This is a genomic window from Amycolatopsis sp. NPDC051128, from assembly GCF_040682715.1.
GTDB lineage: Bacteria > Actinomycetota > Actinomycetes > Mycobacteriales > Pseudonocardiaceae > Amycolatopsis.
The window spans coordinates 1-102,492 of the sequence record NZ_JBFBBN010000037.1; the positions used below are offsets into that span (position 1 = coordinate 1).

The 102,492-nt window shown below is 69.2% G+C and carries 85 protein-coding genes and 5 pseudogenes; 42 read left to right on the forward strand and 48 right to left on the reverse strand.

Going from position 1 to position 102,492, the window contains the following annotated elements; translation table 11 throughout:
• From AB0M82_RS30810 to AB0M82_RS30850, 9 genes and pseudogenes are all read right to left on the reverse strand, one after another.
• Positions 1 to 241 (reverse strand): hypothetical protein (locus AB0M82_RS30810; RefSeq protein WP_364729259.1); only part of this gene is annotated, 241 nt, incomplete at its 3' end.
• Between the two features lie 36 nt (positions 242 to 277).
• Positions 278 to 1,957 (reverse strand): urease subunit alpha, encoded by a 1,680-nt coding sequence (locus AB0M82_RS30815; RefSeq protein ID WP_364729262.1) that lies wholly within the window; start codon positions 1,955 to 1,957, stop codon positions 278 to 280.
• Positions 1,954 to 2,658, reverse strand: a complete 705-nt coding sequence (ureA, locus tag AB0M82_RS30820) for an urease subunit gamma (protein ID WP_364729265.1) — start codon at positions 2,656 to 2,658, stop codon at positions 1,954 to 1,956. The genes AB0M82_RS30815 and ureA overlap by 4 nt, the downstream gene beginning before the upstream one ends.
• A 6-nt stretch (positions 2,659 to 2,664) precedes the next feature.
• Positions 2,665 to 5,550, reverse strand: a complete 2,886-nt coding sequence (locus AB0M82_RS30825; protein ID WP_364729268.1) for an aminotransferase — start codon at positions 5,548 to 5,550, stop codon at positions 2,665 to 2,667.
• Entirely contained in the window at positions 5,547 to 6,605 is a 1,059-nt protein-coding gene (locus AB0M82_RS30830) for an agmatine deiminase family protein (RefSeq protein WP_364729270.1), read from the reverse strand. Before AB0M82_RS30830 ends, AB0M82_RS30825 begins: the two co-directional genes overlap by 4 nt.
• Positions 6,602 to 7,561: an alpha/beta hydrolase gene (locus tag AB0M82_RS30835; protein ID WP_364729273.1), complete on the reverse strand. Its 960-nt coding sequence runs from the start codon at positions 7,559 to 7,561 to the stop codon at positions 6,602 to 6,604. Before AB0M82_RS30835 ends, AB0M82_RS30830 begins: the two co-directional genes overlap by 4 nt.
• 92 nt (positions 7,562 to 7,653) lie before the next feature.
• A pseudogene (locus AB0M82_RS30840) lies at positions 7,654 to 7,962 on the reverse strand (ATP-binding cassette domain-containing protein); the annotation flags it as partial.
• 10 nt (positions 7,963 to 7,972) lie between these two features.
• On the reverse strand, positions 7,973 to 9,598 hold the full coding sequence (locus AB0M82_RS30845; RefSeq protein WP_364729276.1) for an amidohydrolase: 1,626 nt from the start codon (positions 9,596 to 9,598) through the stop codon (positions 7,973 to 7,975).
• Positions 9,595 to 11,067, reverse strand: coding sequence for an APC family permease (locus AB0M82_RS30850; protein ID WP_364729279.1), 1,473 nt, complete (start codon positions 11,065 to 11,067; stop codon positions 9,595 to 9,597). The genes AB0M82_RS30845 and AB0M82_RS30850 overlap by 4 nt, the downstream gene beginning before the upstream one ends.
• Positions 11,068 to 11,217: 150 nt before the next feature.
• Here AB0M82_RS30850 and AB0M82_RS30855 point away from each other — a divergent pair, with 150 nt between their 5' ends.
• Positions 11,218 to 11,808, forward strand: coding sequence for a TetR/AcrR family transcriptional regulator (locus tag AB0M82_RS30855; protein WP_364729282.1), 591 nt, complete (start codon positions 11,218 to 11,220; stop codon positions 11,806 to 11,808).
• 66 nt (positions 11,809 to 11,874) lie between these two features.
• On the opposite strand, the gene AB0M82_RS30860 is transcribed toward AB0M82_RS30855, so the two are convergent.
• A complete protein-coding gene (locus AB0M82_RS30860; RefSeq protein WP_364729285.1) occupies positions 11,875 to 12,927 on the reverse strand; it encodes a LacI family DNA-binding transcriptional regulator in 1,053 nt (350 codons plus the stop codon).
• Positions 12,928 to 13,030: 103 nt separating this feature from the next.
• Between AB0M82_RS30860 and AB0M82_RS30865 the strand changes: the two genes are divergently transcribed.
• Positions 13,031 to 14,386, forward strand: a complete 1,356-nt coding sequence (locus AB0M82_RS30865; RefSeq protein WP_364729288.1) for a ferredoxin reductase family protein — start codon at positions 13,031 to 13,033, stop codon at positions 14,384 to 14,386.
• Between the two features lie 256 nt (positions 14,387 to 14,642).
• Here the strand turns inward: AB0M82_RS30865 and AB0M82_RS30870 are convergent, their stop codons facing one another.
• Positions 14,643 to 15,686, reverse strand: a complete 1,044-nt coding sequence (locus AB0M82_RS30870) for a WYL domain-containing protein (RefSeq protein WP_364729291.1) — start codon at positions 15,684 to 15,686, stop codon at positions 14,643 to 14,645.
• Positions 15,687 to 15,724: 38 nt separating this feature from the next.
• On the opposite strand from AB0M82_RS30870, the gene AB0M82_RS30875 reads away from it, so the two are divergent.
• Together AB0M82_RS30875 and AB0M82_RS30880 are read left to right on the forward strand one after the other, a co-directional pair.
• Positions 15,725 to 16,411 carry an alpha/beta hydrolase gene (locus tag AB0M82_RS30875; protein ID WP_364729294.1) on the forward strand — a complete coding sequence of 229 codons (687 nt, stop codon included), beginning with the start codon at positions 15,725 to 15,727 and terminating at the stop codon, positions 16,409 to 16,411.
• A gap of 239 nt (positions 16,412 to 16,650) precedes the next feature.
• Positions 16,651 to 16,893 (forward strand): integrase core domain-containing protein, encoded by a 243-nt coding sequence (locus AB0M82_RS30880; protein WP_364729297.1) that lies wholly within the window; start codon positions 16,651 to 16,653, stop codon positions 16,891 to 16,893.
• A gap of 242 nt (positions 16,894 to 17,135) precedes the next feature.
• Here the strand turns inward: AB0M82_RS30880 and AB0M82_RS30885 are convergent, their stop codons facing one another.
• The 5 genes from AB0M82_RS30885 to AB0M82_RS30905 form a co-directional block, all read right to left on the reverse strand.
• Positions 17,136 to 17,603 carry a (2Fe-2S)-binding protein gene (locus AB0M82_RS30885; RefSeq protein WP_364729300.1) on the reverse strand — a complete coding sequence of 156 codons (468 nt, stop codon included), beginning with the start codon at positions 17,601 to 17,603 and terminating at the stop codon, positions 17,136 to 17,138.
• Positions 17,600 to 18,445 (reverse strand): xanthine dehydrogenase family protein subunit M, encoded by an 846-nt coding sequence (locus AB0M82_RS30890; RefSeq protein WP_364729303.1) that lies wholly within the window; start codon positions 18,443 to 18,445, stop codon positions 17,600 to 17,602. The genes AB0M82_RS30885 and AB0M82_RS30890 overlap by 4 nt, the downstream gene beginning before the upstream one ends.
• Positions 18,442 to 20,793 (reverse strand): xanthine dehydrogenase family protein molybdopterin-binding subunit, encoded by a 2,352-nt coding sequence (locus AB0M82_RS30895; RefSeq protein WP_364729306.1) that lies wholly within the window; start codon positions 20,791 to 20,793, stop codon positions 18,442 to 18,444. The genes AB0M82_RS30890 and AB0M82_RS30895 overlap by 4 nt, the downstream gene beginning before the upstream one ends.
• A 492-nt stretch (positions 20,794 to 21,285) precedes the next feature.
• Entirely contained in the window at positions 21,286 to 22,161 is an 876-nt protein-coding gene (locus tag AB0M82_RS30900; protein WP_364729309.1) for an alpha/beta hydrolase, read from the reverse strand.
• An 83-nt stretch (positions 22,162 to 22,244) separates the two neighbouring features.
• Positions 22,245 to 22,835, reverse strand: a complete 591-nt coding sequence (locus AB0M82_RS30905) for a TetR/AcrR family transcriptional regulator (protein WP_364729312.1) — start codon at positions 22,833 to 22,835, stop codon at positions 22,245 to 22,247.
• A 242-nt stretch (positions 22,836 to 23,077) separates the two neighbouring features.
• Here AB0M82_RS30905 and AB0M82_RS30910 point away from each other — a divergent pair, with 242 nt between their 5' ends.
• Both AB0M82_RS30910 and infA read left to right on the forward strand, forming a co-directional pair.
• A complete protein-coding gene (locus tag AB0M82_RS30910) occupies positions 23,078 to 23,389 on the forward strand; it encodes a hypothetical protein (RefSeq protein WP_364729315.1) in 312 nt (103 codons plus the stop codon).
• 73 nt (positions 23,390 to 23,462) lie between these two features.
• Complete coding sequence (gene infA / locus AB0M82_RS30915; RefSeq protein WP_364562357.1) at positions 23,463 to 23,687, forward strand: translation initiation factor IF-1; 225 nt, start codon at positions 23,463 to 23,465, stop codon at positions 23,685 to 23,687.
• A gap of 659 nt (positions 23,688 to 24,346) precedes the next feature.
• Here infA and AB0M82_RS30920 read toward each other — a convergent pair.
• The gene (locus AB0M82_RS30920) at positions 24,347 to 24,733 is read right to left on the reverse strand and encodes a hypothetical protein (RefSeq protein ID WP_364729318.1); all 387 of its coding nucleotides are present in this window, start codon (positions 24,731 to 24,733) and stop codon (positions 24,347 to 24,349) included.
• A 172-nt stretch (positions 24,734 to 24,905) separates the two neighbouring features.
• Positions 24,906 to 26,027 (reverse strand): amidohydrolase family protein, encoded by a 1,122-nt coding sequence (locus AB0M82_RS30925; RefSeq protein ID WP_364729321.1) that lies wholly within the window; start codon positions 26,025 to 26,027, stop codon positions 24,906 to 24,908.
• Between the two features lie 19 nt (positions 26,028 to 26,046).
• Between AB0M82_RS30925 and AB0M82_RS30930 the strand changes: the two genes are divergently transcribed.
• On the forward strand, positions 26,047 to 26,307 hold the full coding sequence (locus AB0M82_RS30930) for a hypothetical protein (protein ID WP_364729324.1): 261 nt from the start codon (positions 26,047 to 26,049) through the stop codon (positions 26,305 to 26,307).
• Positions 26,308 to 26,391: 84 nt separating this feature from the next.
• On the opposite strand, the gene AB0M82_RS30935 is transcribed toward AB0M82_RS30930, so the two are convergent.
• From AB0M82_RS30935 to AB0M82_RS30945, 3 genes are all read right to left on the reverse strand, one after another.
• Positions 26,392 to 26,829, reverse strand: coding sequence for a PPOX class F420-dependent oxidoreductase (locus AB0M82_RS30935; protein WP_364729327.1), 438 nt, complete (start codon positions 26,827 to 26,829; stop codon positions 26,392 to 26,394).
• A gap of 350 nt (positions 26,830 to 27,179) precedes the next feature.
• Positions 27,180 to 30,002 (reverse strand): ricin-type beta-trefoil lectin domain protein, encoded by a 2,823-nt coding sequence (locus AB0M82_RS30940; RefSeq protein ID WP_364729330.1) that lies wholly within the window; start codon positions 30,000 to 30,002, stop codon positions 27,180 to 27,182.
• A 320-nt stretch (positions 30,003 to 30,322) separates the two neighbouring features.
• Entirely contained in the window at positions 30,323 to 31,780 is a 1,458-nt protein-coding gene (locus tag AB0M82_RS30945) for an arabinofuranosidase catalytic domain-containing protein (RefSeq protein WP_364729333.1), read from the reverse strand.
• Between the two features lie 723 nt (positions 31,781 to 32,503).
• Between AB0M82_RS30945 and acpA the strand changes: the two genes are divergently transcribed.
• Positions 32,504 to 34,189, forward strand: coding sequence for an acid phosphatase (acpA, locus tag AB0M82_RS30950; protein ID WP_364729336.1), 1,686 nt, complete (start codon positions 32,504 to 32,506; stop codon positions 34,187 to 34,189).
• Between the two features lie 394 nt (positions 34,190 to 34,583).
• Here the strand turns inward: acpA and AB0M82_RS30955 are convergent, their stop codons facing one another.
• From AB0M82_RS30955 to AB0M82_RS30965, 3 genes are all read right to left on the reverse strand, one after another.
• Positions 34,584 to 35,258, reverse strand: coding sequence for a response regulator transcription factor (locus AB0M82_RS30955; RefSeq protein ID WP_364729339.1), 675 nt, complete (start codon positions 35,256 to 35,258; stop codon positions 34,584 to 34,586).
• Entirely contained in the window at positions 35,255 to 36,385 is a 1,131-nt protein-coding gene (locus AB0M82_RS30960; protein ID WP_364729342.1) for a histidine kinase, read from the reverse strand. The genes AB0M82_RS30955 and AB0M82_RS30960 overlap by 4 nt, the downstream gene beginning before the upstream one ends.
• Positions 36,386 to 36,582: 197 nt before the next feature.
• Positions 36,583 to 36,714, reverse strand: a complete 132-nt coding sequence (locus AB0M82_RS30965; RefSeq protein ID WP_364729345.1) for a hypothetical protein — start codon at positions 36,712 to 36,714, stop codon at positions 36,583 to 36,585.
• A 285-nt stretch (positions 36,715 to 36,999) separates the two neighbouring features.
• On the opposite strand from AB0M82_RS30965, the pseudogene AB0M82_RS30970 reads away from it, so the two are divergent.
• The 3 genes and pseudogenes from AB0M82_RS30970 to AB0M82_RS30980 all read left to right on the forward strand — a co-directional run.
• Positions 37,000 to 37,134 (forward strand): annotated as a pseudogene (locus AB0M82_RS30970) (FAD-dependent oxidoreductase); the annotation flags it as partial.
• A 532-nt stretch (positions 37,135 to 37,666) separates the two neighbouring features.
• Complete coding sequence (locus AB0M82_RS30975; RefSeq protein WP_364729348.1) at positions 37,667 to 38,716, forward strand: serine hydrolase domain-containing protein; 1,050 nt, start codon at positions 37,667 to 37,669, stop codon at positions 38,714 to 38,716.
• Positions 38,717 to 38,973: 257 nt separating this feature from the next.
• Positions 38,974 to 39,720: a methyltransferase domain-containing protein gene (locus AB0M82_RS30980; protein ID WP_364729351.1), complete on the forward strand. Its 747-nt coding sequence runs from the start codon at positions 38,974 to 38,976 to the stop codon at positions 39,718 to 39,720.
• A gap of 303 nt (positions 39,721 to 40,023) precedes the next feature.
• Here AB0M82_RS30980 and AB0M82_RS30985 read toward each other — a convergent pair whose 3' ends face one another.
• Both AB0M82_RS30985 and AB0M82_RS30990 read right to left on the reverse strand, forming a co-directional pair.
• Complete coding sequence (locus AB0M82_RS30985) at positions 40,024 to 40,878, reverse strand: alpha/beta hydrolase-fold protein (protein ID WP_364729354.1); 855 nt, start codon at positions 40,876 to 40,878, stop codon at positions 40,024 to 40,026.
• Positions 40,875 to 41,684: an amidohydrolase family protein gene (locus AB0M82_RS30990; protein ID WP_364729357.1), complete on the reverse strand. Its 810-nt coding sequence runs from the start codon at positions 41,682 to 41,684 to the stop codon at positions 40,875 to 40,877. Before AB0M82_RS30990 ends, AB0M82_RS30985 begins: the two co-directional genes overlap by 4 nt.
• 87 nt (positions 41,685 to 41,771) lie before the next feature.
• Here AB0M82_RS30990 and AB0M82_RS30995 point away from each other — a divergent pair, with 87 nt between their 5' ends.
• A complete protein-coding gene (locus AB0M82_RS30995) occupies positions 41,772 to 42,377 on the forward strand; it encodes a TetR/AcrR family transcriptional regulator (protein ID WP_364729360.1) in 606 nt (201 codons plus the stop codon).
• Between the two features lie 27 nt (positions 42,378 to 42,404).
• Here AB0M82_RS30995 and AB0M82_RS31000 read toward each other — a convergent pair whose 3' ends face one another.
• Positions 42,405 to 42,545 (reverse strand): hypothetical protein, encoded by a 141-nt coding sequence (locus tag AB0M82_RS31000; protein WP_364729363.1) that lies wholly within the window; start codon positions 42,543 to 42,545, stop codon positions 42,405 to 42,407.
• On the opposite strand from AB0M82_RS31000, the pseudogene AB0M82_RS31005 reads away from it, so the two are divergent.
• A pseudogene (locus AB0M82_RS31005) lies at positions 42,531 to 42,821 on the forward strand (carboxylesterase/lipase family protein); the annotation flags it as partial. The gene AB0M82_RS31000 and the pseudogene AB0M82_RS31005 sit on opposite strands and share 15 nt — an antisense overlap.
• 126 nt (positions 42,822 to 42,947) lie before the next feature.
• On the opposite strand, the gene AB0M82_RS31010 reads toward AB0M82_RS31005, so the two are convergent.
• Positions 42,948 to 44,096 carry a hypothetical protein gene (locus AB0M82_RS31010; RefSeq protein ID WP_364729366.1) on the reverse strand — a complete coding sequence of 383 codons (1,149 nt, stop codon included), beginning with the start codon at positions 44,094 to 44,096 and terminating at the stop codon, positions 42,948 to 42,950.
• Between the two features lie 199 nt (positions 44,097 to 44,295).
• Positions 44,296 to 45,735, reverse strand: a complete 1,440-nt coding sequence (locus AB0M82_RS31015) for an FAD-dependent monooxygenase (RefSeq protein ID WP_364729369.1) — start codon at positions 45,733 to 45,735, stop codon at positions 44,296 to 44,298.
• Positions 45,736 to 45,849: 114 nt separating this feature from the next.
• On the opposite strand from AB0M82_RS31015, the gene AB0M82_RS31020 reads away from it, so the two are divergent.
• Positions 45,850 to 46,815, forward strand: a complete 966-nt coding sequence (locus AB0M82_RS31020; RefSeq protein WP_364729372.1) for an Lrp/AsnC family transcriptional regulator — start codon at positions 45,850 to 45,852, stop codon at positions 46,813 to 46,815.
• Positions 46,816 to 46,925: 110 nt separating this feature from the next.
• Here AB0M82_RS31020 and AB0M82_RS31025 read toward each other — a convergent pair whose 3' ends face one another.
• The gene (locus AB0M82_RS31025; protein ID WP_364729375.1) at positions 46,926 to 47,780 is read right to left on the reverse strand and encodes a helix-turn-helix transcriptional regulator; all 855 of its coding nucleotides are present in this window, start codon (positions 47,778 to 47,780) and stop codon (positions 46,926 to 46,928) included.
• 93 nt (positions 47,781 to 47,873) lie between these two features.
• On the opposite strand from AB0M82_RS31025, the gene AB0M82_RS31030 reads away from it, so the two are divergent.
• Entirely contained in the window at positions 47,874 to 48,821 is a 948-nt protein-coding gene (locus tag AB0M82_RS31030) for an SDR family NAD(P)-dependent oxidoreductase (RefSeq protein WP_364729378.1), read from the forward strand.
• Between the two features lie 13 nt (positions 48,822 to 48,834).
• Here the strand turns inward: AB0M82_RS31030 and AB0M82_RS31035 are convergent, their stop codons facing one another.
• A complete protein-coding gene (locus AB0M82_RS31035) occupies positions 48,835 to 50,043 on the reverse strand; it encodes an alpha/beta fold hydrolase (RefSeq protein ID WP_364729381.1) in 1,209 nt (402 codons plus the stop codon).
• Positions 50,044 to 50,123: 80 nt separating this feature from the next.
• Between AB0M82_RS31035 and AB0M82_RS31040 the strand changes: the two genes are divergently transcribed.
• Both AB0M82_RS31040 and AB0M82_RS31045 read left to right on the forward strand, forming a co-directional pair.
• Positions 50,124 to 50,717 (forward strand): TetR family transcriptional regulator, encoded by a 594-nt coding sequence (locus tag AB0M82_RS31040; protein WP_364729384.1) that lies wholly within the window; start codon positions 50,124 to 50,126, stop codon positions 50,715 to 50,717.
• 125 nt (positions 50,718 to 50,842) lie between these two features.
• Positions 50,843 to 51,157: a hypothetical protein gene (locus tag AB0M82_RS31045; protein WP_364729503.1), complete on the forward strand. Its 315-nt coding sequence runs from the start codon at positions 50,843 to 50,845 to the stop codon at positions 51,155 to 51,157.
• Here AB0M82_RS31045 and AB0M82_RS31050 read toward each other — a convergent pair.
• From AB0M82_RS31050 to AB0M82_RS31060, 3 genes are read right to left on the reverse strand one after another with little or no spacing between them, the layout of a single operon-like run.
• Positions 51,061 to 51,549: a tyrosine-type recombinase/integrase gene (locus tag AB0M82_RS31050; RefSeq protein ID WP_364729494.1), complete on the reverse strand. Its 489-nt coding sequence runs from the start codon at positions 51,547 to 51,549 to the stop codon at positions 51,061 to 51,063. The two genes, AB0M82_RS31045 and AB0M82_RS31050, sit on opposite strands and share 97 nt — an antisense overlap.
• 26 nt (positions 51,550 to 51,575) lie before the next feature.
• Positions 51,576 to 52,139: a hypothetical protein gene (locus tag AB0M82_RS31055; RefSeq protein ID WP_364729387.1), complete on the reverse strand. Its 564-nt coding sequence runs from the start codon at positions 52,137 to 52,139 to the stop codon at positions 51,576 to 51,578.
• Positions 52,136 to 52,561 carry a GNAT family protein gene (locus AB0M82_RS31060; RefSeq protein ID WP_364729390.1) on the reverse strand — a complete coding sequence of 142 codons (426 nt, stop codon included), beginning with the start codon at positions 52,559 to 52,561 and terminating at the stop codon, positions 52,136 to 52,138. Before AB0M82_RS31060 ends, AB0M82_RS31055 begins: the two co-directional genes overlap by 4 nt.
• Positions 52,562 to 52,790: 229 nt before the next feature.
• On the opposite strand from AB0M82_RS31060, the gene AB0M82_RS31065 reads away from it, so the two are divergent.
• From AB0M82_RS31065 to AB0M82_RS31075, 3 genes are all read left to right on the forward strand, one after another.
• On the forward strand, positions 52,791 to 60,095 hold the full coding sequence (locus AB0M82_RS31065) for an amino acid adenylation domain-containing protein (protein WP_364729393.1): 7,305 nt from the start codon (positions 52,791 to 52,793) through the stop codon (positions 60,093 to 60,095).
• A gap of 44 nt (positions 60,096 to 60,139) precedes the next feature.
• Entirely contained in the window at positions 60,140 to 60,331 is a 192-nt protein-coding gene (locus tag AB0M82_RS31070; RefSeq protein ID WP_364729396.1) for an MbtH family NRPS accessory protein, read from the forward strand.
• 97 nt (positions 60,332 to 60,428) lie between these two features.
• The gene (locus AB0M82_RS31075; RefSeq protein ID WP_364729399.1) at positions 60,429 to 62,237 is read left to right on the forward strand and encodes an ABC transporter ATP-binding protein; all 1,809 of its coding nucleotides are present in this window, start codon (positions 60,429 to 60,431) and stop codon (positions 62,235 to 62,237) included.
• Positions 62,238 to 62,442: 205 nt separating this feature from the next.
• On the opposite strand, the gene AB0M82_RS31080 is transcribed toward AB0M82_RS31075, so the two are convergent.
• Complete coding sequence (locus tag AB0M82_RS31080; protein ID WP_364729402.1) at positions 62,443 to 64,173, reverse strand: FAD-dependent oxidoreductase; 1,731 nt, start codon at positions 64,171 to 64,173, stop codon at positions 62,443 to 62,445.
• Between the two features lie 247 nt (positions 64,174 to 64,420).
• Between AB0M82_RS31080 and AB0M82_RS31085 the strand changes: the two genes are divergently transcribed.
• Both AB0M82_RS31085 and AB0M82_RS31090 read left to right on the forward strand, forming a co-directional pair.
• Positions 64,421 to 65,164: an SDR family oxidoreductase gene (locus tag AB0M82_RS31085; RefSeq protein ID WP_364729405.1), complete on the forward strand. Its 744-nt coding sequence runs from the start codon at positions 64,421 to 64,423 to the stop codon at positions 65,162 to 65,164.
• Positions 65,161 to 65,724 carry a YceI family protein gene (locus AB0M82_RS31090; protein ID WP_364729497.1) on the forward strand — a complete coding sequence of 188 codons (564 nt, stop codon included), beginning with the start codon at positions 65,161 to 65,163 and terminating at the stop codon, positions 65,722 to 65,724. Before AB0M82_RS31085 ends, AB0M82_RS31090 begins: the two co-directional genes overlap by 4 nt.
• Positions 65,725 to 66,028: 304 nt before the next feature.
• On the opposite strand, the gene AB0M82_RS31095 is transcribed toward AB0M82_RS31090, so the two are convergent.
• On the reverse strand, positions 66,029 to 66,898 hold the full coding sequence (locus AB0M82_RS31095) for a helix-turn-helix domain-containing protein (RefSeq protein WP_364729408.1): 870 nt from the start codon (positions 66,896 to 66,898) through the stop codon (positions 66,029 to 66,031).
• Between the two features lie 63 nt (positions 66,899 to 66,961).
• On the opposite strand from AB0M82_RS31095, the gene AB0M82_RS31100 reads away from it, so the two are divergent.
• The 3 genes from AB0M82_RS31100 to AB0M82_RS31110 are packed head-to-tail and all read left to right on the forward strand — an operon-like array spanning position 66,962 to position 68,816.
• Positions 66,962 to 67,591: a DsbA family protein gene (locus AB0M82_RS31100; protein ID WP_364729411.1), complete on the forward strand. Its 630-nt coding sequence runs from the start codon at positions 66,962 to 66,964 to the stop codon at positions 67,589 to 67,591.
• A 20-nt stretch (positions 67,592 to 67,611) separates the two neighbouring features.
• Positions 67,612 to 68,418 carry an MBL fold metallo-hydrolase gene (locus tag AB0M82_RS31105; RefSeq protein WP_364729414.1) on the forward strand — a complete coding sequence of 269 codons (807 nt, stop codon included), beginning with the start codon at positions 67,612 to 67,614 and terminating at the stop codon, positions 68,416 to 68,418.
• The gene (locus AB0M82_RS31110; protein ID WP_364729417.1) at positions 68,409 to 68,816 is read left to right on the forward strand and encodes a nuclear transport factor 2 family protein; all 408 of its coding nucleotides are present in this window, start codon (positions 68,409 to 68,411) and stop codon (positions 68,814 to 68,816) included. The genes AB0M82_RS31105 and AB0M82_RS31110 overlap by 10 nt, the downstream gene beginning before the upstream one ends.
• A 277-nt stretch (positions 68,817 to 69,093) precedes the next feature.
• On the opposite strand, the gene AB0M82_RS31115 is transcribed toward AB0M82_RS31110, so the two are convergent.
• The 3 genes from AB0M82_RS31115 to AB0M82_RS31125 all read right to left on the reverse strand — a co-directional run bounded on the left by AB0M82_RS31115 (position 69,094) and on the right by AB0M82_RS31125 (position 71,593).
• Complete coding sequence (locus AB0M82_RS31115; protein WP_364729420.1) at positions 69,094 to 70,485, reverse strand: aspartate aminotransferase family protein; 1,392 nt, start codon at positions 70,483 to 70,485, stop codon at positions 69,094 to 69,096.
• Positions 70,486 to 70,596: 111 nt separating this feature from the next.
• Positions 70,597 to 71,097 carry an Lrp/AsnC family transcriptional regulator gene (locus tag AB0M82_RS31120; protein ID WP_364729423.1) on the reverse strand — a complete coding sequence of 167 codons (501 nt, stop codon included), beginning with the start codon at positions 71,095 to 71,097 and terminating at the stop codon, positions 70,597 to 70,599.
• A gap of 76 nt (positions 71,098 to 71,173) precedes the next feature.
• Positions 71,174 to 71,593 (reverse strand): winged helix-turn-helix domain-containing protein, encoded by a 420-nt coding sequence (locus AB0M82_RS31125; protein ID WP_364729426.1) that lies wholly within the window; start codon positions 71,591 to 71,593, stop codon positions 71,174 to 71,176.
• Between AB0M82_RS31125 and AB0M82_RS31130 the strand changes: the two genes are divergently transcribed.
• Positions 71,564 to 72,010 (forward strand): alpha-hydroxy-acid oxidizing protein, encoded by a 447-nt coding sequence (locus tag AB0M82_RS31130; protein WP_364729429.1) that lies wholly within the window; start codon positions 71,564 to 71,566, stop codon positions 72,008 to 72,010. The two genes, AB0M82_RS31125 and AB0M82_RS31130, sit on opposite strands and share 30 nt — an antisense overlap.
• On the opposite strand, the gene AB0M82_RS31135 is transcribed toward AB0M82_RS31130, so the two are convergent.
• Positions 71,967 to 73,211, reverse strand: coding sequence for an MFS transporter (locus AB0M82_RS31135; RefSeq protein ID WP_364729432.1), 1,245 nt, complete (start codon positions 73,209 to 73,211; stop codon positions 71,967 to 71,969). The two genes, AB0M82_RS31130 and AB0M82_RS31135, sit on opposite strands and share 44 nt — an antisense overlap.
• Before the next feature lie 135 nt (positions 73,212 to 73,346).
• Positions 73,347 to 74,166: pseudogene (locus AB0M82_RS31140) on the reverse strand (SDR family NAD(P)-dependent oxidoreductase).
• Between the two features lie 222 nt (positions 74,167 to 74,388).
• On the opposite strand from AB0M82_RS31140, the gene AB0M82_RS31145 reads away from it, so the two are divergent.
• The 3 genes from AB0M82_RS31145 (at position 74,389) to AB0M82_RS31155 (ending at position 77,866) form a co-directional block, all read left to right on the forward strand.
• Positions 74,389 to 75,597 (forward strand): serine hydrolase, encoded by a 1,209-nt coding sequence (locus AB0M82_RS31145; protein WP_364729434.1) that lies wholly within the window; start codon positions 74,389 to 74,391, stop codon positions 75,595 to 75,597.
• Between the two features lie 25 nt (positions 75,598 to 75,622).
• Complete coding sequence (locus AB0M82_RS31150; RefSeq protein ID WP_364729437.1) at positions 75,623 to 76,357, forward strand: TetR/AcrR family transcriptional regulator C-terminal domain-containing protein; 735 nt, start codon at positions 75,623 to 75,625, stop codon at positions 76,355 to 76,357.
• 678 nt (positions 76,358 to 77,035) lie between these two features.
• Complete coding sequence (locus tag AB0M82_RS31155; RefSeq protein WP_364729440.1) at positions 77,036 to 77,866, forward strand: alpha/beta hydrolase; 831 nt, start codon at positions 77,036 to 77,038, stop codon at positions 77,864 to 77,866.
• Between the two features lie 35 nt (positions 77,867 to 77,901).
• Here the strand turns inward: AB0M82_RS31155 and AB0M82_RS31160 are convergent.
• Together AB0M82_RS31160 and AB0M82_RS31165 are read right to left on the reverse strand one after the other, a co-directional pair.
• Positions 77,902 to 77,996, reverse strand: a pseudogene (locus tag AB0M82_RS31160) (IS982 family transposase); the annotation flags it as partial.
• 194 nt (positions 77,997 to 78,190) lie between these two features.
• On the reverse strand, positions 78,191 to 78,553 hold the full coding sequence (locus AB0M82_RS31165; RefSeq protein ID WP_364729443.1) for a TetR/AcrR family transcriptional regulator C-terminal domain-containing protein: 363 nt from the start codon (positions 78,551 to 78,553) through the stop codon (positions 78,191 to 78,193).
• A 706-nt stretch (positions 78,554 to 79,259) separates the two neighbouring features.
• On the opposite strand from AB0M82_RS31165, the gene AB0M82_RS31170 reads away from it, so the two are divergent.
• Positions 79,260 to 79,445, forward strand: coding sequence for a hypothetical protein (locus tag AB0M82_RS31170; RefSeq protein WP_364729446.1), 186 nt, complete (start codon positions 79,260 to 79,262; stop codon positions 79,443 to 79,445).
• A 201-nt stretch (positions 79,446 to 79,646) separates the two neighbouring features.
• Here the strand turns inward: AB0M82_RS31170 and AB0M82_RS31175 are convergent, their stop codons facing one another.
• Positions 79,647 to 79,853 (reverse strand): hypothetical protein, encoded by a 207-nt coding sequence (locus AB0M82_RS31175; RefSeq protein ID WP_364729449.1) that lies wholly within the window; start codon positions 79,851 to 79,853, stop codon positions 79,647 to 79,649.
• Between AB0M82_RS31175 and AB0M82_RS31180 the strand changes: the two genes are divergently transcribed.
• From AB0M82_RS31180 to AB0M82_RS31190, 3 genes are all read left to right on the forward strand, one after another.
• Positions 79,828 to 80,493 (forward strand): hypothetical protein, encoded by a 666-nt coding sequence (locus tag AB0M82_RS31180; RefSeq protein ID WP_364729452.1) that lies wholly within the window; start codon positions 79,828 to 79,830, stop codon positions 80,491 to 80,493. The genes AB0M82_RS31175 and AB0M82_RS31180 overlap by 26 nt on opposite strands.
• A 900-nt stretch (positions 80,494 to 81,393) precedes the next feature.
• Positions 81,394 to 82,386 carry a hypothetical protein gene (locus tag AB0M82_RS31185; RefSeq protein ID WP_364729455.1) on the forward strand — a complete coding sequence of 331 codons (993 nt, stop codon included), beginning with the start codon at positions 81,394 to 81,396 and terminating at the stop codon, positions 82,384 to 82,386.
• Entirely contained in the window at positions 82,383 to 84,158 is a 1,776-nt protein-coding gene (locus AB0M82_RS31190) for a hypothetical protein (RefSeq protein WP_364729458.1), read from the forward strand. The genes AB0M82_RS31185 and AB0M82_RS31190 overlap by 4 nt, the downstream gene beginning before the upstream one ends.
• A gap of 57 nt (positions 84,159 to 84,215) precedes the next feature.
• Here AB0M82_RS31190 and AB0M82_RS31195 read toward each other — a convergent pair whose 3' ends face one another.
• Entirely contained in the window at positions 84,216 to 85,139 is a 924-nt protein-coding gene (locus AB0M82_RS31195) for a Vps62-related protein (protein ID WP_364729500.1), read from the reverse strand.
• A 591-nt stretch (positions 85,140 to 85,730) separates the two neighbouring features.
• Between AB0M82_RS31195 and AB0M82_RS31200 the strand changes: the two genes are divergently transcribed.
• Positions 85,731 to 86,030 carry a hypothetical protein gene (locus AB0M82_RS31200; RefSeq protein ID WP_364729461.1) on the forward strand — a complete coding sequence of 100 codons (300 nt, stop codon included), beginning with the start codon at positions 85,731 to 85,733 and terminating at the stop codon, positions 86,028 to 86,030.
• Positions 86,031 to 86,456: 426 nt separating this feature from the next.
• Here the strand turns inward: AB0M82_RS31200 and AB0M82_RS31205 are convergent, their stop codons facing one another.
• Positions 86,457 to 87,323, reverse strand: coding sequence for an NAD(P)H-binding protein (locus AB0M82_RS31205; protein WP_364729464.1), 867 nt, complete (start codon positions 87,321 to 87,323; stop codon positions 86,457 to 86,459).
• Between the two features lie 62 nt (positions 87,324 to 87,385).
• Between AB0M82_RS31205 and AB0M82_RS31210 the strand changes: the two genes are divergently transcribed.
• From AB0M82_RS31210 to AB0M82_RS31225, 4 genes are all read left to right on the forward strand, one after another.
• Positions 87,386 to 88,309, forward strand: coding sequence for a WYL domain-containing protein (locus tag AB0M82_RS31210; protein ID WP_364729467.1), 924 nt, complete (start codon positions 87,386 to 87,388; stop codon positions 88,307 to 88,309).
• A gap of 48 nt (positions 88,310 to 88,357) precedes the next feature.
• Positions 88,358 to 89,740 (forward strand): hypothetical protein, encoded by a 1,383-nt coding sequence (locus AB0M82_RS31215; RefSeq protein ID WP_364729470.1) that lies wholly within the window; start codon positions 88,358 to 88,360, stop codon positions 89,738 to 89,740.
• 39 nt (positions 89,741 to 89,779) lie between these two features.
• Positions 89,780 to 90,097, forward strand: coding sequence for a hypothetical protein (locus tag AB0M82_RS31220; RefSeq protein ID WP_364729506.1), 318 nt, complete (start codon positions 89,780 to 89,782; stop codon positions 90,095 to 90,097).
• A gap of 435 nt (positions 90,098 to 90,532) precedes the next feature.
• A complete protein-coding gene (locus AB0M82_RS31225) occupies positions 90,533 to 94,270 on the forward strand; it encodes a glycoside hydrolase family 2 TIM barrel-domain containing protein (RefSeq protein ID WP_364729473.1) in 3,738 nt (1,245 codons plus the stop codon).
• Positions 94,271 to 94,637: 367 nt separating this feature from the next.
• On the opposite strand, the gene AB0M82_RS31230 is transcribed toward AB0M82_RS31225, so the two are convergent.
• The gene (locus tag AB0M82_RS31230) at positions 94,638 to 96,113 is read right to left on the reverse strand and encodes a family 43 glycosylhydrolase (RefSeq protein WP_364729476.1); all 1,476 of its coding nucleotides are present in this window, start codon (positions 96,111 to 96,113) and stop codon (positions 94,638 to 94,640) included.
• A gap of 335 nt (positions 96,114 to 96,448) precedes the next feature.
• Here AB0M82_RS31230 and AB0M82_RS31235 point away from each other — a divergent pair, with 335 nt between their 5' ends.
• The 4 genes from AB0M82_RS31235 (at position 96,449) to AB0M82_RS31250 (ending at position 101,111) form a co-directional block, all read left to right on the forward strand.
• Entirely contained in the window at positions 96,449 to 97,132 is a 684-nt protein-coding gene (locus AB0M82_RS31235) for a response regulator transcription factor (protein WP_364729479.1), read from the forward strand.
• A complete protein-coding gene (locus tag AB0M82_RS31240; RefSeq protein ID WP_364729482.1) occupies positions 97,129 to 98,580 on the forward strand; it encodes a HAMP domain-containing sensor histidine kinase in 1,452 nt (483 codons plus the stop codon). Before AB0M82_RS31235 ends, AB0M82_RS31240 begins: the two co-directional genes overlap by 4 nt.
• Positions 98,581 to 98,830: 250 nt before the next feature.
• On the forward strand, positions 98,831 to 100,039 hold the full coding sequence (locus AB0M82_RS31245) for a hypothetical protein (protein WP_364729485.1): 1,209 nt from the start codon (positions 98,831 to 98,833) through the stop codon (positions 100,037 to 100,039).
• Positions 100,040 to 100,151: 112 nt separating this feature from the next.
• Positions 100,152 to 101,111 (forward strand): Rieske 2Fe-2S domain-containing protein, encoded by a 960-nt coding sequence (locus tag AB0M82_RS31250; protein ID WP_364729488.1) that lies wholly within the window; start codon positions 100,152 to 100,154, stop codon positions 101,109 to 101,111.
• A 17-nt stretch (positions 101,112 to 101,128) separates the two neighbouring features.
• Here the strand turns inward: AB0M82_RS31250 and AB0M82_RS31255 are convergent, their stop codons facing one another.
• Entirely contained in the window at positions 101,129 to 101,824 is a 696-nt protein-coding gene (locus AB0M82_RS31255) for a response regulator transcription factor (protein ID WP_364729491.1), read from the reverse strand.
• Positions 101,825 to 102,492 lie beyond the last annotated feature (668 nt).

Below are 102,492 nucleotides of genomic sequence, written 5' to 3' on the forward strand. Positions count from 1 at the left end.
CGTCGCCCGCGAAATCTACCCACACCTCACCGCAGACCTCGCCGCAATCCACCACCTCACCCTTGACAAACCATAGGAGCATCATTGGGTGCGCTGGACGCACCGAACGCCACATTGGGGCGTCGGCGTGGATCAGGAAGGCCTCCGTGGCCGCCGGCAGGCGGCGTTGACATCCGAAGGTGTACCGGGTGATCGCGTTGTAGAACGCGATCTGCGAGGCGCAGACACTGTTGCTCGGCACGCGTCACCTTTCAATGATCGGTGTGTCTCCGGACGCTTAGAGGAAATAAAGGCGGGAGAGAGCGACGGAGCCCGCCGGCGCGGAGGAAACGGGCTCGCCGTCGACGGTGACGCGTCCCGTCTGGTCCTCTACCCGGACTTCGGCGGTCCGATCGTTGTGGATCATGTCCGCCGGGCCGATCCCGCGGGTTCCGCGCACGCCTACCCGACGTCTGCGGGTGGTCAGGCGATCGTCCTCCGATTCGGCGGCGGCCTGGCTGACGAACGCGACCGACAGGTCGGCGGGCGTGGGACCGTACCCGCCCAGCTGGGGGCCGATCACCAGCGGTTGCGAGCTGTCGATGCTCGCGTTCGGGTCGCCCGTGACGCCGTACGCGGGAAAACCGGCCTTGAGGACCAGTTCCGGTTTCGCGCCGAAGTGGTCCGGGCGCCACAGAACGATGTCGGCCAGCTTCCCGGCCTCCAGTGACCCGATCTCGTGGGCCATGCCGTGCGCGATCGCGGGGTTGATCGTGAGCTTGGCGATGTAGCGCCTCGCCCGGTCGTTGTCGTGCCGCAGGTCCGTTGAGCCGCGCTCGTTCTTCATCTTGGCGGCCATGGCGAAGGTGCGTCGGAACGTTTCGCCCGCTCGGCCCATCCCTTGCGCGTCGGACGACGTGATGGCGATGATGCCCAGGTCGTGCAGCACATCCTCGGCGCCCATGGTGCTCGCTCGGATCCTTTCCCTGGCCATCAGCGCGTCCCCGGGCAGATCGGCCTTGAGGTCGTGGGCGTCCATGATCATGTGGAAGTGCTCGTCGACCGCGTCGCGGCCGAACGGGAGCGTCGGGTTCGTCGAAGACGCGATGATGTTGCGCTCTCCGGCCAGCCGCATGACGTTGGGCACGTGTCCGCCGCCGCAGCCCTCGACGTGGAAGGCGTGGATGGTCCGCCCCTCGAGCACGGCCAGGGTGTCTTCGACCGAGAGACACTCGTTGAGCCCGTCGGTGTGCAGCGCCACCTGGACGTCGTACTCCTCGGCGGCGGTGAGCGCGGAGTCGAGCGCACGGGTGTGCGCTCCGATGTCCTCGTGGACCTTGAACCCGCACACGCCGCCCTCGACGAGGGCCTCCACCAGTGGCTCGCGGGCCGAAACCGAGCCCCGGCCGAGGAAGCCGATGTTGATCGGCCACGCGTCGAAGGCGTTGAACGCGTGGCGCAGCGCCCATGGCGTGCTGATCCCCGGCCCCCACACCGGCCCGAATTCCTGGCTGATCACCGTCGTGACGCCGGAGGCGAGTTCGGCCTCGATGACCCGGGGCGACAGCAGGTGGACGTGGGTGTCGATCGCCCCGGCCGTGGCGATCAGGCCCTCGCCCGCGATGATCGTCGTCCCACTGCCGACGACGACGTCGACGTCTTCCAGGGTGTTCGGGTTGCCGGCCCGGCCGATGCCGGCGATGCGTCCGTCGCGGATTCCGATCGACGCCTTGCGGACGCCCTGGACGGCGTCGATCAGCAGGACGTTGCTGATGACCAGGTCGCAGGTTTGCCGGGCGGTCGCGGCCAGGATGTGCAGCCCGTCGCGGGCGGTCTTCCCGAAGCCGACGATGAACTCTTCGCCGGGCTTGCTCGCGTCAGCCTCGACTTCGACGACGAGGCCGGTGTCTCCCAGCCGCACCCGATCGCCCTTCCGGGGCCCGTAGGCGGCGACGTAGTCGCTTGCGGTGAAGCTCATCGTCGGTCCCCTTCGGTCGTTTCCTCGTGTTGGTAACCGCAGGCGATGGCGCGGCGCAGCGCTTCTTCCTTCGCCCCGGGGGCGTCCAGCGGGCCGTCGACGAGACCGGCGAAGCCGATGGCGACGCGGTCCCCTCCCATGGGCGTGAGGTCGACGGCCTTGTGCTCGCCGGGGCCGAACCGGATCGTCGAGCCGGCCGGAATCGCCAGCCGCATGCCGTACGCCGCGGCCCGGTCGAACCGGAGCCTCGGGTTGGCCTCGAAGAAGTGGAAGTGCGAGGTGACGCTGATGGGCACCGTCGAGGTGTTGGTGACGGACACCGTCACCGCCTCCGGCCAGTCCGTCAGCGGCTCGGGTCCGAGCTCGATCGCTCCGGGCGCGGTGCCGGGGGCGGCCGCCGCACCGATCGGGTCGGTCACGACGACCAGCCTCGTGCCGTCGTCGAACACCGCTTCGACCTTCACGTCGCCCATGACCTCCGGCACGCCGGGAAGCACGTTTTCCGGACCGAGCGCGGCCCGGCCCGCGGAAATCGCCTCGTGGAGCCGGCGTCCGTCGCGGGCGGCTTCACACACCGTGTCGGCGATCAGCGCGGTGGCCTCGGGCACGTTCAGCCGCAGCCCACGGGCCAGCCGGCGCCGCGCGAGCTCGGCCGTGGTGAAGATCAGCAGCCGGTCCCGTTCACCGGGCGTGAGCCGCACGGCCGATCACCACCCCTCCGACAGCACCCGGTCGAGGGTGTCGACGAAGAAGTCGGCGGCGGACTCGTCGAGGCACAGTGGTGGCTTCACCTTGAGCACGTTCATCCGGTCGCTCGTCGGCTGGATCACGACACCCAGGTCGAGCATCCGGTCGCAGATGGCCGCCGTCTCGGTCGCCGCGGGTTCGAGCGTGGTCCGGTCGCGAACCAGCTCCACGCCCAGGTACAGGCCGGAGCCGTGGACGGCGCCGATGATGTCGTGGCGCTGCCCCAGTTCCTCGAGCCGTGCCTTGAGATGGCCGCCGACGTCGCGGGCGTTTCCCTGCAGGTCCTCGTCCCGGATGATGTCGAGCACGCACAGGCCGATGCGTGAGGACAGCGGGCTGCCTCCGGTGGAGGAGAAGAAGTAGCCGGCCTCGCGGTACTTCCCGGCCACGGCGCGGCTGGTGATGACGGCGGCCACGGGAACGCCGTTCCCCACCGCCTTCGCGACGGCGATGATGTCGGGAACGACGTCCTGCTGCTCGAATCCCCAGAACCAGTGGCCGAGCCGGCCGTAGCCGACCTGGATCTCGTCGGCGATCGCCAGGCCGCCGTGGCGGCGCACCGCGGAGTACACGGCGGCGAGGTACCCCTCCGGCAGCGGCATTCCGCCTGCGTTGCCGTAGTAGGACTCGCCGATGAAGCCGGCCGGCGGTCGTCCGGACGCGGCCAGCTCGTCGATGATCGCGGCCGCTTCGGGTCCGTATCGGACGGCGTCGGCGCCTCGGTGCCGGCCTCGGTACGGGTTGGGCGCGGGGACGGTGTGCACCCAGCTCGGCCGGCTGTGCAGCGCGTTCGGGTTGTCGGCGACGGAGGTCGAGACCGCGTCCGAGGCGTAGGTCCACCCGTGATAGGCCTCGCTCATCGCGACCACGTCGGATCGGCCGGTGGCCACGAGCGCGAGCCGGATCGCCAGGTCCGCCGCCTCCGAGCCGGAGTTCACCAGGAAGACGGTGTCCAGCGGATCGGGCGCGAGGTCCGCGAGCCGGGCGCCGAACGCCGCGATCGCCTCGTAGTGGAACCGGGAGTTCGTGTTCAGCAGCCGCAGCTGACGTTCGGCGGTCCGGGCGATGCGGGGGTGGGAGTGACCGGCCACCGCGACGTTGTTGATCATGTCCAGCAGTGGACGTCCCTCCTCGGTGACGAGGAAGTGGCGCCAGCCGCGTTCGATCCGGGGCGGCTCGCGGTAGTAGTGCTCCTGGACCTCGGCCAGGGCCCGTTCGCGTTGCTCCAGCACGGAATCGGCGACGCTGCTCGTCGCGGGCAGCCCGAGCAGGGGAGCGGGGTCGGCGAGCGTGGCCAGCCAGCCCGGTGCGTACTTCGGGGCCACGCCTTCCGGGACCCTTTCCGCCCGGTAGCCCGCCGTGATCCGGGTCCGGCCACGCGGCACCGTCGTCGCTACGACCGTGCCGGCCACCACGGCTCCCGCGGCGCGAGCGTCGACTACGTGCACTGCCAGCTCGACGTCGCCCGCACGCAACACGATGCCGGGGCCGGTGGAGGACACCTCGCAGTCCCACGGTGCCCTGAGTTCCTCGGCACCGGCCGTCCAGAGGTCGATCCCGGTCGCGACCGAGGCAGGCGACTCCTGGTCGAGCGCTGGGCTTCCGGCCAGGCGGGCCTCGCCGAACTTCGTCACGACAGCTCGATGCCCGGCCGCAAGTCGATGCGTGGCAAGCGTTTCCGCGATCTTGGAGTCCTGCCACGCACCATCGTCCATAAGGGACGATTGCGGGGACAGGTCCAGTACCACCGCGTCGGGGAGAGTGAGCAGGACGCCGTCCGCGAGGGAAACGCCGCTCGTGCCCAGGCCCAGCGCGTCGCGGATCAGCGCGGTCATCACCTCGGGCGGGACGGAAAGAGCCTGGTTCGCGATGCGCCACTCCCGGACCAGGCGCGTCTCCGCGTAGGAGTTGTCACCGTCGAGGGCCACCTGGTAGCAGCCGCTGACGACCAGGACGGCGGCACGCAGCACCACGAGTGGCCAGATCGCCTCGATTTCGGCGTCGGACAGCGGGCGCAGGGAGTGGTAAGCGCGCACCGCGGGCAGGACGTCGGCCGGCTCGGCGCCGGGGTGGTGCAGGATCGAGGAGATCGCGATCGCGAGCTCGCTGACGGTCCACGTTCTGGTCAGATCGCTGAAGTCGATCACCCCGTCCACGAGGCCGTCCGCGCCGAGCACGGTGTTGTCGTCGGTGACGTCGAGGTGCACGACCTGGACCGGCAAGTAGGGCACGAGCGGCGCGACGAGATCCCAGGCCCTCGCCGCAGCGCTTTCGATCCGGGCACGTCGAGCCGCGGGCAGCGACGAACCCAGCGCAGCCACCGTCCGGTCGGCGTACCGCAGGTCCCACTGAAGGACCCGGTCGAGTCCGTCGCCGGTGAGGTCGGCGAGCGCCAGGTCGACCTTGCCTGCCACCTCGCCCAGCCGGGCCACGCTTCGTGGATCGAGATACCCCTTGTCGAAGAGGGTGCCGCCGTCCAGGAATCGGATCAGCCGGGCGACCGCCGGGCCGTCCGGGGTGGCGACCGTCGCGCGCCGGACGGTTCCGTCGTCGGCGCGAAGCACCTGCGCGACCCTCAGCTCCGGACAGGCGGCGGCGATCCGGTCGGCAGCGGCGTCCTGGACCGAGACCTCGGCGGCGCTGAAGGCCGGGTTCGACACCTTGAGCACCGCCACCGGCTGCCCGGACGACGTCCGCATGAGGAAGTTGGCGTCCTGGTTGCTGCCCAGCGGGTGCGCGACGGCATCCATGCCGAACGACTCCTGCGCGACCCTTCGGGCCCACGCCTCGTCGACGCGGGGCGCGGGAAGGGTGACGGCGTCGAAGAAATCCATTCCGGTCGTCATCCACGCCCTCCGGTGGCCGGTTCCTGCTGAGTGATGCAGTGAATGCCGCCGCCACCGGCGAACACGTCCTTCGCCGGGACCATGACGACCTCCCGCCCGGGGTAGGCCGCCTCGAGGATCTCCTTGGCCTGCCGGTCGTTCGGGTCGTCGAACGCGCACCCGATCACGCCACCGTTGACGACCAGGTGGTTGATGTAGCTGTAGTCGACCCAGTCGAAGCTGTCGCGGACGATCCGTGGCGCGGGGACTTCGATGATCTCCCATGGCCGGCCGGCGGCGTCTCGCGTGTCGCGGACGACGTCCAGGATCTCGCGGCTGATGGCGTGGTCCGGATGCATCGGTTCCTCCTGGACGTGCACGAGGAGGAGGCCGGGCGAAGGAATCGTGACGGTCATGTCGACATGTCCCCGGGTGCCCAGCCGCAACGAGTCGCGATACAGGCCGCGCGGCAGCCAGATGACGTGTCCGGCGCCGATCGTGCGAGCCAGTTCCGCCTCGACGTCCGCCTTCGTCCAGCCCGGATTGCGCCACGGGTCGAGCTGCACGGTCTCGGTCACGAGCACGGTTCCGAGGCCGTCGACGTGGATTCCGCCGCCCTCGTTGACCATTCGCGAGACCTCCAGCTTGGCGCCGGCGCGTTCCGCCACGAAGGATCCGATGCGCTCGTCCTTGCCCCAGCTCGCCCAGGTCTGCTCGCCCCAGCCGTTGAAGACCCAGTCGACCGCACCGAGCTGCCCGGACTCGTCCACCACGAAGGTCGGGCCGATGTCCCGCATCCACGCGTCGTCCAGCGGCGCCTCGACGATCTCGACCTTCTCCTCGTCGAGGTGGCTCCGGGCCGCCTCGGTCTCGGCCGGATCGACGACCATGGTGACGGGCTCGAACTCGGCGATCGTGTGCGCGACCCGGGCCCAGGCGGTCCGGGCACGGTCGGCGGCCTCGGGGCTGTCGGCGAGGTAGGAGTCGAGGGTGGGAAAAGCCATCCACGCCCGCGCTTGCGGTTCGGTTTCGGCAGGCATCCGCCAAGACATCGGGTGCTCCTGGTCAATCGTCATGACTGCTCTCCTCGGTCTTGGATGCCGAGAGCCCGGCGAAGCGCCCGGAACCGGACCGTCCACATGTGACATGCCACTTCCGCGTCGGGCGCGTAGTACTCGGCAGCGTGATAGACGCCGGGATAGACGTGCAGCTCCGTGGAGACACCCGCGGCGAGAAGCCGCTGTGCCAACGCGAGGTCCTCGTCCCGGAAGAGATCGGCGGTGCCCACGTCGATGAACGTCGGCGGCAAGCCGGCCAGGTCCTCCGCGTGGAGCGGAGCCGCGTATCCGTCGGGCTCCTGCCCGGCGAGGAACCACTCCCAGGCCTCGGCGTTGGCCCTTCGGTCCCAAGGCCCGACTTCGTGCGCCGGCCTCGTGGTGTTCCGGTGGTCGACCATGGGGTAGAGGGCCACGACATAGCAGAGCGGACTTCCCCCGAGGTCTCTCGCCTTGAGGGCCGTGGCCAGGGCCAGATTGCCACCCGCGCTTCCCCCGAAGATCGCCAATCGCCCTGGGTCGAAGTCCAGCGACGTCGCGTTGGCGCTCATCCAGCCGAGGGCGGCGTAGCAGTCGTCGACCGGTGCCGGGTGCGGGTGTTCGGGCGCCTTGCGGTAGCCGGTGGAGACGACGAGCACCCCGAGTTCCTCGCAGATCTTGACGGCCGTCGCGTGCTCGTAGTCGAGATCACCGAGGTACATCCCGCCGCCGTGGATGAAGAACACCGCGGGCGAGGCCGGCTGAATCCGCCTGGGCCGGTAGATGCGCACCGGCACGTCCGCGCCAGGCACCCAGACGTCTTCGGTCGAGCACGTCTGGGTGGCCTTGACCGCTTCGACCGTCTCTGCCGCGAGCATGGCATCAATGCGCCTGCGCTCGGCCAGGTCTTCGATGGCGTACAACCCACCGGGGAATTTCTCGCGGAGTTCGTCCAGCGGTGCCCGCAGTTCGGGATCGATGCCGTCGAGCGGATTCACCGGTCCTCCCTCGCGTCGACCAGGAAATGGGTGTCGCGACGACGGCGCAGGTACAGCACCTCGTAGCCGAGCGCGGCGCCCGGCAGCGCTACCGACAGGTCCTTCATCACCGTGATCACCTCGCCGACCATTTCCGGGTCGAGGGCGCTGGTCGGTTCGTCGAACAGCATCAGCTCCGGCTTCATGGCGAGCGCGCGAGCGATGGCGACATGCTGCTGCCGGCCACCGGACAACGCGGACGGCCGCGAGGTCGCCTTGTCGGCGAGACCGACCCGCGCCAGCAGGTCGCGGGCCTGCTCCCGCGCCGCCGTTTTCGGTGCCCCGAGCACCTTCACCGGGCCGACGGCTTCAGTTCGCCAGCCACGGCCGAATGGCTTCGTAGCAACGGTTACGTGCCGCATGGGGGTCGGCCTACCTGTGGCCGGATTGGTACCCGGCGAGCGCCGGCTCGCGGTGGACCACCGTGCCGGCCACCACGGTGAGGGCGATGGGTGCGTCGGCCAGTTCGTCGGGATCGGCGCGCAAGGGGTCGAGCGTGAAGGCCGTGAGGTCGGCCGCCGCTCCGGCGGTGATCGTGCCGGTGCGGCCGGCAGCCGCGGCGGCGAGCCGGGTGTAGCCCTCGAGCGCCATCAGCGGGGTGAGTCCCTGCCGCGGTTGCACGGGTGGGACGCCGGGCTCGCCCGGCGGACGGCGCAGCTGGGCCGCGGCGAGGACCCGGCGCGGGTCGAACGGGGCGACCGGCCAGTCGGAGCCCAGGACGACGGGGACTCCGGCGTCGCGCAGGTCGCGGCAGCGCCAGGCTCGGTCGGCGCGTTCGCGGCCGAGGCGGGACGACCAGTTGTCGCTGTGGTCGGCCCTGGTGAAGTGGCAGTGGATCGGCTGCATGCTCGCGACGACACCCTGCCTCCGGAACCGGTCGATCAGTTCGGTCGGCAGCGTCTCGATGTGCTCGATGCGGTGCGACGCCGCCGCAGGACGGCCGAGTCCGTCGAGGGCTTCCAGGGCGTACCGGACGGCGGCGTCGCCGATGGCATGGGTCGCCGTCGGGACGCCGGCCGCGGCCAGGGTGCGCACGGCTTTGGAGAAGGCGGCGGGGTCGGTCCAGAAGCTGTCGGTCGATTCGCCGTGCGAGTCGGCCTCCTCCAGCCACGCGGTCCCGTTGTCGATGGTGCCGTCGATGAAGAGCTTCACGCCACCGATCTCCCACCGGCGTCCGCCGTGTCCCTGGACGTCGATCAGCTCGGCCAGCCCGTCGGCGTCGACACCGGGATCGCACCAGGGCGCGAACCGCAGCCGCAGCGGGAGTTCGCCGAGTTCTTCCGCGGCGGCGACGACTTCGGCGCTGTCGCCGAGCAGGTCCATGACATGGCCGCCGGTGAGCCCGGTGGCGGCCATTTCGCCGAGCAGCGCGCGCAGCCGGGCCGCCCGGACGGCGACCGGTTCCCTCGGCATGTGCGCGGCGACCAGGTCCATGGCGGCGGACTCCAGCAGCAGGCCGGTCGGTTGGCCGTTTTCGTCGCAGACCACGGTCGATCGCTGGGCGAATCGCCGCGGGCCGTCGACGCCTGCGATCCGCATTGCGGCGGGGGTGGCCAGCGCGGAATGCGCGTCGAACAGCCGCACGAAAGCCGGGCGGCCACCGACCGCGGCCGCGATCGGGGCGCTGGTGATCGGCTGGTCGCCGAAGAGGTTGGGGTCCAGGCCCCACGCCTGGAGCCATTCGCCCGGCGCTCGGTCCGCGGCCGCGGTGGCGAGCAGGTGCCGCACCTCGTCGAGGGAACGGGCGGCGGACAGGTCGACGTCGGCGGTGAGCTGCAGCCCCATCACCGGGTGGGTGTGCCCGTCGATCAGGCCGGGGGTGACGGTGGCGTCGCCGAGATCGACGACTTCGGTCCGCGGACCGCGCCAGTCACGGACGTCGCGGCGGGTGCCGGTCGCGGTGACGACGCCGCCGGTGATCGCGATCGCCTGGACCGGGCGGTCGTCCCCGGTGAGGGTGTGGACGGTGTCGGCGCAGACGACGAGGTCCGGGTTCACGCGGGGATCCCTTCGGGAGTGGCGTGGGTTTCGCCGTCGCTTTCGCCGATGCGGGCATACGTCGCGGGCCGCCGGCTGCGCAACCGGAGGGCGAGCAGTCCGCCCATCAGCAGCGTGGCCGGGACGATGCCGACCAGCACCACGTTGACGGTGGTCGATGCACTGGTGAGCATGCCGACGCTGTCGACGAGGATGTAGGTGGCGACGGCCAGGAACAGCGAGGACGCGATCCCGGCCGCGACCGCGAGCGGCGTGCTGACGGATCGGTTGCGGCGCAGGAAGTACACGACGGTCGCGATGGCGGTCAGCGTCTGCAGCACGAGGACTCCGATCACGCCAGGGGTGTTCACCCACAGCAGCAGCCTGGTGTACGGGTCGGCGCCGGCGACGGCGAACACCGCGATCACGACGACCGCGAGGACGGTCTGCACGATGCTCGCGCGGTAGGGCGAGCCGAAGCGGGGATGGACCTTGCCGAGCCAGGCGGGCAGGACGCCGTCCTGGGCGAGGGCGTGGGTGTAGCGCGTGATGGCGTTGTGGAAGGCGAGCTGTGTGGCGTAGACGCTGCTGATCACCAGCAGGTGCATCAGCGTGGCCGCCCAGGGGCCGACGTAGGTGCCGATCGCGGTGAAGAACAGGCCGGCGATGTCGCCGCCGGCCGCCGCGACCACCTGCTCGCTGCCGAAGGCCTGGATTACCGACCACACGATGAAGCAGTAGAAGACCGCCATGAACCCGACCGCGAGGTAGGTGGCTCGGGGAATCGTGCGCTCGGGGTTCCGCGCCTCGCGGCGATAGAGCACAGTGGACTCGAAGCCCATGAACGCGGCGAAGCTGAAGGCCAGGACGCCACCCATGCCGGGACTGAACACCGCGGCGGGCGTGAACGACTTCGCGTCGAGACCGGCCGCGCCGCCGTGCGTCAGGACGCCGATCGCCATCAGCAGCAGGATTCCCGACTCGAGGACGAGCAGGACCCCGAGCACCTTCGCGCCGACGTCGATGCCCAGCCAGGCCACCACGAGGACCAGCGCGACGGCCACCAGCGCGATCACCGGCCACGGCACGTCCAGCCCGAAGACGTCGGCCAGGGTCGCTTTCGCCTGCGCGGCGAACAGTCCGTAGACCCCGATCTGCAGCGTGTTGTAGGACACCAGCGCCAGCAGCGCCGCGGCCAGGCCCCACGCTCGGCCCAGGCCTTTCGCGATGTAGGCGTAGAACGCGCCGGCGCTGCCGACGTGCCGGGTCATCTGGGTGAAGGCGACCGCGAAGATGGTCAGGATGAGGCCCGCGGCGAGGTAGCCGACCGGTGCCCCGATTCCGCCGACCATGATCGCCAGCGGCGCGACGCCCGCCATGACGGTCAGCGGCGCGGCCGCGGCCACCACCATGAAGACGAGGCTGCCGGTGCCGAGGACACCACGTTTGAGCGAGCCACTCGGTTCGGGAACGGAGGGAGATCCGGCCATGGCGGGGTCCTCTCAGGCCTGGGACGCTTAACCGAACGTCATTCGTTTAAGCATGCGGCGGCCCGTCGAGGACGTCAAGGATTTCGTCGATGCTTACGCTCTGTGGTGACCGATATAGTGGAGGACCTGGTGGCTCAACGACGGAAACGGTTGCTCTCAACCGAGGCGATCCTCGATGCCTCCCTGGCGTCCATCGACGCCGCCGGCCGGCTCACGATGGCTGATCTGGCCGAGCGGCTCGGTGTGAGCGCGTCCTCGATCTACCACCACCTGAGTGGCCGCGCGGCGATCATCGAAGCACTGCGCGAACGGTTGGTCGCGGTGATCGAGCCACCCCCGCTGGACGGAAGTGACTGGGGTGCGCAGATCACCCGGTGGATGCGGGAATACCGGCGAGCGCTGGCCGAGCACCCCAACCTGATCCCGCTGCTGAACGAGCAGACGATGACCGGCGGCTCGGTGCTCCTGGGCTACGAGCGGGTCGCGACACTGCTGCGGCTCGCGGGGGTACCGGTCGGCGAGGTGGTGCTCTGGATCGGCGTCCTCGACGCCTACGCGCTGGGATCGGCGCTCGACCTCGTGGCACCGGACGATGTCTGGCGTTTCGAACGCGACGACCTGCCCGTGCTCGCCGAAGCGATCAGAGCGGCGCCGGCGGGGCGTGAGCGGGCGGATGGGGCTTTCGACCTGGGCCTGGAAGCCCTGGTCGGCTCGCTGCGGCACCGGCTCTCATCCGGCTGATCCACGAGTGTGGCTGCCGCGGTCGCACTGCTGGCCCGCGACCGCGGCAGCCCGGCGCTCCGCTGTTCAGTCGACTGGACTGCTCTCCCGCCCCGGGCGCCGTGTGGACTGGCGAGTGACCAGCACCGGCTGCACGAGTCGACGTCGGTCCACGCCGGTGCGGGCGTTGATGAGAGCGATCAGCAGGTCGACCGCTTCGTAGCCCACCCGGTCCGGACGGAGGCTGACTGTGGTGACCGGCGGGGTCGTCGTCGCGTAGTCCGGATCCTCACTGATGCACGCCACCAGCAGATCCCGCGGTACCCGAAGCCCGTGGTGCCGGGCGGCGGCGAGGATGTTGTGACCGGAGTCGGAGTAGATGCCGATGACGGCGTCCGGTCGTGGATCGCGGTTGAGCAGCCGGCCGGCCGCGTCCCGTTCAGCCGTGAAGTAGTCGGGCAGCGAGGCGTACTCCTCGACGAGGGCGGGCACGTCACGTTCGGCGCACCAGGACACGTAGGCGCGTCCGATCAGGTGTGGATACTCGTCGTCGTGGAGGGGCAGCGTCAACCCGATCCGCCGGGCACCTGCCTTCGTGAGGTGGTTGAGCAGAAGGCGCAGGCCCGCGTCGTAGTCGGTGGCCACCCACGCGTCGCCCCAGCGCGGCTGGGGCGGCTGGCCGTCGCTGACCATCGGGATGCCACGCTCCCGCAGGAGGGAACACACCGGATCGTCGGCACGCGGTGCGACGTGGATGACGCCGTCCATCGGCGCGTTGAGCCACATCCACGGTGACAATGAACTCGGCATCACCATGAGCATGTAGCCGCGCTCGTGCGCCGCCGCCATCGCGCCCAGCGCCAGTTGTGCGTAGTACGGGATCTCGGTGTACGGGACGGGAAGGTCGCCGTACGTCGCCATCGTCAGGCCGAGCACTCCCGTGTTGCCGCAGGCCACGGCCTGGGCTGTGCTGGCAGGGGCGTAACCGAGTTCGCGTGCCGAGGCGATCACGCGCTGCCTGGTCGCCTCGGACAGCCGTCCGGTGCCGTTGAGCGCGTTCGACACCGTGGCCGTGGACACCCCGGCCCGTGCGGCCACGGCCCCGAGCGTGGGACGCCGCCAGACACGAGTGCTCTTCATGTTCATCACAACAGCCCCGTGCCTGCTTGTGGTTAAGACGTTAATCACTCAACCTACCGGCGACAGCGGCCGAGCCGTGTCATGTCTAGTCTGGAGTGATCACGTGGACAAGAGGGAATCGGTGGGGACGAGGATTTCCCAGGTGCGGCAACGCACCGTAGCTCCGGTCGTCGCGGCGCGGTGCGCGCTGTGGACGTTTGTCGTCGTCAACCTGGTGATCGTCGAGGTCCTTTTCCTCACCGCGGGGACCGGCAAGAACGAGGTGCTCACGGTCGCCAAGTTCTTCGGCCTGCACGCCGCCGTGCTGATGCTGCTCCAGCTGCTGCTGGTGGCCCGGCTGCCGTGGCTCGACCGCCGGATCGGCATGGACCGGTTGACGGTGTGGCACCGATGGGTCGGCTTCACCCTGCTGTGGACCATCCTCACCCACGCCGTGCTGGTGGTGCTCGGCTACGCGAAGCTCGATGACGCGTCGATGACGAAGACGTTCTTCGCGCTGGCGGGAGTGCCGGCCTCCCTGCTCGGGATGTGCGCCGCGATGATCGTCGTCGTGGTCGCCGCGGTCTCCGCCCGGTATGTGAGGCGGCGGCTGCGGTACGAGACCTGGCACGGTGTGCACCTGCTGCTGTACCTGGCGTTGGGGCTGGCGTTCGTCCACCAGCTGCTGGAGACCACGACCTTCAGCTCTTCCGTGCCGGCGAAGGTGTACTGGTGGGCCCTGTGGCTGTTCGCGTTCGGTGCCCTGGTCGCGGGGAGGATTGTGCTGCCTCTGTGGCGCAACGCCTATCACCGGTTCCAGGTCGCGGAGGTCGTCCAGGAGTCGGACGACGTCGTGTCGGTGCACGTCACCGGCCGCCACCTCGACAGGTTTCCGGCGCGGGCCGGCCAGTTCTGCATCTGGCGGTTCCCTGGGCACAACCACTGGTGGCCGGCGAATCCGTTCTCGCTGTCGGCGGCGCCTGACGGCCGCACGTTGCGCCTGACCGCCAAGGCGGTCGGCAGCACCAGCGCCGGCCTGCGGCACGTCCCGGTCGGGAGCCGCGCGTTCGTCGAGGGACCGTACGGGGCATTCACCGCGTTGCACCGATCGCAGCCCGGTGCACTGCTGATCGCGGGAGGAGTGGGGATCACGCCGATCCGAGCCCTGCTGGAGGAGGAAACGGCCGGCGACGTCGTCGTGCTCTACCGTATGCGCAACGAGAACGACGCCGTGCTGGTCCACGAGGTTCGAGCCTTGGTCGTGGACCGCGGCGGGCAACTGCACCTGCTCACCGGTCGCACGGGAGAGGGAACGTCGCCGTTCGAGCCGGACAGTCTCCGTGCCCTGGTACCCGACATAGCCGAACGCGACGTGTACGTCTGTGGCCCGCCCGCGATGACCTCGGCCGTCCTCGGCACCCTACGCAGGCTGAAGGTGCCCGGCCGGCAAGTGCACTCCGAGCGGTTCAGCCTGGCCTGACGAGCGGGGGCGGCGGGCGCGATCGGAGAACAGCGATGTGAAAACAAATGGTGACGTCGGCGGAGAAGGCCGGTGGCCCTTTCCGACCGTGCACAGGAGACCCGAGTGAGATACCGGAAGCCCCTGCCCTGGCTCGTTGCCCTGGCCTGCCTCACGACCGCGTGCAGCGGCGCGTCCGGCACCGGCCCTGCCGCTCGGGCCAAAGCACCTGCGCGGGAAAGAGCAGATTTCGAGTACCCGCGCCGACGCGGGTGTCCTAGGCGTCCTTGGGGGTTAGGGCTGCGGCGAAACGCGTCGCGACCGCCGCGACCGCGGCACGCAGCTCATCTCCTCCTTCAACGCGGAAGTCGAACGGCACGGTTGCCAACCACTCCTGCGCGTACATGGCCGGATTGCTGGTGCTGCCGACGAGCACGCACTGGTCCTCCCATGGGTGAAGCCGCCCCATGGGAGGCCGGATCCAGGGCGTCACGTCGGCCGCTGGGGCGTGGAACACGACGCGGGTGGGGAACTCCCAGCCGGTGCCCAGGTTCTCCTCCAGCGCCGCCACCGGGTCGAGATCGTCGGGCGGCTCGAACTCGTGCGTGGTCTGCCCGACCGCATGGATTCGGTCCACCCGGTAGGTACGGATCGCGTCCGCGCGGTGAGAATGGCACAGCAGGTACCAGCGCCCGTGGCGGGCCACGACCGCCCAGGGGTCCACTTCGGCTTCCCACTCCTTGCCGGTCTCGCTCCGGTAGGTGATCAGCACCCGGCGTCGGGCCGCGACGGCGGCGACGAGTGCGCTGGTGGTGGCGGGATCCGGGCGGGCCGAGTGCCGGTCGGGCGCGGCCGAGGCGTGCTCGCGCAGCGCCGCAGCCTGCCGGCCGACGCTCTCCGGCAGCGCCTGGATGACCTTGCCGAGGGCAGCGCCGACCGGGTCGTCAACCTCGGTGGCGGCCGGCTGGCCGTCGAGCACCGCCATGACCAGGCCCAATGCCTCGGCCTGGGTGAACACGATCGGCGGCAGCCTTGTTCCGCGCCGGAGCCGGTACCCCCCGTGCGGGCCTCGGTTCGACTCGACCTGGACGCCTGCCTCCCGGAGGATCCCGACGTAGCGGCGGGCGGCCCGCTCCGTGACGCCCAGTCTTTCGGCGAGTTGGTCGGCCGTTGTACCAGGACGCGCCTGGAGGATCTCCAGGGCGCGCAGTGCACGCGCGGTGGGACTGATTTCGTTCGGCACCCCGAGCAGGCTAGCGATCACCCGATGAACCGGAAGCAGATTGTCCGGAATTGGCTCTAGCGTGACGTGACGATGCACCGCGGTGACCTGACCGCGCAGAAAAAGGAGAATGGATCATGGACGTCCTGCTCATCGGGGGCCTGTGGCTCGACGGATCCGTCTGGGACGATGTCGCGTCGGCACTGCGGTCGCTCGGCCACAACCCCGTGCCGCTGATCCTGCCCGGCCAGGGCGACGGATCGGCTTCCGCCACGCTCGACGACCAGGTGGCGGCCGTGCTCGCCGCTGTGGACTCAGCCTCGGGCAGGCCCATGGTGGTCGGGCACTCGGCAGCCTGCACCCTGGCCTGGCTGGCCGCCGACGCGCGGCCGGAGAAGATCTCCAAGACCGTCCTCATCGGCGGCTTCCCGGCCGCCGACGGAAAGCCCTACGCCGACTTCTTCGAGCTTCGGGACGGCGTCATGCCCTTCCCCGGCTGGACCCCCTTCGAGGGACCGGACTCGGTCGACCTGGACGAGGAGGCCAGACGCGCCTTCGCGGCCACCGCGATCCCCGTTCCCGAGGGCGTGGCCACAGGCGTCGTGCGGCTGACGGACGAGCGACGCTTCGATGTGCCGGTCGTCGTCGTGTGTCCCGAGTTCACCCCTGCCCAGGCCAAGGAGTGGATCAACGCCGGCGAGTCGGCCGAACTCGCGAAGGCCGCACACCTCGACTTCGTCGACATCGACTCCGGTCATTGGCCCATGCACACCAAACCCACCGAACTTGCCCGCCTCCTCGCCGCAGTGGCCGACACGGCCTGACACGGCAGCGCAGTCGATCGCGAAAGGATTCAAGCGTGTCGTACACGATTTGGCCGCTGGATGCCTCGACGTGGGCCGTGTTCGCGGAGCTTGTCGAGCGCAACAACGGGATCTTCGGTGGCTGCTGGTGCATCGGCTACCACCCGGAGCGCGGCCAGAGGTGGGCAGACCCGTCCTGGCCGACGTGGGCAGCGAGACGATAAGGATTTCGCCCCCGCTGCCCACGGGCGAACAGCCACGTGGAACGGTTTGTACTCACGGTCAGAACCGAGCTCGCCGACCGTATGTTGATCCTGGGGGAGCGGCACCTGCACGCCGTGCTCGCCGAGTACCTCTGGCACTACAACGGTCGACGGCCGCACCGTTCCCGCGAGCTCTGCCCACCACGGCCGACCCACCCCGTGGCAAATCTCGGCTTCCAGCGGATCAAGCGGCAGCAGGTGCTCGGGGGCCTGATCAACGAATACGAACGGGCCGCGTAATGCCACTGGTCGGCGCTGGTGACCGACTTATGGAACCCACGGGACCGATGACCGGGGCGCTGCAGCGCTGTGGCGCGGCCTCCGCAGGAGCCGCGAAGGGCGTGGCGACGAGGCCGAGTGCGGCGAGCGCGGCCACGACGGTGTGGCGGAAACCATATCCGCTCCATTTACAAATACCAACGTCAGACCTGTGAGTGAATGGAGAGTGCGCACGTGAACGCAGTTGAGGCGATGCCTGAGGTTCAGACCTTTTTGCCCGCCGCGGCCGCGGCGCGGACGGCGTCGACGATGAACTGGTAGCCGGTGCACCGGCAGAGGTTCCCGGCGAGGGCCTCGCGGATCTCGGCTTCGGCCGGGTCCGGGTTGGCCGCGAGCAACTCGGCCGCGGTCGCCAGCATCCCGGGCGTGCAGAAGCCGCACTGCAGGCCGTGGTGATCGCGGAACGCCTGCTGCAACGGGGTCAGCTCGCCACCGGTCGCCATGCCCTCGACGGTCGTGATCTCCGCGCCCTCGGCCTGCACGGCGAGCAGGCAGCACGCCCGCGCGGTCGCGCCGTCGACGGTGATCGTGCAGGCGCCGCAGACGCCGTGTTCGCAGCCGACGTGCACCCCGGTGAAGCCGAGGTCGTGCCGCAGGAAGTCGGCCAGCGTCCGGCGCGGCTCGCACTCGGCGCTGCACAGCTGCCCGTTGACCGTCAGGGTGACCTTCATCGGACCGCCTTCGTCAGGGCCCGCCCCCCGAGCACCGCGGCCATCTCGCGGCGGTACTCGGCGGGCGCGTGCAGGTCGGACGGCGGATCGGTGACCGCCGCGATTTCCCGTGCGGCTTCGGCGATCACGTCGTCGCTGAGCGACCGGCCGTGCAGCAGTTCCTCGGCCGCGGTGGCCCGGATCGGCGTTGGACCGGCGCCCGCGACGGCGATCCGGGCCCGCTCGCACCGGCCGTCCGCCGTCCGTTCCAGCGCGACGAACACCGCGACGAGCGCCAGATCCTTGCTGCGACGGGTAAGTTCCTCGACCGCGCAGTCCGCGGCCCGCACCGGAACCCGGATCGCGCTCAGCAGCTCCCCGGTCGTCAAAACCGTCCTGAATGGACTTTCGAAGAACTCGCGAGCCGCGACGACGCGCTCCCCGCGTGGCCCGCGCACCACGAGTTCCGCGTCGAGGGCGACGGCGACGGCGGGCAGCTCGGCCGCCGGATCGGCGTGCGCGAGGCTGCCGCCGAGCGTGCCTCGGTTGCGGGTCGCGACGTGCCCGACGTGCCGAAGTGCCTGCGCGAGCAGCGGAACGTCCCGCCGCACCACGTCCGACGTCTCGACCGCGCGCTGCCTGGTGAGCGCGCCGATCTCAACGTGCTCGCCGTCGCGGCGGACGTACGCGAGTTCGTCGAGGCCGTTGACGTCGACGACCAGCGACGGCCGCGCGAGTCGCATGTTCAGCAACGGCACCAGGCTCTGCCCGCCGGCGAGCACCAACGCGCCGTCGGCGACCAGCGAAGAGATCGCCTCGTCCACCGAAGCCGCCCGGACGTAGTCGAACGCGGCCGCCTTCATCGGGTCGCTCCTCGCTTGATCGCGGCCAGCAGGCCCGGCGGCGTGATCGGCAACGTCGTGATCTTGACGCCGTACTCGCGCAACGCGTCCTCGACGGCGTGCGCGATCGCGGCACCGCCGCCGATCACCCCGGCCTCGCCCATCCCCTTGAAGCCACCGGGGATGTGGTCGGCGGGCGTGGCCATGTGCGTGAGCGCGAACGGCGGGATCTCGGTCGCCGTCGGGATCAGGTAGTCGCGGAACGTCCGGGTCAGCATCCGGCCGCCGTCGTCGAAGGCGAGTTCTTCGTACAGCGCGCCGCCGATGGCCTGCGCCGCGCCACCGTGCAGTTGGCCGTCGACGATCAGCGGATTGATCACCGTGCCGCAGTCGTGCGCGATGAGGTAGCCGAGCAGAGTCACCACCCCGGTCTCGGGATCGACCTCCGCGAGCACGGCGGTGCAGCCGAACGCGGTCGCGACGTTGACCGGGTCGTAGACCTCGCGCTCCTCGAGCGTCGGCGATTCGCCGTCGGGCAGCAGACCGTCGAGACGCCGGTACGCCGCGTCACCGACCTGCGCCATGCCGATGGACCGGTCCGGGACGCCGTCGACGAAGATCCGGCCGTTCTCGACGACGAGGTCGTCCGGCGAGGCCTCGAGGATGTTCGCGGCGATCCTCAGCACCTTCGCCTTGAGCCGGGTGGCCGCGGTGAGCACGGCGGCGCCGCCGACCGCGGCCGCGCGGCTCGCACCGGTGCCGTACCCGGTGTAGGGACACGAATCCGTGTCCCCCGAGACGACCGTGACGTGGTCGAGCGGAACGCCGAGCGCGTGTCCGGCAACCTGCGCCAGCGCGGTGTGGATGCCCTGCCCCATCGCGGACTGTCCGGTGTGGACGGTGACGTGGCCGGTGGAGTCGATGCGCACGACCTCCTCGTCGAAACCCGAGTGCTGCAGGCCGCTCAGGTTCACGATGCGGCTCGGGCCGAACGCGGTGATCTCGTTGTGGAACGAATACCCGATCCCGGCGGACGCGCCGCGCGCCCTGGCCTCGGCGACGCGCTCGGCCCAGCCCGCCTCTTCGACGGCCTCGATGCACAGGTCGAGGCACTCCTCGTAGCGTCCGCTGTCGTAGACGAACACCGGGCTCTGGTACGGGAACGCCTCCGGGGGCACGAAGTTCTTGCGCCGCACGGCGTGCGCGGCCAGGCCCAGCCGCCCGGCGAGCAGCTCGACCATCCGTTCCTGCACGAAGTTCGCCTTCGGCAGGCCCCAGCCGCGGTAGGAGCCGTACGGCGGCCGGTTGGTCATCACGGCGACGACGTCCATCTCGACGGCCGGGATGGCGTACGGCCCGGTGAGGCACGCCGCCGCGGTGAAGCAGGGGCCGAAGGCGATCGTCCCGAGCTCGCTGCCGAGCACGCCGTGGACGGTGCCGCGCACGCCGGTGATGGTGCCGTCGGCCTTCGCGGCGAACTCGACGTCGATCTTCTGCTCGCGCGAATGCACATTGGCGACGAAGCTTTCGACGCGGTCCTCGATCAGCTTCACCGGCCGTCCGGTGCGGCGGGACAGCAGCGCGGCGAGGACTTCTTCGCCGTAGAAGTCGAACTTGTTGCCGAACCCGCCGCCGACATCCGGCGTCCGCACGCGGATCTTGGCCACGGGCAGGCCGAGGACCTCCCCGAGCAGCTCGCGGGCGAGGTTCGGGGCCTGGGTCGCGAGCCGGACGTCGAGCCGTCCGGTGAACGGGTCCCAGGTCGCGACCACGCCCCGGGTCTCGAGGGGCGCGCCCATCTGACGCGCGAACCGGAAGGACTCCGCGAGCACGACGTCGGCCTCGGCGAAGGCGGTGGCCACGTCCCCGGCGACGACGGTCGTGCGCGCGCAGACGTTGTCCGGCCAGTCGTCGTAGAGCCGTGGAGCGCCTTCGGCCGTCGCCTCCTCCAGCGTGCTGACGGCCGGGAGCTCCTCGTATTCGACGTCGATGAGCTCGAGTGCGTCCTCGGCGGTGGCCCGGTCCTTCGCGGCGACCACGGCGACGCCCTGCCCGGGATGGCGCACGCGGTCGACGGCGAGCGGGTAGGCGCTGGTGAGCCGCATGTCCGGGACGTTCCGCCAGAGCACCGGCTGCGGCGCCCGGACGGCGGCCTTGACCTCGGCCCCGGTGAGCACGGCCGAAACGCCGGGCAGCGCGGCCGCTGCGGCGGTGCCGATCTTCTTGATCCGCGCGTGCGGCAACGGGCAGCGCAGGACGGCGGCTTCGAGCAGGTGGGGCAGTTCGACGTCATCGACGAACCGCGCGCGGCCGGTGAGCAGCCGGAGATCCTCTGTGCGGCGCACTCGCGCCCCGATCAGCTCGTCCACGCTTCCACGTTCCCATCCGCGGGCCCGGCGCGCGTCGTACTAAAGGGCGATCTTTCAGACGTCGCGGGGACGGAAGAAGGCGGCGAGCCTCGCGGAGGTGAGTTCGGCCCAGCTGCCGGTGGTGGAGAGCACTGCGGCGGCGCCGGTGGGGAACCTGGCCTGGACCAGCCGGGTGTCCTCCCCGTGGCCGGCGAGGCGGCGTGAAGTCGCTGACGGCCGGCGGGGTGCCTTCGGGGCCGAGGATTTCACCGCGGCGCGGCCACCGCTCTCGGCCCGAAGGCAACCACGGAGAAGCTCGGCCAGGAGGCGACGTGGATTTCCTCGCCAGGCTTGTACATCGCGGTGTGGGCCGGTCCGTGATCATCGAAGAAGTGGGCGGGCTCGAAGGGGCGGGACCGCCTTTTCGTAATGGTCACGGAACTGCTCGAACGGCAGGTCGGCCGCGATTTCGAGCTGGCGCGCCTGGTGCGTGACCAGCGCGGGTCTCGCCGGTCATCGTTCCCCCGCGTTCACCAGGGCAGCCAGTATCTCCGGCCGTTCCAGGGCGATGAAGTGGCCCGCTTTCGGCACCTGCGTGAACTCGGCGTCGGGCAGCAGGTCCTTGTTGGCGGTCCGGTCCGCGGGGCGTGACCAGTCCTTCTCGCCGTAGACGAGGTGGATGGGGGCCTTGACTTCGGGGTAGCGCGAACGGGCCGCGATCAGGCTGGGCAGGTTCTGGTAGACGCCCCGGGCCACGGTGGGGTAGCCGGGGCGGCTGCCCACTTGGAGGAGCTCGTCGACGTAGTCCGGGTGCAGGGCGCTCTTGTCGCCCAGGCCACCCTGCAGGATCCTGCGGAGAGCGGCCTTGGGCTCGACTCCCGCGACCACGGGGCCTATGCCCGGCGCGAGGACGCCGGCGAGCACCACCCGGGCGAGGAGGCTGGAGCGGGCGATGCCGCCGGGGAAGTCGTAGGTGTTCACCGCGATGACGCGCCGGACCCGGTCCGGCAGGTCGGCCGCGGTGGTCAGGGCGAGCACGGCGCCCATGGACTCGCCGAGCAGCGTCACGTCGTCGAGGTCGAGGTCGGTGAGGAGCCGTTCGACGCCCGCGCGCATCGTCGGTTCTTCGTAGGAAGCGCCGGGCACGATCTGGGAGTAGCCCATCCCCGGGAGGTCGAGGGCGTAGACGGTGTACTGGTCCGAGACCAGGGGAATGAGCTTGCGGAAGTGCTCGGCCTGCGTGCGGACCGTGTGCAGCAGGACCAGTGGAGCGCCGGTACCCGCTTTGAGGTAGCGCAGCGTCCCCTCCCGATGTCCCTCCCGTGCGGCGAGGGTGTGGCTGGTGGTGCCGGGAACGTCGATGGTGGGACGTAACGTCTGGTCGGGCATTTTGCCTGCTCCTGGGGACACTGCGGGAAACCGATCGGTTTCCAAGAGTGTAAACCGATCGGTTTCCAGGAGCAAGTCGACGCTCACCCGGCCGGTCGTCGGGGTCGGCGCATGCCGCCCGCGTCGAGCAGGGTGGCCACGGTGGGCGCGACGAGCCCTTTCAGGTTGTCGGCTCCGATTCCCGCCCGCGCGCTGGCGCCGTCGAAGACCAGGATGAGCTGCCGGGCAAGCAGGTCGGGCTCGCCCGCTCCGCCTCGTTCGGCTTCGGTACGGAAGAAGGTCGTCAGGTTCTGCTTGATCCTGCGGGCCACCTGGCTCGCAGGGTGGCTCTGGTCCTTGAGTTCGATCTGCACGGCCAGGTAGCGGCAGCCCTGAAAACCTGGTGCGCCGGCCTGCAGTTCCACCTGCTCGAAGACGTGCAGGATCCGCTCGCGGGGTGAACGTTCGTCGTCCGCCGAGGGGAGCAGGCCGGCCACGTAGGCGCCTGCGCCCTCCTCCAGGCTCGCGGCCAGCAGCGCGTCCTTGCTTTCGAACAGCTGGTACAGGGACTTCTTCGACACACCCGCCGCCTTGCAGAGCGCGTCGATTCCGATGCCGACACCGTCCCGGTAGGTGAGCGTGGCCGCGGCGGCCAGCAGCCGTTCCCGGGAACTCGGCTTCGCTTCGGTGGTCATCCTGCGAGGCTAGCCCGGCTCGGGCGAATTGAAAACCGATCGGTTTACTCGGCCTCGGCTGTCGCGTTCAGGTCGAGGTAGCGGGTTTTGTGGTCCGTGACGAACTCTGCTGCGGTGGCCGACCTCGACCTGACGTATCATTGGAGGAAAGTCGGCTTTACGACCCGGCGCCGCGAGTGGGAGTACCTCGTGCCCACCGACCCGCGGATCACGGACTCGGCTCGGCGCTACCGCCGTCGGACGTGACGATGGTGGCCATCGGCGAGGCGGAGGAGGGCCGTCTGCGCAACTTGGACCGTGTGATCCGCGATGAGGTCGAGGCCACCATCGGATGGCAGGAGATGTCGGCTGAGGTGTTGGTCCGCGTCCGGGCCAACCGGCATCGCCGCCGGATCGCCATGGCGCAGCTTGCGCGCGTGCTGGGTGCGCTGCACCGCTCCGGGATTCCCACGGCATCGGCCGATGTGGATGAATCAAGCGGGGCGGCCTTGGCGCTGTTCGATGGCGTCGGCGCCCGGCGCGCGAGCAGCAACCTGGAGTTGGTGCTCCACTGAACTCACCGAGACGTGTCGATCACGGCTACGTCCAAGGGATTCATTCCTCACCGAACGGAGAATTACGAGAAATATGGCAGTAAAAGCAGGAGCCATCGAAGTCGAGGGCACTGTCGTCGAGTGCCTGCGCAACGCCACCTTCAGGGTGGAGCTCGAGAACGGGCACAAGGTGCTGGCGCATATCAGCGGGAAGATCCGGAAGAACTACATCAAGATCTTGCCGTACGACCGGGTGCTTGTGGAGCTGAGCCCGTACGACCTCACCCGCGGCCGGATCCGCTTCCGCTACCGCACGTAGAAATCGATGACACCGCTCGTGGCTTCCACACGGGCAACAAACGTTGCAGGAAGGCCGTCGTCAGGTTCCACGCCCTGGCGACGGCTTCACGGCGGTGCCTAGCGCCCGGTGGCTGGCGTCGATCGGCTGGGCGTGCGGGAGGCTCCACGAGCCCCGTCGTCGGCACGCCTCGGACTGAGCCGTCCGCTGACCGCGTCGGCAATTGAGGACGTTCAGGCTGGGGGCGCGACGGCCTCTGCTGCCCGCTGCCCGTGTCAGCGGCCGTGTGTTCATGTGAGCAGCGGTTGTCCGTGGTGGTCGCGAAGGTCGCCACGGCGTGCTGGCGATGCCCGGTGGGGGCGGCACGGCTTCGCGCCGGCCGCTGCAGGCCGGATGCCGCGGGTCTCCCAGCCGATGTTGAACACTGTCGTGTGTGGACGAAGGGCGTCGCCGGTCGTTCCGCCCGGCGTGATCTCCCTGCGGGTCCGGAGCTTCGAAAGCCGACACCGTACCGTCATGTTCTCCCCATGATGAGGCGTGCGGCGAGTCCTTGGGCGGGACACCGGCAGGTCTGATGTCCGTGTTCGCTCGGCTGGACGGCGATCAAAGCAAGATGCTGTACCGGACGATGATGTGTGCGGTGTCGAGCATCAACCAGTGCTCGACACCGCCCGGTAACGTCATCTGGTTGAGCGGGTACGTATGGCGCTTGCCGTGGTGGGGTTGGTTCGCCAGCCTTGCCAGCCGCGGCACAGCACGTAGGCGACGGCGGTCGCCGCTACGAGGCTGAGGTCGATGGGCCAGGTCGTCGCGGCGTCGGGTGTGTTGCTCGCGGCCGCGACGATGCCGAAGACGGTGATGGCGATCTTGTGGAGGAAGATGAGCTCCCAGGGGCCGCGTTGGTTGCGCGGCGCTGTGATGATCATGATGTAGAGGCCGGTGAAGACGAGGTAGGCGAGGGTCCGCCATGCTTCGGACATCAGGCGATCGGGCGAGACGGTGAACATAATGCTGATGCCGTACGTGAACGCGCCCAGTGTTGCGATCGCGCAGAGGGCAAGCAGCACTCGTCCGATCCTGTCTGCCAGGGCTGAGGGTCGGTCGTTGGTGTGGGCGTCAGATCGGACAGTCATGATGGTTCTTTCTCGAAATGCTGTGTCTGCCGGGGAAATGACAGATCGTGGATCGATCTCGCGTCCTGACAGGTAGGGATGTTGCCGGCAGCGGCCGGGGTGCGCGTCAGGCTGATCGGTGACGCCCGTGGCCGGCTGCGAGGTGGCCGGTCAACCGCTCCCAGTTGCCGGATCCAATGGCGGCTTTCTCCTCCTGGGTGAAGGGTGCGTTCTCGAGGAAGGATCTGGCGATGCCGCCGCTGGTGTCCAGGTAGGGGAAGCCGCCGGGGCGTGTGCCGAAGGTGTAGGGGTAGTCGGTTGAGTAGAGCATGCGGTCGGTTCCGACGACCTCGGCCGTCCAGCGTAGGTAGCGCTCGCTGACGGTGCCGCTGCCGGCCACCCAGAAGTTTTGGCGGAAGTAGTCGGCCAGCGGCCGCTGCAGCTTCGCCATGCCCTGCAGGACGCCGACGTGATCCAGGTAGAACAGGACGACCTCGCCCCAGTGTCCGGCGATCACCTGCAGTTCGGGATGACGGTCGAACACCCCGGAGAAGATCATCCGCAGGTACTGCACGCCGAGGTCGTAGTACCAGCCCAGCCCGGCGGTCGCCAGCGCCGGACCCACGCCGTTGGGCAGTCCCGAGTAATACGCCTCTTGGACCGCCCGCACCGGGGCCTGGGGATGGAAGTGCAGCGGGACGCGAAGCTGTTCGGCGGTTCCGTAGAGGTCGTCGAATTCTGGCGAGTCGGCCAGTTTGTCGCCGGTGCGGCCGTACAGCATCGCGCCGCGGAAGCCGAGTCGGGTGACCGCACGCTCCAACTCCGCTGCGGCGGCCTCGGGTGAGGACGTCGGGATGGCCGCGAGTGCCTGGAACCGCAGCGGGTTGGCGTCGACGATCTCGGCGAGCGCGTCGTTGGCCTCACGTGCGACGCTCACGGCGTCGGCCGCCGCAAGGTTCTGCACGCCCGGCGAGGCCAGGGACAGCACCGCGACATCGATGCCCTGGTCGTCCATGTCGGCGAGACGCCGATCACCGACGTCACGCAGCCGTCTCGTGACCGGGTGGTCGTCACCGTAACGGTGCGGCTGCAGTCCGGCCCTGTTCCATGCGTCGAGCAGAACCGGCAGGACCAGGTGCTCCTCAAGACCGATGATGCGCAGCTTGTCGGACATGTCGAACATTCCTCCACCTGATGTTTCCAATGATACTCGATGCAGCGTATCATTGGAAAGAACGATGGAAGCCATATTCTGTTATCTTTGATACATGGCTGGCAGGCCGGGTGGTGCAGAGGTCGAGGACCTGCGTGGGCTGGGACCCCAGGCGCGGCACGAACTCGGCCGCTTCCAAGCCGGCATGAAGATCCTGCTCGGACGCATCCACCGTCTCGCCACCAGTGGCCGGCTGCGCGTCGACGAAGACCTCGCAGCCTCCCTCATCCACGCGACCGCCCGCGGAGCCGTTCTCACCTGGCTGTCGCTGCCCGACGCGACCCCGCCCTCCTCACCGCCATGCGCAAAGCGATGATCTCCGCTGTCACCCTCGGCAAACCCGTCCTACGCGACGCGGGCCCCGCCGGGCGGTCACGGCCCGTCGGCGGCAGGGTGAGGGTCAAGAGCCCGGCAGGATTCCGGGCCGGAAGGGCTCGACTCCGGCGACATGGCGAACGTGTGTCGGCTCGACAAGAATCTTGACCCGCCGCTCTCCTGGGATCCGCCATTCGTAACGGTCGGTCCCGGCGTACTTCTTCGCCAGCCGGTCGATGCAGCGATCCGCCTCGTCGCCCTCGATGAACTCGACAACCCGACCACGAATCACGACTCGGTCGTAGGGATTGTCCGTCTCCACGCACGACAGCGACAGCCGAGGATCGCGGCGCAGGTTCTCTTCCTTCACGCGGCCGACCGCGGTGTTGAACACGATGTAGTCGCCTTCGACATCAACCCACATGGGCGACACGTGCGGCGAACCATCCCGGTTCACCGTGGCCAAATGCCAGAAGTTCGGCGCCGCGACCCTCGCCCGGACCTGCTCGCTCAACCCGTCCACGTGGCCCCTCCAGCGAAGTCGCGATCAGGACACGATTGTCGCGCGGCCGGCCATGGTTGTCACCCACTGCCGTTCTTGCGGACCGGCTCCAGACACCCGGAAGCGGATGTCGGCTGCGGGTTCGATGGCGATCAGAAGGTGATGCGCCGATTGAAGAGCAGACCGATCACCTGCAGGCGCGGGACGACACGCGAATCCGGCCCAAGCTGGAGCAGCTTGAACGCGCGATGCGCATCACGGCTGGTTGAACACCACGCTGGGCGCCGTGAATATCCAAGCGGCGACCCGCCCGTCGCCACTGGCGCACTCGCGCTCCTATGGTCCTGTCGCCCGGCCAGCGGGTTCGCGGGTTAGCTGCGCGTCCATTTCTGGCTGGTGGAGCCGTCGCAGGCGGACAGGATGATGACGGTTCCGTTGGCGGTCGCCCCCTTGGTGGGCGCCAGGCACAGGCCCGACTGGACGCCCGTGATGGTGCCGTCGGCGTTGAGTGTCCATTGCTGGTTGGTGCCGGTGGTGCAGTCCCAGATGATCGCCCGGGTGTCGGGCGTGGTCCGGGCGGCCTCGGCGTCGAGGCACTTGGTGCCGTACACCTGAAGCTGCCGACCGGAGGTCAGCGTCCACCGCTGGTTGGTGCCGCCGTTGCAGTCCCACAGTGCCACCTGGGTCCCGTTGGTCTGGCTCAGCGCGGTGACGTCGAGACACCGGCCCGCGCCGATGTTACGCAGCGGTGTCGCCGGCGATCCACCGCCCGAGTTGCCGAAGTCGGGGGGTTCGGTTTCGCCCGCGGCGCCGACGGTGTCGGCGGTGGTGATGGTGATGGTGGCGTCGGGCAAGCCCGGCGACGTCGCTGTGATGGTCGACGTGCCGGCGTAGAAGGAGCGGAACTCGATCGCTGCCTTGCCGTCGAACGTCTGGGTTCGCGGGGTGAAGGTGTAGGACTTGCCGCCGGGCAGGATGCCCGGTCCGCTGGTGACGGTCAGTGTGACGGTGCGGGTGTTGTCGACCCAGGCCCCCGAGGCGTTACGCATCGTGACCACGAGCTGGGTGTCCGTGGTGCCGTCGTCGGTGATCGCTGTGGACGAGTACTTCCCGGCCTCCAGAGCCATTCTGGTCGCGGTTCCGCTCGTGGACTGTTCGCGGGTCACCGGGGTGGGGTCGGCGAGATTGGTGGCTCCCGACCATTTTGCCTTGTTGGCCCGATACCAGTACCACTGGTTCTTCGGCAGCCGGTAGTAGTCGACCATGCCCATGCGGGCGTAGGCGGGATCCATGATCGTGCCGTGGTCGAAGCCTGCCCAGATGGCCAGTCCGGCGCTGCCGGTGGTGAGCTTGAACCGGGACCCGTCGGCGGGATCCTTGACGTCGCTGTACGTCGGATCGTACGTGCCGGGTCGGTCGGAGGTGTACGACCCGTACTCCGAGACGACGTTCGGCATCCACGTGTTGGTGATCTTTCCGCCGTCGCCGTTGTAACCGGCGATGTCACAGACCGAGAGCTGGTCGAGCGAGCCACGTTGCACGCCGCCCATGGCTGCCTTGCGCGTCGGATCGAGCTGGTGCGAATAGTCACGCAGTTTGCTGACGAGGGCCTTGGCCTTGCTCTGGGTGGCCGAGGAGGTGAAGAACACCTCGTTGCCCATGGACCAGTTGATGATCGAGGGATGATTGCGGTTGACCCGGATCATGTCCCGGAGGGCGTCCATGGCGCTTTGTTCGAAGGCCGCCTGGTCGGCCGTCTTCTGCGGATAGCCGTCCGCCTGGTAGTTGCGCGGGCTTCCGGTCGGTGTGGGCTCCAGGCCGGCGGTCGCGGTCGCCCAGAAGGTGTTCTCCGACCAGAACATGACGCCGAGCTTGTCCGTGGCGTCCGCGAAGGACGGGTCGTGGGGATAGTGCGATCCTCGGATGAAGTTCATGCCGGCTTCGCGGACATAGTGAACGTCGCGCTCGAATCCCGAGTTGGTGACGGCATTGCTCCAACCACCATGGTCCTGGTGGGCGTTTGCCCCGACCAGCAGTGTCTTGACACCGTTGAGGTAGAAGCCGTCCACCTTCCACTGTGCGCTGCGGAAACCGAACGTGGTGTCGTAGGTGTCGGCAACGGCGCCGTTGCCGATCGTCCCGTCCGCGGTTCCGTCGACCACCAGAGAGGTGGTCACGGTGTAGAGCGCCGGGTTGTTCGGCGCCCACAGATCCAGCCCCTGCAGCATGCCGGCGGTGTCCGACAGGGACCCGCTCAGTGCCTCGAGCGTCGTCGTGCTCGCCACGCCGAGAGTCCGCACGGGCGAGCCGAACGTCGCCAGCACGTTGGTCGATCCCTGCTTGCGTACTTCCTGGCGTGCGTAGACGTCGATCGGCGAGGAACTGTCGTTGCGTACCTCCGTTTGCACCTTCACGTTCGAACGGCGGGCGGAGATGTTCGCGCGCAAGTCGGTTTCGCTCGGGTATTGCGATAGGTCGATGTTTCGGTAGTAGGCGGCGTTGCTCGTGTCCCAGGCCGGATTCGTGAGCGCGGGCGTGGTGACGAAGGTGCCGTTCCAGGAGACGTGGACGTTGTTCGTGACGTTCAGGAAGACGTCGCGGTAGAGGCCGCCACTGAACTGGTGGTCGCCCGTCCGAGGGGCGAGGTCCGCCCGCCAGCTGTTGTCCACCCGGACCGATATCTGGTTGTCGCCGGCACTGATCGAGTCGGTGATGTCGAAAACGAATCCGGTGTAGCCGCCTCGATGCGTACCGATCTTGGTCCCGTTGATCCATACGTCGGTGACCGAGAACGACCCCTCGAACTCAAGCTCGACGCGCTTGCCGTTCCACGACGGGTCAACGGTGATGTGCTTGCGGTACCAGCCCGCACCCACGTAGAAGGACTGCCCGCCGCTGGCGCCGCCCACGTCGTAGGGAGCGTCGAAGTCATGGGGCAACGCCACCGGGACCCAGGTCGAGTCGTCGAAGCCGGGGTTCTGGGCCCCCGCCGCATCCGTGCGGATGAACTTCCACCCCCGGTTGAAGTTGACCTTCTGCCGAGGGCTCGAGCCGGCCTGCGGGAGGCTCGACGCGGTCCGAGCGGGTGACGCGGACGACGTCGGGGTGGGCGTGGCCCGGGCCGCAGTCGCCGTCACTACCAGCCCAGCGGCGCCCGCCAGCACGACGGCGAGGACGAGAGCTCTGCTTCTCACGGTGCCTCCACTGTTGAGCGGTTTGCACTATCGCGCGGGCATGAGGCCGGGGCCCCGGGCACCGTCACCGCGCAGGAGAGCGACGGTGCCCTGGTTTACCGCTGGGAACTCAAGCCGGGCCGGACTATCCCGGCCGCGCACCAGGTCTTCGCCGCCCAGTACAACCACGCCGTCGGCTCGCGCCACGCCGACGCCGACACCTACCGCGTGCAAGCCACCGCCGCCGCCGACGGCGCCCACACGGTCCAGGGTGGCTTCACCCCGGTGGGCTGAGGACGGGTCGCACGCCGGGACGAGCGGTGTGATCAGCGGCAGGCCGCTCACGTCTTCTTCAGCTGCCATTGCTGGTTCACGCCGCCGTGGCACGACCACAGGATGATCTTGGTTCCGGCCGCGGTGCCGGCGCCGTCGGCGTCCAGGCAGAGGCCGGACTGCACACCGGTGATGGTGCCGTTCGAGCCGACGTTCCACTGCTGGTTCGCCTGGCCGTGGCAGTCCCAGATGATCACCCGGGTGCCGTTGGCGGTGCCCTGACTGGTGGCGTCGAGGCACTTGGTGCCGTACACCTGGAGCTTCCGGTCGGAGGTGTAGGTCCAGCGCTGCCCGTCGACGCTCCGGCAGTCCGCCAGCTGCACCTGGGTCCCGTTGGCGGTGGACCCGTTCGGCACCTCGACGCACCGGCCGGACCCGCTGCCCGCGATCTGGACGCCTTGTTGTGGGTTGCCCCCTCCGGGCGGGGCGTACCCGGCGGCGGTGATGTTGGCCTGCACGGCCTCCTCGGTGGCGTTCGAGGGGTAGCCGGAGGTCAGGACGCCCTCGTAGAAGGTGCCGGCACCGGAAACGCTGTTGTCCCCGCCGATGCCGAGCAGGATCGCCCCCTGCTTCTTCATCGGGTGGTAGCCGTTGGGACGCGGTCCGTCGAACACGGTCGACAGTCCGCCCGACTGCGCGTTCCCGCTCCGGATGGCCCAGTGGTTCGGCTCGCCCTTGACGATGGCGGTCACGAACCGGTGGTTGACGGTCGGGTTCGCGTTGTGACCTGCGTTCACACCGGAAAACAGGCCCCACTCCAGGTCCGCCATGACCCACGGACCCGGGCCGTCCCCGTATCCCCATTGCCGGTCGGCTCCGAAGTAGACGGTCTCCATGATGGCGCGTTCGGTGGCCTGGTTGCTCGTCTGCGCGTTGCCGTAGTCGAAGCAGCACCAGTTGTTGTAGTGGACGCCGTCGACGACGGCGTAGATGCCTTCGGGCTGGTCGCCGGTCGCGACGCCGTTGGTCTTGTTGTTGCGGTAGCCGGTGCCGGGGGAGATGTAGACGCCGTAGGCCTTCTGCCCGCCGACGGTGACCGGGGCCGCGGTCGCGTCGGCGAGGTTGTCCCAGCCGCCGGGAGCGGGGCCGGGCCAGGTGCCGGGAGGCGCCTGCGTGAGGTGGTTTTTCCGGCCGGACTGGTCGTAGATGACGGTGATGAGACACGTGGTGCCGGCGCAGAACGAGTCTTGGGTGGCGGCATCGGCCGTGCCGCCCGCGCTGAGCACGCCGATGTCTCGCGTGGTGTTGTCCGACGACCGCTTGACCTGGTAGAGCGGGCCGTTGTACGTGCCGTAGAGCGCCCGGGTGGTGCTGTGCGCCGCCACGCACGGTGTGCCGCCCGAGGCATAGATGTCGCACGGTCCGGTCGTGGCGGCTTGGGCCCCCATGACCTCGGGAAGGACGGGTGCTCCCACCGCGACGGCCAGCGCGACCGCGGCTGCGAGGCGGCCGTATCGGCTTTTCATACCTGTTGATGCCTTTCGTGCGGGCCCTGGCAGGCAAGGCGGCGGCGTGGTCAGCGGAGCAGGAAGTCCTGGTTGGGCCCGGTGCGTCCTTGCGCGGCCAGTGAGACGGCTGCCGGCCGAGGCCGCTGCCGTACAAGTCGAGGCGCGCGTATGCCTCGTGAAGCGGAATAAGCGGGCACCGAAGCAGGCTTGCGAACCGGGGTCGGATGGCCGGCCCCGGGCTGATTTGTGCTCGGGCACGGTCGTGGGGACAGTCTTCGAACCGGTTCGACTGGATGCTATGACCCGGACGCGAGAGTGGTCAACGGCAGGTTCCTTCCCGTCCCCGGACCTGGGGCTCGAGCAGGAAAGTTTCACGGTGAGGCCGCCCGCTTGCGGCGGAGATCGCCGAGACCTGCGAAACGGTGGGCGAGTTGCTGCCCGGCCTGAACCCGAGCATCGTGCGCCGACGCCTACCCGGAGCTCATCACGGCGGCTCACGCCCCGCTGCTGGGCCGCCCGCCCGGCCGCCCCGCACGGTCTTCGCGACCGGGTTTTCCGGCCTGGGCTCAAATAGCCCCGGCGTCGGCCGAAGCCGGGGTGGCGATCGCGTTCGACGAGCCCGTGACCGAGGTGACCGGCCTCCACCAACTGTCGGGCGGGTTGCGAGCATTCTGCGGTCCGCCCTTGTGTGCGGGGCTGTGGTGGACGAGGCTGCGGAGCGGTCGACCCTGGAGGTGCGGGATGAGGTCCTGGACGGTTCTGCGAGGCGCCGTGGTCGCCACGGCGTTGCCGGCTCTGCTGGCGAGCGCCGGCACGGCTGCGGCACACCCTGACCATGGTGGTCACGGCCGGGGGATCGACCACATCGTGGTGATCTACGAGGAGAACCACAGCTTCGACAACCTGTTCGGCGGCTGGGAAGGCGTCGACGGCCTCAAACGGCCCCAGACCCAGGTGGCGCCCGACGGCACCGCGCTGCCGTGCCTGCCGCAGAACGACGTCAACCTCACGTCGCCGCCGCTGCCAGTCACCTGCACCGGCACGATCGGGACGACGCCGGTCTCCTCGGCGTTCACCAACCGCCCGTTCCAGATCGACCGCTACATCGAGCCCGCCGACACCACGTGCCCGGCTCCGGGGGCGTTCCTGCCCAACGGTGTGCCCAAGGGGCAGGGGCTGCCCGGCGGCTGCACCCGCGACCTGGTCCACCGCTTCTACAACGAGCAGTACCAGATCCACGGCGGCGCGATGGACCGCTATGTCGCTGGTAGCGACGCGGTCGGGCTGACCATGGGCCACTACGACACCCGTGGCCTGCCGATCTACGAGTACCTGCACGGCCGGCACGCGCCGGACTACGTGGTCGCCGACCACTTCTTCCAGGGCGCGTTCGGCGGGTCGTTCCTCAACCACCAGTGGCTGATCACCCCGAACACGCCGGTCTGGCCCGGGGCGGTGCGGGACGGGGGAGCCGACGACCTGCATTCGATCGTGGGGCCGGACGGCTTCCCGGCGGGCACCCCGCTGCATCCCGCGACGCCCGGCACGGCCGACCGGGCTCTGACCCAGGCCGCGAACGCCGACGGCGGCTGTGTCGTCCCCGCGACCGTGGGGGCGCCGCCGGCCGGGACGGTGTGCGGCGACTACGCGATCAACACCGTCCAGCCGCCGTATCAGCCGTTCCAGCCGGGCACCCCGGTGTCGCGGCGGCTGCCGCCGCAGACCACGCCGACCATCGGCGACCGCCTGTCGGCCGCGAAGGTGGACTGGGCCTGGTACTCCGGTGGCTGGGACAACGCCAACGGCAACGTCGGCGGCCCCGGCTGGACCAACGGCACCACCCCGGGCACTTGCGCCAGTCCGCGCACTGCGACGGGCGCGGTCTACCCGAACTGCCCCGACGCCACCTTCCAGTACCACCACCAGCCGTTCAACTACTACGCCAGCCTGGCGCCCGGCACCGCGGCCCGCGCCGCCCACCTGCGGGACGAGGCCGAGTTCGTCAGCGCCGCCAAGGCGGGGCACCTCAAGCCGGTGAGCTTCGTCAAGCCGGTCGGCGAGGAGAACGAGCACCCCGGCTACGCCAGCGAGGACGCCGGCAGCCGCCACCTCGTCGACCTGATCAAGGCCGTGGAGAACGGCCCGGACGCCGCGCACACGCTGATCGTGGTCACCTACGACGAGTTCGGCGGCCAATGGGACCACGTGGCACCCCCGGCCGGCCGGCACGCCGTCGCCGACCAGTGGGGGCCGGGCACCCGCATTCCCGCTCTGCTGATCTCGCCGCAGCTGCGCCGGCCGTTCGGCGTGGACCACACCTCCCACGACACCACGTCGGTCATGGCCACCATCGAGCACCGCTTCCACCTGGCCCCCTTGGGCAGCCGCGACGCACGGGTGGCCGACTTGCTCGCCTCCTGCAGATGATCGACGGGGTGCCCGCGGTGTCGATTCGGGTAGGTGTCACCGCAGCGGTAGCGGCAGGTCATTCATGATCCCGTGCAGGACCGCGAATAGATCTCGGGGGCGCTCGCGTCGGGACTGCGGCACCGGGTGATCGCGCGGCGGCTGGGCTTGACGACGTCGACGATCATCAGCGCAGGAACGGCGCCGGGCTCAAGTCCGGTGAATCGGGCCAGAATCACCGTCCGTGGCACCGTTCTTCACAGACCCGATCCCGGTGGCCGTGACAGCGTACTACCGATTATCGATTCTCATGAGCATGTCCAGCGTGTTACCGGGACCCCCGTCCCGATGGCTCTACCGGGACGGGGATCCCGTGGCGTGCACGAACTCAGACGCACGGGAGGAAGCTGATGGGTTATGGCTGGGTGAGGTGGTGTTGGTAGGCGTAGCGGACGGCTTGGGCGCGGTCGGCGGCGCCGATTTTGGCGTAGATGTGGTTGATGTGGGTTTTGATGGTTGTTTCGCTGACGAAGAGCTGTTGGGCGATTTCGGTGTTGGAGTGTCCGGCGGCGAGTTGGGTGAGGACTTCGGTTTCGCGGGTGGTGAGCCCGTCTGGTGGTGTTGACGGTGGCGTGTCTGGGTGGGCTGGGGGGTGCGCGGTTGCGGCGAGCAGGCGGGCGTGGACGGTGGGGTCGAGGACGGCTTGTCCGGCGGCGGCGGTGCGGATGGCTTGGGCGATGTGGTCGCGGCCGGCGTCTTTGGTGAGGTAGCCCAGTGCGCCGGCGCGCAGGGCGTCGAGGATGGAGGTGTCGTCGCTGTAGGTGGTGAGCACGACAATTTTTGTGGCGGGGTGGTGGTCATGGATGCGTCGGGTGGCTTCGATGCCGTCGACGCCGGGCATGCGCAGGTCCATGAGCACCACGTCGGGGGCGTGTTGTTCGACGAGGGTGAGGGCGTGGTCGCCGTCGGCGGCGGCGCCGACGACGACGATGTCGGGGAGGAGGTCGAGTAGGGTGACGAGACCCTCGCGGACGGCGGCTTGGTCGTCGGCGACGACGACGCGCAGCGTCGGGTTGTCAGGGGTGGTCATGTTGGTAGCCACAACTGCAGGCTCCAGTTGGTTGTGTCTTGTCCTGCGATGAGTGTGCCCCCGAGGAGGGTGGCGCGCTCGGCCAGCCCGGGTAGCCCGTAGCTGCCGCCGGTAGCGCCGAGTGTGCTCCCGTCGGCGGTGGTGCTGGTGGGGTTGACGATGGTGACTGCGACGTTGTCGTCGTGGTAGTGCACGTGCAGGATCACCGGCTGGCCGGGGGCGTGTTTGCGCGCGTTGCTGAGGCCTTCCTGCGCGGTGCGGTAGATAGCGAGGGCGGCGTTCGCTGGTAGCGGGCGGGGCTCGCCGAAGATGGTGAGTGTGGCGGGTGTGGCGGCGTCATTGTGATGGTCGGCGACCAACGCGGAAAGTTGGTCTCCAAGAGGTGGGGCGTCGTTGCGTAGCGCGCCGATGGCGCGGCGGGTTTCGGTGAGACCGTCCACGGCCAGGTGCCGGGCGCGTTGGACGTGGTGTCGGGCTCGTGGTGTGTCGGTGTCGGCCTCGAGGAGTGCGTCGGCGGCCTCGAGTTGCACGGCCACTGCACCAAGGGAGTGCGCGAGCACGTCGTGGATATCACGGGCGATGCGGGTGCGTTCGTCCAGTGCGGCGGCCCGGGTGTCGGCGGCGGCGGCGATGCGGGTTTGGGTGAGCAGTTGCTCGGCCTGGACGAGGCGTTGTTTGTACTGGCGGCGGTTGAATCCCGCGAGGGTGATCGCCACGAGTCCGCCGAAGTAGCCGGCGAAGGCCACCCACTGGTGGTTGATCGTCGCGGTGCTCGCGACCGCGACGAGGGCGCCGGCGGCGGTCAGGGTCGTGGCCAGTGCGGGTGTCAGCTCTACGGCTGCGGTGAACGCTCCCATACCGGCCAGGGCCAGCGCCGGGGGCATGGGGGCGATGCTCATGAGCAGGCCACCTGCGGTGACCAGCGCCCCGCTGGCGGCGGTCGCGGTGAGGGTGCGGTGCTGATTGTCGAGATATACGGTGACGGTCCTGACCAGCCAGCCCAGGCATGCGACCACGACGCAGATCAGCACGGCCAGTGCCTGACCGTGAAGACCCAATCCCGGTGTGCGGGCGTTGATGCCGTAGACGATGCCGCCGAGTCCGGCCAGGCTTACACCCAGCCGCACCGGCCACCATCGCAGTGGCACCCATTGCCCCGTTATTACCACCGCCGTCGCTCCTTATCTGCATCTGCCGTAGCGCAAGAATGTCACTGACCAACCCGAGCAGGCCACAGCGCACCGATCGATCACTCGTGCAAGCCAGATCACCCTGTTCGCGCGGCCTCAGCCCTGCGACCAGGGTGGGAGAACGATAGCGGTGGTTAACGCCGCCGGCGCCTTCGCATCTTGAAGGCCACCACGCCCACCACGGCGAGGACAGCCACGGTCAGCCACACCGCGGTTGGCACACCGGACAACAGGCCGGCGGCAGTCAGCAGGGATCCGATCAACATGGCTGGTGCTCCTTCGATGGTCACTATCTATCGCGACGGCATAAACCGTTGATGACGACGCTACGAACACCGCCCCGGGTGTGTCGTCGGTTCGCGGTAGGAAACCGCGGTGGAGATTTCCCGGGCAGGTATCCACCCCGATCTCCACCTCCAGCACGAGGACACCTGCTCGGAAACCGGCTAGCGTCACCGCCGATCGCCTCAGTGACCGCACGGGATCAGGGAGGGTGTGATGGCGAGCATGCATGCCGCATCGGCGCCGGCAGTGCGCCAGGAGAGGGACCGGTGACCGACGTCCTGATCGCGGGCGCCGGAGCTACCGGGCTCACGCTGGCCATCGAGCTGGCCCGGCGGGGCGTCGACGTGCGCATCGTCGACCGAGCTGGCGAGCACTTCCCCGGTTCGCGCGGCAAGGGGCTCACCGCACGCCCGATCGTGGCTGTGGAGCGCACATGTTGCCGTTCCCCTGACCGGTGCATCTCCCGTCACCACCGTTCTCGCCTGGCCTGCGCACAGCCGCTCCCTGGCCGTCGCCAGGCTCGTCCACACGGCAGCCCACCTGTAACCAAGATCCTTCAAGACTCCTGACGCGCAGAAGCAGAGGCGCCATGCCGGGCTACAGGCGTCGCAGCAAGGCTTCTCGCGGCGCCCGCCCATCGGCAAGACAGCGCAGAAGAGCGCGTTTCACCTTGTCGGCGCGCAGAAAAGAGGGCGTGGTCGCAACCGGGTGGGGGCTACCCCGGGGTCAACCGTCGGGGATGATCTCCGGGCAGGCACCGGGGTTGTCCCGGATGGCACGAGTTGTCCCATACGACACGCTTTCACCATGAAGCCTCGCAATTCCGCAGGATTACGCCGCGCCATTGGTCTCGCCTGCGGGACCCTCCTGCTCGCCACCACCCTCGCCCCCGCAGCATCAGCCGCTACCTTGCCACCACTGGACCCCGCTGCGATGCGCACGGCCATTGCCGGGCTGCCCAACGACGAGGCCAGCGGCGCCCTGGTCCAGGTGCGCGGCTCGGCCGGCACGTGGGTGGGCACCTCAGGCGTCGCCGACATCCACTCCGGCCGGCCGGTGCCGGCGGACGGCCGCTTCCGGATCGGCAGCATGACCAAGACGTTCACCGCGACCGCCGTGCTGCAACTGGCGGCCCGGGGCCGGCTCGACCTGAACCGGACTGTACAGAGCTACCTGCCCGACCTGCTGCCCGCCGATTACGCGCCGATCACCATCCGCCAGCTGCTCAACTACACCGCCGGAATCCCCGGGATCAGGATCGACCACAAGGACCCGACCTGGTTCCTGGCCCACCGGTTCGACACCTGGACCCCACGCCAGCTGATCGACCTGGCCACCGCCGGCCGGCCGATGACGTTCGCCCCCGGCACCAAGCAGGACTACGACAACATCACCTACCTCGTCCTCGGCATGGTCATCGAGAAGGTGACCGGCCGCCCGTACGGCGCGTCGATCCGCGAGAGGATCATCCAGCCGCTGCACTTGTCCGCCACCTCGGTACCGGGCAGCGACATCGAGATCCGTGGCCCGCACGCCCATGGATACGAAGCGGTCACCACCGGTGGACACACCGACTACGTCGACATCACCCAGGCCAACCCCACCTTCCAGTGGGCCGCCGCGGAAATGATCTCCAACGCCCCCGACCTCGACCGGTTCCTCACCGCATTGGTGTCCGGCCGACTGCTGCCGCCGGCGCAGACCGCCGAACTCTTCGCGATCCCGGACGTCCCCGACTACGACGGTGACGACGACCCCGGCAACGACAAACCGGCACACATCGGCGGCGGGCTCGCCCAGATGCCCATCGGCCAGGTCGTGTTCTGGGGCAAAACCGGCGACCGGCCCGGCTACGCCAGCGGCATGGGCACCACCCTGGACCTGTCCCGCCGCCTGGTCTACTCGGTGAACACCCTGCACATGGGCGGAGACATCCCGCAGACCGCACAGCGCATCATCATGGCCGCGGCCAACGTGGGCTGAACCACCCCCCCGCAACGCCTGTGGACATGAAGTCCCGCCGTGAACACCACGGTCCGTGCTCGGTTTCCGCAGAGTGCGTTCGGGGTGGACGCGATAACCGGTGGACCGGCCCGTGCGATCCACCTAACCTTCCGTCGAACCGTATGGCCTTCCGTCCGAAGAGGTGCATTTCATGAATGTCCGGGTAGCCCGGCCGTCCACGGCCGACCCAGCGCTGAGCACCGTGCACTACCCCTTGGACGTGAGGAATCCTCGAAGTGGATCTACCCCGTAGCTTCGTCATCCGCGAGAGCGGCCACCGCATCCACAACCCGCTCACCAGCCGGAAACTGGCCGACCTGGGCGAGGCGCTGAACCCACCACCCGGCACTCGGCTGCTCGACCTGTGCTGCGGCTCGGGCGAGCTGCTGTGCACCTGGGCCCGCGATCACCGCATCACCGGAACCGGCGTCGACATCAGCACCGTTTTCCTGGCCAAGGCCCGGGCACGAGCGATCGAACTGGGGGTCGCCGGACAGGTCACCTTCACCCATGGTGACGCGTCGGACCACGTGGCCGACGACCCGGTCGACATCGCGTCGTGTGTCGGTGCGACCTGGATCGGCGGTGGCGTTGCCGGCACCGTGGACCTGCTCCGGCGCAGCCTGCGCCCCGGCGGCATGATCCTGATCGGCGAACCGTTCTGGCGCAGGGAACCCCCGGACCAGGCCACCGTCGAAGGCTGCCACGCCACCAGTGAAGACGACTTCCGTCTCCTGCCGGAACTGCTGGAACAGTTCGGGGAGCTGGGTTGTGATGTCGTGGAGATGGTCCTGGCCGACCAGGACAGCTGGGACCGCTACGTCGCGGCGCAGTGGCTCAACATCCGCCGCTGGCTGGAGGCACATCCCGATGACGAGCTGGCCGAGCAGATGCGCGCGGAACTCACCGCCGCTCCCGTACTCCACGCCCGATACCAACGCGAATACCTCGGCTGGGGCGTCTTCGCTCTGATGAACCGCTGACACAGCGGGTCGAGTGAGTCCCGATGACCCGGCACCGGGACTCACTCACATCGGCTACTCGAGACTGGGCGGCAGGAGGTCTCACCGAGCACCGCGCGAGGAGTGGCTGGAAAGGGGTTCGAAGTAGCGGTGCCCTCCTTGCTGGGTCGGGAAGTTCGGCACACAAGCTCGGCTATACGGAAATGCTGTCGGCCGGAGGGCCCGATCGAGCACCACAACACGGTTCCCCGCCCGCGCCAGCTCGAGACCGATCGACGAACCGATCACCCGGCCCCGATCACGCCCACATCGGCACTCAGGCGCTCACCGGGCACGGCAGGTCCTGAGGTAGCTGAGGAACGAGGCCTGCAGGCCGGTCACGTGCGTTTCGCGCAGGACCGCGCTGGTGACGGCTCCGCCGCGGGCGGTCAGGCGGTGCAGCACGGTGGCCGCGTTCTTCGTGAGGTTCTGGTAGACGGCCAAATCTCCGAGAAGCTCCCGGTCGTTGAGGGTCACGTGAAGCTTGGCGGCCGGCAGGCTGTCGCCCATTTCTTCGAGCATCGCGAAGATCTGACTGTCTTCACCGACGACACCGGGGCTGCCCGCTCCGATGCTCTCGAAGAGCGTGCTGCCGGTGAGCCAGGTGTAGAGGCTGAAGAGTCCGCCGTAGGAGTAGCCGAAGAGGCCGTGACCGCTCGCGGCTGTGCCGTAGTCGCGTTCGATCCGCGGGTGCAGTTCCGCGGTGAGGAAGCGCAGGAACGCACCGGCCTGGGTGTCGCGCAGTTCGGCGAGGTAGGCGGCGGCTTCCTCGCGGGTCATCGAGCCCCGTCGGATTCCCGTCTCCACGGCGTCGATGAACTCCTGGGCGATGGGCTCTCCGGGTGGCACGAGGTCCCTGTTGCGCAGCCGTGCCCAGTGCTGGGCGTCTTCGCCCGCGTAGCCGACGCTGACCTGGATGTAGGGCTGGATCTGCTGCATGGGGTCGTTTTGGGTGACGATCAGCGGAGCCGTCATGCCCACGGCCCAGTTGCCGTCGAGCACGTACACGGCAGGCGCTTGCGTCGTGGCGGGGTCGTAACCCGGTGGTGTGGTGACCCAGACGCCGTAGTCGTGCCCGCCGCCGGAACGCAGCTCGAAGTAGTCGGTGTCGGCGAGGCAGCCCTGCCACATGGTGCTCATCGGAGGTCCTTCACAACTCGGCCGGCCTGGAGGACGACGACGGCATTGGCGGGATCAGCGAACAGCTCCGGGTCTTCGACCGGGTTGCCGTTCCACAACACGAGGTCCGCCTGCGCACCGGGAGCGATGACACCGGCTCGACCGGACAGGCCGAGGATCTCGGCGTTGGTCTTGGTGGCCGCCACGAGAGCGTCCATCGGTGTATCGAGTTTCGCGCGCAGCCTCAGCTCTTCGCCTCGGTACGTGGGCACGAGGGTGACCCCGCGAGCAGCCATCAGGGTGGCCGTGGGTTCATCGAGGTCGGTGCCGTGCTCGACACAACGCACCCCGGCCTCGACCGCGTTCCGGATGCCGTCGTTGTTGTGGGCGTGGACCGTCACGTAGGTGCCCCGCGCCGCGGCCTCCTGGACCGCGACGGCGATTTCCTCGACGGTGAACTGGGTGTCGGTCAGCCGGTCGTGCGCGCCGACCACTCCGCCGGTCACGCAGAGCTTCAGGAAGGAGGCTCCGCTACGGAAGGCCTCGCGCACGTTGCGCCGCAGCTCGTCCGCGTTGCCGGACATCGCGGACAGGGTGCACTGGCCGGGCAGGTGGTGGCTGCTCCACAGCTCGGTGGGTTCCCAGTCGGCTCCGTAGTATCCGTGGCCGCCGATCTGGCACTGAACCGGTCCGCACGACAGCACGCGCGGGCCCCGGACCTTGCCCTTCGCGATCGTGGTGACGAGGCCGCCGTCGACCCCGCCGGTGTCCCGGACGGTGGTGAAGCCGGCGTCGAGCGTCGCGCCGACCACTTGAGACAGTCCCACGTGTCGTTCCCTCCCTTGGTGCCGACTGCGACCATGTGGGAGCAACACGGCGTAGCCAGTTTCTTTTCCAATGGATAAACTGTGGGAGTGGTCCTGTCAAGCACGGAACGCAACGGCGACGCCCGCGAGCGTCTCCTGGCCCGGCTTCTCGACGCCTTCGAGGAGGGCCTTCCCTCGCCGGAGGTGTCGCTCCGCGAGATCGCCGCCAGGGCCGAGACCAGCCACGCCCTCTTGCGGTACCACTTCGGGTCACTCCCCGGCGTCTTGGCGGCCATGCTCGAGGCGCAGCGATCGCGTGACAACGAGGCGCTGCTCGAGACCGCCCGGCAAGGCACCTTCGACGACCTCGTCGTGGCGATCTGGCGGGCCTACACGCGCCCGGAGCAGTTGTCGCGGGTCCGCGGCTTCTTCCACGTCGTAGGGCTCGCCGCGTACAGCCCCGAGGACTTTCGCGAGTTCATCGACTCACTCGACGACCTGGCCAAGATGCTGGCCTCGCTCGCGGAACGCGAAGGGCTCGGCACCGAGGAAGCGTCGACTTTGGCCACCGTCACCATCGCCGCGATGCGTGGCCTGCTCCTGCAGGAGGTGCTGACTCCGGCAGCCCACTCGGAGGACGCGGTCGCGTTGATCCTGCGCATGAGCAAGGGCCGGTCCGTTCCAACAGACACGCGGGGGGCCTTGAGCGGGTAGCCGCCTTTCGGCACCGCGAGATCGGCGTCAGCCCGCCGCAGTACCGGAGTCGGGCCGCAGCCGTGTGAGCGCCTCGCCGGTCGCGCTGTCGAACAGGCAGGACGCGAACGCGACGTCGCCGTCGGCGACCACGTCCAGGTCGCGGATGTCCAGGTACCGCAAGGCCATCTGGAGTCCTCCACGACGGCAGACGTGCTCGCCCTCGCCGCCAGGGTGGGTGCGGAGCCGGAGACCGAGGTCGCCGCGCACCGCGCGGCACTGCCGAACGCGACACCGGGCGAGCTGCGCTCAGCGGTGCTGGGGGAGGCCCTGTTCGGAGCCGGCACGGCCCGCATGGCACAAGCCCACGCACGGATCTCGGGCGGCCGCACCCACGTCTACTCGTTCGGGTACCGCTCGACGGCCCTGAACGGACGACTCGGCGCCACCCACACCGTCGAGCTACGACCCGCGACGACCCGTGGCGGAGATCCTCGGAAGCTGACGGAGGCCGCTCCGGATGGGCCTTGCTTGCGACAGCGGGCCGTCTCCCTCACCGCAGGGATACGGCCCGCCGTCAGGAATCAGGGTTCAGCCGTGAGCCGCGGCCACTGCGGCTCCGGTCGGCTGGTCGGTCACCGGTGGCATCAGCTTCGGGTACACCTTCTGGAATTTCTCGATCATCGTGGCGGACGGGATGATCCGGTTCGGGTTGGCCTGGCTCGTCGCCTGCTTCTCGCCCCACGCGCCAGCGGCCTTGCGCTGGTCGGGCGTGCCGTGGCTGTGGTAGCAGTCGCCGATGGAGGCGTCGAGGTAGGCGACCTCCTGCTGGGTGCGGGCGTTCCAGCCGAAGCCCTTGGCGTGCGCGACGAAGTAGCCGCCGTAGGCGTCGGGACCCATTTCGGAGGACTCGTTGCGCGGGTAGTTGTCGTGGGCGAAGTCGACTTGGTGGCCGTACTCGTGTCCGACCACGGACTCCACCGAGACGTCGTCGAACCCGAGAACGCCGACCGTGTCGAGCAGGCCGTCACCGAGCGCCACGCGCTTGCCGCCGAGGCTGCCGGCCGGGGCGGAGAACGCGTTCAGGGTGATCAGCGGGTTGCGGCCGCCCTGCAGGGCCGGGACCTCGTAGAGCACCTTGGTGGCGAGCGCGGCGGCGTTCTTCACCTTCGCCGGCGCGAGACCGAGGCTGAAGGTCTGCGCCATCTTCGCCTGGCTGCCGAGGTCGGTGCCTTTCCAGGCGACGAGCTGGATGTTCCAGCTCTCGATGTCCCAGAAGCCGCGCAGCTTGTCGATCGTGTCGGTGGCGCGCGAGGTGTATTGGCCGTCGGTGCCGAAGACCTGAGGGCTCTTGTCGGATGTGACGCCCTGGACGTAGAGCTGGCTGAGCCCGGACAGTGCGTCGAGCGCCTTGTTCTCGAGCGGGGTCAGCTGTGACGCAAGCTTGTTCGCGTACGTCAGCAGCGAACCCTCGGTGCAGCCCGGAATCGGGCCCTGCGCGGCCCGGCTCCGCGGCCCGATTCGCGGAATGGGCGACTCGATGAGCCGGTCGACGCCACGCAGCGCGTCGGCGGGCAGGCCGTTGTAGAGGTCGACGACGTCCTGGTACAGCTGCGCGACATCCTGCTCGACGGTGGATGGCGTGGCCGCGCCGGCGGGAACGGCCGTGGCGAGTGCGAGTGCCGCCACGGTTCCCGCTGCCGCGAGCGTGTGGCCGAGGAATCCGGTCCGCTTGGGCAAGGTGATTTCCCCTCTGCTGGTCCGTTTCAAGATCACCAATCGCCGCCACAGTAGGGCGGCGATTGGCGGTGGAACCGGCGCCGGGGCAAGAACCCCGAAATGGCTCACGCCTTTCGGAGGGTTTCGGCGGTGCGGACATCGGCCGAAAGTACTAGGAGCCGTCGCGTCGGAAGGTTCGCGACCGAGGGGGCGCTGCCGATCAGCGGGGCTCGCCGAACCAGTGGACGAGCGCGGCTTCGAGGTCGTCCGCGTTGCCTGCCCAGCACACGTAGCCGTCCGGCCGGATGAGCATCGGCTCGGTGTCCGCGCCCTGGCCCGCGCGGTGCACCCGGTCCTGCCAGCGGGCGGCGACCTCGGCGAACCGGCCGGCCGGATCGAGCAGGACGCCGCGTCCGCGCCGCAGCAGCTCGTGCGACCGGACCGGGCCGAGGTCCAGGTCCGGCGCGGGGAGGCCGACGAGCGGCTGGTTCTCGGTGCCCGGCATCGGGTAGCGGATGCCCATCCCGGACAGCATGTCGTCGAGGTGGTACTGCACGTCCAGCAGGCGCACCAGGGCCGCGAACAGGTCCTTGGCCGCCGCCAGATCCGGGTCGCCGGTGCCTTCCCAGTCCATCAGCAGGCTCTGCGCCTGGACGTTGCGCAGTACGGCGGCCGCGGCCGGGTGGCGTTCCGCGTGATAGGTGTCGAGCAGGTGTTCCGGGGCCCAGCCGTGCACCGCGGCGCCGAGTTTCCACCCGAGGTTGAGCGCGTCCTGGATCCCGGTGTTCATGCCCTGCGCGCCGATCGGGAGGTGGACGTGGGCGGCGTCGCCGGCCAGGAACACCCGTCCGTGCCGGTACCGCGTGGCCTGCCGGGCCGCGTTGGTGATGCGGCGGGCGTAGCACAGTTCGAGCAGTTGCACCCGGGAGCCGAAAACCGCACGCAGCCCCTCGCCGATCTCGTCCTCGGTGACCGGGACCTCCCGCGGAAGTGACCGGCCCGGCCCGCCCAGCGAGAGCCGCCGCAGGGGCCTGCCCTGCGGATCGGTGCCGAGCGGGAACACCGACGCCCAGTGCCCGTCCTCGCTGCGGGTGTGCGTCATCGCCTGGTCGTTGCCGCTCAACCGCACGTCGGCGGCGACCACGGTCGCCGTGCCCGGCCGGCCGGGGAACTCGGCGCCCAGCAGCGACCGCACCGTGCTGCGGCCACCGTCGGCCGCGACCAGATACCGCGAGCGGATGACGCCGCCGCTCGCGAAGGTGGCGGTAACCCCGTCCCCGTCCTGGGTCGTTCCGGTCAGTTCGTGGTCACGTCGCACGTGGATGCCTTGTGCGGCCAGGTGTTCTTCGAGGAATCCTTCGATCACCACCTGCGGGACGGACCGCCACGGATGGCGGTGCCTGTCCCGGGTGAGCGGGAGCGTGACACCGGCGAAGTGCGCGGTGCCGATGGGGTGGTTTCCGGTGGCCAGCAACGGTTCCAGCAAGCCGCGCTGGTCGAATGCCTCCTGGGTGCGGGACTGCACGCCGCCCGCCTTGGACAACGCGCTGCGCCGAGGCAGTTTGTCGACCAGCACGGCCGGCACGCCCGCCACCCGCAGTTCGTTGGCCAGTGTCAGGCCGGTCGGGCCCGCGCCGACGATGAGCACATCGGTGTCCATGGATGCTCTCCTGGTGGTGTCTCGAGGGATGAGGGCAACGCTGCGCTCGCCCGCCCAGTCGCGCCAGAAACCGGCTCGGTTGAGTCGGTATCCGACACGATTACGCTCAAGACGGTGGAATCCGACTACGACGAGCTGGATCGCCGGCTCGCGCACGCCTTGCAGATCAACGGCCGTGCTCCCTTCAGCACGATCGCCGAGGTTCTCGGCGTGTCGGATCGCACCATCGCCCGCCGGTACGCGCGGTTGCGGTCGGCGGGGGCGGTGCGGGTGATCGGGGGAGTCGACCCGACGGCCATGGGCGCGGTGCTGTGGTTCCTGCGGGTGCGCTGCGCGCCCGCCGCGTCGGTCCCGGTCGCCGAGGCGCTGGCGCGGCGCCCCGACACGTCCTGGGTGAGCATCACCTCCGGAGGCACCGAAATCACCTGCACGGTCCGCACCGAGAGCGAGGCCGACAGCGAGGCGCTGCTGCTGGCCAAGCTCCCGCGCACCCAGCGCGTGGAGGGAGTGACAGCGCACTCGGTGCTGCACGCGTTCTACGGCGGCCCGGACAACCTGGTCGCCAAGCTCGGGTCGCTGGACGAGGAGTCGATCGAGCGGCTGCGCCCGCTCCCGGTGCCGCACAGGCCGGGACCGGTGCGGCTCGACGACTCCGACCGCAAGCTCCTCGCCGCGCTGGCCACCGACGGCCGGGCCGAGTTCGAGCACCTGGCCGCGGTGACCGGCTGGTCGCCGACGACGGTCCGGCGCCGGATGGCCGAGCTTCGCGAACGCGGGGTGCTGTACCTGGACATCGACGTCGACGGGCGCCTGTTCGGGGTCGGCCCTCGAACCCTGCTCTGGCTCTCGGTCGCCCCCGCTCACCTGGAAGAGGCCGGTGCGGCGCTGGCCGCACACCCGGAGATCGCGTTCGCGGCCGCCACGACCGGGCCGACGAACCTCTGCGCGAGCGTGGCGTGCGCGGGTCAGCGGGAGTTGTACCGGTACCTGACCACCCGGGTGGCCATGCTGCCGGCCATCACCCACGTCGAGACCGCACCGGTGATCAGGACCGTCAAGCAGGCCGCACACCCGACGTAGCGACCACCGGCGGGCCGCTGTGATCGGTTCTGGTACGCCTCGACCCCGCACGTGTCGCGCTGCACGCGCTCAAACTGTCCGCCGGCGGCGTGGCACCCGGTGCTTCGCGTTCAGGGCTGCAGCGACTGGGTGCCGAGGACGGTGGCGAGGGCCAGGCGGTCGGCGTCCTCGGTGCCGGGCTCGGCGGTGTAGACGGTGATGCGCAGGTCGTCCAGGGCGACGAGCAGGGTGTCGCAGTCGAGGGTGATCGGGCCGGCCGCCGGGTGGTCGATGGGCTTGCGCCGGGATGGGTCGGGCAGGGGCGGCGGGGCCGCGGTGTCCCAGAGTTCGGCGAAGCGGGGGCTGCCGGCGGCCAGGTCGGCGATCAGGCGCCGCAGCGCGCGGTCGGCGGGGTAGCGCGACGCCGTCAGGCGCAGGTCGGCCACGAGCCGGGCTTCGTGTTCGGCCTGTTCCCGCGGGGTGTGCACGACCCTCGATGGCAGCCGGGTGACGTTGCGCCAGATGGCGTTGCGGTCCAAGCCGCGCCAGGACGTCGTGTCGCCCATGAGCGCGTCGTAGGGCGCGTTGGCCAGCACGAGCGTCCAGGTGGCGTCGTAGACGACCACGGGCGTGTGCGAGAGCCGGTCGAGCAGCCGCTGCACGCTCGGGGTGACCCGCGACGGCACGACGTCCGGGCCGGGCGGGGCGTGCCCGGCCAGCCGGTAGAGCAGGTCGCGTTCGGTGTCGGCCAGGCGCAGCGCGCGGGCCAGCGACTCCACGACCTGCGTCGACGGCGCCGTCGCGCGGCCCTGCTCGAGGCGGGTCAGGTAGTCGGCCGAGATGCCGGCGAGCGCGGCCAGTTCTTCGCGGCGCAACCCGCTGGCCCGGCGCCGGCGGCCCGTCGGCACGCCGACGGCCTCGGGCGCCGCCCGGTCGCGCCAGCGGCGCACCGTCCGGCCGAACTCCCACGCTTCCACACAGTCCATTCTGGACCAGTCCGCCCCGGTTGTCCTGGTCCTGGCAGTCCTACGAAAACCGGACGACTGGCTGCGCCCCGGCCGTGCTCGCAGGCTGGCGCCATGACCGAACCCGGAACCGTCCTCATCACCGGCCCCACGCGCAACCTGGGCCGCCACGCCGTGCTGGCCATGGCCGGCCGCCCGGACGGGCAACGCCCCGACCTGCTGCTCGTCGGCCGCGCCGGATGTGACCTGACCGCCGTCGCCGGCGAAGCTCGTGCCCTCGGGGCACGGGTCCACGAGATCGGGTGCGACCTGGCGAGCCTGGCCGACGTCCGGGCCGCCGCGGCCGGCGCCCGCGAGCTGATGGCCGCCGGCGCTGTCCGTCCGCTGCGTGCGCTGGTCGCCAACGCCGGCACCATGTCGCCCGACACCCGGCGGGCCTCGGCCGACGGCTACGAGCTGACCTTCGCCGTCAACCACCTCGCCCACGCGCAGCTCATCGGCGACCTGCTCACCTCGTTCACCGCCCCGGCGAGGGTCGTGCTGGTCGGCTCGAACACCTACCACGCCAACTTTTGGCGCAAGCTGCTGCACGTGCCCGCAGCCGAGTGGGCCGACCCCGCCGAACTGGCCCGCCCGGCCGACCGCGAGCAGACCCCGGGCATGGCGGCCTCCGGCGTCGCCTACTCCAACGCCAAGCTCGCGATCCTCTACTACGCCCACGAGCTGCAGCGCCAGGCCGGCCCGGGCATCACCGTGTCGGTGTTCAAGCCCGGCTGGATGCCGGGCACGGCGCTGGGCCGCGGCGCCCCCGCGGCGTTGCGGGCGATGAGCCGTGCCCTGGGCCGGATTCCCGGCGTCTCCACGCCGCAGCGCTCAGGGCCGCTGCTGGCCGCGATGGCCCTCGACGAGCGGTGGGCGCACCTGCGTGACGGCGCGTTCGTGGTGAAGACCAAGCTGACCGAGGTCCAGCCGGTCGCCCACGACCGCGATCGGGAGCGGCGGCTGTGGGAGGCGACCGCCGAGCTCCTGGAACGCGCAGCCGCGTCGCGTAGCCCGCGGTGAACCCACGGCGCGGTCAGCGCAGGGCCGGGTCGGCGAGGGCCCGGCTGCTGATGCCGGGGACGTAAGCGCCCAGCGCGGTGATGAGCGTGCGGATGCCGCTGCGGGTTCCGGTCGTGAGCCGGGCGGTGCGGGCCACGTCGAGTTCGTTGGCGATGGTCAGGACGGCGAAGTCGGTGAGGTCGTCGGCGGCCAGGGGGAGGATCTCGCCGGTGAAGCGGTCCGTGAGCGGGAGCGGTGTCGCGCCGAGGTGGGCGTAGGTCCGGCTCCGGTCGCAAACGCCGTAGCGGTGGACGAGGGCCTCGGCGTCGTCGCCGATGGCCGCGCGCAGGCGGGCCCGGCGATCCGGCGGCAGCAGCGGGTGCGGGAAGCCGTCGGTGCCGTAGGTGGCGTGGCACAGCGCGGCGAGGCGCGCGCGCCGGCTCCCGCCCCACGCGGCCACCTGATCGCGGACGCGCCGGAGGTGGTCGAGGAGGTGGCCGCCGGGGTGGCCGACCTGCTCCGCGCCGAGCTCGCGCAGGAGCGCGAGCGCTGGCCACTCGGCGGTGGCGGCGGCGATGGTTTCGGCCAGCGCCACCGGTCGGTCCCGCGCGATCAGGTGCCCGGCTTCGCGGATGCGGGTCACCGCGGCGTGCGGAGCCTGCCGCAGCAACCCGTCGACGTCGTCGTCGGTGACGGGCGACCCGTCGCCGCCGCGCACCATCAAGACCGGCAGGCCGAGCCGGGCAGTGACCTCTCGCAGCCGGGGAACCCGGGCCAGGATGTCTTCGACGAGCCCGGCGTGCGGGTCGAGCAGGCCGCCCGCGGCGAGGAAGCGGCGGACCCGGCCGGGATCCAGGCCGGGCACGACGTCCACCAGCACGAGACCCGCCACCCGGGCCCGGATCGCCGGATCGCCGAGGGCGGCGATGGCGGCGAGCCCGCCCAGCGAGGCGCCGACGACCACGCATCCCGGCGGTTCGGCGTGGAGCATGGCGGCGACGTCGTCCGCGCAGAGCGCCAGCGTCCGCGGCGAGCCGTCACTGTCACCGTGACCGCGTTGATCGAAGGCCACGCACCGGAACCCGGCCCCGACGAGGACCTCGGTGACCGGCGTCCAGACCCCGCGCCGCTCACCGCCGGCGTGCAGCAGCAGGAGGGTCGGCCCGGCGCCGGCCTCTTGTCCTTCGAGGACCGCGTCCGGGCGCGCGAGGCGCCGCGCCCGGACGCCCGTGGGCTCGGTCATGGCAGCGCCCCCTCTACCTTGTGACATCAAGGTAAGACGGTAGGTCACCGTACCTTGGCTGGTCAAGGTACGGTGGTGGCGTGACCTCTCCGCGTGTGCGCCGTCCTCCCGCCGAGGCCCGGCGCCTGATCCTGGACGCCGCCGAGGGAATCCTGGCCGAGGGCGGCGTCGCCGCCGTCGGCGTCCGCGCCGTCGCCGCGCGCGTCGGCATGACCGACGCCGGGATCAGCCACCACTTCGGCAGCCGCGACGACCTCCTGGAAGCGCTGCTGCGGCACGGCGGCCGGAAGATCCGCGCCGGGGTGGCGGAGGTGCTGCGGTCCTGGCTCGACCGCGGTGCCGACCTCGGTGAGCTCGTCGACACCCTGGCCGCGTTCTACCGCGGTGGCTACGGCGAACTGGCCGTGGCGCTGCACGCCGCCGGCTGGCGGGACCGGGGCTCGGGGATGCTCGCCCCGGTGGTCGACGCGCTGCACGCACTGCGCGCCGACGCGGCGGACATCGAGGACACCAGGCTCGCCGTGGCCGCGCTCCACCAGGCTCTCGTCACCGAGTCCCGCTACGGTCCGGTGTTCCGCCGCAGCGCCGGCTTGACCGGCCGGGCGGCCACGGCCAGCGGACCGCAGCTCCGCTGGTGGGTCACGCACTTCTCCCGCTCACTCGGCCTCTCCTAGCGGGGGGCCACCGGGCCGATGGCTCGACGGTGGCCCCTGTGGTCGCCGTCCTGGCTGCCGTTTCTCGCGTTCCTCTGAACCGGCCCGGCACGCGCCCCTGTCGCCGCGACCGGGTGGTTCTTCTGGTGACCGGGGGGGGAGTGCGGTACAACCGGAAGCGTGGCCGAGCGCGTCCGGCGTCCCGACCCGCCGTTTCCGTCGAACGCGACGTGCTGGTGCGGTACCTCGACGCGTGGACGGCGACCGTGCTGCGGTCGCCGCGTGGGGCCGCCTACGTCGAGTGCGGGGACTTCGCCGCCGACGCCTTCCGGGTCTTCGGTGAGTTCGCCGACCGGCTGGACGATCACCACCTGGAGGCGGTCCTCGTCGGACGGCCGGTCCCGCCGGGTGGCGCTCCGGCGGGGCTGGCCGTCCGGACCGTCGTGTCCACAGTAGAATGACCGCAGACTCTCGCGGCGATGTGTGGAGGCAACCCGGAGCGGATGGCGTCGGTGACGAAGATCCTCCGAAAATCATGGTGCCGCCATTTCAGCGCCTGGCCGCCGGCGGTGATCTCGGCGGCTTGTGACATGGCAACAAGGCACTCCCGGATATAGCTGCGGGTGAGAGGCCGATCCTCGGTGCCGAACCGGCGTTGGAACAGGAACGGCATCGGCGAGCACCGGGTGAAGGCTCTTTCTCTGCGGCGCCGAAAGCAGATTATGACGGCTGTGGCCATCGGGCTGTTATTGGGTGCGAATTGGCGTCTGTCGCGCCGATGCTCTGATCGCAGCCTGAGAGTGTCAGCCTTACCGCGGGTGGGGGTGTACAGAGTGGGGGAAGTTACTTCCATGTTGCGATCAGTCGTTACGCTTTCGGTCAAGATGAATGCATCGCAGTCTGCCTCCCCTCCGTTGTATCGGTGGGCGCGAATGCGTCGAGGGCTGCGCGCAAGCTCGAAACCCGTACGCCGGCGATCGTGTCGATTCTCCTGACGGTGCTGCCTTCGCCCGCGAGATGTCTGTCGACGGCGGCTTGAAGCACGGCACGGACGTGTCGCAGCCGACGAGGTGACGGTTCGCCTTGGTGGTCGTCAGCCTGGGGTGCTCGGAGGCGTCGTCGTCGCGGCCTGTGTTCTGCTGCTTCGCGGAGTGCAGGTAGCCAGCGGTTGCGGCGCCATGCGTTTTCTCCCGACTTGGTGGCTTGTGTGGGGGATGCCTGGTGGAAGAGGTCCCATGCTTGCTGCTCGGTGAGGCCGCTTTCGGCGGCGGCGATCGTGGTGGCGGGGGCCCAGAACCAGCGCCGCCAGGCTTTCTCGCCGATCTCGCGGGCTTTGGTGCCGGCGAGGTTGGCGAAGACCCAGGCGTGCGCCGTGGTGTGGCCGGCGCGGGCTAGCGAGCTCAGCACGCCCTGTTCGCCCTGCCCGAGCCGGGCGCCCCTCACCGCCCTGATCTGGCGCGGCTGGCATCTCCTGATTCGCGGCGCGGCGCGGCCGCCGGACGTCTGCGGTAGCGCTGGCGTTCCCGCCATGCGGCGTGGCGATCCAGTACGCCTTCGTGGACGAAACCGAGGTGCTCGACGACGGTGTGGGACGCGGCGTTCTCCGGGTCGATGGCCGCAGTCGCTCGGTGCGGATTCAGTGGTCCGAATGCGAAATCAAGGGCGGATCGACAGGCGTCCGTGGCGTACCCCTTGCCCCAGTGATCGGTCGAGCACCATTCGGAAAGGCCGGTGTCGGCCGACTTGGAAAAGACGTAACGGCTCGGTGTGCCCATGATGCAGCCAAGGAAGCGAGTGCGGCCGGCGAATTGACCTGAAAGCACGTTGTGCGACCTCGGCATGACGAGATTCACGTGTGCCTTCACGCAGACTTTACTAAAAGTAAGTGCCGTCACACTCTAAAGGGTGGTCTTGTATCAGGCGGGTGGGTGACTCGATGGTCCAATTGCGCTGTTGTTTCTTTCTGGCTATGGTTCCGATCATCTCCGATGAGGGGATCAGGCGACCCGCTACGGGCTCCACGATGGGATTACGTCGTTGCCTTCTATTGATGCGTTTCGTGCAGACCCTATACCGCGTGTACCCAGGGCGGACGTGGCGCCTCAGTCTTTCCCGCAGCAACGACTGTGGATAGTTTACCAATTCGAGCCAGAGAACACGGACTACCTTTGCCCGACCGTATTGCGGTTGCGTGGCGGGTTGGACGTGGACGCGCTCAATCGGGCCCTGACAGCTCTGGTGGCGCGACACGAGTCGCTGCGGACCACGTTCGGCGAGGTGGACGGCCGCGGCGTGCAGATCGTAGGAAAGCCGTACGAAGTGTGCGTCTCGGTGTCCGACCGTGACCTCGACATGATCCTCGCCGAGGAGACGGGCACGCCGTTCGATCTACGCCGGGAACCGTTGCTGCGGACCCGCCTGGTACGGCTCGGCCACGACGATCACGTGCTCGTCCTGACACTGCACCACATCATCACCGACGGCTGGTCGACCGGGGTGCTGCTTCGCGATCTCGCCGCCCTGTATGCCACCGATACCCCGCTTCCGCCACTGCCGATCAGCTATCTCGATTTCTCGACGTGGCAACGGGAGGGGTCTCTTGAGGATCACCTCGGCTACTGGAAGGCGCAGCTTGCCGGGCTGACGCCGCTGGAGCTGCCGATCGACCGCCCTCGGCCGGTGGTGCGGACCTCGGCGGGCGCGGTTCACGAGTTCGTGGTGCCGGACCAGGTCGTACAGGCGCTCAAGGAGATGTGCCGGGATCGGTGTTCCACCTTGTTCATGGCTCTGTTGGCGGCCTGCCAGGTCCTGCTGGCCCGGTACTGCGGGCGTGAAGACGTCGCGGTCGGCACGGTCACCTCCGGCCGGGATCGGGCCGAGCTGGCCGACCTGGTCGGCTTCTTCGTCAACACTGTGGTGTTGCGTTCGCAGGTTGCTTCGACGAAGCGATTCGACGAGTTGCTCGCTGAGGTCCGCACCACGGTGCTGGACGCCTTCACACACCAGAACGTGCCGTTCGAGCGTGTGGTCGAGGCGGTGCAACCGGTACGGGACCCCAGCCGTACACCCTTGTTCGACGTGATGGTGTCCTTGCAGAACACTTCCGGCGAGGTCGTGAACTTGCCCGGACTGCGAACGGATGAGGTACACCTGCCGGTGGTGTCCGCGACCCATGATCTCGTCTTCGAGTTCCAGGAGTCCGACGGGCGACTGCACGGCGTGGTCGAATACAACACCGACCTCTTCGACGTGACGACGATCGAGCGGCTCGCCAAGCAACTGGGAGTCTTGCTGGACGCCGTCTCCCTGGATCCCCATCGGCTGGTAGGCGAACTGCCGTTGTGCGACGGTTCCGAACTGCGTCGGATCTTGGTGGACTGGAACGACACGGCTCGTGATGTGCCGAGGGTGTCGTTTCCCGCGGTGTTCGAGGCGCAGGTGGCGCGGACACCGGAGGCGACCGCCGTGGTCTCCGGCGACCGGCGGCTGAGCTTCGCCGAGGTGAATCGCCAGGCGAACCGGTTGGCTCGCTACCTGGTCGAGCGGGGCGTCGGGCCGGAACGATTGGTGGCGTTGATGCTGCCCCGATCCGCCGACATGGTGGTGGCGATTCTGGGTGTGTTCAAATCGGGGGGCGCCTACCTTCCCATCGACCGGAACCTGCCGGCCGAACGCGTCGAGTTCATGCTCGACGACGCGAGCCCGTGTCTTGTGCTCGACTCATGGCCTGACACGACCGGTCACGCGGATGTCGACCTGTCCGACGCTGACCGGGTTTCCCACCTCCGTCCGGAGCACCCCGCCTATGTGATCTACACGTCGGGATCGACCGGGCGCCCCAAAGGAGTGGTGGTCGAACACCGGAATCTGGTGAACGTCACGTGTGACCACGCCGCGATGTTCCCTGCCGAGGAACGGCTTCGGGTGGCGTTGACGGCGGTGTTCTCCTTCGATGCTTCGCTGGAAGGTCTCGTGTTCCTGGCCGCGGGGCACGAACTGCATGTCGTCGACGACGCCACGCGCCTGGACGCCTCGCGCTTGGTCGACTACGTGGACGCGCAGCGTGCGGACTTGGTCGATGTGTCTCCGTCGTACCTGCCCGGGCTGATCGAGGCCGGCCTCTTCGACAACAGCCGGCACCGGCCGAGTAAGATCATTCTCGGCAATGAAGCCGTCGACTCGACGTTGTGGCGGCAGCTTTCCGGCTTGCCGGACACAACCGCCTACAATTTCTACGGTCCGACCGAGTGCACGATCGACACGGTGTACTGCCGGATCGCCGGTGAGCGCCCGGTGATCGGGCGGCCGCTGTGGAACACGCGGGCTTATGTGCTCGACGAGACTTTGCGGCCCGTCCCCGTCGGGGTGTCCGGGGAACTCTATCTCGCGGGAAACCAGCTGGCCCGTGGCTATCTCAACCGGCCCGGCCTGACGGCTTCCCGCTTCGTGGCGTGCCCGTTCGGGACGCCGGGTGAGCGCATGTACCGCACCGGGGACCTCGCGCGTTGGAGCGCCGACGGACAGCTGGTGTTCGTCGGCCGGGCCGACGATCAGGTCAAGATCCGCGGCTACCGGGTCGAGCTCGGCGAGGTGGCGGCGAGCCTGCTCCGCCAACCTGGTATCCGCGAGGCCGCCGCGATAATCCGGGAGGATCAGCCGGGACGGAGACGACTGGTGGCGTACCTGGTTGGTGCCCCGTCCCCGGACCTGCGCACGTCCTTGGCCGCGAGTGTGCCGGACTACCTCGTGCCGTCGGCGTTCGTCACGCTCTCCGCGTTGCCGATGACCCCGGCCGGGAAACTGGACCGGCGCGCCCTGCCCGCACCGGAATACGCCGCGAAGGAATACACCGCACCGAGCACTCCCGCCGAGGAAACGTTGACTCGGATCTGGGCCGATGTCCTCGGCCTGGAACGGGTTGGCGTCACCGACAACTTCTTCGCCCTCGGCGGCGACTCCATCCTCAGCATCCAGATCGTCGCCCACGCCCGGCGCGCTGGTCTCCACCTGACTTCTCTCGACGTCTTCGAGCACCCGAGCGTTGCCGAACTCGCCTTCATGGCGACCCCGGGGCCCGTCGAGGCGCCACCGGACCCGTCGGCGACCGGTCCGGCTCCGCTCACCCCCATCCAAGAATGGTTCTTCGCCACCCACGACCCGCGACGGTACTGCACCATGTCCATGTTCGTGGAGCTGACCGCGGACGTGGACGAGGACAGATTGCGCGAGGCACTGCACACCGTCATCGACCACCACGCCGCCCTTCGGACACGGTTCACCCGCGACACGGGCCGCTGGTCGCAGGTGGCGGTCCAGCAGGAAGATGCCCCGGTATTCCGGGTCGTCTCGCATGGGGGCACTGACCCCGAGGAGGCACTGGCCGCGCAGCGGAGCCTGAACATCGAGCACGGGCCACTGCTGCGTGCTGTGCTGTTCCGCGGACCACGCCCACGGCTGTTCCTCACCGTCCACCACCTCGTCATCGACGGCGTCTCGTGGCGGATCCTGCTGAGCGATTTGGAGACCGCCTACCGAGGTGCCGACCTCGAGCGCGCCGGAAGTCCGTTCACGCACTGGGCACGTCGGCTCGACGAGTACGTCCGCGCCGGCGCGTTCGATGATGATCTGCAGCACTGGCGAACCGTTCCCGCGGCGCTGCCACTGCCGGTGGACCGCCACGGGCAGAACACCGCGGACTCGGTTCGAGCCGTCACCACTCATCTGGAGCGCGCGGAGACCGGCGCATTGCTGCGTGAGATACCGGATGTGTACCACACACAGGTCAACGACATCTTGCTCAGTGCGGTCGGAGTCGTGCTGGCCCACTGGACCGGCCGCGATCAGGTGTCGATCACGTTGGAAGGTCACGGCCGCGAGGAAATCCTCGCCGGTGAGGACCTCACCGGCACGGTCGGCTGGTTCACCACCCAATTCCCCGTCGCACTCGACATCCCGCGTGCTGGCTGGAGCGACATCCTCAAGAGCGTCAAGGAACAACTGCGCGCTGTGCCGCGCAAGGGGCTCAGTTACGAGGCGCTGAAGTACCTCAAGCCAGACGCCGGCTTGGGTGGTGCGTTGCCCCAGATGTCCGTCAACTACCTGGGACAGTGGGACAACGCGGGCGGCGACACCGGACTCATCCAGCGGGGGCTCGACCCCGTCAGCCAGGAGCAAGAGTCCGGCCAGACCGGCGATTGCCTCCTGGACATCATCGGCCTGGTCGAAGACGACGAACTCGAACTGACCTGGCAGTACTTCGCCAGCGTGCACGACGAGGCAACCGTCCAGGGGCTCGCCGATCAGCTCATCGCGGCGTTGCGTGAAATCATCCGGCACTGCCAGGCACCAGGTTCCGGTGGGCGGACACCATCGGACTTCCCGCTCGTCCGGCTCACCCAGGCCGAAGTCGACGCCATCGCCGGGGACGGCTCCGATGTCGAGGACATCTACCCGCTCACCCCGCTGCAAGCCGGCATGGTCTTTCACGGCCTGGTCGACTCGCGCGCCTACGTCAACCAGTTCACGCTGGTGCTGGCCGGAATCACCGATCCGCGTGCCCTCGGCAAGGCATGGCAACAGGTCGTCGACCGCACCCCCGTGCTCCGGAGCCGGATAGTCTGGCAAGACCTGGACGAACCGGTTCAGGTGGTCCATCGCCGGGCGACCGTGCCGGTCGACTACGGCCAGCCACCCCCCGAACCGACGATCATCGATCTGAACTCCTTCCCGTTACTGCACCTGACCATCACCGCGTTGGACGACAACCGGGTCGAGCTGACGTGGACCTCGCACCACGTCCTGCTGGACGGCTGGAGTACCGGATTGGTGCTCAACGACGTGTACGAGCATTACGCCGCGATCGTCGGTGACGGCCCACCGGTCTTGACCGCCCGCCGGCCTTTCCGCGACTACCTGCGGTGGCTGTCCGAACAAGACGCCGCGGCGGCGGAGCAGCACTGGCGAGCCGTACTCGCCGGATTCGACACACCGACACCCCTGCCGTTCGACCGCCAGCCGCGCGAGGCGCATCACACGGAATCGACCAAGGCCATCGAAAGCGGCATCGATGCCTGGGATCTCCGGGAGATGGCGCGACGCAACGGATTGACCGTCAACACCGTCCTCCAGGGAGCTTGGGCCCTGCTGCTGTCGCGCTACAGCGGGGAATCCGACGTCGTCTTCGGCACCACCGTCTCCGGCCGTCCGCCCGAGCTGGCCGGAGTGGAGTCGATGGTCGGCATGCTGATCAACACCATCCCCACCCGCGTGCGGGTCGACGGAGCGCAGCCCATCATCACGTGGTTGCGTGAGCTCCAGGCGGCGCAGAGCCGGTCGCGCAGCCACGACTTCGTCGCGCTGCCCACGATCCGCTCCTGGAGCGATCTACCCGCCGGTTCGCCGATCTTCGACAGCATCGTGGTGTTCGTGAACTACCCCCTCGACGACGCCAACTCCGCCGGGATTTCCGTCACCGAAGTGGAGGCCGTGGACACCACCAACCTGCCACTCACCTTGACCGCGCACGCCGACAAACGGCTCGACATCAAGCTCGCCTACGACCCACGGCTCTTCGACGAGCCGACGATCAGCCGGATGTCGGAGCGGCTTTCCCGGCTGCTGGAGGAGATCGTCGCCCACCCCGACCGCCTGGTCGACCAGCTCTCCTGGATCTCGGAAGCAACGCGGCACCGGCTGCTGGTGGAGTGGAACGATACGGCACGGCAGGTCCCGCATGTGCCGTTCCCTGTGGTGTTCGAGGCGCAGGTGGCGCGGACCCCGGACCTGACCGCTGTCGTCTTCGGCGACCAGGTGTCGAGCTTCGCCGAGGTGAATCGGCGGGCGAACCGGTTGGCCCGGCACCTTGTCGAGCACGGGGTCGGGCCGGAGCGCCTGGTGGCGTTGATGCTGCCCCGGTCCGCCGACATGGTGGTGGCGATTCTCGGGGTGTTCAAGTCGGGGGGTGCCTACCTGCCGATCGACCCGGACCTGCCGGCCGAGCGGATCGAGTTCATGCTGGGTGACGCCGACCCGTGTCTCGTCCTCGATGCCCTTCCCGACACCTCCGGTTTTCCCGGCACTGATCTGACTGACGCTGACCGGCTTTCTCCTCTTCGCCCGGAGCACCCTGCTTATGTGATCTACACGTCCGGGTCGACCGGGCGGCCCAAGGGGGTCGTGGTCGAACACCGGAGCCTGGTGAACGTCATCGCTGACCACGCCGACGGCTTTCCCGTCGAACGGCGAATCCGGGTCGCCTTGACAGCGGTGTTCTCCTTCGACGCTTCCCTGGAGGGGTTGATCTTCCTGGCTGGCGGTCACGAACTCCACGTGATCGACGACGCCACTCGCCTGAACCCCCGCGCTCTCGCCGACTACGTCGACACGCACCGCGCGGACTTCATGGACGTGCCTCCCTCCTACCTGCCGCAACTGATCGACGCGGGCCTGTTCGGCGACCACCGGCACCACCCGAGGAACCTGATGGTCGCCGGCGAAGCCATCAATCCGGAGTTGTGGCGGCAACTTTCCCGACTGCCCCGCACGACGGCGTACAACTTCTACGGACCCACCGAGTACACGGTCGACGCGGTGTACTGCCGGATCTCCGGAGACCGTCCGCTGATCGGGCGCCCGCTGTGGAACACCCGGGTGTACGTGCTCGACGCGAGCCTGCAACCCGTCCCCGTAGGTCTGCCCGGAGAGCTCTACCTCGCAGGCAACCAGCTCGCTCGCGGCTACCTCGGCCGGCCGGGCCTCACGGCTTCTCGCTTCGTGGCCTGCCCGTTCGGGAAACCCGGTGAACGCATGTACCGCACCGGGGACCTTGCCCGTTGGAACACCGACGGACAGCTGGTGTTCGTCGGCCGGGCCGACGACCAGGTCAAGATCCGCGGCTACCGGATCGAGCTCGGCGAGGTGGAGACGGCTTTGCTGCGCGAACCTGGTATCCGCGAGGCCGCGGTGATCGCCCGGGAGGACCAGCCCGGCCGGAAGCGATTGGTGGCGTATGTGGTCGGTGACCCCTCGCCGGATCTGCGTACGTCCCTGGCCGCGCGTGTGCCGGACTACCTCGTGCCGTCGGCGTTCGTCACGATGCCCGCGTTACCGATGACCTCGAACGGGAAACTGGACCGGCGCGCGCTGCCGGCACCGGAATACCTCGCCGAAAAATACGTCGAGCCACGCACGTCGACCGAACAGACGCTGACCCGGATCTGGGCTGAAGTCCTCGGTGTGGAACGGGTTGGTGTCACCGACAACTTCTTCGCCCTCGGCGGCGACTCCAGCCTGAGCATCCAAGTCGTCGTCCACGCCCGGCGCGCCGGGCTCCAGCTGGACGTCAGGCACCTGTTCACCGCGGCGACGGTCGCCGACCTGGCGCGCGAGGTCAGTGCCTGATGGCCGCGCGCTCGGCTGTTACCCCACGAAATGAGAGCCCGGAGATGAGAGACGGCATCGCCTACCAGGTACTCGTGAACGACGAGGGCCAGTACTCCCTGTGGCCCGCGGACCAAGCTGTCCCTGCCGGCTGGCGGCCCGACGGAACCACCGGCACCGAAGAAGAGTGCTGTGCCCATGTGGACGAAGTCTGGACCGACATGCGCCCCAAGGTCCTGCGCCAGGTTCTTCGCTGATGTCGCAAATGACTGGCCGACCAGGAAGGCGCCCATGACCGGGTGATGGTAAGTATTCCGAAATGCGGTGCGGTTCTTCGTCTGTTAGAACGTGGTTGTGCTGAACATCCGCCGGGTATCCGGACGCGACAACCCTGGCGAGTGCGAAGAGCACCCAGCGGCCGAAGAACCCGGCGGTGCACCGCGTGCCGGATGGCGTGATCTGCTCCGGTCCACGCACGGGAATCGCGCGGTACTGGCGACGGCGACGGTGCTGTCGCTGGCCGCCGGCGGGCTGGGACTGGCGCAGCCGTTGCTGGCGAACGGAACGATTGAAGCGTTCTCCCAGCGCGGTCCGTACGGCGTGTGGCTGGCGGTGCTGGCGTCGGTGTTCGTCGCGGAGGCCGCGATTTCCGCGGTGGCTCATTATCTGCTCGAACGCACCAGCGATGGGATCGTGCTGGGGCTGCGTCGGCGGATCGTGGAGCGGTTGCTGCGATTACCGATGAGCCGATACCAGCAGCACCGGCTCGGCGACTTGATCACCCGGGTGGCCGGCGACACCACCTTGTTGCGTGACGCGCTGGCCTACGACCTCGTCGAGGTCACCGTCGGCTCGTTCGTCACCGTAGGCGGCATCGCGATGATGATCTGGCTCGATCCCGTGCTCTTCGTGGTCGTCGCGGGGATCGTCGGGCTCACCGGCAGTCTGACTCTGCTACTGCTCAAAGGCATCCGGCGAACGGTCGAAGACGCACAGGACAGCCTCGGCGCCATGAGCGCCGAGCTGGAACGCGCGCTGTCGGCGATCCGGACCGTCCGCGTCCTGCGTGCCGAGGACCGCGAGCGTGATCGGATCATGCGCCTGGCCGACAAGGCTTTCCGCGACAGCCTGGCGACCGCGCGGCGGGAAGCCATCGTCGGACCCGCGATGACCTTGGCGGTGCACGGCTCCATGATCGCTGTGCTCGTGGTGGGCGGCCTGCGGGTGGCGGGTGGTCAAGCGTCACTGGCGGAACTGGTCGGATTCCTGCTCTATGTCACCTATATCGCTGAACCGATGGCGGGCCTGTTCGCGGTGTTCGCGATGCTGCAGCGAGGGCTGGCGGCGTTGCAGCGGATAGAGGATGTCGCCCAGCTGCCTATCGAGGCCGACGAACTGGCCAGTCCGGAATCACCGCCGAGCACCCGAACACCGGTCGACGCGCAGACGGCGGCGATCGCGTTCCGCAACGTCGATTTCGCCTACAAGCCAGACCGGCCGGTGCTGCGCGACGTGTCGTTCGTCGTGCCGCGCCATCGTTGCGTCGCGATGGTCGGCCCCTCGGGTGCGGGCAAGTCGACCATTTTTGCTCTCATCGCCCGCTTCTACGATCCCACCGCCGGGCGCATCCTGCTCGACGGACGCGACATCGTGCGACAGATGAGCGTGGACGAATGCCGGGCGGCGATCGGCCTGGTCGAGCAAAGTGCGCCGATCATGGCCGGCACCCTGCGCGAGAACATCACCTACGGTAAGCCCGAGGCCGCCGATGCGGAGATCCAGCGTGCCGTGGAACTGGCCAGTTTGACCGGTCTCGTCCGCAGGCTGCCCGCCGGTCTGGAGACCCACGTGGGAGAACACGGCGACTTGCTCTCCGGTGGCGAGCGGCAGCGGGTAGCCATCGCCCGCGCTCTGCTGCCCCGGCCACAGCTGCTCCTTCTGGACGAACCCAGCGCGCACCTCGACCCCGCCAACGAAGCAGTACTGCTTCGCACGCTTCGACAGATCGCCGCGGAATGCACGCTGCTGGTGATCGCGCACCGTCCCGCCACCGTCCAAGCTGCCGACAGCGTGATCGTGCTCGACCAAGGACGCGTGGCGGCGATGGGTCGCCACCCTCAGGTGGCCGCCGTCATCCACGACAACGCCGTCAGCAGCGAGTGAGTTCGAGGAACTCTTCCACAACGACTACGCATCCGCGCCGAACGACGAGCCGGCGTGCACCAAGCCATCCTCAGCCTGGCCTGACCTCCAAGGCCCCATGCCATCGCCGTCGACGCCGGTTCCGGCCCAGTGCAAGCACGGCGCGGCGCGGACGCAGCCGCCTTTGTGCTCGGCCTGCTCTTCGCGCTCATCCCGAATCTTCCGATCATTCGACGAGCTTGCCCGCGGTCGAGACCTCCCGGACGAACGCGGCGATCTCCGTGGGCACCGGTGCCACCGCCTCCCGGGCGACCTGTCCCGGCCCGGACCAGATCAGGTTGACCCGCAGTGCGTCGTCCGGCTCCGGGAAGTCGGCGCGGTTGTGGCAGCCGCGGGTCTCCCGACGCTCGATCGCGGCCTCCACGGTCGCGCGGGCGGCGACCAGCGACGACCGCAGGTCGAACGCGTGGGCCAGATCCTGGAAGCCGGCCAGGTCGGGATGCACGCCGACGTCCTTCGTGGTCGCTTCGATGTCGTCGAGCCGGCCCAGTGCCGTCGTCAGGCCCGCCTCGTCGCGCACCACACCGGCGTGCTCGGTCATCGTGTCGCGGACTGCCCGCTGCAGGGAGCGGACGTTCTCCGGCCCGTTCGCCGCGAGCAGCTGATCCACCTCGTCGCGGGCCTCGGCGACCGCCGCGGTGCCGCGCTGCTGGACGTCGAGCCCGGCGGAGTAGTCCGCGGCGGCGTCGCCCGTGATCCGGCCGTAGACGAGCAGCTCGATCAGCGAGTTGCCGCCGAGCCGGTTGGCCCCGTGCAACCCGCTGGCGGCCTCGCCGATGGCGTACAGGCCCGGCACACCGGTGCCGTGGTCGTCCGGACGCACCCACACCCCGCCCATCGAGTAGTGGGCCGTGGGTGCGACTTCGATCGGCGTGGTGGTGATGTCGAGCATCTGCAGCTCGATCAGCGTCTGGTAGACGCGGGGGAGGCGCTGCATGATCGTTTCGCGGGGGAGGTGCGAGACGTCGAGCCACACCCCGCCGTTCCGGCTGCCCCGGCCCTCCTTGATCTCGGTGTAGGCGGCGAGGGCGACGCGGTCGCGGGTGGACAGCTCCATCCGGGCCGGGTCGTAGCGGGCCATGAACCGCTCGCCGAGCTGGTTGCGCAGGATGCCGCCCTCGCCGCGGGCCGCCTCGGACACGAGCGTGCCGGCCGCGTCCTCGGGGGCGATCAGACCGGAGGGGTGGAACTGGACGAGCTCGGGATCGCGGATGCGCGCGCCCGCCGTGAGGGCCAGCCGGAACGAGTCGCCGGTGTTCTCGTCGCGCCGTGACGAGGTCCGCCGCCAGATCCGGGTGTGCCCGCCCGCGGCCAGGATCACGGCGTCGGCGTGGATCAGGTAGCGGGTCCCGTCGCGCAGGTCGAACCCGTAGGCGCCGAAGACCACGCCGTCGTGCGTGAGGATCCGGGTCACGTACAGCGTGTCGATGATCGGCACGGCGAGCTGCCGGGCCCGGTTCACCAGGGTGCGCTGGATCTCCAGGCCGGTGTAGTCGCCGGCGAACGCGGTCCGCCGGAAGGCGTGCGCGCCGAAGAACCGTTGTGAGATCCGGCCGTCGGTTTCGCGCGCGAACGGCATGCCCCAGCTTTCCAGCTCCGCGATGCCGCGGGCGGCGCCCTCGGCGACGATCCGGACGGTGCGCGGGTCCGCGAGGAAGTAGCTCTCCTGCAACGTGTCCGCGGCGTGCTGCTGCCAGGTGTCTTCGGGGTCCATGGTGCCGAGTGCGGCGTTGATCCCGCCCGCGGCCAGGTTGGTGTGGGCGTCCGCGCTGGGTCGCTTGCCCACCAGGAGGACGTCGGTGCCGCGTTCGGCCAGCTGGATCGCCGCCCGCAGGCCGGAGCCGCCGGTGCCGATCACCAGTACGGAGGTCGCGAGCCTGCGCTCGGTCGGGTTCATGCGTGGTCCTCTCGTCGTCCGGTGAAGGCGCCCGGCGGTGGGTGGGACCAGCCACGCTCTGCTTGACGCGTACTCCGGAGAGCCGTCTGAAACCCGGTGTTCCCGCTCTTACCTCGCGGCTCGGCCGGGCACCTTTCACCACTAGGACATGGCAACCCGCGCGAATGTGACTGCCTCCTGCGTCACACATTCCCGCGCCCGTTTGTCCTTGCTGCGGAAGCGCGTTCGCCGAGCGAAGGGAAACGTCGTGAAGGTCGTGGTTATCGGAGGAACCGGGCTGATCGGTTCGAAGGTGGTCGCCAAACTGGGCGAACACGGGCACGAGGCGGTCGCCGCCGCCCCGAACACCGGGGTGAACACCCTCACGGGAGAAGGGCTGGCCGAGGTGCTCGAGGGTGCCGCGGTCGTGGTGGACGTGTCGAACTCGCCGTCGTTCGCCGACGACCCGGTGATGGAGTTCTTCCGGACTTCCACCACCAACCTGCTCGAGTGCTCGGCGAAGGCCGGGGTCGGGCACTACGTGGCACTGTCGGTGGTCGGCACGGACCGCATGCTGGAGTCGGGCTACTTCCGCGCCAAGAGCGTCCAGGAGCGGCTGATCCGCGAGTCGGGCCAGGCGTACTCGATCGTGCACGCCACCCAGTTCTTCGAGTTCGTCAAGACCATCGCGGACGTCAGCACGGTCGACGGCGTGGTCCATCTGCCGCCGGGGCTGATCCAGCCGATGGCCGCCGAGGACGTCGCCGCCGGGGTCGGACACGTCGCGGTGGGGCGGCCGGTGAACGGGATCCGTGAGATCGGCGGCCCGGAACAGTTCCAGCTCGCCGAACTGGTGCGCAAGGGCCTTGTGGCGCACGGTGATCCCCGTGAGGTCGTGGTCGACGAGCAGGCCACCTACTACGGGGTGCGGCTGAGCGAGCGGATGCTGCTCCCGGGCCCGGACGCCCGGCTCGGGGAGATCACGTTCGACAAGTGGCTCGCGCAGCAATGACCACGGCAGCGAAGATCTCGATCCCCGGCTACGTCGCGGGGATCTGGGACGTCGACCCCGTGCATTCCGACGTGTCCTTCACCGTCCCGCACATGATGGTGAGCAAGGTGCACGGCCGGTTCGGGCGGTTCACGGGCCGGATCGTGACGGGCGAAGACGTGACCGGCTCGTCGGTCACCGCCACGGTCGAAGCCGCTTCAGTGGACACGGGCAACGAGTGGCGGGACAAGGACGTGCGCTCGGAGTCGTTCCTCGACGTCGAGAACCATCCACTGTGGACTTTCCGCTCGACCGGCGTGCGGATCGCCGGCGACGGCCTCGTCGTCGACGGCGACCTGACGATCAAGGGCGTCACCCGGCCCGTGTCGCTGGCGCTCGAGGTGAACGGCATCGTGCCGGACACCGCCGGTGGCACCCGGGCCGGCATCTCGGCTTCGACGACCATCGACCGCAACGACTTCGGCGTCACCGTCAAGCTGCCGCTCGACGGCGGTGGGGTCGTGGTCGGCGAGAAGGTGCAGATCACCCTCGAGATCGAGGCGGTGCTGCGCCCGGCGTGACCCGCCAGGTGTGCTCGGCGTGGAGGGGCTCTTCCGGTGCAGGGAGAGCCCCTCCACGCTGCTTTGTCAGCGTTCTGTTTCGGCGTAGCCGGCTGCCAGGCCTTCCAGCACCTCGTCCCGGCTTATTTCCCATCGGGCGAGCCCGGCATCTGCTCGCGGCACGCTGGTGGTAGCCGGTCCCGACCTCTGTCACGCAGACGAGAAGGCGCGGGACCTCGCCCGTCTGCTCTCCGAAAGCATCGTCCTGACCGGATCCGACGCCTCGGCCTCGCGCACGCTCGGCGTGTTTTGTGCGCCGTGAACGTCAGCGTTGGTTCGCGTCCGGTCGGACGCGGTCGCGGAAGGCGGCCGGCGTCGTTCCGGTGCGGTGCTGGAAGTACTTGGAGAAGTTGGACGGATCGTCGAAGCCAAGGTCTGCGGCGATCCGCGCCACCGGGTCGCGGCCGTGGGCCAGCTGGCGTTTGGCTTCGAGGACGATGCGTTCGTCCACGAGCTGCTTCGCGGACAGGCCGGTGTTCTCGCGGGCGAGGCGGTTGAGGGTGCGGGTCGAGTAGCCCAGCCGGGTGGCGTAGTCGGCGACCTTGTGCCGGGTCCGGAAGCTGTTCTCCAGCTCGTCGCGGAACCACACGAACGCCTCGTGCGTGGGCGGGCGGCGGCCGCTGCCCTCCGGGACGGCCATCATCAGCAGGAGCAGCGCGGCGGCCAGCGCGCGGGCGAGTGCGGCGTCCCGCAGGCTCGTGTCCGGCGCGACGGCGGTGGCGAGCGCGGTGGCGAGCGCGGCCGCCGCCGGTGTGTCGGCGACCGTCGCGGCGGCCCAGTGGTTGGGCGTCGCCACGCCGGCGGCCCGGATGAGCTCCCAGGTTCCGGTGTCGATCGCGGACCGGGTGAACAGGAACACCGGGCCCTCGATGTGGTCGATGGCGCCCCACTGCTGCACCTGGCCGGAGCGCACCCAGAGCAGGTCGCCGGGCGCGAGCGGATAGCCGGTGAAGTCGACGGTGTGCACGGCGTGTCCGGCCTCGATCTCGATCAGCAGGTCGAAGCCCAGGCGCTGGGGCGCGACGAACTCGTGCGGTCCGCTGCGGGCCCGCATGCGCGCCAGCGACGTGCGCTCGATCTCGCCGGTCACCCCGGGCGGCGGCTCGTATCGGACGGGCCGGATGTTCTGTCCCATTTTTACCATGATAGGTCACGTGACGACCGTGAAAAGACCAGGTGGCGTTCCTAGTCTGTGGTCATGGCAGTGAAATTGACCTATGTGTTCGACGCTTACTGCGGCTGGTGCCACGGCTTCGGCCCGGCGGTCGCCGGGTTCGCCGCGGCGAACGCCGGGCGGATCGAGCTGGAGGTCGTCAGCGGCGGCCTGTTCACCGGCGCCCGCGTCGCGCCGATCGGCACCATGCCCTACGTCGACGGCGCCAACGCCCGCATCGTCGAGCTGACCGGCGCCGAGTTCGGTCCCGGCTACCGCGCCCTCGTCGCCGACGGCCGGTTCCGGATGGATTCCACGGCCGCTGCCACCGGCTTCGCCGCGTTGCGGACGGTCGCGCCGGATCGGGCCCTGGAGGCGGCCGAAGCGATGCAACAGGCGTTCTACATCGACGGACTGAGCCTCTCCGAACCGGAGACCTATCGGCACCTCGCCGGCCGGCTGGGCCTCGACGCCGACGACGTGCTGACCGCGTTCGCCTCCTCTGGCGCTTCGGCGGCGCAGGACTTCACCCGCGCCGCCCGGCTGGGCGTCACCGCCTACCCGACGCTGCTGCTGCACACCGCGACCGGCGTCGTGCGGCTCGGCGGCCCGACCTCGTCCGCCGCCCATCTGACCGACGCCCTCGACCGCCACCTCACCTCCGTTTCGCACTGAAACCCCGGAAGGACCGAACCATGAGCACCCTCGGCTACCAGATCATCGATGCGGCCGACACCTCGCTGAACAAGACCAGCGTGCTGGTCACCGGCGAGACGGAAGCCGTCGTCGTCGACGCGGCCTTCACTCGGGCCGACGGCCACCTGATCGTCGCCGCGGTCCTCGACTCCGGCAAGCGGCTCACCACCGTGCTGATCACCGCCGGCGACCCCGACTTCTACTTCGGCGCCGAAGTCATCGCCGACGCCTTCCCCGAGGCGGTGTTCCTCGCGCCCGCCGACGTCATCGAGCACATCCGCGACACCTACGAAAAGAAGCTGATCGCGTGGGCGCATCTGGGCGCCAACCTGCCCACGCGCCTGGTGGACATCGCGCCGCTGACCGCGCCGTCGGTCACCGTGGACGGCATCGCTCTCGAGGTCCGGCGCGGCAGCACGGCGCTGGGCGACCGCGCCTGGTACGTCTTCGAGCCGGCGGAGCGCGCGCTGCTCGGTGGGGTGCTGTTGTTCGAGGGCCTACACGTCTGGACCGCCGACAGTGGCAGCACCGAACAGCGCACGGAATGGCTCCGCGTCCTCGACGACCTCGAGGCGCTCGAACCGGCCTTCGTGGTGGCCGGCCACCGGGTCGCCGGCGCCCCGGCCGACCTGACGGCGATCCGGCACACCGGCGAGTACCTGCGGTTCTTCGAGAAGACCGTCGCCGAGTCCGCTGACGCCGCCGAGGCCGAGGAGCGGCTGCTGGTTACCTACCCGGACGCCGGCCTGAAGATCGCCGCGTCGCTCGGCACCAAGGTCGCGAAGGGCGAGATGACATGGGGCTGACCGAGGACACCGCGCCCGCCGCCGTCGTCCGGCGTCAGTACCTCGCCTCCGCGGCGGGCGATCTCGCCGCCCTGCGCGAGACGCTCGCCCCGGACGTCGAGTGGACGGAGATGGCCGGGTTCCCGCTCGCCGGCACCTACCGCACACCGGAGGGCGTCACGAGCGGTGTCATGGAGAAACTGGCCCAGGACTGGGAGAACTGGACGGCCCATGATGACACCTACGTCGTCGACGGCGAGAACGTCGTCGTCCTCGCCCGTTACACCGCGACGCACCAGGCGACCGGCAAACCGTTGAACGTCCGGGTGGCCCACCACTTCACGGTGCGCGGCGGCCTGATCGTCCGGTTCGAACAGTTCGTCGACACCGCGCTGGTCCGCGACGCCGCCACGTCATGACGCGGGCCGGACGCGTACGGAGCAAGCAGCGAGGGCCGAGAGTTCTTCGACGATAGCGTGAATTCTTGGCTGAGCGGGTCGCGTCCGGCTCCACTTTGGTCGAAGTCGTCCGGGCCCCGGCGGGGCACTACGACAACGAACTCCTGGCAGAGCGGCGTGTGGGCACCGACCGATCGACCAGGAGGTTTCCTGGTCTTCGCGCCAAACGCCCTCGACCCGGCCGCCTTCCGAGGGCGCGTAGGGAATCCGTCGGCTTTATTGTTGCCACGGCTGCGGGCTAGAGCAGCTGCCAGGCGCGGGTCAGGGTGTCGCGCAGGATCTGCTCCATCTCGTCGAACTGGCGCTGGTCGCAGATCAGCGGCGGCGACAGCTGCACGACCGGTTCGGCGCGGTCGTCGGCGCGGCAGTACAGCCCGGCCTCGAACAGCGCGTTGGAGAGGAAGCCACGCAGGACCCGCTCGGACTCGTCCGCGCTGAACGTCTCCTTGGTCGTTTTGTCCTTCACTAGTTCGATGCCGTAGAAGAAGCCTGCGCCGCGGATGTCGCCGACGATCGGCAGGTCGGTCAGCCTGTCCAAAGTGGACCGGAAGGCGGTCTCGTTCGCCAGCACGTGGCCGTAGAGGTCCTCGCGCTCCATCAGGTCGAGGTTGGCCAGCGCCACCGCGCACGACACCGGGTGCCCGCCGTAGGTGGACCCGTGCATGAAGGTCGTGGCGCCGTGCGTGAACGGCTCCATCAGGCGCTCGCTCGCGAGCACCGCGCCCAGCGGCGCGTACCCGGACGTCAGCCCCTTCGCGGTGGTGATGATGTCCGGCTGGTAGCCGTACCGCTTGGCCGCGAAGTCGTACCCCACCCGGCCGAACGCGCAGATCACTTCGTCGGACACCAGCAGCACGTCGTGCTTGTCGCAGATGTCGCGGACCCGGGCGAAGTAGCCGGGCGGCGGCACGAAACACCCACCGGTGTTCTGCACCGGCTCCAGGAACACCGCGGCGACGGTGTCCGCACCCTCGAACTCGATCGCCTGCTCGATCCGGTCGGCGGCCCAGCGGCCGTAGGCTTCGTAGTCGTCAGCGTGCTCGGGCGCACGGTAGAAGTTCGTGTTCGGCACGCGCAGGGTGCTCGGCACCAGCGGCTCGAAGTCCGCCTTCGCGCCCGGGATGCCGGTGATCGAGAGCGCACCCTGCGACGTCCCGTGGTAGGCCAGCGCGCGGCTGATCACCTTGTGCTTGCCCGGTTTCCCGACGAGCTTGAAGTACTGCTTGGCGAGCTTCCACGCCGTCTCGACCGACTCTCCCCCGCTCACGGTGAAGAACACGCGGTTCAGGTCGCCGGGTGACGCGTCGGCGAGCCGCGAAGCCAGTTCGATCGCCGTCGGGTGCGCGTGGCCCCACAGCGGGAAGTAGGCCAGCTGCTTCGTCTGCCGCGCCGCGGCCTCGGCGAGTTCCTCGCGGCCGTGGCCGACCTGCACCGCGAACAGCCCGGCGAGCCCGTCCAGGTAGCGCCTGCCGTGGGCGTCCCAGATGTAGGCGCCTTCGCCGCGCACGATCACCGGGACGTCGGTCTCGTCGTAGGCGGAGTGGCGGGTGAAGTGCATCCAGAGGTTGCTGCGGGCGGCCCGCGCCAGACCCGAGGCGTCAGCGGTGGCGTGGTCGGCGGTAGTGGTCATGCCTCAGTTATCGCACGCTTCAACCTGTCGAAGCAAGCGATTCAATCGTCCAGGCTGCCTTGCGCGACTAATTCATGTTCAATATACGGCGCTCGCCTTCGGATTTAGTCGTCATGCTCCGTGACTGCCCCACTGGTAGGTCTGCTTCCGCAGCTTGAGGTAGACCAGCGCCTCCGCGTGCCGGACACCGGGCAGCGCGCGGATCCGCGTCGAGATCAGCTGGAGCAGCGCCTCGTCGTCCGCGCAGACGGCCTCGCAGAGAACGTCGTAGCGCCCGGCGCAGAGGATCACGTACGCGATTTCGTCCATTTCGGCCAGCGCGTCGCCCACCGGCTCCAGCGGGCCGTCGACGGTGATCGCGACCATCGCCTGGCGGAACAGCCCGACCTGCAGGGGATCCGATACCGCGACGATCTGGATGACGCCGGAGTCCGACAGCCGCTGCACCCGCTGCCGGACCGCCGCCTCCGAGAGGCCGACCGCCTTGCCGATCGTCGCGTAGGCGCGCCGCCCGTCCTCCTGCAGCTGCGCGATGATCTGCCGCGAGATGTCGTCGAGCACCGGCGGGACGGGCCGGCTGGGGGTGTCCTGGCTGCTCACGCCCCGGATCATCCCCGACACGGGCGACGCAGGGCAAACCCGGCGAAATCGTCACGGGCAGTCACCGGATCCGAAGGCCGCACCACGCTCAGGCAACGGATTTAGTCGTCTTTGTTCCGTTGGCAACGCTGAACGGTGCTGTCACGTCCGCCGTGCCTTCTCCCTGGCGGGAGGGAACCCCATGCCCCGCACTCCCGCTCCGCCCGCGGGCGAAGTCGCAACGAAAGCTGAGCAGTCCCAGTCCGACGAGTTGGTCGATGTGCCGTTTCACGGTGGAGGCGCTGGTCTTCAGCGCGGTTGCCAGGGCTTGGTGCGAGGCCCGTCCGTCCTGGGCCAGGTGCGCGAGGATGGCCCGGTCGGCGGGCGTGACCTGACGTACGTCTCGGCCGGTGGGCGCGGACTTGGTAGCGGCGGTGAGCTGGGCTCGTTGCCCAGGAGCCAGTGCGTCGATCCGCCAGCGCCCGGCCTCGGTGAACATGTGGGTGTAGCGGTTGAGCGCACCGGCCACCGCGGCGGCGCTGCTCAGTGCGCAGCCGGGTCGCCTCCACCCTGTCCGCCGACCCGATGGAGCAGGTCACCGCCGAACTCGGGGACACACCAGGCTTCTTCCAGCCCTACACCCCAACTGCTCGCTCAGTGGGTCCAGGTCTTCGGCAACCCCCTCACCTGGGGCGACCTGCCGTGGCTCCGCTCACTCACCGACCTGCCACTGATCGTCAAGGGCATCGGCCACCCGGAGGACGCCCGGCGCGCCAAGGACGGCGGTGTGGCGGCCTCTACTGCTCCAACCACGGCGGCCGGCAATCCAACGCGCCCGCGCGATGCTGTCGGGGCCGGACACGACGCTCGGATCGCCGCCGACATACCGTGGGGCGGGTGTTTCATTCCGCTGGTGAGGCCGGTTTCTCGGTGGTCGTCCTCGTGATGGGCGTGGCCTGCGGATGGGGTGTGACGGACGCGGTGTCCGCTGCCGCGTCGCTGGCCGCGGCCATCTTGAGGAGGGGGAGTGCGGCGATGAGTGTTCCGGCGGTGAGGAGGATGCTCAGGACGCCGGCACCCATGTTGTCCATGATCGCGCCGACGGCCAGGGGGCCGATGCCACCACCGAGTGCTCCGCCGCCGCTGAGGGCGGCCACCCACCGTCCGGTGGAGTCGATGATCGAGGCGGCGGCGATTACCTGTACCAGGACGGCCAACTGGCACGTCTGCCAGATGGCGGCGGTGGCGATGAACAGAGTGGGGCTGTGGGTGACGATGAGAAGCCCCGTGCTGAACGCTTCGACGACGACGAACCCGGCCATCGAGTGCAGGCGGCCGAAACGCTTCACGGCGAGCGGTGCGGCTACGGCTCCGGCGAGTGCGACGACACTGGAGATGGCCAGGACGGCGGAGAGCACAGAGGCGGACATACCGGTGTGGCCGCGCCCCACGACGGAGGCATAGGACCACACTCCCTGCGTGACGGCCATCAGGAGGCCCGCGCCGACCAGCAGCGCGGCGGAGGGACGGGCTGGCCGGGAGGCTGCGTTGGGGGCGGTCGCGGAAGGACTGCTCGCCGGGTCCGGGCCGTCGGGGAGGTTGCCTACCAGGAACCAGCAAGGCAGGCAGCACGCGGCCAACAGGAAGAAGCCGGTTCCCCCGCCTGCGGACTCGTTGACCGCCGGGACGGCGACGAGCAGCAGTGCACTCGCGAACAGAGCGCCGGTAATGGCGATCGAGGAGGTCTTGTCGGCGTCGTCGCCGGCGCCGGCCAGGGCGGCGGTGGAGGCGGCGTAGACGGCTCCGAGTCCGGCGCCGAGCAGCAGGCTGGCCCCGATCAGCGTCAGGATGTCGAAGGCGACGGCGGCGCCGACGAATCCTGCAGCGGCCAGGGCCAGCCCTGTGCGGGCCATCCGGACGCGGCCGGGGCGGGCGGCGCGGTTGGCGAGCAGGAGGGTGGTGACCGCGACCGCCATCAGCTGGCTGGCTGCGACGAGTCCGGCGCTGGTGCCGGACAGGTCGAAGCGGTCGGCGAAGTCGTCCACGTAGACGGGCATCACGTTGGTGCCACTACTGCCGAGCGTGACTCCGGCGATCAGTGCGGCGGTGACGGTGAACGTCAGCGCGGTGCCGCTGTTCGTTTTCACTGAATGACACCTCAGAACTGGTAGGGGGTCGGTGCCGTGTCCAGTGCTGGAGCGGCGAATGGAGCCTCCGGGCAGAGAGGGCAGACTCGACCGGACGCGTGGTGGGCGCAGGCCGGCGGCCGGATTGACGAAGTGCTACAGCTTCCGCAGCAGCCGGGTCGGAGTCCGGGCCAGCAGGTATTCGACGACGGCCCAGGGCACTCGGGGCACCGTCGCGTGGACGGCGCCGGACTCGACGCGGTCCATGATCTTGCGGGCGCCCGTGCGGGTGTCGATGAGGAACGGTCGTTTGTCGCCCAGGGCTTCGTTGATCGGGGTGTCGATGTAGCCGGGGGCGACCGTGGTCACGGTGATGCCGCTGTTCCACAGCTCGCCGCGGAGTGACTGGAGGTACCTCGTGAACCCTGCCTTGGAGGCGTAGTACGGCGCCCCGCCCGGCAGGCCCGCCACGGCCACGACGGAGGTCACGCCCACCATGCCCGCAGCCCTGCCTGCGGAAGTGCGCGACGGACGCGTCGATGGTCGCCATCGCACCCAGCAGATTGACGTCGACCACCGCACGGTGCGCCTCGAAGTGGCCCTCCCCGATGTTGCCCTCGGCGTCGGCCCCCGCGTTGGCGATGACCAATCCGAGTTCGCCGAACTGCCGGACCGCGTCGTCGACCGTCCGCGCCACGGCCTCGTACTCGGTCACGTCCAGGGCGGCCACGGTCACCGAACGCTGCGGGAACGCGGTGGTGAGCACTGCCCGCAGTTCTTCCAGGATCTCGATTCTGCGCGCGGTGAGGTACACGTCGTAGCCGCGGGCGCACAGCTCGGTGGCCAGCGCCTTGCCGATGCCCGAGCTGGCACCGGTCAGGAACGCGGTTCGCGCGGGCAGCGGCGGCCGGCCCGGGTCGACGAAGGGCAGCTTCCCGAGCAGGCGGCGCGCGGTGGACAGTTCAGTGCCGTTCATCGGTCACCGTTCCTCTTGGATGGCGGTCGTGCGTTGTCCTTTGTGAGTGGCAGAGAGCGGGCCGAACGACCTCGTCGTCATCATGGCCATCCGTTCAATCTGTGTCAACAGTGGTGACAACTCTGCTTACCCCAACGTTGTCACCACTGTTGACACCGTCGGATCGGCAAGTCAGGGTTGAGGGTGCCGAGCTTGGCATGTCCATGCGATGAAGGGGGCTCCGTGGTGCGCAAGGAAACGGGTGGATGGCTGCTGGGAGCCGCCGCTGCGGCGGGAGCCGGGGCACTGTGGCTGTGGCGCCACCAGGACGAGGTGATGACCCGTCGCCCGGTCAACGAGTGGACGTTCACTCACATGAATCTCCTCATGCCCGCCGAAGACCTCCGCCGCGGAGGGGATGTGTTCCCGCTGCCCCGGCGACCGCGTCTCCTGGAGGTGACCTACGACCTCGGAGGGCGGGAGCGGAGCCTTGCCGAACTGCACGATCGAACGAACACCACCTCGTTCGTCGTGCTGCATGGTGGCGAGATCGTCCACGAGTCGTATCCGGGGTACTTCGCCGGGAACGACGTGCGGTTCCAGCTGTTCTCGATCACCAAATCGGTGACGTCGATGCTGATCGGGATCGCCCTCGACGAGGGGGCGATCAAGGACGTGACCGAGCCGGTGACGGTCTACTGCAGCGGACTGGCCGGCTCCGCCTTCGACGGCGTGACCATCGAGCATCTGCTCGACATGAGCAGCGGAGTGGGCGACCTGGAGATCTACACCGTTCGGGACAATTTGATCAACCGGTTCACCAAGGCCGCCACAGGTGGCGGCTCGCTGCACGAGGTCGTGTCCTCAGCCGAGCGTGCGACCGAGGCCGGCACGCAGTTCAACTACTCGACGATCGACACCCAGATCCTGGGATGGGTGCTGGAATCCGCCACCGGCCACTCCCTCGCGCAGTACGCCACGGAGCGCCTCTGGAGCCGCATCGGCGCCGAGCACGACGCCTACTACTGGCTCACCCGCAAGCACCCGCGTACCGCGATCGGCGGCGGCTCGCTCAATGCCACCGCCCGCGACATGGCCCGGCTGGGGCTGTTGATGTCGCGTGGCGGAGAGCTGAACGGACAGCGCATCGTGCCCGAGGAATGGGTGGCGCGCAGCCGGGGCCGCGGGGTGGCGCACCTGGAGGTCGGCGCGCTCGGCCCCAGCGGCTACCCGCATTACGGGTACAGCAACCAGTGGTGGACGCTCGGCGGCGAGCGACGTCCGTTCACCGCGGTGGGGATCCACGGCCAGTACCTGTACGTGGACCCGGACGCCGACGTGGTGATCGTCAAGACCAGCGCGTGGCCGACAGCGGACGACCCCACGCGTGACGCGGAGTCCATCACGGCACTGCGGGCGGTGGCCGACCACCTGCAGGAGAACCACCGTTGACAACACCGTCGATAAGATGACGGCCATGACGCCCGCGAAGACCAACTCGGCAAGAGCCACTTCCGCGGGGCGGAAGCGGCGTCCGGCATCCTTCCTCACCCCGGATCTGATTCTGGACACCGCGATGGCCGTGATCGAGACCGACGGTCCGGAGGCGCTCACCTTCCGCCGGCTGGGCACTGATCTGGGCGCCGACCACACAGCCGTACTGCGGCACTTCCGCGGCAAGGACGACCTGCTGCTCGCCCTGGCCGCCCGGCTGGTCAACGATGCCCTGCACGACTTCGCACCATCGGAGAGCTGGCGCGAGACCCTCGCGTCACTCGCCCGGCGGATCCGGGCCGCCTGCCTGCTGCACCCCGGGGTGGCCGTCCTGGTCGCGGCTCGCACCTCGCGGCGCGAGCCGGAGTTCCAGGGCGCCGACGTGGTCATCGGCGCCCTGCTCAAAGCCGGCCTCCGCGGCCGCGAAGCGGCCTCGTACTACCGAGTCCTGGCCGACACGGCACTCGCCGCCGGCGCCTTCGAAGCTTCCTTCAACGTGCTGGACAAAGGCGCTCAGGAAGGCGACCGGCTGGCTTGGCGCCGCGAGTACCTGACGGCCTCGCCACAGCGGTATCCGAATCTGGCACAGGTCGCCCCCTATCTCGCGGAAATCGAGGAGGAGGGCCGGTTCGAGACCGCGATCGGCCTGTTCCTCGACGCCGTGGAGCTCCGCGCGCAGCGCGCCCGCGGAGAAGGAAGCGAACACACGGAGAACTGACACCTCGTCGGGCAACAGGGGCGACCGGCGAGAACGCGCAAGCGCTGGCCGGCTTGGGGAAGATGTGGCCGCCATCGACAGTGCTGCGGCTCGCCGCCTTGCGGCCACCTCCCACATGCGGGCCTCACACGCCGGCGACCCCGGACTGGCGACCTGGGCGGGACCGGCCGCGCAGACCACCCGCGGCACTGCCCGGCTGCGAAACCCTGCCGGCATACCCACCGCGGTCTCGATGACCGGGCACCTCGCCTTGCACGCCGCGGCCGCTGCCCGCTTCTACCCCCCTTTCGTGACGGTCTGCCGAACTGGCGGAGGCGCGGTAGTGCGGGGGCCGGTGTGTCACCGGTGCGGTTGGCAAACCCCTTCAGCGGAAGCACGCGCGGACGGCGGTGGTGAAATCCGGCGGGGAGACCGCGTGTGAGGGGTTGCGGGTGCCCGACCAGCGAGTTACCGCTGAAACCGGCCCGTACTCCGGCGACCACGCCCGTATCCCGGCGGGCCCCCTTACAGACACCCCAGCACCGGGGTCCCACGGGGAGCAGCGGGTGGGTAGCACTTGCCACCACCCGTTCGGGCATGTATATATTACAGTCGTAAGACAAACGGCCGTAATATAACTGCGCGGAGCCACGGTCCTCGCGCCATAGCCGATGAGGTCAGATGACGACGACGAAGAGCATGACGTGGGTCGACGTGCCCACCCGCACGATCGACGTCGGCGGGGTGCCGTTCGCCTACCGGGAGCTCGGTCCGGCCGAGGGCGTTCCGGTGGTGTTCCTGCACCATCTGATGGCTGTCCTTGATGACTGGGACCCCAGGGTCATCGACGGCATCGCCGCCCATCGCTGGGTGATCGCGTTCGACAACCGCGGGGTCGGCGCGTCCGGAGGATCCGTGCCGGACACCGTGGAGGAGATGGGTCGCGATGCCGTCGCCTTCATCCGGGCGATGGGACTCCAGCAGGTCGACCTCCTCGGATTCTCCCTCGGCGGCGGAGTCGCCCAGATGGTGGTCCTGCAGGCACCCGAACTCATCCGCCGGATGATCCTGGCCGGCACCGGCCCCCGCGGCGGCGGCGGCATCAAAGAGATCAACAAGGTCGTGGTCAAGGCCTATGCCAAGTCCGCGCTCACCCTGAAAGACGCCAGGACATTCCTGTTCTTCCCGCGCGACGCCGAGGGCAAGCAGGCCTCGAAGGACTACCTCGCCCGGCTCAAGGAACGCACCCACAATCGCGACGAAAAGATCTCCCTGCAGGCTCGACGGGCGCAGGTGAAGGCCATCCGCGCGGCCGGACTGGACCAACCCGACGACCTCTCAGTGATCACCCAGCCGGTCTTCGTCGCCAATGGCGATCACGACCTCATGGTCGCGAGCAGCAACTCCACCGACATGGCCCGCCGGATCCCCAACGCCCAGCTGAAGATTTACCCCAACTCCGGGCACGGCGGCGTCTTCCAGCACCACCGGCAGTTCGTCTCCGAGGTTGTCGGGTTCCTCGATGCCTGAGAGGTCCGACAGGTCGGTCGCCGGGAAGGTCGCCACCGAGAGTGTGACGCCAGTAACCGTAGCTGGCGTGCGCGGCCAGGTCCGAGCGTTTCATGGTTTCCCGCGACATGCCGCACGGCACCGGGGTGGCGCCGGTGATCCACATGTTGTCGAACCGGGACGGGCAGCATGCGGCCAGCCAGCGTGAGGATCACCTTGCACAACAACGATTGCGCCGACTTGAGCCGTTTATAGTAGTCGGACTGGGTCCGGTCGTCTTCCGTGGTTCCGCCGATCACCACCGCCGCCAGGGAACGACTGCACGGCGGTCTGCTCCGTTGCCGGTCAGGAGCGGGGGGTGCGCGCGTCGAGGATCCCGTCCAGCATGGTGTCGATGATCCACGCGCTTCGATCTTCATGACTGCCTCGGACGAAGATCGCCGATCCGAGTTGCTTGAGCGTGGGATGCCGTGCCGGATCGGCTGACTCGAGTGTGCTCACGAGGTCGCTGAGTTCTTGCTCGCCGTTCTCCTGCCGGCCGTCCCACTCCGCCGCGGCGGCGGTGGCCTGCTGGAGCAGCAGGTCGGTCGCCCGGGCCGCCGCTTCCGGCTGGACGCCCGCCGTCGTCAGCAGGCGCATCAGCAGTTCGATCAGGTCGAGGTAGTGCGGTCCGTCGGGCCACACGAACAACGCGGACCGCGCGGTCACAGCGGCGCCCCACACTGGCGCACTGAGATGGTCGGTCCGGCACCAGGGTTCACGTCTCGGGACGTCCTGGACCGGGCCGACGTTCTCGACCGGGCGGAGTCCCTGATCGAGCTCATGGGCGGACCAGGTGAAGGCACGTCTCCTCGCCGACCTGGCGGCCCGCGCCCGGCCGAGAGGCGGCATCGGTCAGGCAAGCACGAGAGGCTTTCCAGAACGTCGACGTTGTTGCTGACGTCGATGGACTGGACGTCAGCAACGATCTGCTGCGCATCGTTGCGGACGTCGTCGCTGTGACCGACGGCGCCGCCGGTGTTGCCGTTGTTGACGGGTGAGTTCTGGCTCGCGAGGCCGATGACGCCGAGCTGGTTGCCGATGAGGTTCCGCGGAGCGGCGGGTGAAGCGTTGGCATTCGACGCCCACTGCGCTATAACGTCCAAGCGCATCGTCAGCCCGTGATCACGAGCCAGCGGCTCTTCTTCCTTACCTCAGATCGGTAGCGTTGGACGCCGTCTAAGTTGGGTTCGCCGCCGTAGCTGGCGAGGTGCTGCCACATAGAAGCGCCGCTCGTCAGATGCGGTGTGTTGCACCATCCTTCTGGAGGTCCAGCCCTGTTTGGCACCAGCCAGTCCGCAAAACCGGCCCCCGGTCGAGTGCGCCTCTCCGGGAAGCCGTAGCCGGAGAAGGCTGCGGCAGAATGTCGGCTCCGGTGGCATCGCGTTCGAGGTTCGCGACGCTGCTGCGGCAGGTCCGCGCGAAGTCTCCGGACGTGGCCGAGGTGGCCGCCCGCCGGTGCGTCGGGATCATGATCGACGGGCTCGGCGCGCGGCCGGGCAGCGAATTGCCGGGCGGTCCGATCACGGCACAGGACCTCGATCCCGACGACCGGAAATGATCTTTCCACTGGGTGATTCGCGAACTTTGCCGTGACCTTAATGTGATCTTCCTGTTATCTGTGCTAGCGTTCCGCGTTGTTCCGCCGACAGTGCAGGAACAAGATCGGGATGCCGCGAGATCGAAGGTAGAAAATGAATCGTAGAGTGCTGGCCGGGCTACTGGCCGTTCCGCTGGTTTCGCTGGGGGTCGCAGGATGTCGTCAGCCGGTCGCCGGCGCGGCCGGGACACCGTCTTCCGAGGTGCCCGCCACGACGAGCGTGCCGACCACGGCACCCAGTGTGACCAGCACTTCCGCCGTGCCTGCCACCTCGACGTCGAGTTCGTCCCGGGCGACGTCGAGTTCGTCCCAGGCGGCGCCGCCCGCGTCCAGCACGCCTTCCGTGGCGCCGGTGCGCAGTTGCAGCAACCCGTCCTTCACGACGAGCGACCCCGACGGCGGCTGGTCGACCGCCGGATACTACGTCCACAACAACATGTGGAACTCCGGCGAAGCGGGTCCGGAAACGTTGCGCGCCTGCGCGTACAACAACTGGTACGTTGATTCGACGCAGCCGGATACGACGTCGGTGAAAACCTACCCGAACGTGCACAAGGACATTAACGACCTGAATGGAAAGCCGTTCGACGATTATTCCGTGATCCAGTCGTCCTTCGCGGGTCGCGGGCCGGGCGTCGGCATTTACGACGTGGCCTACGACGTCTGGCTGAACGGCGTCGGCGACGGCAAGGGCGTGACCGAATTGATGGTGTGGACGGAGAACGTCAAGCAGGTCCCCTCGGGCAGCAAGGTCGCGACGTACGCGGCGCCGGGTGCCGTGGACTACGACGTCTGGAAGGACAACGACGGCTACGTCGCGTTCGTGGCGCAGAAGACGCAGTACTCGGGGAGCGTGGACCTGAAGGCCATGATCGCGTGGGCGATCGGCAAGGGCTACATCCCCGGCAACCCGACGGTCAACCAGATCGGCTATGGCATCGAGTTCTGCTCCACGGGTGGAGGCCAGGCCCGGTTCACGCTGACGGACTTCTCGGTGACGATGAGCTAGCGGGCGCAGCGCACGCCAAGCCCAAAGCCGTTACGCCGAGCACAGCGGCAGAGGTTTGCGCCCACTGGGCACCGCTGTGCCAACCCGGCACAACCTCGCCGACCACGTCACTGAACGACTACTCTGGGTGCGTTGTCGCGAGCATTGAGGCTCCGGATGCCGAACCGATGGACGGCGCCGCACCTTCCTGGTGGCCACCGGCCTACTCGGGTCCGGCTTGATGGCGAGCCCCGCGGCTGCCACCGAGCCGGACCCCGCCGCCCTGCTCGCTCGTCACCTTGCGGGTAGCGCGGAGCGATCCGCGGCCTCGGCCCGGCTGCACGGACTCCGCCCCCACCGTGGCGCCGGGTCGATCTTCGCCACCTCTGCCGCCATACAGGCCGTCACTTGTGGACGATCGCCGAGCGGTGTTCGGCTATCTGGGTGAGGAAGCCACCGACGGCGTGTGGCCGCCTCCGGCCGGGGAGCAGGGTCGGCGGTGGCGGGCTCGACAGGTGGGGCCGGCTCGGCGGTGGGGGTCTGCTCGCTCGCGGCGAGATCGGCCCGAGCAGCCGGCCAGTGTTCGACGGTGGCGTCGTCACCTCCGCATGCCCGGACGAACGCCGCCAGCAGGTCCGCTCTCGGCAGGGTGTCCCGCGACAGCGCTCCGCTGACCGTCGAACTCGGCAGCGACGTGCCCGCCTTCGCGGCGCGGCGTTCGATCACCCGGTAACTCAGATCGGTGCGGGCACGCAGGGTGCGCATCGCCGCGACGAACTGCGCGGCTAGCGGGCCCGCCGATCTCAGGGGTGTCCGGGAGCGTCCGGAACTGTCCGGAAACCTTGTCCGAGCTGGGGACGGACGGCTTTGTTCGGTTGCGTTCACCGACGTTCGCTCACGACACCGAAGAGGACGATGCCGATGCCGAGACGCCAGTTCCGCCCCGTCCGCCGACGCCGCCGCACCCCGGGACCGCTCGCCTGGGCCGGGTTCGCCGGCGGGATCACGATGGGCGCGCTCGCCGCGACGCTGATCACCGGGAGCAACGACCAGCCGCCCCCGCAGACCACCCAGCTCGCTTCGGGCGAGCTGCCGGAAGCACTCCGGAACCTGGTCGCCGAGTACCTCGCCGAAGAGGGTTACCTTCCCCCCGCCGAAGACACGGACGACGAGCCGGTCCCGCCGCCCGGTTCGCCGGTGCTCCCCACTCCGGCGCCACCCGCACCCGCCTCGGTGCCGGTGGTGCCCGCCTCGACCCGTGGCGGCTCGAACCCCTGGCCGATCGAGTTCATCCCGGAGCCGCTCGCGCTGCCCCTGCCGCCTTCGCCGCTGACGGCATCCGCGCAGCCGCTCGACGTTGGCGCCGTCACGGACGCCGTCCCGGCCGTAGCGCAGGCCGCGGCCGACGCGGTCCCGGCCGCCCTGCGAGCGGTCACGGAGCCGGCGCCGGACGTCCTGGGCACGGACAGCGCGCCGGCCGCGCCGTCTGGGGGTGCGGACGGTGAGCCGGTCGCCCTCCGGATGGCGGAAGCCGAGCCCGCTCCGGCCGCGTCAGACGCGGCCGCCGAGCCCGCTCCGGCCACTCCGCTCGTCGCCGCCGACGCCAGCTCGAACACGGCGCTCGTCGACGCCCGGTCCGTCCCCGCCGCCCAGCCGGCCCCCTTCGCCGCACCCGAACCGGAGATCAGCGGCCCGTCGGTCGCGGAGGTGAGTGCGGGCGAAGTCACCGTCGTCGAGGCCGCGCCGGAGCCCGTCAAGCCGAAGAAGGAGAAGCCGGTCAAGGCGTCCGTGTCCGGGCACGCGGAGGCGAAGCAGGGCCGTCTCGTGCGGGACACCGTCACGGCCGAAGCGCACGCCGAGGAGGAGCCGCGCGAGGTCGTGACCCTCGTCGAGGCGGCGGAGGTCGCCGGATGAACCCGTTGATCAGGCCCCAGCGGGTCATCGGAACGGGCACGCTCGCCGTCACCGGGCTGCTGGCCGCCACGGTGCTGGCGTCCGGGCTGTCGGACACCGTCGAATTCGCTGCCGGGCAGGGGGTCCAGCAGGTCGCCCACGCCTCATCTCCGGGAAGTGACGGCGACCAGGGCCGGCTGGCGAAGGCGAAGGCCAAGATCCTGGAGAAGATTCTCGACCTGGCCGCTCCGCTGGACCCCGCCGACCCGAACTACAAGAAGAAGGTGCTCCAGCAGGTTGCGGCCAGCCGGCTCTTCACCGACGTGGGTCGCGGCGACCTGAGCATCTCGCAGAGTGACCTCCCGAGCCTCATCACCGACGCGTTCGAGATCCACCGCCGGTTCAAGCAGACGGTCGAGGGCCTTCGGGGCCGCATGTCCAAATTGGACGAACAGATCGCCGGCCTGCAGGAGCAGGTGCGCACGGCGACGACCGACAAGAAGCGTAAGGCGGCCGGCGTGAAGCTGGCGAAGGCGACGAAGAGCCGCAAGGAGCTGAACAAGCTCGTCAAGAAGGCCGAGCACCAGGTCCGGCCGTACAACCGGGACGCACACATCAGGAACCTCGAGCGGACGATCTGGGGGCTCGAGCAGCAGGTCGACGGCAAGCTCAAGAAGGAGACGAAGAAGAAGGTCAACGAGCGCCTCGAGCAGGCCCGCAAAGACCTGAAGACGGTGCTCGAGGACCGCAACCGCGAGCAGCGCGGCGGCGACGACGAGGGCGGCGGCACACCGGCCAAGCGGACCGACCCCAAGCAGCCGCCGAAGAACCCGACGGGCGCCACGGACCCGGCCACCGCGAAGACCACCGCCAAGACCACCGCGAAACAGCCGGTGAAGGTCCGCGTGCCGCCGTCGAACTTCGCGCTGGAGAAGGCGTACCGGGGGGCCGACCAGCTGCGCGCGGGCATCGGCGCGCTGGAAGGGGTGGTGCCGCCGTACTCCTACAGGGAACTCCGCGCCAACCCGTACCTGCCGACGGCCTACAGCTTGGCCAGAACCTTGCAGGAGGCGCCGACGGAAAAGGACCTACGGTGGCTCAAGGACAGCATCCTGCAGCACGTACTTCCCGACCCGCACAAGCGCGCGACGTTCCTCCAGGCACTGCGCGACACCTACCGGCCCCAGATCGTGCCGGACGGCAAGGGCAACTACGTCGAAGCGGTCAACCCGATCCGCACGGAGTGGGAGGAGCACATCGCCAGGGCGTTCCCGGTGAAGGTGCCGACTCCGCGCGAACGCGCCATCGCCAAGCAGGAGCAGATCGACCGCGAGGACAACGCCCGCGGCGGCCCGATCAAGAAGCCCCTCACCCCGAGGGAGCTTGCGATCCACAAGCAGGAGCAAATCGACCGCCAGCAAGCCCAGCGCGGCTCGATCCGGAAGCCGGTCTACTCGCGCAAGGACGCCCTCCGTAAGCAGGAGCAGATCGATCGCGCGGACGTGGCTCGGAGTGTGGTGCGGCCTGCGGGGAAGAAGGTGAAGGTGCCGACCGCGCGGCAGCTGTCGGTGCGTAAGCAGGAGCAGGTCGATCGCGCGGACGTGCACCGTGGCGTGACCAAGCCGGCCGCCAAAAAGACGAAGAACGGCAAAGTTCCCACCACACGGCAGCTGTCGGTGCGCAAGCAGGAACAGCTCGACCGCGCCGACGTCCGACGCGGTGTCAACAAAGCTCCGGCGGCCAAGGAGACCCCGGTCACGAAGAAGCCGACCGGAAAGAAGGGAAAGATGTAGAACTTCGGGCCGTGCGTTCGGCGGGCCGGCCGGGCATGTCCCCTGACACACGCTGGCTCAGTAGCAGGCGGGCGAAGTCCAACTCGACGGAGTGGGGCTCTTGAACGCACTGGGGCCGCGTGGGCCGGTCGTGTCGCTGAACTTGCCGACCTCGCCCCAGGCGCCGCCGTAGCCATACCAGGGCATCGTCTTGACGTCATAGATCGATCGCGTGTAGGTCGACCAGATCTCACCGCCACCGGTGGCGTTGTCGGAGAAGCCGTACTGGGTGGGATAGGTCCCCGCTCGCGGATAGGTCGCGTGCGTGCCTAGCGCAGAGTAGCCGACCGGGTGCGTCCCGACCTTCTGGACGGACGGGTAGCTGAGTACGCACGAGCCACCGTGCCGGAAGTACGCCACGGTCAGCGGTTGGTTGGAGGGACTCAGCTTGATCGAGATACGTTCCCAATCGCCCTCGTGGTTCTGCACCGATGGCCCGTCGTTGTAGGCGTAGAAGAACCAGTAGGTGATGTGGTTGCCCTTGAGGTAGTCGTAGTAGATCTCGGCCCGCACGCTGCCGATGCCGCGCTGCCCGTTGTCGAGGTCGAGGTACATGCCCTCCGAACCATCGAACGACTCGTGTGGTCGCACGTTCTGGTTGCTGCGGTACACCGGGCCGGTGTGTGCGCACACCGCGTTGGTGTCCCGGTGCTGGTAACTGCCGTTGCCGAGGCTGGTTGCGTTCACCGTGCCGAGTCTGGCGAGTTGGTGGTCGGGACAGTTGTGGTGGGACCAGCCCAACGCCGAGTGCTGGAGGAAGGCGGCGACGTTCGTCGGTCGTTTCGTCTCGCCCTTGGTGAGGTAGATGACCGGGGCGTAGGCCAGATACAGCGGGGCATTCGGTCCGAACGAGCCAGCCGCTACGGCAGGGGCAGGTACCACTCCGAGCAGCGCCGGCCCCAGCGCCGCCACCAAGGTTGCCAGTAGGGATTTCCGTTGCATCACGAACACACTCCCTCAGGAAGGCTCTGGACATTGGCTGCCGGAGCGACGGTGCCTGCGAGAACCAACCCGGCCGCGGTGAACATGGCGACGGCCGCGCCGACTGTTCTGCAGCGGTCCGTTCTGTCTTCCTGCTCGACGCTCAAAACCGGCACCATGCGCATTACCTCTCGGATTGATCGAACAGAGCCCGAACGGCGCGGGCCTGTCACGCATCACTACACCCGATTCCTGGCGGCGAGGTTGGCTTCCCTCACGCATTCACCCGATAGGACCTGGGATTGACCTGTTTGACGGACAGGGTGGTCAGGCTATTTGACGTTTGGAGAGGTCGGCAAGTCTGTAAGCATAGCTTTCGCCAGCTTTTCGACGATTCTGCTCATTGCTCTCGTAGTCATGTCAATTATCTGGCACAACCCCGTTTCTATATTGTCCTAACGGTCATCTTTGCACTACTGTTTCTTTACTCGATTGCCACTCTCAGGCGGAATTGGGGATGCCATTCGTGCTCGGCGGCTCGCGAGGTCGTACGGTCACGCTGCGTGGCCGGTAGACTGCGTGGTGGGGTCGGTGTGGTTCGGAGGTGAGTGCGTGCGCGGGTGGCTGTGGGTGTCGCTCGTGCTGTCGGGCGTGGTGCTGGTGGCGGTGGCTGGCCTGGTGTGGTGGTCGGCTGAGCGGGCGCTGGGCCCGGCGCCGGAGGTTGTGTCTTCGTCCCGGGGTGGACTGTCCTGGTGCGCGTACGAGCACGTAGGTCAGCTCACGTGCGACCCGCCGCAGCTGACTGGTGGCACGGTGACGATGATCGTGGTGCTGGGCGTGCTGGGTGTGGCGTTGCTGGCGGTTGGGGCGGCGGGTCTGTGGCGACGGCGAGAGCGATCGCCGCGCGGTTAGGCGGGCCAGAGCCGAGCAGGGCGGATCCGAACCCCGGTTCGGCCGGCACGTTGTCACACGGGAACCGATGACAACCTGGTTTCGCATAGATCGAGCGGACAGCGCCTGGCTTTGCTGTGCCAGCGCGTTGGTGACGAGAGTGTGCAGGCCGGCACGGATTCGGTCGGTGCTCATGTGTTGCTCGGCACGGAGGTCGTCGACGACGTCTGCGCGCATGGCGGTGACCACCGCGTAAGCCAGGTAGTCGGCATCGGCCGCCGGGTGTGCGTCCCGTAGGCGTCGGGCGAGCTCATCGATCCAGATCTGGCTTGCCGGGTTGGCGTAATAGGCGTGGGGGCACGCTCCACGATCGCCATAGCTCGAGGCCCCGAACCGGGGCACCCGGCTTCGGGTGCCCCGGCAACGCCGAGCCGTTGCCGCCGGGGCTTATCCGGCGAAGTCGGCTGTGTGGTCCCGTGCCCATTCCGCGAGCGTGCGTGCGGGCCGGCCGGTCAGCTGCTGCACGGTCGGCCGGACCACGTCGGGCGTTTCGACCGTGTCCGACCAGTAGGCGAGGAGCATCGAGATGATGTCGTCGCCGACGCCGTAGGAGCGCATTTCGGTGCGGAACTCGTCCGGCGTGGTCTCGGTGAAGTGCAGCTCCCGGCCGATGGCCGCGCCGATCGCGGCGAGCTGCTCGATCCGGGTCAGCGCCTGCGGGCCGGTCATGGCGTAGTGCTCGCCGGCGTGCCCCGGCTCGGTCAGCGCCACCGCGGCGACGGCGGCGATGTCGGCCTCGTGGATCGGCGCCTGCGCGGACGTCGGGTATGGCCCGCGGACGCCGCCGGTGTAGCGGATCGGCTGAGCCCAGGGCAGCAGGTTGCCGGCGAAGGTGCCGGGCCGCAGGATCGTCCAGTCTGCCCCGCTGTCGCGGACGGCGTCCTCGATCGCGGCGTGGTGCAGCTGGCTGGCCGACCCGTGGTCGCGCTCGTGTTCGAGGGCGGCGGCGAGCGAGGAGAGCAGCACCAGGTGCGCCACTCCCGCGGCCGCGGCCGCCTTGACGAAGCCGGCCACCTCCGCGGCCGGGAAGACGAACACGCTGTCGACGCCGTCGAACAGGCCCTCCGGTGGCGCCGCGGCCAGGTCGCCGGCGACCAGCTCCACCTCCGCGGGCAGGTCGGCCGCTTCGGGGGAGCGGGTCAGCGCTCGCACGTGGTGCCCGCCGGCGAGCAGTTCGCCGACCAGGTGGCGGCCGACGGTGCCGGTGGCGCCGGTGACGAGGACGGTCTTGGACTTCGCGGTGTTGGCGTTCATGAGACCTATCGTGCAAGGTATTGCGGCAAGATCCTTGCCTCGATCCAGCGCATTGTGGAGACATGCCGAATCCGACTTCCCGCCTGCTGGCGTTGCTGACCCTGCTGCAGACCCGCCCGTCGTGGACCGGCGCCGAACTGGTCGAGCGGCTCGAAGTCAGCGCCCGGACCGTGCGCTACGACATCCAGAAGCTGCGTGACCTCGGCTATCCCGTCGAGGCGATTCCCGGGGTCGCCGGCGGCTACCGGCTGAGTGCCGGAACGTCGATGCCGCCGCTGCAGCTCGACGACGACGAGGCCGTGGCCATCGTCATCGCGTTGCGGACGGCCACCGGCAGCGCCGAGCTGGGCGAAGCCGCGGGCACCGCACTGGTGAAGCTCGAACAGGTCCTGCCGCGGCGGCTGCGGGGACGGATCGCGGCCATGCGTCAGTACACGGAGGCCGCACGAGCCCCGGGCGGTGTCGACCCCGACCTGCTGATCTTTCTCGCCGGCGCCTGTCGTGACCACCGCCGGGTCCGGTTCGGCTACCGGACGCGGGACGACACGGAGTCCCGTCGCGAGGTGGAGCCGCACCGCGTCGTCCAGGTGGGGCGGCGGTGGTACCTCGTCGCCTTCGACCCGGCCCGCGACGGCTGGCGGCAGTTCCGGCTCGACCGGATGACGGTGAAGCGCCCGGAAGGGGCGAGGTTCGTCCCGCGCGAGGCGCCTTCCGCGGCCGACGTGGTCCACGGCATCGACTCCGTCTTCGCCCGCCACCGCGCCGTCGTCCTGGTCGACGCGCCGGCCGCGCGGATCACGGCCAGGCTGCCGTCGACCGTGCCCGTCGAACTGGTGGACGACGAGCGCTGCCGCGTGCACGCGACGGGCGAGTCACCGGCCGCGCTCGCGCTCAACCTGCTGATGCTGGACGCGGACTTCGAGCTCGAACAGTCCTCGCCCGAGCTCGACGCCGCACTCGCCACCCTCCGGCGGCGGCTCGGCTGAGCGGCGGGTTGTACGTCCTCTGTACGCCTCCGCCGGATCATCCGCCGCATGTTGAGAACGGGCTTGTTCACTCTGATCGCCGCCCTGTGCGCGGTGCTGCTCCCGGCGACGGCGGACGCCGCGCCCGCACCGGGGGTGCGCGCGAGCTACGCGAACCCGGTGCGGAGCGACGGCCACGTCGACGCCGCCGCCACGATCGACCGGCTGCGGACGATGAACGCCAACACCTACGCCTTCCTCGTCCAGAACGAGACCGACTGGCACGAGCTCGAGACGTTCCTGCCCGAGGCGCAGACGGCCGGGCTGACCGTCTGGACCTACCTCGTGCCGCCGTCCGAGTGTCCCGGCGGGACGAGCTGCGCGGAATACCTGCCCTACAAGAAGGACTACACCGCCTGGGCGAAGGCCATCGGTGCGCTGTCCCAGCGCTACCCGGTGCTCAAGGCGTGGGCGATCGACGACTTCAACCACAACCTGTCGTTCTTCACGGCGACCTACACCAGGCAGATCCGCGACGCCGGCCGCGCGGTGCAACCGGGCCTGGAGTTCTACCCGGTGGTCTACTCGGACGCCATCACAACCTCCTTTGTGGACAATTACGGCGGGGTCATCGACAGCCTGATCATGCCGTTCCGGGACGACCCGCAGCGCAACACGTTGTGGACCGGCGGGGTGAGCGCTCAGCTGGACACCCTCATCACCCGGCTGGCCGCGAAGAACCGCAAGCTGATCCTGATGGTCTACGCATCGACCCTGTCGGCCACCACGGTCACTCCGGACGTCGCTTACGTGCGCGCGGTCACCGCCGTCGGCATGCAGTACACCGCCGCGGGCAAGATCGCCGGCGTCATCCAGTACGCGCTGCCGCTCACCCCCGGCCGTCCGCAGAAGTCCGACGAATCGTTCGCGCACACCGGCAACGGCGGCCTCGTCTTCACGGTGCAAGCCAAGACGGCTACCAAGGCGGGCGACTTCGCCGCGGCGAGCACGACCATCCGGCTGGACGAAGGCTCGAGCTCGTGCCGGATGGTGCTGTGGCACAGCGACGACCGGGCCGCCACCAGCCCGGCCGGGTACCACTTCAAGCAGGCCCAGGTCGGCGGAACACAGGTTTGGCAGCGCGATGTCGCCACCGAGGACACGGACTGGTACACCTCGGCGCCGATCGACCTGACCTCGCGGCTGACCGGAGGTTCGGCAACCTTGACGCTGCGGCTGTACGAGGCGAAGGCGGTGGCCGACTACGAAGTGGTGGCCCGCTTCGACGACGTTTCGCTGACCGGCTGCCACGTGGCCAATGCCGATTTCGAAGCCGTGGGTGGGTGGACGTTCAGCCGCGGGAACGGGGTCGTGAACGTCGGGCAGCACATCTACGACCCGGCGTATTCGACGTCCGTGCTGGCCGCGGTCGGTGCGCTGTACGCGGCCTGACAGCCGGACCTCGAGGACCGCGCTTTCTCGGCGCTGGAGATGAACGCGCCCGTGGAGCCCGCGCTGTGCGCGGATATCACCGTCACGGCGCCGGCGGTGACGTTTGAGCGCGACGCGGTCATCGCGGCGGCCGTGGCCTGTGGTGGCGTTCGACGTTGCCACGTCGGCGAGCCACGCCAGGCTCGGTTTCGGGGAGCGGACGAAAGTTTCACGGTCGCCGGTCTGGCTATGGCGTTCAAGCTCATCGAGGCCGCGCAAGCCCGCTGGCGCGCCGTCAACGCACCCCACCTTGTCGCACTCGTTCGCGCCGGCGCCCAATTCGAACGCGGCCACCTCGTCGAACGAGCAGCCCAGTAATCCACCACCATCATTGCCGCAGCCGGATCAAAGATTTCTCATCCACAAGTCTTGGCGATCGCTCCCGTCGAATGAGTCGGACTCATTCGGCAGATGCGTTTGCGTCCGTGAAAATAAGTGCGATCCAGTCTGGCTGGCTCAACCGCGACTGTGCCACACTGCTGGCACTGGGGTGGTCCCGCGCGGGCCTCAGCCGTGGCCTGCGACGAGGGAGGCGATCCGGTGTGCGGCCTCGGTTCCCGACCGTTGAAGAGCCCGCGCCCCAGCCGGATGTCGCGCGGTCGGCCACCTCGCACCCACCCCGCACCGACGATCCCGGTGTCGCTGGTGGTGCCCGCGTTGGGCGATGTCGAAGTACAGCCCGGACTGAACCGGCAGCGGAAGCTGCAGACTTAACGCCGCCATCACAGTTTCACGCACTCACGGGAGACGATGATGATCGACCCGCAGGACCAAGGACGATCCATCCGCCGGCGCACGGTTCTCGGCGGGGGGCTCGCCGCTCTGGGGGCCGTGGCCCTGCCGGGCGGGATCGCGTCGGGCACGCCCGGCGCGGCACCCGAAGCCGCGGCGGCGTGGGTGGACCCGCCCAACGGTTACCCCGAGTGGAACAACAACATCGGGATCTTCGAGGTCAACTCGGAGCCGCCGCACGCCACCTCCATGCCGTACGCCGACCTCCAGCAGGCGCTGGACGCCGACCGAACCACGTCGCCGTACCGGCTCGACCTCACCGGGACGTGGCGGTTCAAGCACGTCGCCAAGCCCGCCGACCGTGACCTGAACTTCCACCGCACCGACGTCGACGACACCGCCTGGCCGACCATCCCGGTGCCCGCCAACTGGCAGCAGCACGGCTACGACTTCCCGATCTACGTCAACTACACCTACCCCTGGTGGGGCGCCAACGGGCAGAACGAGAACGCCCAGCCGCCGTTCGCGCCGACGCGGTTCAACCCGGTCGGCCAGTACCGCCGGCGGTTCGACCTCCCGGCCGCCTGGCAGGGGCGGCGGGTCCACCTGCACTTCGAGGGCGTCAAGTCCGGGTTCTACCTGTGGGTCAACGGAACGAAGGTCGGGTACCGCGAGGGCTCGTACACGCCGGCCGAGTTCGACGTCACCGACTACGTCCGGGCCGGCTCCAACCTGGTCGCGGTCGAGGTCTACCGGTTCCCGGACGGGGACTGGATGGAGGACCAGGACATGATCCGGCTGTCCGGGATCTTCCGGCCGGTCTTCCTGTACTCGGTGCCCGCGGTGCACCTGCGCGACTTCACGCTCACCACCCCGTTGCGGGACAACTACACCAACGCCGACCTGGCGGTGAAGGTCGCGATGCGCAACCGCGGCGCGCAGCAGTCGGGGACGTACTCGGTGGAGGTCCAGCTCTACGACGCCAACCGGCAGGCCGTCTGGCCGTCGCCTCTGCGGGTACCGGTGAACGTGGGCGCGGTGCCGGTCGGGCAGGACGCGACGGCGCAGGGTTCCCAGGCCGTCCAGGGCCCGAAGCTCTGGTCGGCCGAGCACCCGAACCTCTACACCGCCGTGCTGCAACTGCGCGACCCGTCCGGCGCGGTCACCCAGACCGCGTCGGCACGGGTCGGCTTCCGCGAGTTCACGCTCTCGGGCGGCCTGATGCGGATCAACGGTCAGCCCGTGTCGTTGCGCGGCACCAACCGGCACGAGACGAACCCCGACCGCGGGCAGGCGTTGACCCGCGACGACATGGTCGCCGACATCAAGCTGATGAAGCGGCTCAACATCAACGCTGTCCGGACCTCGCACTACCCGAACAACGCGGTGTGGTACGACCTCGCCGACGAGTACGGCATCTACGTCATGGACGAGGCCAACCTGGAGACCCACGGCGTGCGGGACAACTACCCCGACTCCAACTCCGCCTGGACCGCGGCCGTCGTGGACCGGGCCGTCCAAATGGTGCACCGCGACAAGAACCACCCGTCGGTCGTCATCTGGTCGCTCGGCAACGAGGCGGGCGGCGGCAGCAACTTCGTGTCGATGCGCAACGCGATCCGCTCGGCCGACCCGACCCGGATCGTCCAGTACGAGGGCGACAACCGGCGCGAGGTCAGCGACATCCGGTCCCGGATGTACGAGAGCCCGTCCACGGTCGAGGGCCGCGCCAGGGACACCTCCGACACCCGCCCGTACGTGATGATCGAGTACTCGCACTCGATGGGCAACTCCAACGGCAACTTCAAGGAGTACTGGGACATCGTCCGGCGCTATCCGGTCCTGCAAGGCGGGTACATCTGGGACTTCGTCGACCAGGGCCTGCGCCGGCCGATCCCGTCGGGCGGCAGCGGGACCTACCTCGCGTACGGCGGCGACTGGGGCGACAACCCCAACGACGGCAACTTCTGTGCCAACGGCATCGTCACCACGGACCGGCGGCCGGCCGGCAAGGCGGCCGAGGTCAAGCGGGTCTACCAGGCGATCACCGTCTCGGCGGGCGCGGACGTCACCAGCGGGGTCGTCAAGATCACCAACGAGCACCTGTTCACCAACGTCAACCAGTTCACCGGCCGGTGGGCGCTGGTCGCCGACGGCACAGCCGTCCAAAGTGGAGCGCTCACCGCCGCGCAGCTCGACATCGCGCCGTTGACGAGCAAGACCGTGCAGCTGCCCGTGCAGCGGCCGACCGCCCCGGCGCCGGGGGAGGAGTACTTCCTCGAACTGTCGTTCACCCTGACGACCACCACGGCCTGGGCCGACGCGGGGTACGAGGTGGCGCGGCAACAACTCCCGGTGAACTTCTCCAGCCCGCCCGTCGTGCCGACGCCGGTGGCGGACGTGCCGGCGTTGACGGTCACCGAGGCCAGTGACCGCGTCACCGTCGCGGGCACGGACTTCACCGTCGTCTTCGCCAAGGCGACCGGCACGATCAGCTCGTTCGACGCGATGGGCGTGCGGCTGGTCAACTCCGGCCCGGTGCCGAACTTCTGGCGCGCGCCCACGGACAACGACCGGGGCAACGGCCTGCCCAGCCGCAACGGCACCTGGCGGCGTGCCGGCCTGGACCGGACCGTGACCGGGTTCTCCGTCAGCAAGCCGTCGGACCGCGCCGTCCGGATCGCGGTCACCGGCACCCTGCCGACCAGCACCACTTCGACGTACACCACGACGTACACGGTGTACGGCAACGGGGAGATCAAGGTGGACAACACCCTGCACCCCGGGGCGACCAGCCTGCCGTACATCCCGGAGGTGGGCACGATCCTGTTCCTGCCCGCGGACCTGGAGCAGGTGCGCTACTACGGCCGAGGGCCGGAGGAGAACCACTGGGACCGCAACAGCGGGTCCGACGTCGGCGTGTACTCCTCGACCGTCTCGGGGCAGTGGACCGGTTACATCCGGCCGCAGGAGAACGGCAACAAGACCGACGTGCGGTGGGTAGCGCTGGTCAACGGCAGCGGCCGTGGCCTGCTCGCGTTCGGCGAACCGCTGCTGGAGGTGAACGCGTCGCACTTCACCCCGGAGGACCTGTCGACCGGTGTCCGGCACGACTACCAGTTGACGCGGCGGCCGGAGGTCGTGCTGCGGCTCAACCACCGCCAGATGGGTGTCGGCGGCAACGACAGCTGGGGCGCGCAGACTCTGGACCAGTACAAGCTGTTCGCCAACCGGGACTACTCCTACACCTACCGGCTGCGGCCCCTGCCGGATGTCGGCCAGGCCCTGGCGCTGTCCCGGCGACCGATGGAGACGGCGGGCGGCGGCAGCGGTCCGCAGACCGGCGTGTACTACCGGCTGGTGGCCCAGCACAGCGGCAAGGCCGCGGACATCAACGGCACGTCCACCGCGGCCGGCGCGCTGCTGATCCAGTGGTCGGTGTCCAGCGGGCTCAACCAGCAGTTCGACTTCGTCGACTCGGGTAGCGGCTACTACCGGATTCGGGCGCGGCACAGCGGCCTGGTGTTGCAGGTCGCGAGTTCGAGCACCGGCGCCGACATCAGCCAGCAACCCGATTCCAACGCCGCGAGCCAGCAGTGGCGCGTGGTGGACCAGGGCGGCGGCACGGTGAGCCTGGTCAACCGCCAGAGCGGCCTGGCGATGGACGTGTACAACGCGTCGACCGCCGACGGCGCCCGCATCTCGCAGTGGACCGCGGGCGGCGGTGCCAACCAGCGCTTCACCCTCCAGCGCGTGTGAGCCGGTAGTCCGGGTGCGGACCAACCTGGCGCGGGTACCGAGGTACCTGCGCCAGGTCGGTCCCCGTTGACCCACCACCTGTTCCGAACACACGAACAGGACAGTCCCGCGCCCCAGCGCGCGCATGCCCGACAGCACTGCGGTCACGGCCGTCGCCGGCCCCCTTACCGAGAACTCCAGCGGCGCGTCGAGGTCGTCGACACTCGTGTCGAGCACCGGCCGCATGAAGTCGGCGCGCGGCACCGGGCTGAACTGGAGGATCTCCACCCACGCGAAAGGTCCCGGCGGCGGTCGACACGTTCCTCCGCGAGGAGATCCGGTGAACCTCACCCGCGCGATCCCGGCCGCCGAGATCCCGACACGCCGATCAGGGCAACCGGGGAGCCGGGTTGCCGGCAGGCAGGGCGGCCGGTGCCGGGTCGAAGTCGAAGGTGGCCTGCGCCTTGTCCGTCGCCGAAGTGACCTTGTCGAAGTAGAGCAGGTTGTCGGGTCCGCGGTGCAGGTACCGGCCCGCCGGGTAGCCGATCGCCTCGAACGAGACGCCGCTGCCGGACAGTCCCCGCCGCAGGAAGAAGCTCGCCCCGGTGACGAAGTCCTCGTGCGACGTGGCGTCGCGGACCCACGCCTCCCCGTTGTCGTCACGCAGGTAGTAGTGCGGGAAGTTGGCGGATTCCAGCGATACCGTCCCACCTTCCGCCAATCCGGGCACAAGCCGGAACTGGCCGTCCTCCGCCGGGCTGACAGCGGTGTCGAGCCGGGCCCGGTACTCGTAGTGCCGCACGGACAACTCCGGCGAGGCGTGCATCCGCAGCTTGACCGGCGCCGGATCAGCCACCGGTACGCCGAAGTTCGGGGTGCCGTCGGCGTTCCAGGTAAACGGTTGGATGCGGGTGCGCCGGTTCACGTCGTCGAGGGCGCTTCGGTCCTCGTCCTTGAAGGAGTAGTCCCGGTCGTGGTACACGAGAATGTCTGTCTTGCCGTCCTCGGCAACCACGAACGAGTTGTGCCCGGGACCGTACTGGCCGGTGGCGGCGTCGGACTTGAAGACCGGGTCCGGGCTTTTTGCCCAGGACTTCGGATCGAGCAGGTCAGCTCCCTTCCCGGCGGTCAGCATGCCGAGGCAGTAGCGCGTGTCGGTGGCGCTGGCCGAGTAAGTGAGGAAGGTCCGGCCGTTGCGTTGCAACACCGTCGGCCCCTCGTTCACGCGGTACCGCTGGATCTCCCAGTCGTAGGTGGGAGCGGAAATCAGCACCGGAGTGCCGGTGATCTCCCACGGATGCGCGCCCATCTTCGCGATGTAGATGCTCGTGTTGGTCGGGTTGGCGACCTCCGCCGGCGGCCGCTGCGTCCAGATCAGGTAGCGGGTCTTCTTCGCGTCGTACTCGTCGACGAACGTCGAGGCGTCCAGGGCGAACTTCTCGTCGGCGATCCCGGTGTGGATAGCGCCCTTCTCGGTCCAGGTCGTGGTGAGCGGGTTGGCGCCGGCACCCTCCAGGACGTACATCCGGATGTCCCAGGAATCCGAAGAGCGTCCGGCCGCGAAGTACACGTACCACTTGCCGTTGATGAAGTGCAGTTCCGGCGCCCAGATGTGGTTGGCCATCTCACCGGTTGCGTGGTGCCGCCAGATCACCGTCTCGGGTGCGGACGCGAGACCGGTCAGGGTCTTCGCCCGACGCAGCACGATCCGATCGTATTCCGGCACCGTGCCGGTGAAGTAGTAGTACCCGTCGGTGTGTTTCATGATCTGTGAGTCGGCGCGCTGCTGGATGAGCGTGCCCGCGTACACAGTAGGCACGGACGCGGTGGGCGCGGGCACCGCGTTCGCCTGCGACTGCTGCACGACAAATCCCACCGTCGCTGCCACTGCCATCACGGCCGGCAACGCAAGCCGCCGGATAGACCTACCTGTCATCACTGTCCTGTTCACCTTCGTTGGCCAACTCGAACGGCATCGACCTGCACGTGAGGGCGACCCCCGACGGGATCGATCACCTCGCCTCAATGACGTCACGGCAGTGTGAACGCTAACATCGCGACCGTCAACCCGCGACTGTGAGTATCGGGGCATGCACGGAGTGCTGCTCCTCTCGACGAAAGCGGCGACGTTCTAATCCTGGCTTCAGGTTGGTCGGAGAGAGTGAGCGGCAAAGCATCGACGGGAAGGGGCGGGCCGGCGTGCGGATCATGATCGCGGATGACGAGGCGGCCATCCGTGAGTCGCTGGAGCGGGTGCTCCAGGTTGAGGGTTACGACACCAGCACCGTCGCCAATGGTCTCGCCGTGCTCGACGGGGTCGGTGGCGACGCGCCGGATCTGCTGATTCTCGACGTGATGATGCCCCGCCTCGGCGGGTTGGAGACCTGTCGGCGGTTGCGGGCGGCGGGCCGGGAGCTGCCGGTGCTGATGCTGACCGCCCGGGATCAGGTCTCCGACCGGGTCGCGGGGCTGGACGCGGGCGCCGACGACTATCTGCCCAAGCCGTTCGCCACTGAGGAGTTGCTGGCCCGGGTGCGGGCCCTGCTGCGCCGCCGCGGGCCGGGCGACGACGAGTCGCAGATCCTGTCGTTCGCCGACGTCCGGGTCGATCCCGACAGGTTCGAGGCGTGGCGGGGCGGGCGGCCGCTGCGCCTGACCCGGACCGAGTTCTCCCTGCTGCAGGTCCTCGTCCGCAACGCGACCCGGGTCTTGACCCGCGACGCGCTGTTCGAGGCGATCTGGGGCTTCGACATGAGCACCACCGCCAACAACCTCCAGGTGTACGTGAGCTACCTGCGCCGCAAGATGGAGGCCGAGGGTGAGCCGCGATTGATCTATACGCTGCGCGGCTTGGGGTACACGTTGCGGGAGACTCCTCCGTGAGCAGGGCCGCCGGCCGGGAACCGCGCCGGCTGACCCGGTGGTGGCGCCGGCGGTCGCTGCGGACCAGGCTGACGGTGATCGCGGCGACGGCCATCGCGGTCAGCGTGTTCGTGGCCTTCCAAGTGGCCGTTGAGCTACTGGACCGGGAGCTGCAGGACACCGCCGAGAATCAGCTACGCGCCGATTCCCGCGTCCTGGCGACGGACGCGGAGCGCGCTGGTCTGGCGCAGGTCCAGCTACCGCCGTATCCCGGATCCGGTCGGCTGGTGCGGGTCATCCTGCCCGACGGCTCGATCCGGACACCGGCCGGCCAACCCGCGCTGCCCCCGGTCAGCGAGCACGCCGGGCGCGTGGCGCAGGGCGCGTCGGCCGACCTGATGGAATCGAACGACAGCGACGACGACGGCTACCTCGTCTACACGCTGCGGGCGGGCGACGGCGCGGTCCAGGCGGCCCGCGTCGCCGATGGCAGCACGAACAACCGGTTCGGGTGGGGCATGCTGCTGATCGGGCTGTTCTGCGTGGCCGGCGGTGCCCTTGTCGGGCGGGCCGTGGCGCGGACCGGGCTGGCACCGATCGACCGGCTGAGCGCCGTCGCGGTCCGGGTCGCGCACACCCGGGATCTCGACGCCGACATCCCGGACGAGGGCGGCGGGGAGATCCGGCGGCTGATCCAGTCGATCAACGACATGCTCGCCGCGCTCCGGGAATCCCGTCGAGCCCAACGGCTGCTCGCCGAGGACGCCGCCCACGAGCTCAAGACCCCGCTCACCAGCCTGCGCCTCAACGCCGAGCTGCTGATCCGGCTCGATCGGCGCGGCACGCTGGACAGCGCACTGCCGCCGGAGAGCCGGACCCGGCTGCTGAACGATCTCGGCGCCCAGGTGGCCGAGTTGAGCACCCTTGCCGCCGAGCTGACCGACCTGGCGCGCGGTGACGTCAGCGACGAGAGCACCGAGGTGCTCGACCTCGCCGACGTGGTGGTGGCCGCCGCGACCCGGGCGCGTTCCCGTGTGCCCGACGTCGAGGTCGCGCTCGACGTGACCTCCGTGTGGGTGAGCGGGCGTCCCGCCGGCCTCCAACGGGCGGTGCTCAACCTCATCGACAATGCCGGCAAGTGGTCTCCCGCGGACCAGCCGGTCCAGGTCCGGCTCCGTGCCGAGGGCGCGTCGGCGGTGCTCGAGGTCGACGACGCCGGGCCGGGCATCGACGCCGCCGACGTGCCGCGGGTGTTCGATCGGTTCTACCGTGCCGACAGTGCCCGGGCGTTGCCGGGATCCGGTCTGGGACTGTCGATCGTGCAGCGGGTCGTGGACGCCCACGGCGGCCGGGTCACCGTCGCCCGGTCCGCACGCGGTGGCGCGCTGCTTCGGGTCGTCCTTCCGGCTGCGGCCCCGCTCGCCCCGATCGCGCGGCTCGCCGCCGGGGAGGACACCGCGGTGCGTTGACCCCGCCGGCCTGTCAACCGACCGGGCGGCACTTCGCAGGACCGCTCACCCGCCGGATGCTGTCCTGCCGCGGCGGGCAAACGCACTCCACTGTGGACATCCTGCTCACCCCGAGCTCGTGCACGTACACGCCGCGCGACGTGTAGTGAAATCTTGGCCGCAGCTTCTATTGGAGAAGTACCGCGGTACCAAAGAAAGTGACGACCGCAGTACGATGAAACGGGACGGAATCGGGTCTAGCGTTGGGGCTATGACGAAACCTGATAGTCCACTGTGGAGACTCGGGGCGGCCGCCATGGCGCTGGCGACGGCGTTCGCTCTCGCCGCCTGCGGGTCGGGCGCCGGCACCAGTGCGGCGCCCCCCGCGGCCGGCTCGCACAGCGCGCACGCGGGCGGGGCATCGGCTCCACCGCAGCCGCTGCGCGCCGGCGAGCGGTTCGTCGACCTGAAGATGGCCGAGGCCTACACGCCCGCGCCGCCGGAGGGCGGCGGCACGGACGAGTACCGGTGCCAGGTGATCGATCCGGGCCTGACCAAGACGGCGTTCCTGACCGGGACTCAGGTCATGCCGGAGAATGTCGCCCTCGCGCACCACGCCATCGTGTACACGGTGCCGCCGGGCGGCGCTGCCGCGGTGCGCGAGCAGGACGCGAAGATCCCCGGCCCCGGCTGGCAGTGTTTCGGCGGGACCGGCGTGAAGGGCGCCGAAGTGGAAGAGGGGGAGGCGACGTGGGCGGACACCTGGGCGCCGGGCGCCACGGAGACGCTGTTCACCCAGGACGTCGGCTTCAAGCTGGAGCCAGGCAGCCTGGTCATCCTCCAGATGCACTACAACCTGCTCGCGACCGACGGCAAGCCGGGCGGGTCGGACCGCACGGCGTTGCGGCTGCGGCTGACGGACGGCACGCCGCAGACCCGGGAACTCGACACGTTTCCGCTCGACGCGCCGACCGACCTGCCCTGCCCCGCCGGCGAGTCGGGTCCGCTCTGTGACCGGGCGGCCTCGATCGCGGACGTGACGAAGCGGTTCGGACCGGATGTCGGCGAGTCGGCGGACCGTCAGGTGGAGGAATGCAACCCGGGCGGCGTGCCGAAGCCCGGTAACACCCAGACCTGCGACCAAAAGGTGGAGGCGCCGATGACGCTGTTCGCCGGTTTCGGTCACATGCACCTGCTCGGGCGGGCCATCAAGGTCGAACTCAACCCCGGCACACCGAACGCCAAGGTCGTGCTGGACGTGCCGCAGTTCGACTTCGACAACCAGCGGCTGGTTAAGCTGCCGTCGCCGGTGGAGATCGGTCCGGGGGACACGCTGCGGGTGACGTGTACGCACGACGCCGGGCTGCGCAAACGGTTGCCACAGCTGAGCAAGCTGCCGCCGCGCTACGTGGTGTGGGGGGACGGCACCAGCGATGAGATGTGCGCGGGCATCATGACGGTCTCCCCCCGCAAGTCCTGACGAAGCGTCGAACGTGTGTGAGTTCACTGAGGTCAACAGGCCGAAAACAGCTCTGGGCTCACACACGTCCGCACTGAACTCGCCATACCTGCGAAATGAAAGGGGACTTCTCTTGTCCCTCAAGCCTTCTCTCGGCGATACAACGCCACGGGCCGATGCGCCACTGCGGACACCGATCTGGGCACTCCTGCCGCTACGCGTCTTCCTCGGCGGCACATTCCTCTACGCGGGCCTCTCCAAAATCCTCGACACCCACTACCTGGACCACACCTCACCCCTCGGCGTCCACGCTCAGATGCTGCTCGCCGCGACGACCTCCCCGATCGGCCCGCTGGTGTCGTTCGCGGCCGAACATCCGACCGTCATCGGCCTGGTCATCGCCTTGGGCGAGGTCGCTGTCGGGCTGGGTACTCTGCTCGGGCTGTTCACCCGCGTCGCCGCACTCGGCGGGTTTCTCCTTGCGCTGAGCTTCTTCCTCACCGTGAGCTGGACGACCCGCCCGTACTACTTCGGCGCCGACATCGTCTTCGCGGCCGCCTGGACCCCGCTGCTGATCGCGGGCGACGCAGGCCTGTTCTCCACGACGGCCCACCTGCGCGCCGCGATACGCCGTCGTCGCCCGCCGAACCACGCCCCAGACGACGTCGAGCGACGCATTCTGCTCTGGGGCGGCCTGATCACCGCGACGGCCGCTGCCTTCGGCGGCGGCGTCATCGCCCTTACCCGTCGCACCACCACCAACCCGAAACCAAGCCGGCCGACAGACCCAGGAACGAACTCCCAGAAGGTGATCGCCGCGGTCTCTGCCGTCGCCGTCGGTTCGTCGACAAGCTTCACCGCACCGAACGGTTCCGCCGCATATCTGGTGCGCCCCTCGGCCGACACCTTCATGGCATTCCTTGCCACCTGCACACACCAGGGCTGCCCCATCACGCCCGCCGGCTCCGGCTTCCGCTGCCCATGTCACGGCTCCACTTTCGACGGCAACGGCCAAGTCACCGGCGGGCCGGCGACAAAACCCCTGAACAGCGTGCCAGTGCGAGTGGTCGACGGGCAGGTCACCACCGCATAACCGGGCCCAATCGTGGTTTACCCGACTAGTTCGTCCACAAAGGATCGATCAACCGGCCGCGCGAGTCTCAGGTCGTAGGCGAGGATGACGGCCTGGACCCGGTTCCGTGCGCCGATCTTGGCGAGGACCCGCCCGACGTGGGACTTCACCGTCGACTCCGACAGCGTGAACCGGTGCGCGATCTCGCCGTTGGTGAGGCCGTGGCCGATGGCGACGAGGATCTCGCGCTCGCGGCCGGTCAGGGAGGCCAGCCGGGGATCCTCCCGCGCGGGTCCGCCGAGGTCATCGCCGAGCCGGTCGGCGAACGCGTCGAGCAGCCGCCGAGTCAGCGCCGGCGCGATCACCGCGTCCCCGGCGGCGACGGCCCGGATGCCGGCGAGCAGCTCCTCCGGGCGGGTGTCCTTCAGCAGGAAACCGCTCGCCCCGGCCCGCAGCGCGGCGAGCGCGTACCGGTCCACGTCGAACGTCGTCAGCACCAGGATCCGCGAACGCCCACCGGCGGCGACGATGCGCCGGGTGGCCTCGATCCCGTCGGCGCCCGGCATGCGGATGCCCATCAGCACCACGTCGGGACGCAGCTCGGTGGTCCACCGAACGGCCTCGGCGCTGTTCTCGGCCTCGCCGACGATCTCGGTGTCGGGGGTGCTCTCCAGCAGCATGCGAAACCCGAAGCGCTGCAGCGGCTGGGTGTCCACCACGAGCACAGAGATCATGAATGGCTGCCTTTCAGGGTCGAGTAGACGGTCCAGCCGCCGTCCGATGCGGGGCCGGCGATGACCGTGCCGCCGTGGAGCGCGGCGCGTTCGGCCCTGCAGGCAAGGCCGAGACCCGCGTCGCCCGGCGACGCCTACTTCATACCGAGCGAACCTGAAACGACCGTTAAAACGGCGCTCAGGCCGGTCGGCCGCCAGGCTCAGGCCGACGGTGGTGCGCGGGCCGGCGTGCTCGAGGGCATTGGTCAAGCCTCCTGCACGATGCGGAAGGCAGCCAGTTGCACGCCGAGCTCCAGCCGGCCGAGCCGCGATCCACGTAGCGACATAGGGTCGCCGGACGACTTGGTCAGTATGGAGCTAACAAGCAAGGCCAGGTAGTTAAGGATTCCTCTACCGCGCCTGCGGTCAACGGAACAGCCGTGAATGGCACATTGAGGGACTCTATGTCCCTCAATGTGCCATTCACGGCTGTGGGCGAGCTCCTGAAACCGGGCCAATCGGGCAGGTCTCGCGAGAGGGTGGCGTCGGCGCCGTCGTCGAGCGCGATGGGACCGCAAAGGCGGCCGACGTACGGCGTGAGCAGGCCCAGCAGCTCCTGCATCGCGAGTCTTGGACCGCAGCAACTCGCCGAGCACGCTGTGTCGCCGCTCGGCCGGATCACCGATCAA

What these genes read in the sequence shown, in the direction of transcription:
- AB0M82_RS30875 (WP_364729294.1), top strand. Translation starts at nt 15,725, where the DNA reads ATGGACGTCCTGCTCATCGGGGGCCTGTGGCTCGACGGATCCGTCTGG.
- AB0M82_RS31195 (WP_364729500.1), bottom strand. Translation starts at nt 85,139, where the DNA reads ATGCAACGGAAATCCCTACTGGCAACCTTGGTGGCGGCGCTGGGGCCG.
- AB0M82_RS31190 (WP_364729458.1), top strand. Translation starts at nt 82,383, where the DNA reads ATGAACCCGTTGATCAGGCCCCAGCGGGTCATCGGAACGGGCACGCTC.
- AB0M82_RS30975 (WP_364729348.1), top strand. Translation starts at nt 37,667, where the DNA reads ATGCGCACGGCCATTGCCGGGCTGCCCAACGACGAGGCCAGCGGCGCC.
- AB0M82_RS30985 (WP_364729354.1), bottom strand. Translation starts at nt 40,878, where the DNA reads ATGAGCACCATGTGGCAGGGCTGCCTCGCCGACACCGACTACTTCGAG.
- AB0M82_RS31050 (WP_364729494.1), bottom strand. Translation starts at nt 51,549, where the DNA reads ATGGAAGTAACTTCCCCCACTCTGTACACCCCCACCCGCGGTAAGGCT.
- AB0M82_RS30930 (WP_364729324.1), top strand. Translation starts at nt 26,047, where the DNA reads ATGGCTGGCAGGCCGGGTGGTGCAGAGGTCGAGGACCTGCGTGGGCTG.
- AB0M82_RS30945 (WP_364729333.1), bottom strand. Translation starts at nt 31,780, where the DNA reads ATGAAAAGCCGATACGGCCGCCTCGCAGCCGCGGTCGCGCTGGCCGTC.
- AB0M82_RS30850 (WP_364729279.1), bottom strand. Translation starts at nt 11,067, where the DNA reads ATGGCCGGATCTCCCTCCGTTCCCGAACCGAGTGGCTCGCTCAAACGT.
- AB0M82_RS30890 (WP_364729303.1), bottom strand. Translation starts at nt 18,445, where the DNA reads ATGAAGGCGGCCGCGTTCGACTACGTCCGGGCGGCTTCGGTGGACGAG.
- AB0M82_RS30955 (WP_364729339.1), bottom strand. Translation starts at nt 35,258, where the DNA reads ATGACCACCCCTGACAACCCGACGCTGCGCGTCGTCGTCGCCGACGAC.
- AB0M82_RS31105 (WP_364729414.1), top strand. Translation starts at nt 67,612, where the DNA reads ATGAGCACCCTCGGCTACCAGATCATCGATGCGGCCGACACCTCGCTG.
- AB0M82_RS31220 (WP_364729506.1), top strand. Translation starts at nt 89,780, where the DNA reads ATGAACGCGCCCGTGGAGCCCGCGCTGTGCGCGGATATCACCGTCACG.
- AB0M82_RS30925 (WP_364729321.1), bottom strand. Translation starts at nt 26,027, where the DNA reads ATGGCTTCCATCGTTCTTTCCAATGATACGCTGCATCGAGTATCATTG.
- AB0M82_RS31255 (WP_364729491.1), bottom strand. Translation starts at nt 101,824, where the DNA reads ATGATCTCTGTGCTCGTGGTGGACACCCAGCCGCTGCAGCGCTTCGGG.
- AB0M82_RS30815 (WP_364729262.1), bottom strand. Translation starts at nt 1,957, where the DNA reads ATGAGCTTCACCGCAAGCGACTACGTCGCCGCCTACGGGCCCCGGAAG.
- AB0M82_RS31090 (WP_364729497.1), top strand. Translation starts at nt 65,161, where the DNA reads ATGACCACGGCAGCGAAGATCTCGATCCCCGGCTACGTCGCGGGGATC.
- AB0M82_RS31150 (WP_364729437.1), top strand. Translation starts at nt 75,623, where the DNA reads ATGACGCCCGCGAAGACCAACTCGGCAAGAGCCACTTCCGCGGGGCGG.
- AB0M82_RS31210 (WP_364729467.1), top strand. Translation starts at nt 87,386, where the DNA reads ATGCCGAATCCGACTTCCCGCCTGCTGGCGTTGCTGACCCTGCTGCAG.
- AB0M82_RS31000 (WP_364729363.1), bottom strand. Translation starts at nt 42,545, where the DNA reads ATGGCCTTGCGGTACCTGGACATCCGCGACCTGGACGTGGTCGCCGAC.
- AB0M82_RS30965 (WP_364729345.1), bottom strand. Translation starts at nt 36,714, where the DNA reads ATGTTGATCGGATCCCTGCTGACTGCCGCCGGCCTGTTGTCCGGTGTG.
- AB0M82_RS31035 (WP_364729381.1), bottom strand. Translation starts at nt 50,043, where the DNA reads ATGACCGAGCCCACGGGCGTCCGGGCGCGGCGCCTCGCGCGCCCGGAC.
- AB0M82_RS31115 (WP_364729420.1), bottom strand. Translation starts at nt 70,485, where the DNA reads ATGACCACTACCGCCGACCACGCCACCGCTGACGCCTCGGGTCTGGCG.
- infA (WP_364562357.1), top strand. Translation starts at nt 23,463, where the DNA reads ATGGCAGTAAAAGCAGGAGCCATCGAAGTCGAGGGCACTGTCGTCGAG.
- AB0M82_RS30900 (WP_364729309.1), bottom strand. Translation starts at nt 22,161, where the DNA reads ATGCCCGACCAGACGTTACGTCCCACCATCGACGTTCCCGGCACCACC.
- AB0M82_RS30830 (WP_364729270.1), bottom strand. Translation starts at nt 6,605, where the DNA reads ATGACGATTGACCAGGAGCACCCGATGTCTTGGCGGATGCCTGCCGAA.
- AB0M82_RS31225 (WP_364729473.1), top strand. Translation starts at nt 90,533, where the DNA reads ATGATCGACCCGCAGGACCAAGGACGATCCATCCGCCGGCGCACGGTT.
- AB0M82_RS31095 (WP_364729408.1), bottom strand. Translation starts at nt 66,898, where the DNA reads ATGGGACAGAACATCCGGCCCGTCCGATACGAGCCGCCGCCCGGGGTG.
- AB0M82_RS31205 (WP_364729464.1), bottom strand. Translation starts at nt 87,323, where the DNA reads ATGAACGCCAACACCGCGAAGTCCAAGACCGTCCTCGTCACCGGCGCC.
- AB0M82_RS31120 (WP_364729423.1), bottom strand. Translation starts at nt 71,097, where the DNA reads ATGATCCGGGGCGTGAGCAGCCAGGACACCCCCAGCCGGCCCGTCCCG.
- AB0M82_RS31215 (WP_364729470.1), top strand. Translation starts at nt 88,358, where the DNA reads ATGTTGAGAACGGGCTTGTTCACTCTGATCGCCGCCCTGTGCGCGGTG.
- AB0M82_RS31080 (WP_364729402.1), bottom strand. Translation starts at nt 64,173, where the DNA reads ATGAACCCGACCGAGCGCAGGCTCGCGACCTCCGTACTGGTGATCGGC.
- AB0M82_RS31025 (WP_364729375.1), bottom strand. Translation starts at nt 47,780, where the DNA reads ATGGACTGTGTGGAAGCGTGGGAGTTCGGCCGGACGGTGCGCCGCTGG.
- AB0M82_RS31245 (WP_364729485.1), top strand. Translation starts at nt 98,831, where the DNA reads ATGACGAAACCTGATAGTCCACTGTGGAGACTCGGGGCGGCCGCCATG.
- AB0M82_RS31185 (WP_364729455.1), top strand. Translation starts at nt 81,394, where the DNA reads ATGCCGAGACGCCAGTTCCGCCCCGTCCGCCGACGCCGCCGCACCCCG.
- AB0M82_RS31110 (WP_364729417.1), top strand. Translation starts at nt 68,409, where the DNA reads ATGGGGCTGACCGAGGACACCGCGCCCGCCGCCGTCGTCCGGCGTCAG.
- AB0M82_RS31155 (WP_364729440.1), top strand. Translation starts at nt 77,036, where the DNA reads ATGACGTGGGTCGACGTGCCCACCCGCACGATCGACGTCGGCGGGGTG.
- AB0M82_RS31100 (WP_364729411.1), top strand. Translation starts at nt 66,962, where the DNA reads ATGGCAGTGAAATTGACCTATGTGTTCGACGCTTACTGCGGCTGGTGC.
- AB0M82_RS30905 (WP_364729312.1), bottom strand. Translation starts at nt 22,835, where the DNA reads ATGACCACCGAAGCGAAGCCGAGTTCCCGGGAACGGCTGCTGGCCGCC.
- AB0M82_RS30860 (WP_364729285.1), bottom strand. Translation starts at nt 12,927, where the DNA reads ATGAAGAGCACTCGTGTCTGGCGGCGTCCCACGCTCGGGGCCGTGGCC.
- acpA (WP_364729336.1), top strand. Translation starts at nt 32,504, where the DNA reads ATGAGGTCCTGGACGGTTCTGCGAGGCGCCGTGGTCGCCACGGCGTTG.
- AB0M82_RS30825 (WP_364729268.1), bottom strand. Translation starts at nt 5,550, where the DNA reads ATGACGACCGGAATGGATTTCTTCGACGCCGTCACCCTTCCCGCGCCC.
- AB0M82_RS30885 (WP_364729300.1), bottom strand. Translation starts at nt 17,603, where the DNA reads ATGAAGGTCACCCTGACGGTCAACGGGCAGCTGTGCAGCGCCGAGTGC.
- AB0M82_RS31015 (WP_364729369.1), bottom strand. Translation starts at nt 45,735, where the DNA reads ATGGACACCGATGTGCTCATCGTCGGCGCGGGCCCGACCGGCCTGACA.
- AB0M82_RS31030 (WP_364729378.1), top strand. Translation starts at nt 47,874, where the DNA reads ATGACCGAACCCGGAACCGTCCTCATCACCGGCCCCACGCGCAACCTG.
- AB0M82_RS31070 (WP_364729396.1), top strand. Translation starts at nt 60,140, where the DNA reads ATGAGAGACGGCATCGCCTACCAGGTACTCGTGAACGACGAGGGCCAG.